The organism is Klebsiella planticola ATCC 33531 (assembly GCF_000735435.1).
In the GTDB taxonomy this organism is placed as follows: domain Bacteria; phylum Pseudomonadota; class Gammaproteobacteria; order Enterobacterales; family Enterobacteriaceae; genus Klebsiella; species Klebsiella planticola.
The window spans coordinates 1-101,395 of the sequence record NZ_JMPP01000027.1 but is presented as its reverse complement, the minus strand read 5'-3'; the positions used below and the strand labels follow the sequence as shown (position 1 = coordinate 101,395).

Below are 101,395 nucleotides of genomic sequence, written 5' to 3'. Positions count from 1 at the left end.
AGGCGTTCGACAATCGCTTCACCCATTCCGGCGGAAGCGCCGGTCACCAGGGCCACTTTATAATCTGAAAATGGCATATGTGCCTCTCCTGTTGCGGCAGAGCGATCTGCCTTTGACGTTGTTTTTCTGACTGTATGCAGTTATGTCCAATGGGGATAAGACATAAATAGTGTGGCCCGATAAGGGGTCCTTATAACTTCGCGGAAGCGGCATCCGCAGGCAGCAGCAGCGCGATCTCGCTGCCGTACTCCAGCCGGTTCCCCGAAGTCGCGACAAGGCTTTTGAGCGTTCCGGCCACCGGGCTGCGCACCGGCAAATAGAGCGCCCCGACCTGCACCAGCGCGAGGATATCGTCCGGCTCAACGCGCTGCCCCTCGCTGACGAACGCCTCCCCATGGCTGGGGTGGCTCAGCAGCAGGCGTCCCGGCATCGGGGAACACACCGGCAGCAGAGGGGGTTCGGTCGCCGCCGGCAGAGGCGGCGGTTCAGCCATCGTTTTGCCGCCTGGATAGCGCAGGCGAACCGACCAGTCCGCGCCGCGCCACTCAAGCTCCCGTAGTCCGGCGTTATGCATCTTCTGCGCCAGCTGGCGCACGTCCTCAAAAGCTATCAGTTCTTTTTCCATCATGATTCCATCGCGCTAAGGTCAGATCACGGCAGCGCCGCGCGCCAGAGTAGTGACTCTAGCGCGGGTATTGGGCGGGTTGATAAGAGGGTTTCGCTTTGAGGCAATAAGGGGGACTTATTATCCCACCAGGGTTAGCGGCCGGTTGTCCTCGGTCCGCTGCGCCATCAGGGAGAGCAAAATCCCCTTCACCGCCTCCGCGGGCTGCGAAAGCGGCAGATGGTCGGACATACAGAACGAGAGCGAGGTGAGCACATTGGGTTCGACAATTCTCGCCATCCAGGCATTGGCGGGCTGGAGCATGGTGCGCGCCGCGGATTCCGGCATGATGGTGCCGCCGAGCTCCGCCGCCAGCGCGGCGTTAAGCGTGGTCTGCGATTCAATCTCGCACTTCACCCGGTAGCTCAGTCCGGCCTGGGTAAAGGCGTCGTCCGCGGCTTTACGCATAATGTTATAAATGCGCGGCAGGAACAGATCGTAGCGGGCGACCTCCGCCAGGGCGATTTCACGCCGGGGCGCCCCCAGCGCGTGCGGGCAGACGAAAAAGAGTTCCTCTTTCATCAGCGGCAGAAAACGCAAACCGTGAATATCGCGGTCGCCATAAATCACCGCCATATCCATTCGCCCGCTCATGATTAATTCGCTGAGGGTGGTGCCAAAGTTTTCATTGAAATAGAGCACGATCCCTGGATGCTGGCGCTGCACTTCGGTGAGCAGCGGGATCGCCAGCAGCTGGGCCGCGGTGCCAGGCGCCAGGCCGACGGAAACCTGGCCGCTCAGGGCCTGTCCCGCGCCGTCGATGGCGCTCTGCGCCTGCGCGCACTGGCGTAGAATCGCCTGGGCGTGGGTATAGAGAATTTTCCCGGCATCGGTCGGCGTAACCCCGCGTTTGGTGCGAATCAAGAGCTGCTGATCGACCTCACCTTCCAGCGTCGCCAGCTGCTGGCTGAGCGCCGGCTGGGCGATATGCAGAATGTCAGCGGCCTGCGTCAGGCTCCCGACGTCGACGATTTTGATGAAATATTTCAGGCGGCGAAGATTCATAATAGCGGTCCCAATCAATACGCATCTCTGATGACAAGCAAGATCGGTGCCACAACCTAAAAGCCCCGCAGGCCGCCAATCGCGCCACCCGTTCGGGCAATCCGCTCTTCAACGCGCCGCGTTTGCACCGTAGGGGTGCACCGGCGCATAGGCGCGGCCCCGTTCGTCGGCCGGTCGGCACGGGCCTTTCCCGTCAGTCATCGCATTGCGTTATGTCCCCACAACAAAGCGCTATTAGCTCGCCGCCTTTGCCCCCCTCTATGCTGGTTGACGTGTATTGCCCCCCGCTCGCCGCTCGCGGCGGATCGTTCTGCGCCGCGTGCGGGTTTGCTGACCTTATAACCAGGAACCGCAGCCTCATGCCTGATATCGCCGATCGTCTCAAAAATGTTACCGTCTCCGCCTCCGTCGCCATGACGCAAAAAGCGCGCGATCTCGCCGCGCAGGGAATCGACGTCGTCGGTCTCTCTACCGGCGAACCGGACTTCCCCACGCCGCCTCACGTGATCGATGCCGCCTATGCCGCGGCGTGCGCCGGGGATACCCGCTACCCGCCGACGGACGGCACGCCCGCGCTGCGCGCCGCCATTCAGCGCAAGTTCCTGCGCGATAATGAACTGCGCTACGACATCAGCCAGATCCTGACCGCCGGCGGCGCCCGACAGATTATCTTCAACGCCATGATGGCGACCATTAACCCCGGTGATGAAGTGATCATCCCCATGCCGTCGTGGATCAGCTACGCCGACATCGTTAAATTCGCCGGCGGAACGCCGGTTGCGGTGCCCTGTCATGAAGAGTACGGCTTTAAACCGCTGCCGCAGGACGTCGAAGCGGCGATCACGCCGAAGACCAAATGGCTGCTGCTGAACTATCCCAGCAATCCGACCGGCTCCGTCGCCACGCATGCCGAGCTCCTGGCGCTAGGCGAAATGCTGCTGCGTCATCCGCAGCTCTGGATCATGACCGACGACATTTATGAGCATCTCCTGTATGACGGCGTGAAATTCTGGACGCTGGCGCAGGTAGAGCCCCGGCTTTACGATCGCGTATTGACGGTGAACGGCGTCTCGAAAGCCTATTCAATGACCGGCTGGCGGCTGGGTTTTTGCGGCGGCCCACTGACGCTGATTAAGGCGATGAGCAACGTCAATACGCAAAACAGCGGCGGCGTGGCAACCCTGGCGCAGGCGGGATCCGTCGCTGCGCTTGATGGCCCGCAGGATCTGTTGGCGGAACGCGCGGAAATCTATCGCCAGCGCCGCGATTACGTGCTTGAGCGCCTTGCCGGTATTCCCGGCCTGCGCTGCCATAAGCCGCAGGGGGCCTTCTATCTGTTCGTCAACATCGCGGAATTTATCGGTAAAACCAGCGCCGGCGGGCGTTTTATCGCCAGCGACGCCGATTTTGTGATGGCGCTTATCGAAGAGCAACACGTGGTGACGGTACAGGGGGCGGCCTACGGCATGAGCCCCTATTTCCGCCTTTCTTACGCCACCAGTATGGAACGCCTGCAAACCGGCTGCGATCGTCTTGCGGCCTTCTGCGCGGGTTGCCGTTAAGCTGCAGCGCGCAGATTGTGCGCGCTGAGCGGAGTGAAATGCCTGCCTGGTGTCTGACCGGCAGGCATTTTTTTATCCCGCCGGCGGGCGACGGGTTCACTTCATGCCTGACGGGAAGGAAAATCGTTTTGACAGGATGAGGGCTGGAATTCCACGGTGAAGGGAGAGCAGACGGTGGCGAGGAGCGCGGCGTGCGCCCCTCGCCACCGGGGAAATGCTTTACTGCGCCAGCACCTCCGCCGCCGGCGCAACCGTCGCGCCGCAGGCTTCAATCTCGCTGCGAACCAGCGTCGCCAGCGCCAGCGAGCCCGGGGTATCGCTATGAACCAGGATCGAACGCGCGCGTACCGGCAGCGTATTGCCGCTAAAGGTGGTCACCGTACCCTGCTGCAGAAACTGACGTACTCTGGCGCGCACCGCCGTCTCCTCTTTGATCAGCGAACCGGGAATGCCGCGCGGAACCAGCTGCCCGCGATCGTCGTAGGCCCGGTCAGCGAGAAACAGCGTCAGCGTCGGCAGCCCCGCGGCCTGCGCCGCCCGTTCAATGATAGTGTCCGGCTGGCAGAAAATAATCAGTTGCGAATCGATCCGGGCGACGGTCTGCATCACCTGCAACGCCAGGGCGTCGTCACGGTTAATCATATTGCCCATCGCCGCATGAAAGCTCAGGTGGGCGACGCGGGTGCCCTCGGCGCGGGCAATGGCCGAGAGCGCGCCAAGCTGATATACCACCTGCTGGCAGATCTCATCCGCGGAGAACGCCATCTCTTTGCGCCCGAAGCCCTGGCGATCCGGCAGGCCAGGATGGGCCCCGATACCCACGCCGCGCGCCTTCGCCAGGCGCACCATCCGGGTCATGATTGCCGGATCCCCCGCGTGAAAACCGCAGGCGATGTTAGCGGAAGAGACCCTATCCATTAGCGCCGAATCATCACATACCTGATAGACGCCAAAACCTTCTCCCATATCGGAGTTCACATCAATTTTCATGCTGAGTTCCTTATAAACCGACAACCCTGGTCAGCGGCGCTACGCTGACGCGCAAACGCTGCAGCCAGCGTTCAATCGCCTGTCGCACCGCGATGGCGGTACGCGTATCGCCCTGTACCAGTTGAATTGACTGACCCGCCTGCAGCTGGCCCAGACGCCAGAGGTCCTCTTCAATCACGCAGGCAATTTTGGGATAACCTCCCGCGGTGTTGGCATCGCTCAGCTGGATAATCGGTTCGCCGGCCGGCGGAACCTGTACGATGCCCGGGATCAGGCCGTAGGAGCGCATTTCAACCGTTTCGGCGGGCAGGATGGGCTCCCCCGCCAGGCGATAACCGGTCCGGTTGCTGTGCAGCGAAATTTTCCACGCCTGGCTCCAGAAGCGCGGCGCATCGGCGGCAAACAGCGGATATTCGCCGGCGGGGATGGCGCGGATCTGCGCATCGCCCTGCGCGTTGCGAGGGAAAAAGGCGCTCAGGGCCACTTCCGGCGGCTCAATGCCGATCCCCGAGGCCGGCAGCGGCGCGCCCTGCCACCGGCCGCACGCCAGCACGTCGCCGCGCTGCAGCGGCCGGCCCTCGAGTCCGCCGAAGCCGCCGCGCAGGGCGGTGCTGCGCGAGCCCAGCACCTGCGGGACATCAATGCCCCCGGCCACGCAGAGATAGCCGCGCGCGCCGCGACGGGGAAAGCGCAGTTCCAGCTGCTGGCCTTTACGTACCGCGCAGCCCCACCACGCCGGTAGCGCTGCGCCGTCAAGCCTTGCCCGGCAGTCGGCGCCGGTGAGCGCGATCCAGGTATCCGCCAGGAAACGCACGCGGAAGGGAAACATCTGCACTTCGATGGCCGCCGCGTTTTCCTCGTTCCCCAGCAGGGTGTTGCCGGCACGCAGCGCCAGCGGGTCCATCGCGCCGCTCACCGAGACGCCAAGGTGGCGCCACGCCGGGCGGCCTAAATCCTGGATCGTATTTAGCGATGCGCTTTGTTCAATCTCAATCACAGTTCGACCCTCTCAGGCAGAAAACGGATGATATCGCCTGGCGCCATCAGCGCAGGAATGGCGGCATGGGGATTGAATACCTCAATTTCCGCGTAGCCGATCGCGTTCCAGCCGTTCGGCCCGGTCAGCACCGAGACGCCCGCCTGCGGCCCGCCGATGGTGACCGTCCCCTTAAGCATATTCAGCGAAGGCACCTTTTTACGCGGCGTCGCCAGGCGCGGATCCAGACCGTGCAAATAGCCGAACCCCGGCGCGCTGCCAAGCGCGACCACGGTATAGATCCCCTGCGAATGACGACGAATGACTTCCCGGGCGGAAAACCCGGTATGGCGACATACCGCCTCCAGATCGGTGGCGTGTTCGCCACCGTAGCACACCGGGATATCAATCTGTCGCCCTTCGACGTTGAGCGCCTGCGTCTCCAGCCAGCACTCGCGCAGACGGCGCTCCACCCCGGTCGGCTCCTCCGGCGTATCGCGTAGCAGCACCAGTAAATTGGTCACGCCGGGGATCAAGGACTCCACCTCCGGCCACTGCTGCAGGGTCTGCGCCAAAGACCAGATGCGCCGCTGCGCCGGCAGGTCGAAGGCGCCGGGCGCTTCGATAAGCCAGGCCCGGCTACCCATCATGGAGATCCGCGCCGGGGCGCCGGCGTGAAGCTCAATGCGGCGCTCGGGTAACAAGGTTTTCGATGTCGGCGTCATACTTATTCCAGCGGTTCAAACGTGAGGCTGGATAACGGTTGTACCCGTTCTTCGCGGACCATTTTGTATTCGGTGTTCGGTCCAATCCAGGTATTCCAGATCTTGTCGATCGTCCCGTTGTCATCCATCGCCTTCAGGCTTTCATTGACGCTGGTCAGCAGCTGCGGTTCGCCCTGCTTCATCCCCACGCCGATAGGTTCAAGCGCCATCGGCTCCTTAATCATCGCCAGATTGATGCCGTCCTTTTTCGCCTGGCCGATCATCTTGATACCGGTCATCGTGTTGGTGACGAAGCCCAGCGCTTTATTCTGCTCAAGGGCGAGGAAGGCCGACGCGGCGTCCTGGAAGGTGACCGGTTTGCCGCCCTTCAGCACGATGGATTGTTCAGAGGTGGTCCCCTTGGTGGCGCTGATGCGCTTGCCTTTAAAATCGGCGAGGGTTTTATCGGCGTTCGCCTCTTTTACCAGCAGCATCTCTTTCGCGACATAGTAAGGGTCGCTGAACTGAATCTGGCGGCCGCGCGTTTTGGTATAGGCAAGGTTGGCGATCAGCACATCGGCTCGCCCGGTAGCGATGACGGCGATACGCGCTTCCACGGAAGTGGGAACCAGCTGCGCCTTGACCCCCATCTGTTTCGCCAGCGCGTGACAGAGTTCAACGTCCATCCCGACCAGCTGACGGGTTTTCGGATCCGGGGCCGAAAACGGCGGCACATCGGAATAGACCGCGCACTTCAGCTCGCCGCGTGCATGAATATCCGCCAGCATGTCGGCGCGCGCGGCGCCGGACGCCGCGACCAGCGTCAAAGCCAGCGCTAAACCCGCATTTCGCTTCAGTTTCATTATTGTTTCCCTCGGTCTGGATAAAAGAGTACCGACGTCTGCGAAGAGGCTCCCCGTTTCGCCGGTATGGCTAACCACTTATCGCGACTATATCGACATTGCTTGCGCAACGGGTAAGAGGGAAACGCTGTCGGGAGATAGGCGATTTATATGACGGCGCCGGCGCCCAGAGATAAGCAAACATTATCCTGACAGAACGAAATTATCTTATCTGCCGGCCCTTCGCGCCCTCTACTGTAACGCCATGCGCGACATCCACCTCGCGTCCCTCCGCGACCGTTAACCAAAGGTAGTCACATGAATGCCCGACTTGGGATTTATCTAAAAATACTCTCCGCGCTGTGCGCGACGTTAATGCTGGCCTGCGTCAAAGGATTACAGGGGGCGATTCCCACCGGCGAAGTGATTTTCTTCCGCTCCTTTATCGCCATGTTCCCCCTGCTCATCTGGTTAAAAATTCAGGGTAACGTGCTGGCCAGTATTAAGACCAAAAATATTTTCGGCCATCTGATTCGCGGCTTTTCCGGTACCGGCGGGATGTACTTCAACTATCTGGCGCTGGTGTCGATCTCCCTCGCCGACGCCACCGCCCTGAGCTACGCCGCCCCGCTCTTCACCGTCATCATGGCGGCCTTGCTGCTGAAAGAGCGGGTGCGTTTTTCCCGCTGGCTGGGGGTGATTGTCGGTTTTTCCGGCATCCTGTTTATGCTCTCCGCCAGCTTAACCGCCCGCGGCTCTCTGTTCGCCGGCGGCCAGCTGCAGTCCGGGATGGCTCTCGGCGTCGCGTTCGCCCTGCTGGCCGCGCTCTGCACCGCCACCTCCAACATTCAGATCCGTTTTCTCAACGGCATTGAAAAACCCGGCGCCATCGTCTTTTACTTCTCGTTGATGACCACCCTGATTGGCCTGGCAACCAGCCTGTTCGGCTGGACGCGGCCAACGCCGGGCCAGCTTCTGTTGCTGGTGGGCTGCGGTTTCTTCGGCGGCATGGCGCAGATTCTGGTCACGCTAAGCCTGCGTTTTACCGACGCCTCGCTGCTGGCGCCGTTTGACTACACCACCCTGGTCTGGTCGATGGTGATTGGCTACCTGTTCTTAAACAGCCTGCCCGGTTCGTCAACGCTGATCGGCGCCGGGATCGTGGCGCTGGCGGGGATCTTCACCCTGTGGTGCGACCAGCGGCAGCGGCGGGCGCATATCGCGCGCGCCTCTTCCTGAGTTTGCTGATACCCATGGCCCCGCGCGGGCAGCGCAGGGCTTGTCCGCTCTCCGCGCCTCAGGAGTACAGCCCGCGGTCTTGACTCGCCAGCAGAATCCGTTCGCAGGCCAGGGCCCAGGCGGCGGTACGCAGGGGAATAGCCAGGGCCTGCGCTTTCAGCCAGACGCTTTCGATGGCGTGGCGCATAATGGTATCCAGCCGCGCATCGATCTCCTCTTCGCTCCAGAAGAAGCTGGAGAAATCCTGCACCCATTCGAAATAGCTGACCGTCACCCCGCCGGCGTTGGCAATCACGTCGGGAACCAGCACGATCCCCCGCTCAGCCAGCACATCGTCGGCCTCCGGCAGCGTCGGGCCGTTGGCCCCCTCCAGAATGAGGCGACAGCGCAGACCGGCGGCGCGCTCCGCGCTAATCTGCCCCTCCAGCGCTGCCGGAATCAGTATCTCGTAGCCGAGACTCCAGAAAGCCTCGTCCGCCACGCTATCGGCGCCCGGGAAACCGGCTATTGTGCCGTGAGCCTGCTGCCACGCCTGCAGCGCCGGAATATCGAGGCCGTCGTGCTGATACAGCGTCGCGCGATGATCCTGTACGGCCACCACCCGCGCGCCGGCGGCATGAAACAGCCCGGCGCTGACGCTCCCAACGTTGCCAAACCCCTGCACGGCGACCCGGCTTTGCGCCACGCACAGCCCCAGCTTTTCCGCGATGTGGCAGCCGGTGATAAACACGCCGCGCCCGGTGGCCTGCACCCGCCCCAGCGAGCCGCCGAGGTGGACCGGTTTCCCCGTCACCACGCCGGTCGCGGCGATTCCGGCATGACGCGACCAGGTATCCATCATCCAGGCCATGACCTGGGCGTTGGTGCCGACGTCCGGCGCCGGAATATCCTGCCGGGGACCGATCACCCGGCTGATTTCACAAGTGTAGCGGCGGGTCAACCGCTCCAGCTCTCTGTCGGATAGCGCCGTCGGGTCGACGCGTACGCCGCCTTTCGCCCCGCCGAACGGCAGATTGAGCGCCGCGCATTTCACGGTCATCCACGCCGCCAGCGCCATCACCTCCTGCAGACTGACGTCGGGGTGATAGCGCACGCCTCCCTTGCCGGGTCCGCGGGAGAGATTATGCTGAACGCGATAGCCTTCAAAATGGCGAATCGTCCCGTCGTCCATTTCCAGCGGAACATCGACAATCAGCGCCCTTTCCGGGTGACGCAGGGTATCGGCCCAGCGATTGAGATCGCCGGGCAGCGGCAGGACGCGTTCCACCTGGGCGAGATAGATAGCCCAGGCGCAATGGCTCTCACCCGTCACATAAGAGAGTGCAGACACAACTTACCTCCGGTTTTCCAGTAGTGATTATTGATAGCGATAAATGAAGAAAGCCGCCCGGAGGCGGCTTTGCGGCGAAGTTCAGCGACTGAGCTCCAGTTTCTTTTCCAGATAATGGATGTTGCTGCCGCCGGCGCGAAAATGGTCATCCGCCATGATCCGCCGCTGCAGCTCAACGTTGGTTTTGATGCCGTCGATCGCCAGCTCGTTCAGGGCATGTTCCATCCGCGCAATGGCCTCATTCCGGCTATCGCCGATGACGATCAGTTTGCCAATCATCGAGTCGTAGTACGGCGGGACGCAGTAGCCCGCGTAGATATGCGACTCCCAGCGTACGCCAAAGCCACCAGGCGCATGAAAACGGGTAATTTTTCCGGGGCTGGGCATGAAGGTGCGTGGGTCTTCGGCATTAATCCGGCATTCAATCGCGTGACCGCGTACGCGCACCTGCTGCTGGCTGATAGAGAGCGGCAGTCCGGCGGCAATCCTCAACTGCTCTTTAATCAGGTCAACGCCGGTGATCATTTCCGTCACCGGATGCTCCACCTGAATGCGGGTATTCATTTCGATAAAGTAAAACTGGCCCTGCTCATAGAGAAATTCGAAGGTACCGGCGCCGCGATAGCCGATGTCCAGACAGGCTTTGGCGCAGCGCTCGCCGATAGCCTGGCGGATCTCGGCGGTGATCCCCGGCGCCGGAGCCTCCTCCACCACCTTCTGGTGGCGCCGCTGCATTGAACAATCGCGTTCGGCAAGATAAATCGCCTGCCCTTGCCCATCGGCCAGCACCTGGATTTCAATATGGCGCGGATTCTCCAGATACTTCTCCATGTAGACCATATCGTTGTTGAACGCCGCTTTCGCTTCGGCGCGCGTCATATCGATGGCCTGCGCCAGCTCTTTCTCCTGACGGACGACCCGCATCCCGCGCCCGCCGCCTCCGCCGGAGGCCTTGACGATGATCGGGTAACCGATCCCGGCCGCCAGCCGGCGATTCTTCTCCCGGTCATCGTCCAGCGGGCCGTCCGATCCCGGCACGCACGGCACCCCGGCTTGCTTCATCGCCTGAATGGCCGAAACCTTGTCCCCCATCAGACGAATGGTGTCCGCTTTCGGGCCGATAAACACGAACCCTGAGCGCTCCACCTGTTCGGCAAAGTCGGCATTTTCCGCCAGAAAACCGTAACCTGGATGGATGGCCGCCGCGCCCGTCACTTCAGCGGCCGAAATCACCGCCGGAATATTGAGATAGCTTTTGGCGGACGGCGGCGGGCCAATGCAGACGCTTTCATCGGCCAGCAGCACGTGTTTTAACTCACGGTCGGCGGTAGAGTGAACGGCCACCGAGCGAATGTTAAGCTCCCGGCAGGCGCGCAGAATACGCAGCGCGATTTCGCCGCGATTGGCAATCACAATTTTGTCCAGCATGACGTCCCCCTATTCAATCACCATCAGCGGCTGGTCGAACTCAACCGGCTGACCATCGGTGGCCAGAATCGCTTTGACGATCCCGCTGTTATCCGCCGCGATCTGATTCATCATCTTCATCATCTTCATCGCTTCAACGATACACAGAGTATCGCCGGCGTTGACCTGCTGACCGACAACCACAAATGGCGGCGCACCGGGCCCCGGTGAGAGATAAAAGGTTCCCACCATCGGGGACAGCGTGACGTGTTCCGGCGCTGGGCCCGGCGCGATAACCGGCGCCTGCACAGCCGGAATCGGCATGGCCGGCTGCGGTTGAACGACGGCCGCAGGTTCGGCGGATGGCCCGACCACAGTCGGGCTGGTGATGACGCGGCTGATGCGCACGGAGCTGGCGCCTTCGGCAATTTCCAGTTCGCCAATGCCGGAGGCTTCGACTAAGGCGATCAATTTTTCAATGCTGGCAATATCCATAAGTAACGGGTTCCGCAGAAATTGGAAGTGATATACCCGATCGCGCAATCAGTGGTGGTGCAGTTATAGCAGAGCCAGCGGGCGGTATTTCATAGGAACTTCAGGTGGCGGGATAAGAAAATAGTAAGGTATCGAACAGACTACACGAAGCAAAGGCTACAGATTCGTCACCCGATTATGGCTGCCCGGAAAGCATGTTTAGTCAATAAGCGGATGTCGTCGAAGATGTGCTGAAATAGCGATGAAGGGGTCATATTGCCTGACAGGCATCACTTAAAACACGACATGTTTCCCAGGCCAGAAGAGCCGGAGCCATACCTGGAAAAGCCCGGTATGCTTTTCTACTGTCAACAAAGCAGCCGCTCCTGCCATCGGCAGAGAAATCTCCCGTTGGTACAAACCACCTTCGGCGGCGCGGCTGAAATAGCGCTCCGCCGCCCGCTCCCCAACAACGCGCCAGAATGGATGCCTCGCGGAGTCAGCCGTGTATGTCGCACCTCTTTTCGCTGCGCTCACCGGCCGCAGCGAGATGCAGTAAAGCGCTCTGGAAGGAGGCATTAAACATCGGTCCGTGCGTGAGCCCAGGATAATGCCAGTAGGTCGCGGCCAGCCCGTTAGCGCTCAGGGCGGATACCGTCTTGCGCAACCTGCTCAGCACCTCGGTCGCGCCGGCGGCGGCGCTTCTTCCCGACGGATCGTCGCCCTCCATCAGATAGAGCTGCTTGTGACAGCCCCCCTGTTGATTAAGCGATGTCATTCTTTCCAGCAGGACGAAATTGTCTCTACCCAGCGAAGGGCTGGCCGCGTAATAAAAGTGGAAAAAAGAGGAGGTTAACCAGCTGTCCAGCACGAACAGCCCGCCGAAGGAGTGCCCCCAGATGCCCCGTTTATCGGGGTCGATGTTAATGTTTTTTTCGACCGTTGGCGCGATGCGCCCTTCCAGCAGCTGGCGGAACGTCGCGCTGCCGCCCCCCTCGCGCGCATAATGTCCGACGGCAACGGCCCCGCGCTGCTGCTGCGCCACGGGCGTATAGTCGTAGGCTCTGGCGTGGGTGTCGAAGGGCAGCGGCGTCTGGTAGCCAATCGCCACGATCACCGGCGGCGTTTTTTGGGTCAGTTGTTTCAGTAGCTCTTCCGACAAACGGTCCATCAGCGCATTACCATCCAGCATATACAGCACCGGATAGCCCGATGGCGGCGGCGATCTGTCCGGTACGCCGGTCCAGACCCGGTAGTGTCTTTTGCCATCCGCAGAGTCAAACTGATGCACGCTGAAGTGATAAACCGCAGACCCGCGATCGGCAATATTCGGCCCCAGCGGCTTCATATCCGGTTTCGCCGCGCTTTTTCCGGCGTACAGCAGCGCCATACAGGAGAGCATGCAAAACGCCGCGATGCGCTGAACTCTGTTTCGGGACGGATGATCCTTCCCCTGTTGATACTCTCTCTTCACCTGTTTTTCCCGTATCACTCTGGCGGATAAGCCTTATTCACATAGCGCCATGATGATAATGGTTAGCAATATCATTTTCAATTAGACAAAAAATGACGGCACAGGCGCGCGTGGCACTCGACACGACGTATTGTATCGCCGGTCTTTTTTATTCATTATGCGGCCCATTATCTCCCCCGCCTTTGAGCGTCGGGAGCGGCAACAGTGAGAAACATCGATGATCGATGAAAGTCGTAAAATTCAGTCCGTAGAACGGGCGATGAATCTCCTTGAGATCATCGCTGAGCTGGGTGGCGATGCCCGATTAGTCGATCTGGCCCGCCGGTCGGAACTGCATAAAAGCACGATATACGGGTTGCTGAACACTTTAGCAGCAATGGGGTATATCACCCGTAACGGCACCCGCTACTCGCTGGGTCTACGCTTAAGAACCATTGCTCAGACGCTGATTGATGCCGATCAGGATGTGAAATCCTTTTTCGCCCCCTTGCTACAATACGCGGCGGAGATCAGCGGCGAGGAGTGTTATCTGGCGGTGCCGTGCGGAACGCGCGAATACCTCTACCTGGACGCCATCGATGCTAACGGCCCTCTACCGGTATTCAGCGCGCGTGGTCGCAGAGAAGGCATGACCACCTCAGCCATCGGCAAGGTGCTCCTCGCGGATAAAGCGGAGATTATTCGCAGCCTGCGCCGGGCGGACGTGTTGTCCGCAGAGCTGGAAAAGGAGCTGCAGGCGATTATCCGTCAGGGCTATGCCGTTGATCTCGAAGAAGCCGAATGCGGATTGCACTGCCTGGCGCTACCGCTACGTCAACACGGGAAAATTGTCGCCGCGCTGGGTATTTCCGGCCCCTCTCAGCGCCTGAGCACAGAGCGAATCAGCCATCTCGTCACACAATTGATGCGGTGGAAAGTTTGACATTATCAAACAATAAGCGGATATCTCCCGCCCCTGTTTCTTCATCCCGGTAGTTCTGGAATCATCAAAACACCTGTTAAAACGAGGAGTTTTGAAAATGAAATTAGAGCAACTTTCCCGGGATGTTATTTTACGCGCCTCAACCCTGGCCCGTGAGCGAGGTTTTTCGGTTTCAATTTGCGTCGTCGACGATTCAGGCCTGCTGCGTCAGTTCCTGCGTATGGACGGGGCGGTTGCCGGAACCATTGACGTGTCGATCAAGAAAGCGCGAACCGCCGCCTTGTTCGGCGTCGACAGCATTGACCTTGGCGAACACGCCCAGCCCGGCGGGGCCATCTACAGTCTGGAACACACCAACGGCGGATTAATCAGCTTTGGCGGCGGTGTGGTATTACATGATACGAATGGCGACATCCTGGGCGCCGTCGGTGTCGCTGGCGCCACGGTTGAACAGGATCAGTCTATCGCCCAGGCCGCTGCAGGTGAACGATGAGTCAGAAAACGCCAATACATCCGGGGATTTGGGCCCTGGCGGTGACCTCTTTTGCCATTGGCGTAGCGGAGTTCATTGTTGTCGGGGTTCTTCCGGCCATCGCGCGAGATCTTCACGTCTCTTTGGCCGCGGCGGGTAAACTGGTCGGACTCTATGCGTTCGCGCTGGCGATTGGCACGCCGCTGGCGGTGCTGGGTCTGGCGCGGTTAGCGCGTAAAACGGTGCTGTTGAGCCTGATAACGCTGTTCCTGGCCGGTAATATCCTCTCCTCGCTGGCAGACAGCTACCCGCTGCTGCTGGCAGGCCGGGCCATCACTGCGGTGGCGCACGGCAGTTTCTTTGCCATCGGCGCGACCGTGGCCAGCCGCCTCGCGCCACCGGGGCAAGGCGGACGCGCGATTGCCCTGATGTTTTCCGGCCTGACGTTAGCCATGGTGATCGGCGTGCCGCTAGGCAGCCTGATCGGTAACAGCGTCGGGTGGCGGCTGCCGTTTTACGCTGTCGCCGGGCTGGCCGTGATGGCGTGGGTCGCCACGGCAATCTGGGTACCCCGGCTGGCCGTGCCTGAGGCGGGTAAAACCGTCACCCAACTCGCGGCGTTACTGCGGCCGGAAATTCTGGCCATGATGGCGATAACCATCACCGGCTTTGGCGCCAGCTTTGCCGCGTTCACGTTTATTACGCCGATCCTGACCGACATCAGCGGCTTTTCATCGCAAACCGCGAGTTTACTGCTGATTATTTTTGGCATCGCCACGCTCATCGGGAATCAACTCGGCGGCAAATTGACGGTGACCCAGGGCTGGACACCCGCATTACGCCGGATGCTATTGCTGCTGGCAGTCACCCTCATGTTACTGGCCGTGGCGTTACCCTGGCGCCTGCCGATGATGGTCCTGTTATTCCTGTGGGGAGTGCTGGCGTTCGGAATGTCGCCGGCTTTTCAGGCCGGCATGCTGAGCACCGCTGAACGCTGGACGCCAAAAGCCGTCGATTTTGCTTCGGCCTTAAATATTGCGGCGTTTAATTTGGGGATAACCCTCGGTGAAACGCTGGGCAGCGCTATCGTGGCGAAGGGGCTGATGGCGATGACGCCCTTAGCCGGAGTACTCCTGGCGACGATAGCTCAGCTTCCGCTGTACTGGTTAAGCACCCGATTGACCCGGGATGTACGCCGCGCCCATCAGGCGTAGGCCGCTGCTTTTTCCGCGTTCCCCTGCTGCCGGTAACGGCGTGACTAGTGGTTAATGAAATGTGATCCACGATCAAAAGTAACTAACAAGTTGGTTACTTTTGAATATCAGTGAACTATGGTACTGCGAACTCGTTACTCAGATAACAGGCGTATATCATGGCAAGAACAATCACGTTAAAACACTATCTCAGCTACGGCTCAGGGGATTTTTTTGGTATGGGAACGACGGCACTCACCGGTGCCTGGCTGCTGTTCTTTTATACCAACTTCTGTCACCTGAGCGCGGTTGAAGCCGCATCCATTTTCGCCATTGCGCGCGTCTTCGATGCCATCGCCAGTCCATTAATGGGCTATATTACCGACAACTTCGGCCACACTTTTCTGGGGAAAAAGTTTGGTCGCCGCAAATTCTTTATTTTGTCAGGTATCCCCGCCGTCTTTTCCTACTGTTTTATCTGGGTCAGCGATATGGGTTACCTCTATTACCTGTTGACCTATCTTGTCTTCGAACTGGTCTACAGCATGGTTCTGGTGCCGTATGAAACCCTGGTTCCGGAAATGACCGATGACTTCAAAAAGAAGACCCGCTTCTCAGGGGCGAGAATCTCTTTTGCCCAGCTGTCGTACATCATCACGGCCTACCTGCCGGCCCTGTTTTTTAGCTGGTATGGAAAAGATAACCCCCACGCCTTCTTTTATGCCGGACTGGTGATTGCCATCCTCTGCGCCATCGCCCTGACCCTGGTGTATTGCAATACGTGGGAACGAGAGCGCAGCGTTGACCAGCAGGCGCCGCCTGCCGCGTCCGGATCTTTACTCAAGCGTTTTTTCAGCGACGCGCTCTCCACCCTGAAAGTTAAGGCCTTCCGCACCCATCTTGGGATGTACCTCGGCGGGTTTATCGCCCAGGACGTATTTAATGCCGTTTTCACCTACTACGTCATATATGTCCTGTTCCAGACCGCCACCGTCTCCTCCGAATTACTCGGCATCATGTCCATCATGCAGCTGATCGCCGTGCTCTGCATGATCCCACTGTGTATTCACTGGGGGCCAGCCCCGGCCTATCGTCTGGCGGTGGTCTTTTTTGCGCTTGCCTGCCTGACCTACGGTTTTTTATGGCTCGGGGATTTTACCCATCTTGCCGTATTGATGCTGGTCTCGGCGGTGGCGGGCTTCGGTCGCGGCGGCATTAACTATATCCCGTGGAATACCTACACCTATATGGCCGACGTCGACGAGGCGATCACCGGTCTGCGGCGCGAAGGTATTTTCGCCGGCGTCATGACCATGACGCGTAAGGCATCGCAGGCAATAGCGGTGATGCTCGTCGGCGTTCTGCTGCAGCTGGCGCATTTTAATCCCGGGCAGCCGCAGCAGCCGGAGTCGGTGCATTACGTTATCCTGGCCGTACTCAGTCTCGGCACCACGCTGCTACTGATTGCCGGTTACCTGGCATCACGTCGCTTTACGCTGAATATCAAAACGCATGCGGTACTGCGCGAGGAGTGCGACAGAATGCGCCTCGCCGGCGGGCCATTCGCCCCCGCAAACCCGCAAAACCAGCGTATTCTCGAGGAGATTACCGGTCTGCGTTATCAGGAACTGTGGGGGAATAACTCGATTTCACGTCTTAGCCGCCGGCCGGACGCTGACACGGTCACATGGTCCAAATAAACAATAACGGGGAAGGCGCTACTCGCCTTCCCCGTCAGATAGCGCGTTGTAACCCGGCTTACAAGGTTACAACGCGATAATTGGCACTTTTTAATTCGGCTATCTGCTGCATGTGGATATGGGAGAGGGTGAAATCGAGGATCGCGAAGTTCTCAGCAATTCTCTGCGGATCGGAGGACATGGTATTTGACTGCACGCCCGACTGTAAAATCCAGCGCAAAATAATTTGCGCCGGCGTACGGGCATAATATTCCGCCAGACGGTGAATAAGCCCGTATTTAAGCACTTCCCCCCGGGCTATTGAACAGTATGAGGAGAGCGGGATTTGCGTAGCGACCGCGGCCAGCAATAAGTCGCTTTGATCCAGCAGCGGATGGAACTCCACCTGATTGACAACCAGCGGCGTGGCAATAACTTCACGTGCCCTGACCATCTGCTGGGGAGAGAAATTACTTAAGCCGATACATTGCGTCAGCCCCTGCCGCTGCGCCTGTTCCAGCAAACGCAACGTGGCGCTGAAGTCCTGCTTTGGCGGACTATGCAGCAACAACACATCCACCTGTTCAACATTCAATGCCGCCAGGCTTTGCGCCACCGAAGCCATAAACCGGTCGGCGGGGTAATTCGCCGGCAGCACTTTGGTGGTAATACAAAGTTCGCTGCGAGCGACGGGATGATGACGCAGAACTTGCCCAATCTCCCGTTCATTTTCGTACATCTGCGCGGTATCAATCGCCCGATAGCCCACGTTCAGCGCCTGTTCGAGGGCCGTCATTAATCTCTCTGCGCGCAGTTTATAGGTGCCAAAACCGCGGATAAATTCAGGCCGATAAAGAATATTCATGTTTTTTCCCTCAACGGAGGACGCAGGTGACAACCCGATTGGCTCGCCGCCAGATGCCATAGCGAGGCAATATTGAACGCCGTCGACTCCAGCAGAGCAGCGGCTTCGCGCAGCGCGCGCTCGTAGGAGATAATGCCGGGAACCAGCGAAAACGCCGAATTGAGTCCGATCGCGTACAGCGCTTCATAACCACTGCCGAGCGACCCGGCCAGCGCAATACTTGGGCAACCGTGGGCATGCGCACGGCCGATCACGCCGGCAGGCCCCTTACCGCTGCTGGTCTGGGCGTCAAGCCGCCCTTCGCCGGTAATCACCAGATCGGCCTCGCGCACCTGCTCATCAAAATTCAGCGTGTTAAGCACAAGATCGATGCCGCTGGACATTTCAGCACCCAGTATCCCCTGCAGCGTGGCGCCCATGCCGCCGGCCGCACCGCCGCCCTTGAGGCTGGCGATATCCGTTCCGGAGCGGGCGCTGAGAACGCGGGCGACCCGGGCGAGGTTGTTTTCAATCCTCAGCGCCGTGTGCGCGGTCACCCCTTTTTGCGGACCAAAAACCGCAGTAGCGCCCTGCTCGCCGAGCAGCGTATTGTTCACATCGCAGGCCAGCTGAAGCGTTACCCCGGCTAATCGCGGATCGAGACCGGCGCACTCAATCTCAGTCAGTTCATCGAGTCCCGCAGCGCCCCACGAGACTTCGTCTCCGCTGGCGGTGGTACAGCGACAGCCCAGCGCCTGCAGCATGCCAATCCCGCCCTCATTGGTGGCGCTGCCCCCCAGACCAATAATAATTTTGTCGACGCCTCGGTCCAACGCCGCCTTAATGAGCTCTCCGACCCCATAGCTGGTCGCGATTAGCGGGTCCCGGTCTTGCGGCGCCACCCACTGCAAACCGCAGGCGGCGGCCACTTCAATGACCGCCGTTTTCCCATCCCCCAGCAGGCCAAAAAAACCGTTCACCGGCCTCCCCATCGGCCCGGTAACCGGTACGAAAATCAGCTGTCCGGCGGTGGCATTAATCAGCGCGTCAACCGTGCCTTCGCCGCCATCGGCGATCGGCAGTTTTACATATTGCGCATCAGGCAGCGCTCTGCGCAGACCCCGTTCGATAGCATCCGCCACCGCGCTGGCGGAGAGGCTCTCCTTGAAGGAGTCCGGGGCAATAATTATTTTCATCGCATTTACCTGCTTAAATCAGAAACGGGGAACCAGCATGCCGCCATCGGCGCTAATCACCTGACCGGTTAAATAGGGCATTCCCCCGCTGGCGAGGGTGGTCACGATGGTGCCTATCTGCGCGGGAGTCCCCAGCTCCGGCAACAGGGTTAAGCCTTCATCGACGCGCTGTTGATACATGGCCAGCGAAGGCTGGGTCATTTCGGTGACAATCAGCCCCGGCTGGATATCAAAAACCTGCACTCCGGCCTGCGCGAGACGCGCGGCAAACAATTTCGCCACCATCGCAGCCCCGGCTTTCGACACGCAATACTCTCCACGATTGATAGAGGCCGCGGAGGCGTTCGAAGAAGAGACCACGATCAGGCTGTAGTGCAGTTCTGGCAAGCAGGTGCGGGCGAGCAGGCGTCTGGCAAATGCCTGACAGAGGAAGAACGTAGCGCGGGCGTTAATCGCCTGGCAGCGATCGTAGCTTTCCGGCGTCACGTCGAGGAGATCGCCGCGGCTGGTCACCGAGACACCGGCGTTATTCACGAACGTCGTCAACGGCCCGAGCGCATTTTCCGCCCGCGCCAGCATCCTGTCGTGCAGGCTGATATCCGCCACATCCCCGGGGATCGCGACCGCTTTCACCCCCCACCCTTCTAGTCGCGCGACCGATGCCTGTAGCGTGGCGGAATCCTGATAATCATTCAGCGCAATATCAAAACCGGCCTGCGCCAGCTTCGCAGCAATCTCAAAACCAATGCCGCGAGCCCCGCCGGTGATAAACGCAACCTGTCGTGTTTTAACCGTCATTTTTTCGTCCCATTGTTGGTTGAGCATACGCCGAAATCATAACGACGCCCTTCGCTACTTGTAAATAAATAGTTACTTACAAATATCAAATATGCGATCCAGGTAGACACCGGAGTTGAGGGGCTGATCGCCAACAAAATCTTTGTGACTGATCTCCCAAACGCAAGCAAAACACCGCCCGCAGAGACAGAGCAACAAAATTAATATAAATCATATAGATAATATTCATTCCCTGGCAAAAGACCGGCTCACGGGCACTGACGCATTTGCCAATAACGCATTCATAAATAATCATTAAAAACAAATAACTAGATAATTTCCTGCCAGATAAAAACGCCAGGCAAACGGCCTACCTTCCCCTTCATTGCCAATTACTTTCGTGGATGATATATCCTCAACTTGTAAGTAATTAGTTATTTACATGTTACGTGTTTTATCACCAGAAACGATTCTCCATGTGAACCGAAAAGACAGGAAATATCGCTATGTCATTTATTAAAAAATTCGTTGAAAAAAGCGTGATTAGCCGACGTGAATTCCTGCTGAAAAGCGCCCTTGGCATCGGCGGCATGGCTGCGCTCCCGCTTATCAGCCCACTCTCGAAAGCCATGGCTGCCGAAGGGGGGAATTTCACTCTGGCCTGGGGCTACCGCGATCCTGATAACTCCTACTGGAACGCGATTGCCGCCGGCGGGCAATCTTATGCGAAGAGTCAAAACTCGCCGATGGTGAGTCTGATTAACGGCGGTAATAACGAGAAGGTGCTCTCTGATATCAAAGCCCTGCTCTCGAAAACCGAAGGGAAACTGGCGATCGGCTGCGATCCGAACGATGCCCCTAACGCCCGGGCGGTGGTGACCGCCTGTCAGCAACGCGGGGCGTTTATTACCACCATCTGGAACAAAACCGAGGATCTGCATCCGTGGGATTTTGGCGACAACTACGTCGCCCATATCAGCTGGTCTGATTTCGAACCGGCGCAACAGTGCGCGCAGCTGCTGTTTGACGCGATGGGTAAAAAAGGCGGGATTGTCGGGCTGGGCGGCATCGCCTCTAACGTCCCGGCGATTGAACGCAAAGCGGGGTTGATGCACAAGCTGAAGGAGAATCCGGATATCAAACTGCTGGACTGGCAGGATGCGGACTGGAGTACTTCAAAAGCCAACGACATGATGTCGACGATGCTCACCCGCTTCGGGGATGATATCAAAGGCATTTTCTCTTCCAACGACAGCATGACTCTCGGCATTATTGAGGCGCTGCGCGCTGAGGGCCTCGCAGGGCAGATTCCGATCGTCTCCTACGACGGTACCCCGGATGCCGTTAAGCTGTGCATCAGCGGTGAAATACTCTGCACCGTCAGCACTGACCCCTACTGGGCTGGCGGCATCGCGCTATCCCTGGCGCACCATGCGGCTATCGGCAGCTTCAAACCTTCCGCCGAACCGCATGAGCATCGCGAATTTTATGGCCCGACGATCATGATAACCAAAGACGATGCGCAGAAGTGGTATCAGGAAAATATCGTCAATACGCCGGTAGTCGACTGGAACAATTTCTGGCAGGCGTCGAAAGGCCCCATTCAGTATCGCAAATTATAGTATCCCCCCTTCAGCGGATATTTATTCTCAATGAAGACGTTATACATTCAATGAGTGAAGGTCGAACATGTCATCACATTCCAGCTATAAAGAGTTTTTGCGCAAATGGGCGCCGCTGATGGTGCTGCTGCTCCTGTGCACCATCATCAGCGTGATTTATCCCGGCTTTTTATCGGTGCGTAATTTCTCGCGTTTACTGACCGCCAGCGCCGCGCCGTTAATGATCGCCATTGGCGTGACGTTTATCATCATTATGGGTTCGATCGACCTGTCAATTGAAGGCATTATGGCTTTCTGCGGCTCGATGCTGGCCATTATTATGGTAAAACTGGGCGGCTTTAGCGAACTCGGTTATTTAGCCATCCCCGCAGCGATTCTTATTTCGGCCGCCTGCGGGCTCATTAATGGTCTGATTCACGTCAAGCTTAAAATCCCCTCATTTCTGGTCAGTCTGGGGATTGGTTTCAGCTTAATTGGCGTCACCATGGTGATTACCGGCGGCGAACGTATCCCCCTGCCCGACCGGACATTCCGGCTCCTGCTGACCGAGCGCATTTTTGATTTCCCGCTGATGGTCTATCTCGCCGGGGCGGCCCTGCTGTTTGCCTGGTTTATTCAACGCTATACCGCGCTGGGACGTAATTTTTATGCGGTCGGCGGCGGCGAGCATCTGGCCTACGCTTCCGGTCTGTCGGTAAAGCGTATTCGCGTGCTCGGTTTTGCGCTGGCCGGGGTCTTTTACGGACTGGGCGCCGTCTTTGCGGTAGCCCGCCTGGGGTCGGTCGCCAGCAACCTGGGGGACGGTTATATCTTTATCGCCATCACCTCCGTGGTCGTCGGCGGTACCTCCTTAATGGGTGGCAACGGCGGCGTATGGCAAAGCCTGATCGGCGTGCTGATTATCAACGTGATTAACAATGGCATGGTGCTGGTCGGTTTCCCGACCTATATCCAACAGGGCGTTTTAGGTGCGTTAGTTATTCTCTCGGTGGCCTTAGTCACTAATCGTAAACGTCTGCAAATAGTGAAGTGACGATTATGCTTGAATTTAAAAATGTTGGTAAATCGTTTCCGGGCGTTCTGGCTTTGCAAAATATCAATCTGCAAATTAATCCCGGAGAAATTGTTGGCTTAGTCGGTGAAAACGGTGCCGGAAAATCAACGCTGATGAAAATTATATACGGCGCCTATCAGCACGATAAAGGCGAAGTGCTGATTAATGGTCAGCCGGTGGTATTTCGCTCACCGCGCGATGCCATGATGCAAGGCATCGGGATGGTGTTTCAGGAGCAGTCATTAATTTCCAATCTGAGCGTAATGGAGAATATTTTCCTCGGCTTTGAACAGCCGTTTAAAAAACTTGGAGTGATTAACTGGAAAAAGATGGCGGCGGCAGCCAGAAAACAGCTGGCGAAAGTCAAACTGGATATCGACCCGAAAACAATCACCTCCGAGCTGTCGTTTACCCAACGTCAGCTGGTGGAGCTGGCGAAGGTTTTAACTCTCGAGGAGAGAAGCAGCGGCCATTTAATTATCCTGCTCGATGAGCCGACCTCAGTGTTACCTGCCCAGGAGATCGAGCTGCTGTTTGCGCTGGTCAGAGAGCTGAAAAGCCGGGCCTCTTTCATTTTTGTTTCGCATCGTCTTGATGAGGTGATGACCCTTTCCGACCGCATCTACGTGATGAAGGACGGGCAGGTCATGGATATGCTCACCCGCGACCGGTTTGATGTGGTGAATATTCAGCGTCAGATGGTCGGTCGGGATATCGATGAACGCTATTACCGCGAGCATCGCAAACACGGCATCCATAAAGCGACCACCCTGGTCGAGTTAAAAAATATCTCATTGCCGGGCCATTATCAGAATGTCTCGCTGTCGCTGCACGCTGGCGAAGTGCTGGCGCTGGTTGGCACCGAAGGGGCGGGGACCGAAGAGATCATCCGGACCATCTTCGGTTTGCTGCAGCCCGAGCAGGGAGAAGTGATGCTCAACGGTAGACCGGTCCGCAAATTCAGCCCCACGCACAGCATCGCTGAAGGGGTAGGATATATCCCGCGCGAGCGCAAAATCGAGGGCATCGTCGAAGGGATGTCGGTGGTGGAAAACATCACTCTCGCTAACCTGCAGGACTATTCCCGCGCCGGACTGCTGCAGGTGCATCACGAGCGCCAGCTGGCCAATGAGTGGGTTAAAAAGCTGTCGATAAAAACCGCCAGCATTGATACACAGTGCGGCAAGCTCTCCGGCGGCAATCAGCAAAAGGTGGTGCTGTCTAAATGGCGAACCGCCGAGGCGAAAATCATCCTCCTCGACCACCCTACCCGCGGCCTCGATATCGGCGCCAAAGAGGATGTCTACGACCTCGTGCGCGACTTCACCGATGAACAATGCGGCGTGATTTTGATCGCCGATTCTCTGGAGGAGGCCATCGGTCTCGCCCATACCATCGCTATTTTTAAGGACGGCCAGCTGAGATATCAGTTTACCGGCTGTGAAGAGAAGCGTCCGGAGCAATATGAATTATTGCAGCACTTCGTCTAGGTTATTAAGGCAAATCTCCATGAAAATCACCCGTTCTGATTTATTAGCAGTGCCGACAAAAAATAACACCGGTAGCCCGACCCGGCCGCCATTAACCGGGCGTGAAAAAATTACGCGTTATTTACCCATTCTGACTCTGGTGGTATTAGTCGCCCTGGTCAGCCTCTATAACCCGGATTTTCTTAAACCCGACAATATATTCCAGCTGCTGCAGGATGCGTCGACGCTGTTTATTATGGCGATTGGCATGACCTTTGTAATTTATATCGGCGGCATAGATTTATCCGCCCAGTCGATTGCCAGTATGTCGACGGTGGTGCTGGTCATTCTGTTGTCGCAAATTGGCGCGCTGGCGATTCCGCTCACCCTGCTCGTCGGCGCGCTGTTCGGCGCGATCTCCGGCTGGGTGCATACCCGCTTCAAAATATCGTCATTCATTACCACGCTCGCCGTCGGGGGCATTGCTTATGCCACCGGGCAGGTGATATCCGGACAACGCGCGTTCTATATCCCGGGCGATATTCGCAGCCAGACGGTTGGCTGGATGACCAGCACCGTCTTTACGCTGCCGATGGAAATCATTATCGCGGCGGTACTGCTGCTGCTGGCCCTGCTGATGGAAAGACGCACCGCGCTGGGACGCCACATGAAGGCGATTGGTGCCGGTGAATCCGCAGCGCTCGCCAGCGGCGTGAAGGTCATCAAGGTGAAGATTATCACCTTCGCCATTGCCGGGGCGTTCTCCGCCGCCGCCGGGGTGCTGCTGGCAACCCGTCTTTCCGGCGCATCGCCGACCATGGCCGACCAGTTCCTGCTACCGGCCATCGTTGCGGTGTTGCTGGGCGGCACCCCGCTGACCGGGGGCGTGGGCGGCGTATTGAGCACGCTTATCGGCACCCTCATCGTGGCCGTTATTCGTACCAGTATGACTTACCTGAACGTCGAAGCGCAGGCGCAGCAGATCTTCTTCGGCGTGCTGATGATTGTGGCGATCGCGATGACCATCGATCGCGCCAAAATTTCCACCGTTAAATAACCGGAGCGGGCTATGATCCCCAAATTAATGAAGGCCGCGGTGCTGACGGCGCCCAAAACGTTCGAAATTCGCCAGGTTCCGGTCCCCGCCTACGGCGACGACGAGGTACTGATTCGCGTCACCCGCTGTTCAATCTGCGGAACCGATATCCATATCTATAATGGCCATTACTCCCAGGATAAGCTGCCGTTAATTCCCGGCCACGAGTTCAGCGGAGAAATTGTTGCCGTTGGTCGCCAGGTCTCGACGCTGACGCCGGGCCAGCGGGTAGTCGCCGACATCAATATCGGCTGCGGCCACTGCTATTATTGTCGGCGGAACGAACTGCTGAACTGCCCGGAGATCCGCCAGCTCGGCATTCACACCCACGGCGCGTTTGCTCAGTACGTGGCGATTCCGGCCCGCCTGGTGATTCCGCTCGGCGATGAGATTGCGGATAGCGTTGCCTGTCTGACCGAACCGTTCTCCTGCGTGGTGCGCGCCAGTAAAAAAATAGGCCTTAGCGTGGCAGAGTCGGTGGTGGTGATTGGCGCGGGCCCGGTGGGCAATATGCATATTCAGATGGCGCGTTTGCTGGGCGCCGCGCCGATTATTGCCGTAGAGCTGAATCCGCAGCGGGCCGAACTCGCCAGACAGTGCGGAGCGGACAGCGTCATCACCGACCCCGAAGTCGCGCTGGAGCAGATCAAGGCGCTCACGGAGGGACGTGGCGCCGACGTGGTGATCGAAAGCGTCGGTCATCCGGAATTGTATAAACAGGCCCTGACGTTTATGCGCCCCGGTGGACGGCTGCTGGCCTTCGGTTTAACCGATGCGCAAACCGAGATAGCCATTAAACCGCTGGAGATCATTTTAAAAGAACAGAGGATTCAGGGCAGCGTGGCCGGAATGGGAGAAGATATGCACCAGGCGCTGCATCTGCTGAGCCATCAACGTTTTATTACCGCCCCTTTCCGCGAATCCGTCCACCCGCTGGAGGATATTCAGCAGGTTTTCTCCACCCTGCTCGCTCATCCGCAGCACCTGAAAACCCAGCTGCATATTGCCCACGAGTAAGATTTTCGCCACGCGGATAAGACGGCAGAATAAAAAAAGGTGCTCCTGATGAGCACCTTTTTACCTTCCCGCATCGCTCAGATGAGGCGATCGGCCGGCGTTGGCGCCGCTTCATCCAGCAGCCCCTGTTGTTGCAGCGTACGCCAGAAATCATCCGGGATCGGCGCGGCAATCCACTCCAGGCAGTTTTCCAGCTGCGCTACCGTGCGGGTGCCAGGAATAATCGTCGGCACCGCCGGGTGAGCCAGAACAAACTGTAGCGCGGCCGCTGGCAGACTGACGTGATAATCGCGGCAGACGTTTTCAATTTTGCTGACCTTTTGCAAAATCGCCTGGCTGGCCGGGCCATAGTTATATTTCGCGTTCTCAACCGCCCCGGTCGCCAGTATCCCGCTGTTGAATCCCCCGCCGATCACCACCGCCGCATTGCGCTCTTCGCACAGCGGCAGAAACGCTTTTAATGCCTCTTGTTCCAGCAACGTATAGCGCCCGGCCAGCAGGAAACAGTCAAAGTCGGCTTCCTGCAGCGCCGCATGGCACACCTGCCATTCATTGACGCCCATCCCTACCGCTTTAATCACGCCTTCATCGCGCAGCTGCGCCAGCGCGCGCCATGCGCCGTCCATCGCCTGGCGAAAGTAGTGCGGCTGCTGATCCCCATGGGTATAAAAATCGCAGTCGTGAATAAACGCGATATCGATATGCTCCAGCGCCATGCGCTGCAGACTGTCCTCGATGGATCGCATAGTTGCCGAATAGGAGTAATCAAAGACCGCCTCAAACGGCAGCGGATTGACCCACACCCCGGAATCAATTTCACTGCGTTTTTTCGGCTTCAGCAGACGACCGACCTTAGTGGACAACACATACTCATCGCGGGGATACCAGCGCAAACCGTGGCCAACCCTCGCTTCGCTCAGGCCATGGCCATAGAGCGGCGCGGTATCAAAATAGCGCAGACCGTTGTCCCACGCCTGGCGAATCATGTTCTCCGATTCTTGTTCACTGATGGGACGGAAAATATTGCCAATTGGCGCGGCGCCGTAACCCATTGCCGTGACCTGAATAGCGGTACGGCCAAACGCATTTTTCTGTGATGGATCCATGTCTGTACTCCTGCAGGCTGATGGTTTAATTAACTAACAAGATAGTTATATCAAAACGAATGTTGTGAAAATGTTACCTGGATAACAAAGCGGCATTAATGACGTTGATCCGGCTTTTACTTTCTGCAATTGTAACTAACTAGTTAGTTTATTTTGTACTGAGTTCAACGAGGATAACGAGCATGCATGGCAAACTAAAAAGCGTCGAAGAAGCTGTTGCTTTGATCAAAGACAACTCCACCGTTGCCTTCACCGGTTCCGGCGGCGGCCTGCTGGAGTCTGACTACGTCATGGCGGCCATCGCGACGCGCTACCGCGAAACCGGACACCCGCGCAATCTCACCCTGATTCATGCTTTAGGGATCGGAAACGGCAAAGGATCCGGACTTGGCCGCCTCGCTATACCGGGGCTGGTGAAACGGATCATCGGCGGCCACTGGTCATGGTCTTCCGAGCTACAAAAAATGGCCCGCGACAATCAGATAGAAGCCTACTGTTTACCTACCGGCATCATCATGACGCTGTATCGCGAAAGCGGCGCCGGGCGCCCGGGGGTCATTTCCAGCGTCGGGCTAGGCACTTTTGTCGACCCGTTGATAAGCGGTGGCAAATGCAATGACATCACCTGCGAGGATATCGTTTCGCGCATTGAACTCGACGGTAAAACCTGGCTGCATTACAAACCGTTTAAAGTCGATGTTGCGGTGATTCACGGATCGCAGGCGGACGTCGTGGCGAATATCTCCACCAGCGAAGAGCCCGCGGACCTGGATACTTATGCCGTCGCCTTAGCGGCACACAACAACGGCGGGATGGTTATCGCCCAGGTGAAATCCACCGCGGATGAACACTTTGTCCCGGCCCGTAAGGTCACCGTTCCCGGTGTGATGATCGACCATATCGTTAAGTGCCCGACGCAGTGGCAGAGCTATCTTGCCGAATACGACCCGGCCATCTCCGGACAGGTCGCCCCGCCGGATGAACACCCGCTCGACGCGCCAGCAGAGGGCATTCGCCGCCTGATCTCGGGCCTGGCGGTACGGGAGCTGAAACCGAATATGCGGGTCAATTATGGATTCGGCATCCCCGGCGGGATCTCCGCCATGGCCGACAAATCGCTGGTCGACTCCTGCTGGCAAATGGTGGAACAAGGCATTCACAACGGCCAGCTTCTCGACGGCGCGCTGTTCGGCGCGGCTAAATATCCGCAGGCCATTGTCAGCTCGCTCGATCAGTTCGATCTGTTTAGCGGCGGCGGGCTGGATATCACCTTCCTCGGCATGGGCGAGATGGATGCTGAAGGTAACGTCAACGTTTCGCAACTCGGCGACACTATCGTTGGACCGGGCGGCTTTATTGATATTACCTGCGGCGCCAAAAAGGTCGTTTTCTGCGGCACCTTCGAAGCAAAAGGCCTACAGGTGTGCCAGCAGGGTGAGCGTTTACAGATTGAGTCTCACGGGCAAATTCCCAAGCTGGTGCAAAAGGTTCGCCATATCACTTTCAGCGGGCCGGAAGCCATAAAACGCGGGCAGGAAGTGCTGTACGTCACGGAGCGCGCCATTTTCAGGCTAACGGAAGAAGGGGTGGAACTGGCGGCGATTGTCAGCGGGGTTAACCTCGAGCAGGATATTTTGCAGCGTATGCAATTCTGCCCGAAAGTCGATCGCCCCGCGCTGGTTTCTCTCTGAATACATCACGCAATGCGGATATCAGGGCTGCAGTATCCGCATTATCGTTTCGACGTTAAAATCAAGGCGCTGCTGAAGGGAATCAGCATCCATGAAATTGCGATCGAACAGAATGGCGCCGGTATATTTATTATTGAAGTAATAATAGTTGACCGCCGCAATGGTGATCACCAGCTGTTCCGCATCCACGCCCGCCCGGAAAACGCCCTGCTCCACACCGCGCTGCAGAATGCCTTCCATCAGGGTGACCATCGATTTCTGCGCCGACTTGATCGCCACCGATTTTTTCAGATGTACGGCGCGATGCAGGTTTTCGCTGTTCACCAGCGTCAGAAACTCCGGGTTTTTCAGGTAGTAGTTCCAGGTAAACCTGACCAGCGCTTCAACCGCTTCTTTCGGTTCCAGACTTTCGAGATTTAATTTTTTTTCCGCGGCACGAATATCAAGGTAGGAATCTTCGACAACTTTCTGGAAAAGCTGCTCTTTGCTACCAAAATAGTGATAAATCATACGCTTATTTGATTTTGCCTTTTCAGCGACAACGTCAATGCGTGCGCCGCCGAGTCCCTTTTGCGCGAACTCGCGTTTCGCGGCTTTCAGGATCCGATTTTGTGTCGCAACAGGGTCACGGACCTGTACTGTTTTTTCCGTAGCTGATTTAGTCATTACATCGTTTTGGTTGCGGATCTGGCTGATGATTAACCCTTACTCATTGGCGGAAATCAAGAAAAATTTTTCGCTAATCTCCTTTCTGCTAGCCGCTTAACAATTTCATTACAAGGGCTGGCGTTTCCTTATTCAATCCAAAAACAGCATGCTAATATATGTAACCATATAGTTATATATAAACAACATTATACTTATAAAACATAAAGTTAAAATCAAACACAACCAACCCATCTTGTCGGCATCTAAAAATGCATCGGACAGGATGACAACGATCACTCGCTGGCTCTTACCGACCGGTAAGGAAGGCTATGAACGATGGGAAGAGGACGATGAGTAATACATTTCACCCTGTAGACGTTAACCACCCTTTGCTGCCTGAAAAAGCGCGTGAATTTCAGATGTTCATCAATGGCAAATGGACCACGGGCCACAGCAGCGAAAGTTTTGTCCGTAAAAGCCCGGCCCACGATATTGTCGTTAGCACCTATCCGGCGGGGACAGTTGAAGACGTTGATGAGGCGGTAAAGGCAGCCAGAGACGCCTTTGATTGCGGAAAATGGTCGCGCATTAGCGGCGCGGCGCGTGCGGCGGTATTGCTGAAAACCGCCCAGCTCATTCGCGAGAACCTGGCGGAACTGGCGCTGCTGGAAACGCTGGAAACCGGTAAGCCTGTCGCCCAGTCGCGCGGCGAGATCCAGGGCGCGGCCGATATCTGGGAATATGCCGCCGGCCTGGCGCGCAGCGTCAATGGCGACAGCTTTAATAATCTCGGCGACAACATGCTGGGCCTGGTGACGCGCGAACCCATCGGCGTCGTCGGCGTCATCACGCCGTGGAACTTCCCTTTCTTTATTGGCGCAGAACGCTACCCCTATATTCTGGCCGCCGGCTGTACGCTGGTGGCGAAAGCCGCCGAGATCACATCCGGTACGACTCTGCTGCTGGCCGGCATTCTTAAAGAGGCCGGACTGCCCGACGGCGTATTTAACGTGGTCACCGGCAGCGGTTCGGTCGTCGGCCAACGGATCACCGAACATGCTGATATCGATATGGTCTCTTTCACCGGATCCACCGCCGTCGGCCAGATGGCGCTGCACGCGTCGGCAAAAAATATCAAACGCCTTGGTCTGGAGCTGGGTGGTAAGAATCCGCAGGTGGTTTTTGCCGATGCCGATATTGACGCCGCGTTGGACGGTACGCTGTTTGGCTTCCTGTTCAATACCGGGCAGTGCTGCGTCAGTGGCAGTCGTTTACTGGTTGAACGTTCTATCCATAAGGATTTCTGCCAGAAGCTGGTTGAACGCGCGCAGAAAGTACGCAGCGGCGATCCGCTGAATGAAAACACCCAGATTGGCGCGATTATTACTGAGAAGCACTACCAGACCGTGCTCGGCTATATCGAACAGGGAAAAAATGAGGGTGCCACCCTGCTCACCGGCGGCAACGCGGTTGCCGCCGGGAATGGGCTGTTTATCGAACCCACCATTTTCGATGATGTGACCCCGGAAATGACCATTTTCCGCGAAGAGATCTTCGGCCCGGTGCTCTGCGTCACCCCATTCGACAGCTATGAAGAGGCGATCGGCATTGCCAATGACACCTGCTACGGGCTGGCGGCCAGCATCTGGACGTCGAATCTGGATAAAGCGGTCCAGGGCTTCCGCGATCTGAAAGCGGGCAGACTGTGGGTGAATACCACTATCGCCGGCGGCCCTGAGCTCCCTTCCGGCGGCTTTAAACAGTCCGGTATCGGGCGCGAAAGCGGCAGCTATGGTCTGGATGAATATACCGAGATTAAATCCGTACATATCCAGTTGGGCAAGCGCGCTAAATGGCTCGCTGAGTGATGTTGGGGCGAGGATCAGACATGTACGACTACATTATTATTGGCGGCGGTTCGGCGGGCAGCGTCCTTGCGTCGCGCTTAAGCGAAAACGCCGACTGCAAAGTGCTGCTGGTTGAGGCCGGCCCGAAGGACAGTAACCCCTATATCCATTTACCGGTTGGCTTTAGCAAACTCACCGCCGGGCCGCTGACCTGGGGTTATAAAACGGTACCACAGCCCCAGCTCGGCAATCGTGAGCTGCTGTTTGCCCAGGGGCGAGTGCTGGGAGGCGGGAGTTCTATCAACGCCGAAGTGTTCACCCGCGGCACGCCGGCGGACTATGACCGCTGGGCGGCGGAAAAGGGCTGCGACGGTTGGTCATTTGCCGATATTCAGCGCTATTTTATTAAATCCGAAGATAACGACACCTTTTCCGACGCCTGGCACGGCGTCGGCGGCCCGCTCGGGGTCTCCAGTCCAATCGGCGCCAATCTGATGAGCAAAACCTTCAGTAAAGCCTGCCAGCAGGCGGGACTGCCCTATAATCCCGACTTCAACGGCGCGACCCAGGCCGGCTGCGGTCTGTATCAGACCACCACGCGCAACGCCCGTCGCTGTTCTGCGGCGGTGGGCTATCTGAAAGACGCGCGCCAGCGGAGCAATCTCACGATTAAGACCGGCTGCCATATTTCCCGGCTGCTTATCGATAACCAGCGCGCCGTCGGCGTAGAGATCTATCAGGATGGCAAACCGCAACGACTACATGCCAGCCGTGAAGTCATCGTCAGCGCCGGAGCCATTGGTTCTCCGAAACTGCTGCAGCTTTCGGGCATTGGCGCCGCCGATGAGCTGAGTAAAAAAGGCATTCCGGTGGTCGCCGATCTCCCGGGCGTCGGGGAAAACCTGCAGGACCATCTGGGTATCGACCTGATCTTTGAGCTCGGCAACGCGCTGAGCTATGACAAGTACAAGAAGACGCACTGGATGCTGTGGGCCGGGCTGGAGTATCTGCTGTTCCGCAAAGGGCCGGTGTGTTCAAACATCGTCGAAGGCGGCGCGTTCTGGTATGCCGATAAACAGTCCGTCAATCCCGATACGCAAATTCACTTCCTGGCGGGCGCCGGGGTGGAAGCCGGTATCGAACCGGTGCCTTCCGGCTCCGGCGTGACGATTAACAGCTACTTCCTGCGTCCGCGCAGCCGCGGTCGGGTAACATTACGCTCGGCAAACGCCAGCGAGGCTCCGCTTATTGACCCGAACTATCTCAGCGATCCTTACGATCTAAAAATGAGTGTCGAAGGCTGCAAGCTGATGCGCGATATCATGCAACAAAGCGCCTTCTCGCCCTATATTCGCCGCGAGCATATGCCGGGACAGGAGGCGCAAAGCGATAAAGATCTGGAAAACTACATCCGCCAGTTTGCGCGCACCTGCTATCACCCGGTGGGCACCTGCAAAATGGGCGTCGACGAGATGTCGGTGGTCGATACCCAATTGCGCGTTCGCGGTATTGAAGGGCTGCGCGTGGTGGACTCATCGGTGATGCCCGATCTGGTCAGCTCCAACACCAATGCCCCCACCATTATGATCGCCGAGAAAGCCAGCGATCTGATTATCGCGTCGCACTGATCACAAATTGTCGCCCATGTTCGTTTTCATGGGCAAAAACCGGTTGAATAAATAACTAAATAGTTATTTACTTAAGACCAGAAAGACATGTCAACATCCCGAGAGGTAACGATGAAAGTTCTCGTCCCCGTAAAACGCGTTGTCGATCATAACGTTAAGATCCGCGTACGAAACGATGGCAGCCAGGTTGATCTGACCAACGCCAAAATGGCGCTCAACCCGTTCTGTGAAATTGCGGTTGAAGAAGCCATTCGCCTGAAAGAGCTCGGCATCGCCAGCGAGATTGTGGTGGTCACCATCGGTGAAGAAGTGGCCCAGGAGCAGCTGCGCAGCGCGCTGGCGATGGGAGCCGACCGTGGATTGCTCATCGCGACCCCTTCGTCCCTCGAACCGCTCAACCTGGCAAAGCTGCTGGCGAAAGTGGTCGAACGGGAGCAGCCGTCGTTAATCCTGATGGGGAAACAGTCCATCGATGGCGACAATAACCAGACCGGACAAATGCTAGCCGCGCTGTGCGGTTATCCGCAGGGAACGTTTGCCGCCGAGCTGCGTATTGAGCATGGTCAGGCGATGGTCACCCGTGAAATTGACGGCGGCCTGCAGACCGTGTCGCTGACGCTGCCGGCGGTGGTCACCACCGACCTGCGCCTTAATCAGCCGCGCTATACCTCCCTGCCCAACATGATGAAAGCCAAAAAGAAACCGCTCAGCATCCTGCCGGTGGAGGAATTTGGTCTTGAGCTACGCCCGCACACGACCTTGTTAAAAGTCGAAACTCCGCCAGTGCGCGAAGCCGGCGTGCGTGTCGGGAGTGTGGATGAACTGTTGAACAAGCTGAAAAACGAAGCGAAGGTGATTTGATATGGCTACTTTACTCCTTGTCGAACATGACAATAACCAGCTCAACGCGGTAACCAGAAACGCGGTCAGCGCCGCCCGGGAGCTGGGTGGCGAGGTGACCCTGCTGGTGGCGGGCGAAAACTGCCGCCCGGTGGCGGAACAGGCGGCGCGCATTGCCGGGGTGGCGAAAGTGCTGCTCGCCGACGATAGCGCCTTTAAACATCAGCTGGCCGAAAACGTCGCCGCACTGATGCTCTCGCTCCGCGGGGATTACAGCCATCTGCTCGCCGTCGCCAGCGCAAACGGGAAAAACATCCTGCCGCGCGTGGCGGCCCTCGCCGACGTCGCACAAATCTCCGACGTGATTGCGGTGGTCGGCCCCAGGGTCTTCAAACGTCCCATTTATGCGGGCAGCGCAATCGCCACCGTCGAAAGTCTCGACCCGCAGGTGGTCATGACCCTGCGCGCCTCCAGCTTCCCGGCAGCGCAAGAAAGCGAATCCGCCGCGCCGATTGAGCCGGTAGCCGGCGTCGATCGCCAGCCGCTATCCCGCTTTATTCACGAAGAGCTGGCGCAATCCGATCGTCCGCAGCTTGCTACCGCCCGCGTGGTGGTTTCCGGCGGCCGTGCGCTGGGCAGCCGCGAAAACTTTGCCCTGATCGAACAGCTTGCCGACAAACTGCACGGCGCCGTCGGCGCATCGCGCGCGGCGGTCGATGCCGGCATGGTCGCCAACGATCTGCAGGTTGGACAGACCGGTAAAATTGTCGCGCCGGATCTGTATATCGCGGTGGGGATTTCCGGCGCAATTCAGCACCTGGCCGGGATGAGCAATGCCAAAGTCATCGTGGCGATCAACAGTGACGAAGAAGCGCCAATTTTCAAAATCGCCGACTACAGCCTGGTGGGCGATCTGTTTGAGATAGTACCGCAGCTGGTGGCGAAACTGTGATGAGCAAGGGGCAGGCAACTGAAGATGGAGGTTATGGTGGAACGTGAAACGATGGAATTTGACGTCCTCATTGTCGGTGGAGGGCCCGCCGGGCTATCGGCAGCCTGCCGGTTGATGCAAATGGCGCAGCAGGAGCAACGTCAGCTGAGCGTTTGCGTGATTGAAAAAGGGGCTGAAGTTGGCGCGCATATTCTTTCCGGAGCCCTGTTCGAACCCCGGGCGCTCAATGAACTCTTTCCCGACTGGCAGTCGCTCGGCGCGCCGCTGAACACCCCCGTGACGCAAGATGAACTCTTGCTGCTGCGCGATGGCGAAAAAGCGTGGAAGATCCCGGCGGCTTTAATCCCTGCCCCAATGCATAACGCGGGCAATTACGTCATTAGCCTGGGGGATTTTTGCCGCTGGCTGGCCCGCCAGGCAGAAGCAATGGGGGTAGATATCTTCCCCGGTTTTGCCGCCGCCAGCATCCTGTATGACGATGCTGGCGCCGTCGCCGGTATCACCACCGGCGATATGGGGCTCAATGCCCAGGGAGAAGAAAAACCCGGTTTTACCCCAGGTATGAACCTGCTGGCGAAATATACGCTGTTCGCCGAGGGCTGCCGCGGTCATCTGGGCAAACAGCTGATCGCGAATTATCACCTTGATGCCGGCCGGGATCCGCAGCACTACGCGCTGGGTATTAAAGAGCTGTGGGAGATCGCGCCGGAAAAAAGTCGTCCCGGAGAGGTCATCCACGCTTCCGGCTGGCCGCTTAGCGAAGGTGCGTCGGGGGGGAGTTTTCTGTACCACACCGGGAATAACCAGGTGGTCGTCGGGTTGATTGTCGATCTCAACTACCGTAACCCTTATTTAAGCCCGTTCGATGAGTTTCAGCGCATGAAACACCACCCGGCATTCCGTGCAACCTTAAGCGGCGGAAAACGTCTCTCCTACGGCGCGCGCGCCATCACCAAAGGGGGCATCAACGCGCTGCCCAAAATGCATTTCCCCGGCGGGCTGCTGATTGGCTGCGATGCGGGAACGCTCAATTTCGCTAAAATTAAGGGCAGCCACACGGCGATGAAAAGCGGGATGCTGGCCGCGGAATCGGTCTATCGGGCGCTGAGACAACCCCCCGATGACAAACGGGACCTTGCGGATTTTGCGCAGGCGTTTCATGAATCATGGCTCGGGGAAGAGCTACGCCAGTCACGTAACTTTGGCCCGCTGCTGCACCGTTTTGGTACGCTGGCAGGCGGGGCGCTTAACTATATCGATCAGAACTGGTTTAAAGGCAAGCTACCGTTCACGCTGCATGACCGCAAAGCGGATCACTTACAGCTGCAGACAGCGGAACAAAGCGCCGTCATTCACTATCCCAAACCGGATAACCAGCTGAGCTTTGATAAGCCCTCCTCCGTCTATCTGGCGAACACGGCGCACGATGAAGATCAGCCCTGCCATCTCAAGTTAAAAGACCCCGAGCTGTCGGTACGAGAAACGCTGCCGCGTTTTGCTGAACCGGCGCAGCGTTATTGCCCGGCGGGCGTTTATGAAATCATCACCCTTGCCGGAAAGCCAAAATTACAGATTAATGCGCAAAACTGCGTGCACTGTAAAACCTGCGACATCAAAGATCCTCTGCAGAATATCGTCTGGACGGTGCCCGAAGGGGGCTGCGGCCCCAACTACCCGAATATGTGATCTGTTTTCCGCCCCGGCAGCGCCGGGGTTTTCTGTGCCTGCGTTCTGCCCCCTTCCCACCATATGCCGGCTACCGGCAAAAAAAAGCACCCCGTCTGGGGTGCCTGTTCTGTCGGGCAATAGGGATTACGCCAGTAAATTGCGGCCGATAATCATGCGCTGAATCTGGTTAGTCCCTTCATAGATTTGAGTTATCTTGGCATCGCGGTACAGGCGTTCCACCTCCACGCCGCGAATATAGCCGCCGCCGCCAAAAATTTGCACCGCATTTCCGCTGTGCTGCACCGCGACATCGCCGGCAAAGCATTTCGCCATCGAGCAGGCAATCGAAGTATCTGGCGCATCGGTGTCAATTTTATAGGCCGCGCTATGCACCAGCAGGCGAGCAGCCTCGGTGTCTTTGGCGATATCCGCCAGCATAAACTGTACGCCCTGGAAATCAGCAATCGGTTTGCCGAACTGTTCGCGCTGTTTCGCATACGCGATCGCCGCTTCCAGCCCGGCGCGGGCAATGCCGACCGCCAGCGCGCCGATGCCCACCCGACCTTTATTCAGCACGCTCATCATAATGTGGAAGCCGCGGTTTTCCGGCCCCAGCAGCGCCTGTGCCGGCAGCCTGACCTGGTTGAAATGCAGTTCGCCCACCTGTGATGAGCGCTGACCCATTTTATGCTCTTTCGGGCCACGGGAGACACCGTCGCGGGAGCAATCGACAATAAAGATGCTCATACCGCGGTGACCGGCATCTTTATCCGTGCGCGCCAGCACAAAAGCGACATCGGCCACCGGCGCATTATGGATCCACAGTTTACTCCCGTTCAGCACCCAGCCATCCGCAGTACGGGTCGCGGTGGTTTTAATCCCTGAAACATCGGAACCGGCCCCGGCTTCGGTGATGCAGTAGGCCCCTTTCAACGATGCATTCAGCAGGCCCGGCAGCCACTGGGCGCGTTGCGCATCATCACCGTATTTTGACAACAGCGTTCCCAGCAACTCGACCAGGCCGCACTGATCGGCAATCGAGGCGTAACCGCGCGACAGTTCTTCCATCACCACGGCATAGGCAACCGCATCCAGTCCGACGCCGCCGTACTCTTCCGGAACGGTGATACCGAACAGCCCCAGTTCCCCCATTTGTTGGTAGATCTCCGCGGCAAAACGCTCTTCTCTGTCCAGCTCTTCCGCCTGAGGCCGAATGACCTCGTCGGCAAACTTACGGGTCATCTCGCGGATCTGTTGATGGGTTTCAGTCAAATACATGGTCATCCTCCTGCCAGCTATTAGTCATGCCGTCTGTTTTTCACGACACCCGAACACATTAATTAAATAACCAGATAGTTACTACAATGGATAAATATGGTTGTCAATCCTGTTAAATAATTGTTGTTAACTGGGCGACAAATATTGCAATGACAGGCAGCGGCCAGCTCACCATTGGCTGCCCGGCTTATCACTTTAGCCGTGAGTATCTTGACTTTTCTGTGGGCAAAAAGTACACCTATAAGTAACTAAACAGATACTTAACTAAGGAGTCAGTATGCTTAACATTCACCTGCCTACCCTACAAGGGACTATCACCGATTATCAGCTGGTGACCACAGAAGAACGCCCGACGGTTATCACCCCCGCGTTTAACCGTATCGCCTATGCCGCCGCCCACGTGGTGATCGACCCGCAGCATCAGGGGGCGGACTGGCTGAACAATCCGCGCATAGACTGGGACTCGACTCTGGCCTATCGCCACCATCTCTGGCGCCTGGGGTTTAATATTGCCGAAGCAATGGACACCGCGCAGCGCGGAATGGGAGTAAGCTGGGAGATCGCCAAAGAGCTGATTATCCGCTCGCTGCAAGAGGCGCAAACCGTACCCGGTGCCGACCTTGCCGCCGGCGTGGGAACCGATCAGCTGGAGGCGGCCCACGCCACCACGCTGGAACAGGTTATCGCGGCCTATGAAGAGCAGATGGAACTGGTCGAAAAACATAACGGCAAAATCATTTTGATGGCCAGCCGGGCCTTAGCCAAAGTGGCCAAAACGCCGCAGGATTATCTTGCCGTCTATAACCGTCTGCTGGAACAGAGCCAGGATAAAATTATTCTCCACTGGCTGGGAGAGATGTTTGACCCGGCGCTAACCGGCTACTGGGGATCGACGGATTTTGCCGCCGCCGCGGATACCGTGCTTGAGATCATCGCCAACAACGTCGATAAAGTGGAAGGGATTAAGATTTCGCTGCTGAGTAAAGAAAAAGAGGTCGCCTTCCGTAAGCGTCTGCCTTCGCAGGTGAAAATGTACACCGGCGACGATTTCAACTATCCCGAACTGATTGCCGGAGAGGATGGCTATTACTCGCATGCGCTGTTAGGTATTTTCGACGCTATCGCCCCGGTTGCCGCCGCGGCGCTCAACGAACTGGCGCAGGGCAATAGCGGGGAATACTATCGTCTGATGAACCCCACTGTCGCCCTGTCGCGGGAAATCTTTAAAGCGCCGACGCAGTATTACAAAGCGGGCATTGTATTTCTGGCGTGGCTCAACGGCCACCAGAGCCATTTCTCGATGGCCGGCGGGATGCAGGCGGCACGCGAGATTAGCCACTATGCCGAGATTTTCCGCCTGGCGGACCAGGCCGGTCTGTTGCAAAATCCGCAGCTGGCTACCCGGCGAATGAAAAATCTGCTGACGGTTTATGGCCTCTGAGGATTATAAGACGAGGCGTTGATTTCCCAGAGTAACCGCTCTGGGAACCCCCTCCCCTAGCCAAATTCGCGGTGGCGTTGCTTGCAGATGGCCAGCACCTCATCCGGATCCCGCTGCCACCAGTTGTTACTGGAGAAGATCTCCACTTCGTGCAGACCGGTGTAGCCCAGCGCCTCGATAGCCTGGCGATGGCTACGGATGTCGATAACTCCGTCCCCCATCATGCCGCGATCCAGCAGCATATCCGTAGTGGGCACTAACCAGTCGCAAATATGAAAAGCCAACAGCCGCTCGACGCCGGCCCGTTCAATCTGCTGCTGAAACTGCGGATCCCACCAGGTGTGATAGAGATCCACGGCGATACCCAGCCCCTCGTCGCCTAATTCGTCGCAAAGATCGTTGGCCTGAGCCAGAGTATTTACGCAGGCGCGCTCGGCGGCGTACATTGGATGCAGGGGCTCGATCGCCAGCGGCATGCCGAGCGGGCGCGCATAGTCCAGCAGCTCGCTCAGGCCATCGCGCACCTGCTGCCTGGCGGCGAGTAAATCTTTCGATCCCGCAGGCAGCCCTCCGACCACCAGCACCAGGCAGGGTGCGCCAAGCTCCAGCGCTTCGTCCACCGCCCGTCGGTTATCCAGCGCTTTTTCCCTGCGTTCCTCCGGGGTGCTACCGGGAAACATCCCGCCGCGGCAATAGCCGCTCAGCAGCAGGTCATGATGGCGGATAAGACGCGCAGACTCTTTTAGCCCCAGCGCCTGCACCTGATCGCGCCATGGCGCAATGCCACGGATCTCATGCCGGGCGCACCCTTCAATGATCTGATCAAGTTTCCATTTCTGCCGCACCGTGGCGGTATTGAGGGATAGTTTACGGCTGTCGGGTTGACTCATCTGTGTGACCTCAGTGTTTTATGCCTGAAAAACGTTAAACCAGATAAATTGAGCATCAACTTTCTCAACAAAGCATTATATAAATTAATATGTTGGGTAAATACGACGACAATCACATAACCAACTAGTTAGTTATATAAACAAACAGAGACGCGCATAAAAACGAGGGAACAGCAGGAGACGGGACCGTACCGGGAACATAAGCTTGTCGTACGAAAATCTATCCGAAGGAGCGTCAGATACGGCTTTTCAGATGACAGAGGTCAGCGCGGAAATGACAAGATCACCCGCTAAGATGGCTGGCCGGTGAAGAAAGCAGACACCCAGGGTGTCTGCCCGATGTTTCGCGTGTAAACTACCAGCCGCAGACGTTGGTCTCTTCATCCGATTCATAACCGCGCACGATATTAATCAGATCTTTGACGGCATCGGCAGCCACGCCCGGCGCCTGCAGCTCATTCAGGGAGGCAAACTCTTTATCCACCGATACGCCATTATTATTATTGGTCACCGACAGCGTGAACCCCTTTCCCTGCGTATTGTCAGAGGACAGCGGGGCAACAAGTTCTGCCAGCGCCTGCTCAGCCATGGCGGGAATATATAGCGCCATCGGCTTCAAATAGACTTTCTCTTGCCTGTCATTATTGTTGCCGTTAGCAACAGCCAGGGAATAACCTCTATTTTCGTTGTTCATAGGTGCAGCCTTATCCCTCTATCAGAATTTGAGGATCGACATAAAAATCCACATTGAAGACGGTGTCTTCAGTCAATGCTTCAATTCGGTGCCATTTCTCCGGCGGAAATACGCCAAACTGTCCGGCTTCAATCGTCAGCGTTGCCACCGGCTGCGGGCTGGTCTCATCGGCATAGCCGTAATAGCGGATAGCCCCCTGCATCACAGCCAGACGGGGATAGACCCCCTGCCGCGTTCCTGCATCAAGATGCCGCTGCCAGATAGAGGCGGGCGCCGTCTCTTTCGTCCACAGGGGCGTGGTTCGCGTATGAACATAATGGGTGGGAATAATAATTCGCTGCATGATTCGGCCTCGCTTTCCGCACCCTTGCGTGCGGTGGGAACGGTGAAATATGTTGCATATGATATACCCCTTTTAATCACTGAGGGTATTATTTTTAAAGATGATAAGTTTCTACCCCTGTTAATACTCAATAAGGGTTAGTTTTTTGAAATATAAGAATGGACGGACCTGTGAATCAGATCCGCGATAAGACAGGAGAGGCGATAATTTATTTTGCCGGTGTGTTCAGAGGGCCAGGTTTACCAATTAGATAACCCTGAACCAGATCGCAACCTAATTGTTGCAGCGAATGGAGTTGTTCTTCTGTTTCGACGCCTTCGGCGACAATACGCATATGTAAACTTTTCCCCATGCTGATGATCAGACGCACAATATCGAGATCGTCTTTTTGCAGAGGAATATTAATCACAAACGAGCGATCGATTTTTATCTTATCGAACGGGAAATAGCTCAGCCGCGACAATGACGAGTAGCCGGTACCAAAATCATCAATCGAAATCTGAATCCCGAGCTCACGCAGTTGGCTGAGGATCTCTAAGGAGCGCGTGTTTTCATTGAACACATCCGACTCGGTAATTTCCAGATCCAGACGATGCGGGTCGAGGCCGGTTTTTTTCAATACGCTGACAATCACATCGGTCAACGAACTGTTAATCAACTGAATAGGCGACACGTTTACCGAGACCTTAAGCGGCGATGACCAGCGCGCCGCCTCTTCGCAGGCGGTGCTGAGCACCCACTCGCCGAGGGCGTTTATCATGCCCGTTTTCTCGGCAATCGGAATGAAGGTGCTCGGCGGAACCACGCCGCGTACCGGATGGAACCAGCGCACCAGCGCTTCATAACCGTAAATTTCGCCGCTGACCGTGTCGGCTATCGGTTGGTAATAAACCCGGAATTCACCATTACCGAGCGCCTGCAGCAGGTCATCCTCAAACGATTTATTCTCCTGCAGACGTTGCAGCATGCCGGCACGGAACACCTTGACGGTACCTGCGCCCTCTTTTTTCGCCTCATACAGCGCCAGATCGGCGCATTTATATAAATAATCGGTGCGCGTTTCGCGATCGGAAAGCACGATGCCGATGCAGGCATCAATGTTGATCATCGAGTCATAGATTTGATAGGGCTGGATGATTTTTTCCCGGATCACCATCGCCCGTTCCAGCGCCATCTCTTCGCTCAGGTCACAGGAGATCAGGGCGAATTCATCGCCTCCCAGACGATAGAGCGTTTCCGCGGTTTTACGGAAAAACGACAGGCGGCTGGCCAGTTCCTGCAGCAGTTTATCGCCGGAATCGTGGCCCAGCGTATCGTTTACATCTTTAAAATTATCGAGGTCGAAAAGCATCACCACGGCACAGCCATCGTAAGGCCTGACCTGATTGACAATTTCCTGCAGCTTTTGCCAGAAGGAGAGCCGGTTAGGCATACCGGTCAGCGAGTCATGGTAGGCATCGTACTGCAGACGGCGGTTTTGCACCTGCAGTTTCTCTTTTGACAGCTGCAGATCGTCGGCCAGCAGCTTCATTCGCACGTGGGCACGCCGCAGATTGTTATTCTGTCGCAGCATCAACAGCCCCAACGTGATACAGGTTGTAATCAACAGGATGGAGATAATTGAATAGATGTAATACAGATTCTGAATTTTATCGTGCGTATGATTAACAACGTCAATCCCCTGCACCAGCGAGGTGGAGGCAAGCGAGGTCATCGGGCCGTCAATCTCTCTCATCTTGCCTAACACCGCCTTAATCTGAGCAGGTGTCATTTTATCCAGCCCGCTATCGAGCTGCTGCAAAATAGCGATCAAACTATCGACGGTGGCCTGGCGCCCGGCATCTTTATGAATAAAATTCTTCAGTTCGCCCTGCTGCAACAGCTCTATCTGGCTCAACATAATATCGAGACGCAGACGTACCTGATCGCGGTCCGCGCTCTCCACGCCGAGTGCGAATGCGCCTAAACTCGACTCCAGCCGCATATACTCGGAAACTATCTGGGCGACTGACCAGGAGTCCGTATAGCGGGTTAATTTCTGTAACTCACTTTGCCGCTCATGCACCAGATACGTAATGTATCCGGTGATGATGAACAGCGACAAAATAATCCCGGTAAGTATTCGATTCAAGATCAAACCCTTACTCAATGATAATTTTTGAGACTTGCCACGCCGAACGGGAATAATAAACCTGGTTTTGCAGTTCAGGGCTGCTATCGTACGGATAAACAATAAATAAAGGGCCTTTATCGCGGATGTGCATATATTCGCCATTTAATTTTAGCGCGAGGATAACAGGGAACTGGCGAAAATCATCGAGCGGGACCATCGTCGTATAGTCGTTTAAGGCAATGACCTTGGCCGTCTTGCCCCTGGCACCGACTAAATCCATGAGTTTGCTAAGGGAAACGCCCTCAAAACGCACTTTTCCTGAGTACCAGGGCGTGGTGGTGACAATAGTCTCCATCCCCAGTTTTTCTAATGCCGCCAGGTCAAAAACCGCGGTATCGCCTGCATTTGTATTTCCAATCAAGCCGGAAATGGTTAAAACGGGCTTCCCCGTAGGGGCAGGCAGTTTTTCTGCAAAAGCATTAGGCAAAACCATAACACAAAATAAAACTGCGAAAAGTAGACGCATTTAGCTCACCATTCCGGAATTGGAGATAAGTTAATTGTAAACCATTAAGGTCAATTCTTAAAAGACGTCAGCAGCGGGTTGTGAGGTTCTCGATTAAAAATATTTTCTCTTTCCAGAACACTCTGAACCTTTGTTTACACCTGACGATAAAAAGCACATTTTTTGCCATTAAGGCAGCACTTTCGGTAAAAATCTTTTCTCTCATCCTGGAGCGCGGTAGTCTTTGTACTGACGCCGCTAAGACTGCGTCTCATTCCAATAATGATAAACACGGCAACAGACAGGACAGGTATGGACTCAACGCTTATTTCCTCCCGCCCCGGCAAGGAGACATGTTCACTCAATCGCGCCAGAAGAGCGGCCTGGGGCAGCTTTGCCGGCGCCGTGGTTGACTGGTACGATTTTTTACTCTACGGCATCACCGCCGCGCTGGTGTTTAACCGCGAATTTTTCCCGCAGATTAGCCCGGCAATGGGCACGCTGGCCGCCTTTGCCACTTTCGGCGTCGGCTTTCTGTTTCGTCCCCTCGGCGGCATTATCTTCGGTCATTTCGGCGATCGCCTTGGCCGCAAACGGATGCTGATGATGACCGTCTGGATGATGGGAATTGCGACCGCCTGCATTGGTCTGCTCCCTTCCTTCAACCAAATCGGCTGGTGGGCCCCCGTGCTGCTCGTCACCCTACGCGCTATTCAGGGCTTCGCCGTCGGCGGAGAATGGGGCGGTGCGGCGCTGCTGGCGGTAGAAAGTGCGCCCAAAAATAAAAAAGCCTTCTACAGCAGCGGGGTTCAGGTGGGCTACGGCGTTGGCCTGCTGCTTTCCACCGGCCTGGTCTCTCTGATCAGCGCGAACACCACCAACGAGCAGTTTCTCAGCTGGGGCTGGCGCCTGCCGTTCTTGTTCAGCGTGGTGCTGGTGTTAGTCGCGCTGTGGATCCGCAACGGCATGGCCGAATCTGCCGAGTTTGAACATCAGCAGCAGGAAGCGCAGCTAAAGACGGCCAAAAAGCGCCTGCCGGTCGTCGAAGCCCTGCTCCGTCACCCCGGCGCATTTTTACTGATTATCGCCCTGCGTCTGTGCGAACTGCTGACCATGTATATTGTCACCGCCTTCGCCCTGAATTACTCAACGCAGAACCTCGGCCTGCCGCGTGAACTGTTCCTTAATATTGGCCTGCTGGTCGGCGGAATCAGCTGTCTGACAATCCCCTGCTTCGCCTGGCTTGCGGATCGCTTCGGCCGCCGGCGGATCTACATTACCGGTGCGCTCATCGGCACGCTCAGCGCGTTCCCGTTCTTTATGGCGCTGGAAAGCCAGTCGTACTTCTGGATCCTCTTTTTTGCCCTGATGCTGGCCAATATCGCCCATGATATGGTGGTTTGTGTTCAGCAACCGATGTTCACCGAGATGTTTGGCGCCAGCTATCGTTACAGCGGGGCCGGCGTCGGATATCAGGTCGCCAGCGTCATTGGCGGCGGCTTTACGCCATTTATTGCCGCGGCATTGGTCACCTTCTCCGGTGGCTCCTGGCACAGCGTGGCGATTTACCTGACCGGCGGCTGTCTGCTCTCTGCCCTCACCGCCATGTTGATGAAAAAGAACCCTCACCCCTGATTGCACGGTGCGCGGCGGGAAACCGCCGTGAACATGGAGACCTTATGACTCAGGACAACCGCCCGGCCTGCTGGCCCGCACAGTTTCATCCCCAACCGCTACCGCTGCTCTATTGCCCTGATCCGACGCTGGCTGAGCAGCCGCTGTTTGAGCAAGCTCGCCGCGGCGAAGCGGTGGCGCAACTCTGGCAGGCTCCACAAGGACTGGTGGTGCCTGGCAGCTATCGTAAATTCAGTGAACTCAGTGCCGTCAGCGCGCTTTTTTCCCGCTACGGCTGGCCGGTGTGGCTTCGCCGCTCCGGCGGTGGCCTGGTCCCACAGGGCCCCGGGATTATCAATCTCAGCCTCGCCTGGCCGGTCACGCAACCGCTGGGCGAAGCGGCAGAACCTATCTATCTGCAGCTCTGCGGGCTACTTCAGCGCACGCTGGCGACGTTTGGCGTCGGGAGTCATTATCAGGCGGTGACGGGGTCATTTTGCGACGGCCGCTACAACCTGGCCTGCGGCGAGGGCGATCATGCCCGCAAAATTGTCGGTACTGCCCAGTACTGGCGACCGCTGGCCGAGGATCGAGGACATGTGGTCCTTGCTCATGCGGTGATTTTAGTGGATACCGATCTGATCGGCGCACATCAGGCCGCGAACGATTTTGAAGCCCGCCTCAACAGTGGCCGGGTCTATCGTACTGATAAGACCGTGACGCTGGCGCAGCTGCTGCCCGGCGAAACAGACTTACTTCCCCGCTTTCACCAGGCGTTGACGGAACAGCTGGCGCTTTTCAGCTGAAGGTATGCTTCAAATAGTGGCTGAATGTCTCTACCGCACGTGACACGCGCGGTGCATAGGGCCGAATGACGTACAGCTGTGGCGCGAAAACCTCAACCGGCCGCCAGCCTGGAAGCAACTCCTGCACCAGCCCGCGGCCGATGGCCTCCCGGGCGCTGAAATCAGGCAGCAGCGCAATACCCAGCCCTGCCAGCACCGCATCACGCAGCGATTCGCTGTTGTTGGTGGCGAAGGGGCCATGAACCTTGACACTCACCCGTTCGGCCGGTTGCTCGCGAGACTCAAACGTCCACTGCGGGCTTTGCGCCCCGCGCGGATAGGTCAGACACTGATGATGGCGCAACATCTCCGGGGAGTCCGGACGACCAAAACGGCGGATATACTCTGCCGAGGCGACGATCAGCGTCGCCGTACTGCACAGCGGCCAGGCCACGTGGGTCTCCGGCAATGCTTCGCGGCGGCAGTGACGAATCGCCAGGTCAAATCCCTCGCTGGCCAGCGATACCAGCCGGTCGGTCACCTCCAGCTGCAGTTGAAGCTGCAGATGCTGGTGCAAAAATGGCGTAATCGCCGGGACCAGCTGTTGACGGGAAAAGGCGACCGGCGCCGTGACCCGTAGCGTTCCCCGCAGCGGTCCGCCTTCATCACAGGTACCGGCGAAAATATCGCGCAGCTGCCCGAAAGGTTCGTTCAGCTCCGCCACCAGCCGCAGGCCATCCTCGCTGAGCGTCACATTCCGCGTGGTGCGATGCACCAGCTTTTTGCCGGTGATCCGTTCCAGCTCGCTAATTTTCTGACTGATCGCCGACTTGCTGACCGCCAGTTTTTCCGCCGCGCGGGTATAGCTTTTTTGCTCTTCCAGCACCGTCAGCCAGTACAGATGGGTCCAGTAACTCTCCGGGCGAATTTCACTCATCTCGATTGTTCACCTGTATAAACAATGAATTCCACTATAGCGGTTTTTGCCCGGCAGAACATGGATTAGCATCGCGGAAGTCAGCTTATCCACCCCGGAAGTAAGGAGTACCTGCCATGCCGTTACTGATATTTGATGTGATTGAAGGTCGTAGCGAACGCGAACTTACCACTCTGCTGGATGCCGCACATCGCGCGGTTATTCATGCGTTTAAGGTGCCGGAGCGCGATCGCTACCAGATTGTTCACGAAAACAAAGCTCACCATATGGTGATTGAGGATACCGGACTGGGATTCACGCGCAGCAACAAGCTGCTGGTCGTGCGGGTGTACACCAGCCCGCGTAGCGAAGAACAAAAGCAGCTCTTCTACGCCACCCTGCTCGCTGAGCTGCAGGAACATTGCGGACTGAGCGCTGATGACCTGATGATTTCCGTGATCGGTAACCAGAAAGGCGACTGGAGTTTTGGCCGCGGCGTCGCCCAATATATGACCGGAGAGCTTTAACCTTCCCGGGCCCCGTGCCGTTATGCCTGCGGCGCGGCGGCCATCCGCATCCGTGCCTTTTGCTCGATATTTTCCAGCAGTTCCTGCACGTCATCTTCATCAATATCAAGGAACTGACCGTCGAGTAACGCGGCATGAATATCTTCGCGAGTCACCGGTAGCCCCAGCGGCACCACTTTGGGCTTAACCTCTTCAGCCGCCAAAGAGTGGGGATAGCGGCGCCCGACCAGGTTGTTGAAGATGATTGCCAGTAGCGCCAGCATCGCTGAATTTAGCAGTACCGGCGTCAGCACAAAGTGGTATCCCGCGCTGTGAACCCCCGCTCCGCCGAGGATCGCCGTCAGCGCAACGGCGCCGCCGGGCGGATGCAGACAGCGCAGAAAATACATGGCGGCGATGGCCAGTCCGGCTGCCAGACCGCAGGCCAGGGCAAGCTGAGGCACCCACATCCCGACGGTAACACCGATCAACGCCGAAACCACGTTGCCCCCGACGATTGACCACGGCTGCGCCAGCGGACTGCTCGGCACGCCGAACAGCAGCACCGCAGAGGCTCCCATCGGCGCAATAAACCACAGATTCATCTCACCCAGCAGCCAGTGACTGAACATGCTGGTGACGGCCAGCCCCGTACCGGCACCTATCGAACCGAGGAGGATATGTTTTCTGGCAACGGGCAGAGCATGCGGCTTTAATCGCCCAAGAAAAATGCGGACCCGCGAAAACAGTGCGGTCGGTAAAACGCTTAACATCGAATGACTCACTCACGTCATATAAATTACTTATATTTTATTTTCATTTTTTAACCATATTTTAACAACCATATCTTTCGCAGGGCTACTTCCCCCCCCACTGAATTTAGCGATACGCCGCCGTTATGCGATCCCGGAACACTACGTTAGAATCATTTCCCCACCGGGATTTAACCCACTCTACGGATTGAAGGTCACAATACAGTGAATAATAAGACAAATTTAGTGAAAGACGTGGCATGGGCCAGCCAGAATATGCCGCGCACGCTGCGTCAGGTCGCCGCCCTTCCCGATCTGAGCCATGTCCGACTGGCCTGCTGCATGCATCTGGATATGAAAATGATCCCGCTGGTGCAGGGGATACTGGAGAAAGGGGCGCAAGTCTTTCTAACCACCTGTAACCCCACCACCGTTCAGGACGATGTTGTCGCCTGGCTGGTAGAGCGCGGCGCACAAGCCTGCGCCTGGCGCGGCATGAGCGATGCCGACTGGCAGCACTCCTGGGAAAAAGCGATCGCCTGGGGCCCGACCCATCTGTGTGAAATGGGCGCCGATATCACCACCCTGCTGCACCAGCGCGGCGAATTTGGCAACATCGTCGCCGGTCTGGAAGCAACCGGCTCCGGCGTCAGCCGCCTGGGCGATATTCGTCCCGGCTACCCTATCTTTAACTGGGACGATCTCCCGGTTAAAGAGGGACTGCATAACCGCCATATGGTGGGTCTTACGGCCTGGCATACCTTCTTCCAGACGACTCATCTGACGCTGCATGAGAAGAAAGTGCTGGTCATTGGCTACGGTCTGGTGGGACAAGGCGTTGCCGCGGCAGCAAAAGCCTTTGGCGGACAGGTGATGGTGGCAGAGATCGATCCCGCCCGTCGCCTGCAGGCGGCCTATGATGGCTGGCATGTTGTTGATTTACAGGATGCCATCGCCTCGGCAGATGTGGTCGCCACGGCAACCGGTGCGAAGAAAGTGGTCAATAGCACGGCGCTGGATAACGCCAAAGATGGCGTATTTATTCTCAATGTCGGCCACGTTGCGGAAGAGATTGACTGCGGCTACCTGCGTCAGTTCAGCCACGATGAGGTGATGCCGTATATTAATGCGTACCGGATGGGCGATAAAACCGTCTACCTGATGGCCAACGGCTCAATGCTGAACCTGACCGCGGGATTTGGTGACAGCCTCAACGCCTTTGACGTGACTCTGGCCATCATGGCCAGCGGGATTCATCACATCGTAACGGACGGCATGAACGCGGAAGCGAATGTCTATCTGCTGCCGCAAAGCGTATGGCAAAAAGCGCTGTAAATCCGCAAAGATTCAGGGCGACGGCCGTCGCCCTGAGACCGGCTTAGCGGCTTTCCGGCAGGACGATATTACTCTCCGCCAGCGTCCCCATTTCGTTAAATACCGTGCACGCCGCCTGCACAAGATGCATCGCCAGCGCGGCGCCGCTCCCCTCTCCCAGCCGCATATCCATATCCAGATAGGGTTTCAGCTGCAGATGTTCCAGCGCAATACGCGCCCCTTTTTCCGCCGACAGATGCGAAGGGATCAGATATGAATGCACGCCAGGAGCCAGACGACAGGCTGCCAGGGCGGAGGCATAGGAGAGGAAACCGTCCAGCACAACCGGCAGTCCGCAGGAGGCCGCGCCCAGCATCACGCCGGTCATCCCCACCAAATCAAATCCGCCGACTTTCGCCAGCACGTCCAGGCCATCGTCTGCCTGCGGCTGATTCACAGCAATTGCCCGGCGGACGACATCGGCTTTGTGTCCCAGCTGCGATACCGGCAGGTTAGCGCCGATGCCCACCACATCCTGCGCATCGTTACCGGTAAGCACGCTGACGACCGCCGCCGCAGGCGTGGTGTTCGCCATCCCCAGTTCACCAACGCCGAACACGCGTACGCCCTGCGCCGCCAGTTCTCGCGTATAGCGAATGCTGGCCAGCAGCAGCGCCGTCGCCTGTTCCCGGCTCATTGCCGCCGTCCGGGCAATATTGCCGCTGCCGCGCGCCACTTTCATATCCACCAGACCAGCGATCGGATCCGCGTCGATACCGGCATCGACCACATGCACCTGCGCGCCCGCCTGGGCCGCCAGTACGCAGACGCCGGTATTTTTGCGGGTCATGTTTATCGCCTGAATCGCCGTGACGGCCTGCGGCGAGATCGCCACCCCTTCGTGCCAGACGCCGTGATCGGCGCACATCACCACAATGGCTTTTTCCGCCAGCTGCAGCTGTCCCCGCAGCCCCGGCATTCCGGCCAGCTGGACTGCCAGCGCCTCCAGTCGCCCCAGGCTGCCCGGTGGTTTTAATAAACCATCCAGATGTTGTTGCGCCTGAGCCATCGCCGCGCGGTCCGGCAGCGGAATGTCGGCGATCAAGGCCGAAAGATTGTCCATCATGTTCCTCGTAGCACTTTCAGGTGATTTGCCATAGCCCGTTGTGAACGCGGTCGCGCATGAAAACTGGCGTGACGCCGCGGTTCGCCGCCGGGAGAAGGAGATAAATCAGAGAGGGGATAATTCCCGACGGCGAGAGCCGCCGCCGGGCAGGTACGATGCGATTACTCTTCGACCTTCGCTTCGCCCATGACTTTCAGCTTTTTGGAAATGTCACGACGTTCTTTCGACAGTTCGGCATTTTTGATGATGTAGTCATCAACACGATCTTCGTAATCGCTTTTCATGCTGGCGATGATGCCCTGAATAGCTTCAACGCTCATGCCCGGTTTGATGTAGTCACTGAGGTTGTCCAGCAGCAGTACGCGCTTCTGGTTATCACGGATCTTTTTCTCAACGTCCTGAATTTCACGCTGCAATTTGTTCTTACGACGATACAGACGAACAAACTCCAGTACGTCCTGGAAAGAAGGCTTAGTTGTTTCCATTTTTACACCCCTAATATTTGAGATTCGGATTCGCTAAAGCGACTGCTATATAGGGCTAACATAACTGTTAGCAGCCGCGGATGACAATGTTTTTTCCTTTACGTTTATCATAACCCTAAATGCTGCTGAATCGAAGCAACCTGTGGGCAAATTGCGCGCATCTGGTTTTTATTTACGCAAAGCCCGGCAGATTAAATTCGACAGCAGTTCAAGCTGGCGCGCCAGTTCTATCGTCAGCCAGACGTAGCCGTGGATCGGGGTTTCCGCCAGGCTATCTCCCTGGTGCTCTTTCATGAGTTCGCGCAGTTCGGCGACGATATCATTGAGTTTTTCCGTGTTGGCGCGAATCGGCTGTGGATTACCTTCATACAGCGCATGCGCAATCGTCAGCAGCGTTTGCTGAGTCATCTGCTGGGTCTCACGCAGCGTGTGGGCGTTCAGCATCACAAAATGACCGGGACGCGAGCTCCAGTATGCATTGATCTGCAGTTCCAGCATGCAGACCAGGTTACGACTCACGGTTTGAATGGCTTCAAAGATGGCTTTCTGGATATGGGTTTCTTTACTCGCCGGGGTAATCAGCCCGCGCATCTTCACCACATCGTTAAGCACTTTTTGCAGATGTTTTTCCAGCCGCGGTCTTTCCACCAGATTAGGGGAGAACCCGGCCTGATAAAGCCGGTTGAAGGCGGTGACGTAATTTGCCATCTGGATTCGCCAGTGCAAGAACGCCCGCTGCGGCCAGATGCCGGTGAACAGCATGGCCAGCAGGGAACCAAAGATAACATCGCCGCTTCGCCATAGCGCGGTGTGCATATCGCCAGGCGGCGCGCCCACCACCACCGCCAGCGTAATGCCGATGAGCAGCGCCTGGTACGGTTTTTTCCCTAACGCCAGCCAGCCGCAGAGGAACATCGCCACCGCGCACCACAGCACCATGACGGGTAAGGAGATAAGCTCAAGCTTTAACGCCACCAGCCCGAGTGCCGAGCCGAGGATAGTGCCGCCGATACGCTCGAAGGCGCGCGGCACCACGTTGCCCCAGAACGAAATCGGCCCCATCACCACCACCAGGGTGATCAGAGGCCACGTCCCTTCCGGTACATTCAGCAAACGAACCAGTAAAAAAGTAAGGACAAAGGCCAAAGCAATTCGAATACCATGCACCACGCGATAGTGGCGATACAGACGGATTTCGAAAGGCTTAAGTGATTTATCAGCGCGCACAGACCTCTCCAGCAAGCAAACGGCGGCAGGAAGCAAAGGCCAATTGTAACTGCTTTTTCAATGTAAGCAGTACGCTAATGTAAAAAACCTTGTCCACTGCGGGGGTAAACGCTTATTTCACCACCCGTTCGACCGCGACATACATTTCGATGTCCCAGTAACCGTCCTGATTGCCGTCGTTGAGATAGACCTCAAAACAGGGTTTTTCCGCCAGCTGATACTCTTTGCTCTGCATCAGGCTATTGAAGAACGCCAGCCACGGCGTCGAGAAGTTGTGATTCTCCACCCGCGCGCTGGCGACTGCATACTCTCCCCCGGCAATCTCAGTGAGAATGACCCCTTCGCTGTTGGGTGGAATGACGAAATCGTCTGCCACGGTGACCACCGTATCGCAGCGCAGCTTCTCCGCTGGAACCCGATCGGGATTGTCATAGTAAACGGCTACCCACTCCTGTGCCGGAATCTGACGGCCGCTGACCCATGCCATGAGCTGCTCAAACCCCTGTTTAACGGTCTGATCCCAGGGTCCCACCATATGAAAACCGGCAATGGTACGTTTGCCGACGGACTTCACGCTGTAGTTCATATTGCCTCCACCAGTGATAACAACTGTATAAATGTACATATACTGTAGCCAGGTGATGCACATCAGTATGTGCTCTGATTCACAGAGTGGCCAATGGAGGGGAGCGAAAAATGAGCCAAAAAAAACGCCCCGTGCGGGGCGTGGCGGTTACAGCACGTGATGCAGATAATCGCTCATCCGCGAGAACACCCCGCCCTTGCCGACGCTTTCCAGCGTCACCAACGGCCAGTGCGCGACCACTTTGTCGCCATCATAGAGTGAGATTTCCCCGACCCGTTGATTTGCGGCAATGGGCGCCTCGAGATCTTTTTTGTCCAGCACGTACCTGGCTTTAATACGCGGCACTTCCGACTTCGGCAGCGCCAGCCAGAAATCCTGATCGGTGCCCAGCTGGATTTGTTCTTTATCACCGTACCAGATACGTTCGCTGCCGACCTTTTTGCCCTTTTGCAGCACCTGAACGGTGTCGAAATTTTGCTGACCCCAGTGCAGTAGTTTTGCCGCCTGCTGTTCGCGCCCTTTCGGGCTATCGGCGCCCATCACTACGGCAATCAGGCGCCGCTGGCCGTCCACCGCGGAGGCAATCAGGTTAAAGCCAGCGCCGGAGGTATGCCCGGTCTTTAATCCATCAACATTCATGGTCTTATCCCACAGCAGCCCGTTGCGGTTTTGCTGGGTAATCCCGTTCCACGTCAGACTTTTTTGGCTGTACATGTGATAAACGTCAGGCTCGCCGTGAATGATAGCCCGCGACAGCACCGCCAGATCGTACGCCGAGCTGTGTTGGCCCGGCGCATCCAGGCCATGCACGGTTTCAAAGTGGGTATCCTGCAGATGCAGTTTTTTTACGTACTCGTTCATCATCGCCACGAACTGCGGCTGGCCGCCCGCGACATAATCAGCCAGCGCCACGCAGGCATCATTGCCGGAGTCGACGATGAGGCCGCGGCTTAAATCACGTACGCTGACCCGATCGCCGGCCTTAAGGAACATCAGCGACGAGCCGTCGAAGACAGGGTTGCCTTTCGCCCAGGCGTCGCGGCCGACGGTCACCATATCGTCAAAGGAGATGCGATGGCTGTCGATGGCGCGATCGACGACGTATCCGGTCATGAGTTTGGTCAGGCTGGCAGGGTTGCGCTGCTGGTGTTCATTACCCGCAGTCAGGATCTGCCCGGTCGTGTAATCCATCAGTACCCAGGAGCCCGCCTGAATGGACGGTGGCGGCACGGTGACGGGGAAATCATTGGCAGCAAATGCGCAAGAAACGCTCGAAGCGAGCAAAGTTACAGCAATAAAAAAACGGCCTTTCAACGGCATATCCTCTAAATTGACAGATTCGCCGTCCTTTTTACGGAAGTTCTCCTTTCAAATCAGGGTTTAATTGCAAGAAAATATGACACGGCGGCAGCGCCGCGTAGCCAACGCCCTTCTGATGCCCAGGTAAATCGTTTACCATAACGAGTGCCAGCCACCATGGAAAATGAACAGATTATGCAAGATAGCGCCAACCAGCCCGGATTTTTATTCCACGATTACGAAACCTTCGGCACCCACCCTGCGCTCGATCGACCGGCCCAGTTCGCCGCCATTCGTACCGATGCCGAACTGAATATCATCGGTGAACCGGAGGTTTTCTACTGCAAACTGGCCGACGACTATCTGCCGCAGCCGCAGGCGGTGATGATAACCGGGATCACCCCGCAGGAAGCGAACGCCAAAGGCGACAATGAAGCCGCCTTTGCCCGCCGGATTCACGATCTGTTCACGGTGCCGAAAACCTGCATCGTCGGCTATAACAATGTGCGCTTCGATGATGAGGTCAGCCGTAATATTTTCTATCGTAACTTTTACGATCCCTACGCCTGGAGCTGGCAGCACGACAACTCGCGCTGGGATCTGCTGGATGTGATGCGCGCCTGCTATGCCCTGCGCCCGGAAGGGATCAACTGGCCGGAGAACGACGAGGGTCTGCCGAGTTTTCGCCTTGAGCATCTGACCGTCGCTAACGACATTGAACACAGCAACGCCCACGACGCGATGGCCGACGTTTATGCCACCATCGCCATGGCAAAACTGGTCAAAGCCCGGCAACCGCGTCTGTTTGACTATCTCTACAGTCATCGGAACAAGCGCAAGCTGGCGACGCTGATCGACGTTGCGCACATGAAGCCGCTGGTCCATGTCTCCGGCATGTTTGGCGCGGCGCGCGGCAACACCAGCCTGGTGGCACCGCTGGCCTGGCATCCGGATAACCGCAATGCGGTGATCATGGTCGATCTGGCCGGCGACATGACGCCGCTGCTGGAACTGGATGCCGATACCCTGCGCGAGCGGCTGTACACGCCAAAAGCCGATTTGGGCGAGCTGGCGGCGGTGCCGGTTAAGCTGGTTCATCTCAATAAATGCCCGGTACTGGCCCAGGATAATACGCTACGCCCGCAGGATGCCGACCGTCTGGGGATTAACCGCCAGCGCTGTCTGGATAACCTGCAGCTGTTGCGCAGTCATCCGCAGGTGCGGGAAAACGTGGTGGCTATTTTCGCTGAAGCGGAACCGTTTGTTCCCTCCGACAACGTCGATACTCAGCTTTATAACGGCTTTTTCAGCGATGCCGACCGCGCGGCGATGAAAATAGTGCTGGAAACCGAGCCGCGCAACCTGCCGGCGCTGGATATTACTTTTGCCGACCAACGGATAGAGCGTCTGCTGTTTAACTACCGCGCCCGTAACTTCCCCGGCAGCCTTGACGAGGCCGAGCAGCAGCGCTGGTTAGAGCATCGTCGCGAGGTGTTTACGCCGGCGTTTTTGCAGGCCTATGCCGATGAGCTGCAGATGCTGTATCAACAGCATCAACAGGACAGTGAAAAGCTCGGGCAGTTGAAGGCGCTGTGGCAGTACGCGCAGGAGATTGTCTAAGTTGCGAAAGTGCCCGGAGGCGGCGCTTGCTGCGCCTTGTCCGGGCGATAAACCCCCCATGCCGCACGGTCCCGTCGCCCGGATCAGGCGAGAGCCGCAACCCGGGAACGGTGATTTAGCCTTTAGCGCGGCTGGCGATAATCGTATCTGCCACGTTGCGCGGGGCTTCCGCGTAGTGATGGAACTCCATACTGTATGTCGCTCGTCCCTGCGACATCGAGCGCAGCGTAGTGGAATAGCCAAACATTTCCGCCAGCGGAACGTCCGCGCGGATAATCTGGCTGCCGAATCGCTCTTCCATCCCCTGCACCATGCCACGACGAGAAGAGAGATCGCCCATAATATTCCCGGCGTACTCTTCCGGCGTTTCCACCTCCACATGCATCACCGGTTCGAGAATCACCGGATCGGCTCTGCGCGCCCCCTCCTTGAAGCCGAAAATCGCCGCCATGCGGAAGGCCATTTCCGATGAGTCGACATCATGATACGAACCAAATGTCAGGGTCGCTTTGACATCGACCACCGGATAACCCGCCAGCACGCCGGTGCCCATCGCTTCGCGCAAGCCTTTCTCCACCGAAGGAATGTACTCGCGCGGCACCACGCCGCCTTTCGTTGCGTCTTCAAACACAAAGCCGCTCCCCGGCGCCAGCGGTTCGAGGGTCAGTACAACATGACCATATTGCCCTTTCCCGCCGGACTGACGGACAAATTTCCCTTCCACCTCTTTCACCGTTTTACGCAGTGTCTCGCGGTAGGTCACCTGTGGACGGCCGATATTCGCCTCAACGCCGAACTCACGCTTCATCCGGTCGACGATAATTTCCAGATGCAGTTCGCCCATCCCGGAGATAATTGTCTGCCCGGACTCTTCATCAGTATGCAGGCGGAAAGAGGGATCCTCAGAGGCCAGGCGCTGGAGGGCAATCCCCATTTTTTCCTGATCCGCTTTGGTTTTCGGCTCAATCGCTAACGAAATCACCGGTTCCGGGAACTCCATCCGTTCCAGGGTAATGATCGCATTCGGATCGCACAGGGTGTCGCCGGTGGTGACATCTTTCAACCCGACGCAGGCGGCAATATCCCCGGCATGCAGCTCATCCACTTCGTGGCGATCGTTGGCATGCATCAGCACAATACGCCCGATGCGTTCTTTCTTACCTTTGACCGGGTTGTAAACCGCGTCGCCTTTTTTCAGGGTGCCGGAATAGACACGAATAAAGGTCAGCTGGCCGACGTACGGGTCAGTCATCAGTTTAAACGCCAGCGCCGAGAACGGTTCGTCGTCGCCAGGATGGCGTTCCGCCGGCTGCCCTTTCTCATCAACGCCGTCAATCGCCGGCACATCCTGCGGCGAAGGCATCAGTTCGATAACCGCATCCAGCATCCGCTGTACGCCTTTATTTTTAAAGGCGCTACCGCACAGCACCGGCTGAATTTCGCCGCCAACGGTACGTTTACGCAGCCCGGCCACAATATCGGCCTCGCTCAGTTCACCGCTCTCGAGATATTTATCCATCAGCTCATCGTTAGCTTCCGCCGCTGCGGAGACCATTTTCTCTCGCCACTGTCGGGCGGTTGCCAGCAGCTCGTCCGGTACCGGCGCATAGCTGAAGGTCATCCCCTGGGTCGCGTCATCCCATAAAATGGCGCGCATTTTGATGAGGTCCACCACGCCGGTGAAATGCTCCTCGGCGCCTACAGGGATCACGATCGGCACAGGATTTGCCTTCAGGCGGTCAATCATCATCTGCACGACGCGGAAGAAATCAGCGCCCGGACGGTCCATTTTATTGACGAAGGCCAGCCGCGGAACGTGATATTTATTCGCCTGTCGCCACACGGTTTCCGACTGCGGCTGCACGCCGCCGACGGAGTCATAGACCATCACCGCACCGTCCAGCACGCGCATCGAGCGCTCCACTTCGATGGTGAAATCCACGTGGCCCGGGGTGTCGATAATATTGATGCGATGCGGCTCGAAGCTACGGTCCATGCCGGGCCAGAAACAGCTCACCGCGGCGGAGGTAATGGTAATTCCGCGCTCTTGCTCCTGCGCCATCCAGTCAGTGGTTGCCGCGCCATCGTGTACTTCACCCAGTTTGTGGCTCATTCCGGTGTAAAACAGAATGCGCTCGGTGGTGGTGGTTTTACCGGCATCGATATGCGCGGAGATACCGATGTTGCGATAACGTTCGAGAGGGATGGGTCGGGGCATGATGCGTCCTTAGTCATTTTGACTGTCAGTAAGCGGCCAAATTGTGCCGCAGAGTGGTTAACTGCCGCCATCATAGTACAATTGTACGAGTATATTAGAACTATTTTTACTATCACTGTCATTGGTGAAGCGGCGGCTTGCACGCGTGGCGTTAGACCCTCAGTTTGGATATATTACCTGCCAGCCGCCGATACGGGCTGCGACTCCCGGGAGCCGCGCAACCGCCGACACAGGAATATTATGATCGCCAATCACCCCGAACGTGAACACATTCGCCTGGAAAATGTTCTTTTTGCCCTTGGTAACCCGATGCGCCTGGAGATCGTTCGCATCCTGGCCGACGGCAGCGAGCAGAGTTGTAACGCATTGCGTCATGAAGACATCGCCAAGTCGACGATGACCCACCACTGGCGCGTCCTGCGCGATAGCGGGGTCATCTGGCAGCGCCCTCAGGGACGGGAGAATATGATTTCCTTGCGCCGGGAGGATCTCGACGCGCGCTTTCCCGGGCTGCTGGATGCGCTTTTGAAGGTGATGTAGCAGGTGAAGTCAACCCTTCGGGATATGTGCCCGCATTTCTACCGGCTGGCGGCTGACGCCTTTCCCGGCCTACTGGCTCTGTACTAGCGACCCGGTCTGTCGCTTCTTTCCGGCTACCGGACAGCTCTCCCCTGTAGCCCCGGTAAGGCGTCAGCCATCACGGGGAAATCCGCGAGCGACGGAAACAAAAAAGCCGGAGGTTTCCCTCCGGCTTTTTGAATCACTACGGGCGATGGTTACGCCACGTCTTCGTACTGCGGTACCGGGTTGCGGAAGCTTTTGGTCACGCAGGCCAGGTACACCAGACCAATACCGCCCCAGATCAGGCCCAGAATCATTGAGCTCTCTTCCAGGTTAATCCACAGCGCACCCACGGTCAGGGCGCCGCACACCGGCAGGAACAGGTAGTTAAAGTGGTCTTTCAGCGTCTTGTTACGCTTTTCACGGATCCAGAACTGGGAGATCACCGACAGGTTAACGAAGGTAAATGCCACCAGCGCCCCGAAGTTAATCAGCGCCGTCGCCGTCACCAGGTCGAATTTAATCGCCAGCAGAGCAATCGCGCCAACCAGCAGCACGTTCCACGCCGGAGTACGCCATTTCGGGTGGACGTAGCCGAAGAAACGGGTCGGGAACACGCCGTCGCGGCCCATGACGTACATCAGACGAGAAACGCCTGCATGCGCGGCCATACCGGAAGCCAGCACGGTCACGCTGGAGAAGATCAGCACGCCCCACTGGAAGGTTTTACCCGCGACGTACAGCATAATTTCAGGCTGTGATGCGTCCGGATCTTTAAAGCGCGAGATATCCGGGAAATAGAGCTGCAGGAAGTAAGAGGCGCCGATGAAAATCAGGCCGCCAATCAGCGCAGTCAGGAAGATAGCCTTCGGAATCACGCGCTCAGCGTCTTTGGTCTCTTCAGACAGCGAAGAGATGCCATCAAAGCCGAGGAACGAGAAGCACAGAATGGTCGCACCGGTAATCATCGGCACCACGTGCGCCCCTTCAGACCAGAACGGACGGGTGCTGGTCAGTGTGCCTGCGCCTTCGCCGTGCATCACGCCGTAGATAATCAGGCCAACAATCACCGCCACGATCCCCATCTGCAGGATAACGATCAGGGTGTTGAAGTTCGCTACGGTCTTGATGCTGCGCAGGTTAGAGATGGTCATAAAGGCCACCAGCGCGACAACGAAGATCCACGAAGGAATTGAAGGCACCAGCGCTTCAAAGTAAATTTTGGCCAGCAGAATATTGATCATCGGCATGAACAGATAGTCCAGCAGCGATGACCAGCCCACCATAAAGCCCACGGCCGGGCTGATGGATTTCTGAGCGTAGGTGTAAGCGGAACCCGCTGACGGGAAACGACGAACCAGTTTACCGTAGCTCAGTGCCGTAAAGAGAATGGCGATCAGTGCGAAGGCGTAAGCCGTCGCGACGTGACCGTCGGTCAAACCAGAGACGATACCAAACGTATCGAACAGCGTCATCGGCTGCATATAGGCCAGGCCCATCATTACAACCGGAATCAACGTAAGCGTTTTACGTAATTCCACGCGAGAGGTTTTTGGAGTAGCGTTATGCGACATGGTGGTTATCCCCTTTTACGGCGAAGGCCAGCGCGTAAGCAAAAAATTGCCCCATTTTAGTGTATTCCTCAGCGACAACGACTGTCGGTTTTTAGTAAATATCTATCCGGTACGAAGCCCGGCCTCTTGGTATTGAATGATGTGTCTTTAAAGCAAAAAAATAACCGACACTTTAAAAAAGCGTCGGCTAGTTTCTATTTTTTCAGGCCGCATATTTTGCAACACTTACTGGCCAAATGACAAGATGTTGGAGCGCCAAATCGTCGCCACAATTACTTAACAGATTAATATTTATACAATTTTAATATCATAGATCGTATGGATAGCATTATTTGCTAAAATCTCGCTGCGCCACCATGCGCAAGAGAGTCCGGCGGCGTCTTCATTCCAGCCCAGCCATGCCCGATGCGCGGGTAAATGAGAGGCCACCTCTTTCTCTATCAGCTCACCGCTTTCCAGCTGAGCCTGCACCAGATACCTTGGCACATACCCCCATCCCAGCCCCGCGCTAATCAACATCAGCTGGCCAGCAAAATCGTACGTCACCAGGCTTTCCTGATCGTCAACCGACGGCCACTCCCCGCCGCTCACGATAGCCCGATAGTGTTTCATCGCCCGCCAGCTTAGCGGCGCATCCATTTTTGCCAGCGGATGCTGCGGCGCGATAACGAAGATGTGCGCCAGCTCACCTAGCTGGCTAAAGCCATAGCCGACCCGCGCCGGCGGATCGCTTAATACCCCAACGACAATATCTGCCCGCCCTTCCAACAGCGCATTCCAGCCACTGGCCGGCGTATCGCGGACAAAACGCAGTCGGGCAGCGGTATGCTGCTGATAGAACCGGCTGACCAGAGGCGCCAGTAAAAAGAAGGGGAAAGTGTTATCCACCGCCAGCACCAGCGCATTTTCCCAGCCCTGATGCAGTTTAATCGCCTGTTTTTCCAGCTCGCGGACGGTATGCAGAACTTCGCGCCCCTTTTCCAGCAGCATCTGTCCGGTGGGGGTAAAGCGCGCCCGATGGCCGCTGCGGTCAAGCAGCTGAATATTGAGATCGCTTTCCAGCTTATGAATGGTATAGCTCAGCGCAGAAGGCGTTTTGTACAGCTTTGCCGACGCAGCGGCAAAGCTCCCCTCTTTTTCCAGCGCATCCAGAATGACGAGCACATCCAGCAGTGGTTTCATCGCCGCCCCCTCAGGTTCGCGATTCCCCGCTGGCGGATTACTCCATCGGCATCACCAGCGGATCGGGGTACTGATAGTCAAACCCCAGTTCATAGCAGATACGGTTACCATCAATAATTTTTCCGGCGCCGCCGTTTGGGCTATCGGCAAACACCGGGGCCGGTAAGCCAAGTTCACGGGCCATTTGCGGATAGAACACGCCGCGCGCCGGATGTTTGGGCGCACATATATTATAGATGTGTCCGCCCTTCGGAGCCTGCAGCAGCAGCTCGATTGCTGAAATGACATCCTGCAGGTGTACCAGGTTCACGCCGTGCTGACCATCCGGCGCGGACTTCCCGGCAAAGAAACGCCCGGGATGACGAGAGGGCCCCACCAGTCCGGCCAGACGCAAAATATCCACCGAGGTACCCGGAAGGTTGTGCAGCCAGTCCTCCAGCTCCTTCAACACCCTGCCGCTGGCGGTTTGCGGATCGCGCGGCGAATTTTCTTTTAACGTCCCGCTGGCATTGCCGTATACGGAAGTGGAACTGGTGAAGACAATCCGCGGGATATGGTAGGCCAGCGCCGTATCGACGAGCTCCTGTACCGCCTGCAGATAAAAATCCTCCCCAGGCCCGCTGCGGCGTGCCGGCAGCGTAATCACCAGCGCATCCACGTTCATCAATGCATCCAGATCTTCGGCATCGCAGACCAGCTGCGGCTCCAGGCGTAACGGATAGCTGTCGATACCGCACATCCTCGCCGCCTCCACGCCGTCCTGGGTGGTTTTGCTGCCGGTAACCTGCCATCCCCGCGCGCTCAATGACAAAGCGAGCGGCATGCCCAGCCATCCTAAACCGACAATTGCGACCTTTTTCATACCTGGCTCCTGACTCTTTCGCTGTGCTGACTTAAGGCTACGCCAGCCAGCGGCAACTGACAATTTCTTCAGTAAAGATGAAATGAATTAATGATGGTAAAAAGCCCTTGCTTTCTGCGCTTGAAGTGGTTTAGGTTAAAAGGCATCAAATGCATAGTCATTCAAAGAGAATTTTATGAACAGCGTTCAATTTAAACACCATCATCATCACCATCATCCTGACTAGTCTTTCAGGCGATGTGTGCTGGAAGACGTTTAGATCTTCCAGAGGTGCATGAGCGCGAATAGAGCCCCCGGAAGATTTACTTCCGGGGGCTTTTTTTTGAACCAAATTCGGACAGATTCAGACAGGAATTAAGAGGAAATAAGAATGTTAGACAACAGCCGTTTACGCATAGCTATTCAAAAATCAGGCCGCCTGAGCGAAGATTCACGCGAATTACTGAGCCGTTGTGGCATTAAAGTGAATTTGCACACCCAGCGTCTGATTGCGCTGGCGGAAAATATGCCGATCGACATTCTGCGTGTCCGCGATGACGATATCCCGGGGCTGATTATGGACGGCGTGGTGGATCTCGGCATCATTGGCGAGAACGTGCTGGAAGAAGAGTTGCTGAGCCGTCGCGCTCAGGGTGAGGACCCGCGCTATTTCACTCTGCGTCGCCTTGATTTTGGCGGCTGCCGCCTGTCGCTGGCCACTCCGGCGGATGAACGCTGGGAAGGCCCGTCGTCGCTGGACGGCAAACGTATTGCCACCTCCTATCCGCACCTGCTCAAGCGCTACCTCGATCAGAAAGGCATCTCCTTTAAATCCTGTCTGCTGAACGGTTCCGTTGAAGTCGCCCCGCGCGCTGGCCTGGCCGATGCGATTTGCGACCTGGTCTCCACCGGCGCCACCCTGGAAGCCAACGGTCTGCGCGAAGTGGAAGTGATGTTCCGCTCTAAAGCCTGTCTGATCCAGCGCGATGGCGAAATGGCCGATGCCAAACAGCAGCTCATCGACCGTCTGCTGACCCGTATTCAGGGGGTGATTCAGGCGCGCGAATCCAAATACATCATGATGCACGCCCCGACCGAACGTCTGGAGGAAGTGGTGGCCCTGCTGCCAGGCGCTGAACGCCCGACTATTCTGCCGCTGGCAGGTGACAAACAGCGTGTTGCCATGCATATGGTCAGCAGCGAAACCCTGTTCTGGGAAACCATGGAAAAACTGAAAGCGCTGGGTGCCAGCTCCATTCTGGTACTGCCCATCGAGAAAATGATGGAGTAATCCACGGGGAACAGGCCCGACGGGCCTGTCTCAGAGATTAGACAGGGGAAACGACCATGAGCTTCAATACCATCATTGACTGGAACAGCTGCAGCGCAGAACAACAGCAACAACTCTTAATGCGCCCGGCGATTTCTGCCTCCGACAGCATCACCCGTACGGTGGCGGACATTCTTGATAACGTCAAAACCAATGGCGACGCGGCGCTGCGCGAATACAGCGCAAAGTTTGATAAAACCGACGTCAAAACGCTGCAAGTCAGCGAAGAAGAAATTGCCGCTGCCGGCGCTCGCCTCAGCGATGAGCTGAAACAAGCCATGGCGGTCGCAGTCAGCAATATCGAGACCTTCCACAACGCGCAAAAACTGCCGGGCGTGGACGTGGAGACGCTGCCAGGCGTACGTTGCCAGCAGGTGACCCGCCCTATCGCCTCAGTCGGCCTCTATATTCCCGGCGGTTCTGCGCCGCTGTTCTCGACGGTACTGATGCTGGCGACGCCGGCGCGCATCGCGGGATGCCAGCAGGTCGTTCTGTGCTCCCCGCCGCCGATTGCCGATGAGATTCTTTACGCGGCCCAGCTTTGCGGCGTGCGCACCATCTTCAACGTCGGCGGCGCTCAGGCGATTGCCGCGCTGGCTTTCGGCACCGAGTCGGTGGCCAAAGTCGATAAAATTTTTGGCCCGGGCAACGCCTTCGTCACCGAAGCCAAGCGCCAGGTCAGCCAGCGTCTGGACGGCGCGGCGATCGATATGCCGGCAGGACCGTCAGAAGTGCTGGTGATTGCCGACAGCGGCGCGACGCCGGACTTTGTCGCCTCCGATCTGCTGTCGCAGGCGGAACACGGCCCGGATTCTCAGGTGATCCTGCTGACTCCGGATGCGGCGATGGGACAACAGGTCGCCCGCGCCGTTGAGCGCCAGCTGGCGGAGCTGCCGCGCGCTGAGACCGCCCGGGAAGCGCTCTCGGCCAGCCGTATTATCGTGGCCCGCGATCTCGCCCAGTGCGTAGAAATCTCCAACCAGTACGGTCCGGAACACCTGATTATCCAGACCCGTAACGCCCGTGAACTGGTTGACAGCATTACCAGCGCCGGTTCGGTGTTCCTCGGCGACTGGTCGCCGGAATCTGCCGGTGATTATGCCTCCGGCACCAACCACGTGCTGCCGACCTATGGCTATACCGCCACCTGCTCAAGTCTGGGACTGGCGGACTTCCAGAAACGCATGACCGTGCAGGAGCTGTCGCGCGAAGGCTTTGCCGCCCTCGCCTCGACCATTGAGATCCTCGCCGCCGCAGAGCGCCTGACCGCCCACAAAAATGCCGTTACGCTGCGCGTTGCAGCCCTTAAGGAGCAAGCATGAGCATCGAAGATTTAGCCCGCGCTAACGTGCGCGATCTGACGCCTTATCAGTCTGCTCGCCGTCTGGGCGGCAAAGGCGATGTCTGGCTGAACGCCAATGAGTTCCCGACCGCCGTCGAATTTCAGCTGACCCAGCAGACGCTGAACCGCTACCCGGAATGCCAGCCGAAAGCGGTGATTGAGAATTATGCCCGCTATGCCGGCGTTAAGCCGGAGCAGGTTCTGGTCAGCCGCGGCGCCGATGAAGGTATCGAGCTGCTGATCCGCGCCTTCTGCGAACCGGGACAAGATGCGGTGCTGTATTGTCCGCCAACCTACGGCATGTACAGCGTTAGCGCTGAAACCATCGGCGTGGCCTGCCGGACGGTACCGAGCCTGAGCGACTGGCAGCTCGATCTGCCGGGCATCGCCGCGAATCTCGATGGCGTGAAGGTGGTGTTTGTCTGCAGCCCGAACAACCCGACCGGGCAGATTATTAACCCCAACGATATGCGCACACTGCTGGAGATGACCCGCGGGAAAGCGATTGTGGTGGCCGATGAAGCCTATATCGAGTTCTGTCCGCAGGCGACGCTGGCCGGCTGGCTGAGCGACTATCCGCACCTGGTGGTCCTGCGCACGCTGTCAAAAGCCTTTGCCCTCGCCGGACTGCGCTGTGGGTTTACCCTGGCGAATGCCGAGGTGATTAGTCTGTTAATGAAAGTCATCGCCCCCTACCCGCTGTCAACGCCGGTGGCCGACATTGCCGCCCAGGCGCTCAGCGAGCAGGGTATCGCCGCGATGCGCGCGCGCGTGGCGCAGATTCTCGACGAGCGTGAGTATCTGATCGGTCAGCTGCGCGATATCCCGTGCGTTGAACAGGTCTTCGACGCCGAGACTAACTATGTCCTCGTACGCTTTAAAGCGTCCAGCGCAGTGTTTAAATCTTTGTGGGATCAGGGCATTATCTTACGAGACCAGAATAAACAACCCTCATTAAGCGGCTGTTTGCGTATCACTATCGGTACCCGTGCAGAGAGCCAGCGCGTGATTGACGCTTTGACTGCGGAGAATGTATGACCCAGAAGTTTCTCTTTATTGACCGTGACGGTACGCTGATTTCCGAGCCACCGGTTGATTTTCAGGTAGACCGCTTTGAAAAGCTGGCCTTTGAGCCGCAGGTGATCCCTGCCCTGCTGAAACTGCAGCAGGAAGGTTACAAGCTGGTGATGATCACCAATCAGGACGGTCTGGGGACCGACAGTCTGCCGCAGGCGGAGTTTGACGGCCCGCACAATCTGATGATGCAGGTGTTCTCTTCCCAGGGCGTCAGTTTCGACGAGGTGCTGATTTGTCCGCATCTGCCGGCCGACAACTGCGAATGCCGCAAGCCTAAAACCCAGCTGGTGCTGCCGTGGCTGGAAGAGGGCGTCATGGATAAAGCCCACAGCTACGTTATCGGCGATCGCGCCACCGACATCGAGCTGGCGGATAACATGGGCATTACTGGCCTGCGCTATGACCGCGAGACGCTGAACTGGCCGACTATCAGCGAACAGCTGACTCGCCGCGACCGCTATGCCCACGTTGAGCGCAACACCAAAGAGACCCAGGTGGATGTCAAAGTCTGGCTGGATCGCGAAGGCGGCAGCAAAATCCACACTGGCGTCGGCTTCTTCGATCATATGCTCGATCAAATCGCCACCCACGGCGGTTTCCGTCTGGAGATTAACGTCGGCGGCGACCTCTATATCGACGATCACCACACCGTGGAAGATACCGGTCTGGCGCTGGGCGAGGCATTAAGGCTGGCGCTGGGCGATAAGCGCGGGATCAACCGTTTTGGGTTTGTGCTGCCGATGGACGAATGTCTGGCCCGCTGCGCGCTGGATATTTCCGGCCGCCCGCACCTGGAATATAAAGCCGACTTCGCCTATCAGCGCGTCGGCGATCTGAGCACCGAGATGGTGGAGCACTTCTTCCGTTCGCTCTCCTACACCATGGCGGTCACGCTGCACCTGAAAACGAAGGGCAAGAATGACCATCATCGCGTCGAAAGCCTGTTTAAGGCCTTTGGCCGTACGCTGCGTCAGGCCATCCGCGTGCAGGGCGATACGCTCCCCTCGTCGAAAGGAGTCCTGTGATGAACGTGGTGATCCTCGACACCGGCTGTGCCAACCTCAATTCGGTAAAGTCGGCAATCGGCCGCCACGGCTACCAGCCGGCGGTCAGCCGCGATCCAGATGTGGTGCTGCGCGCCGATAAACTGTTTTTACCCGGCGTCGGTACCGCGCAGGCGGCCATGGATCAGATTCGCGAACGCGAGCTGATTGAGCTGGTGAAAGCCTGTACCCAGCCGGTGCTCGGCATCTGCCTCGGCATGCAGCTGCTGGGGCGGCGCAGCGAAGAGAGCAACGGCGTGGATTTGCTGGGCATTATCGAAGAAGACGTGCCGAAAATGACCGACCACGGACTACCGCTGCCGCATATGGGCTGGAACCGGGTCTACCCGAAAGCCGGGAACCGTCTGTTCCGCGGTATCGATGACGGCGCGTATTTTTATTTCGTTCACAGCTATGCCATGCCGGTGAATCCTTACACCATCGCCCAGTGTCATTACGGCGAGCCGTTCACCGCGGCGGTACAGAAAGATAACTTTTTTGGCGTCCAGTTTCATCCGGAACGCTCGGGCAGCGCCGGGGCGCAGCTGCTGAAAAACTTCCTGGAGATGTGATGATCATTCCTGCTTTAGATTTAATTGACGGCACGGTTGTCCGTCTCCATCAGGGCGATTACGGCCAGCAGCGCGACTACGGCAACGATCCGCTGCCGCGCCTGCAGTCCTACGCCGCGCAAGGGGCCGAAGTGCTGCACCTGGTCGACCTGACCGGCGCGAAAGACCCGGCGAAGCGCCAGATCCCGCTGCTGAAAACGCTGGTTGCCGGAGTGAACGTGCCGGTGCAGGTTGGCGGCGGCGTGCGGACGGAAGAAGATGTGGCAGCCCTGCTTGCCGCAGGCGTGGCGCGCGTGGTGGTGGGTTCAACGGCGGTGAAATCGCCGGAAGTGGTAAAAGGCTGGTTTACGCGTTTTGGCCCGCAGCATCTGGTGCTGGCGCTGGACGTGCGTATCGACGCGCAAGGCAACAAGCAGGTGGCAGTCAGCGGCTGGCAGGAAAACTCCGGCGTGACGCTGGAAGAGCTGGTGGAGAGCTATCAATCCGTCGGCCTGCAGCACGTCCTGTGCACCGATATCTCTCGCGATGGCACTCTGGCGGGGTCCAACGTCGCGCTGTATGAAGAAGTGTGCGCCCGCTATCCGCAGGTGGCCTTTCAGTCTTCTGGCGGTATCGGCGATCTTAATGATATTGCCGCGCTGCGCGGAACCGGTGTGCGCGGCGTGATTGTCGGTCGCGCGCTGCTGGAAGGTAAATTTAACGTAACGGAGGCTATTCAATGCTGGCAAAACGGATAATCCCCTGCCTCGACGTTCGCGACGGCCAGGTAGTGAAAGGCGTGCAGTTCCGTAATCACGAAATCATCGGCGATATCGTCCCGCTGGCGAAACGCTATGCCGACGAAGGCGCTGATGAGCTGGTGTTCTACGATATCACCGCCTCCAGCGACGGCCGCGTCGTCGATAAAAGCTGGGTGTCGCGGGTAGCGGAAGTGATCGATATTCCTTTCTGTGTCGCAGGCGGAATTAAATCCCTCGACGATGCGGCGCAGATTCTCTCCTTCGGCGCCGACAAGATTTCGATTAACTCCCCGGCGCTGGCCGATCCGACGCTGATTACCCGTCTGGCCGATCGTTTTGGCGTGCAGTGTATTGTGGTGGGCATCGACACCTGGTTTGATGCCGAGAGCGGTAAATATCACGTTAACCAGTACACCGGCGATGAGAGCCGCACGCGAGTGACTCAGTGGGAGACTCTCGACTGGGTGCAGGAAGTGCAGAAACGTGGCGCCGGCGAGATCGTGCTGAACATGATGAATCAGGATGGCGTGCGTAACGGCTACGATCTTGAGCAGTTGCGTAAAGTCCGCGCCGTCTGCCACGTGCCGCTTATCGCTTCCGGCGGCGCCGGCACCATGGAGCACTTCCTTGAAGCCTTCCGCGACGCCAACGTCGACGGCGCGCTGGCGGCGTCGGTGTTCCACAAGCAAATTATTAATATTGGTGAACTAAAAACGTACCTGGCAGCACAGGGCGTGGAGATTAGGGTATGTTAACTGAACAGCTGGACTGGGAAAAAACCGACGGCATGATGCCGGCCATCGTACAGCACGCCATCTCCGGCGAAGTCCTGATGCTGGGCTACATGAATCAGGATGCGCTGGCGAAGACCGAAGAGAGCGGTAAAGTGACCTTTTATTCGCGGACCAAACAGCGTCTGTGGACCAAAGGGGAAACCTCCGGCAACTTTCTCAACGTGGTGAGCATTACTCCGGATTGCGATAACGATACCCTGCTGGTGCTGGTGAACCCGATTGGCCCGACCTGCCATAAAGGCACTTCCAGCTGCTTCGGTGACGCCGGCCACCAGTGGCTGTTCCTGTATCAGCTGGAACAACTGCTGGCCGAGCGTAAGCATGCGGATCCGGAAAGCTCATATACCGCGAAGCTGTACGCCAGCGGTACCAAGCGTATTGCGCAAAAAGTCGGGGAAGAAGGCGTGGAAACCGCGCTGGCCGCGACGGTACACGACCAGTTTGAGCTGAAGAACGAAGCGTCGGATCTGATGTATCACCTGCTGGTACTGCTGCAGGATCAGGGGCTGGATTTGACGGCGGTGGTCGAGAACCTGCGTAGCAGGCATAAATAAATCGATGAAGGGAGGGTAGGCTCCTCCCCTTTTAGCCGTTGCAACGCTACTCCGGCTGCAGTGTACTAACCAGTTAAATACCGTTCAATAAAACCCAAACTATAATTAACTTATTTTGGCAATCTGACGCTTTAACGCCCGATAGAGAGGATAATCGATAAATCGCGCATAAATATAGGCAATGAATATTGATGCAAATGCCGCTATTGATATTGATACCCAGGCATTCTCAGAGTCAAAAATGAATCCGGATACGATAACCAGTTCATGCAATAAATACAAAGGGAAGCTAATATAACCGAGAAACAAGAATAAATTAGAGGTGAAAATTCTCTTTATCAATTGATTATCCGGAAGATGATCGATGAATAGCATCGGGATAAACGCAACAAATAAAAAATAGTCCAGTCGACTATGGTTCATTGCATATACGCCAACGATCGATACGATAGCCGCTGCGGTAATAAAGAAAGCCATGAACTTTTCTTTCATCAGACACTTAAAGTACTCTGTCTGTGATAAAGAAAAAAACAATGAACCAATCAGCATTGACAGCATTGCTGTTAGCATTGATGGCGGTATCCCTGATGGATGTTTATGCCACAGAAAAATAAATAATAAACCTGCAACTACCGCACGAGTCATATTTCCTAATCGCGTAAAGATTAGAGGAATTAAAAGTGACACCCAAAACTCAATACTGATACTCCATGATGGCTCATTGACTAACTTGAAGTCATGCCAGTAAAGACCATGAAGAAATAATATATTTTTTAATATCACGCTAATAGAAAAAACATCCGGACTGGAAACATAGCCGCCATGGTGTGCATTGTAGTAATAAATGGCTACCATCAGTATCGTTGACAGAAAATGAAGCGGCCATAATCGGGCAAAACGTGTAAGAACGTATTTGAAAAAGTTTCCTGAGGCGTGGGCATAGGTTAGAACAAAGCCACTCATGATGAAAAAATATACCACGCACAGATAGGCACCGCTAAATGGTCTGACTTGCGGCCACCCCATAAAGCTGCCAAACATATGGCTGAGCATGACCATACCCGCCAATATCCCACGAGTGCCATCAATGGCATCAAATCTGTTAACAGACAATCTACACCCCATATTCCAATGAGTAAAACTACATTCTTTTAGAAGAAAGAATTTATTAGTAATAAAAAGAATAGCTATCAATATTCAAAGGTGATCACTGCCCGATAGAAAAAATTCAACAGGCAGGAAGTCACAAAAAAAACACATGTACACACATCGAGATATTACTGCCCCCAGTAAAACTCGACAAAAACCTATTACTCTCTAACTAATAAATTATTAATCTAACAGGAATAGAGACTCGCAAATCATATGACCAGGAGCTCTTTTATTTAACGAAAATTTTATTGAAAATAACAAGAACACTAACAAAGAAGTGAAACTTGCTTAACTTCTTTTTGAAATTATTTAAAAAAACGTCTTACCACTCGTAGTGGCTTAGTCAACTTCCAGGATAAAGAAGAGATTAAATTTTTGTGATGCTGATAAATTTCATTGAATTCTTGCTGTTTGATAGTTATTTCATGATGCATATTATTATTTTTGTCAGTTAACTGACGAATATTCTTTTCCTGTTCAGTAACCCGCTCTTCAATCTCATGCAATTGATTATGCAATATCGCATTTTCATCCTTTTGCTCAGCGAATGAGTCAGTCAGCGTCTCAACTTCTTGCTGTAATGCGGAGCTCTTTGCCTGGAAAAACTCAAGCTCCTTCAGAACACGATCTTTAAGGGAGAATAGGTACTCTTCAGCTGACAGCGTAGTGATTCTATGATGCGCGGCGGCGATAAATTCATCATAAAAATCATCATTCTTTGCATCTAACGCAACAATAAACTCTTTCACTTGCTGATAAAACGGATGAAATGCCGGACCAGATATCGTGTTTAAATGCCACTCAAGGAAAACGACAACATAGTTTTTGTAATCTCTGAGACGTTGATCCATCATCCCCTGCTGACAGATAAATGCTTTAAGAGCCACTAATGCTTCAACAGCACAGCGGTGCGATTCTGCTCTCGTGGCGGATAAGGATTCACTACGATTGATGGTATGAGAAATTAACGTTTCATTTAAGACCGAGATTCTGTTCGCCATCAGCATGAAGGCACAGACGAAGAAAAGATCGTTTGTTGTCCTGATTTCCTGAAAACGAAGCTGATGAGTAGCAATAAATTGACGCCTGAGAAGCTTGTCCCATGGCCACCAGACAAAGGCGCGGAAAAAGTCAGAGGGAATATCCTGGGAGGAAAAAACCATAAGATCAGGTAGCAGCTCCTGGCGAACTGACCACGGCATCGGAGCATAAACTTGTAAGGAGGGATCAAAAGACTGGCTGCGACAAATAACGACATCCGCTTGTGTATCGCTGGCCTGCGCGTACATGCGCTCCAACATCATGTTATCAGCGTAATCGTCGTCATCGAGAAAAATAACGTACTCACCGATAGCAGCATCCAACCCAACGTTTCTCGATCCTCCACCACCAAGATTTGTCGTGTTGTTAATAACTCTAATCCGTGAATCAGTTTCAGCCAGCGCAGAGACAATCTCTAAGGTATTATCGTGAGAACAATCATTGATAATAATGATTTCGATATCATTTAATGTTTGCGACAAAACGGTGCTTAATGTATCGGAAATATATCCAGCAGCATTGTGCACAGGGATAATAACAGAAACAGCAATACTCTTTTTTTCAGACATGTAATCACCTTGACGCTTAGCTTCTAAACGCAATTATATTTATTTATTGGTAGCGTTTAATTTGTAGGTTTCCAGTTCATTAAGGATAGGTAAGATGAAAGCGACTCAGCTTCATCAAAAATTACTCTTCAACAACATCGCGATATGTTTTTAATGTTTTATTAATGATCATCACGCTCGAGAATTTATCTTGAATACGCTTTCTGCCATTGATACCCATTGCGACTCGCGTTTCAGGATTATCTAACAGGAAACCGAGTTTCTCCGCTAATTCCTCGACAGATTTACTTTTTACAATTAACCCATTATCGTTGTTGATAATTAAGCTATCACAGCCACCAACATCATAAGCGATACAAGCACGCCCGACCGAGGAAGCTTCCAGCAAGATACGTGGTACGCCTTCGGCGTAGACCGACGGCAAAGCAACGATATTTGATTCTTCAATTAAATCAAATACATTAGAGCAATGACCGAGCCAGTTTATCACGCCTTCGCTTTGCCATTTCTGTATCGTCGCTAGCGGAATCGCGTCTTTATCATTCTCAACTAAGATACCGGCAACATTCAGCGTAAAGTGAATATTTTTATTACTCAGTATTTTTTTGGCTTCAATCAGATCACCAAGTCCTTTACTCCACAGCATACGGCTGGCAAAAAGGACGACCGGGACATCACGTTGCTGCTCCAGAGAATATTTGTAAATCTCTGGATTAATACCCGCACCATCAATAACAATAGTCTGTTTGTAATCGATACCAACCAGATCGGCGAGTTTGGCTCTGTCTTTATCATGTTCGAACATAAACAAGCTGCATTTGTTACTGGCGATATACTTATATGCCATAACAGTAAAACTACGCAGCAGCTTAAGACAGCCAGACTCTGCCGAAAATACTCGGCCTAAACCGACAAAACTCAGAATAACAGGACGATGGGTACTTTTAGCCAGAAATCCGCCGATCAAACACGGTTTGATGGTAATGCAGTGTAATAAATCAGGATTAATGCTTTGAATAATTTTCCGAGCCTTAAAAAAGGCCCGAAAAAAAATCAAAACGTTGAACGATTGAGCGACAAGAGGAATATTATGACAAATAAAACCTAGTGTCTTGAATTTTATCGCTATTTTATCATCGACAAAATGGCTAATAATGTGAATCTCATAACCGGCATCTCGGGCGGCAATTGCACGATCGGTCCAATGCAAATCAAAATACCAATCCGAATTTATGAAATAACACAGTTTTTTCATTGCTATGTCCACTTAGTGAAACTTACCGCTAATTCCTTTTACACCATGTACAATCCCACGGCATAAAAATTTTAGATATACCCATTTCCGGCGCTGTACAGGGAATATGGAGATATACTTGCATAGGCGCAAAAGGATTGATGAACTACTAAAAACTGCCACTTCCGTAAATATTCTCTTAGCCAAAATTAAGTTTCGACAAAGATAGTAAACCTTCCACTCTGGCGATATGACCTTTCCCTGGATACTCACATCATGAGTAAAAACAAGTTCCGGATTATAGATAATTTTCTCGCCACTTAGAGTTAATTGATAACCAAAATAGAGGTCATCAAAATAAAGGAAAAGTTCATCATAAATATGATGAAGGTGCTCATTCAAGACTTCACGCTTAATGATCATGCCAACAAATGAAACTGTTTGCACCAGCATTTCCTTATTATCTGGTACATATCGTTGGGGATGTTTGATATATTGCAAAGTATCACTAAACGAGGTCGGGACTTTTGCAAATGGAACATTCATCGCGCATGTCCGGCCCTGCAAATCTTTAACTAAAGCCGTAAAAACACGACAACCTTCTTTATTTATCGTTGAGAACTTATCAAGAATATCACTTTGCGGATAAGCATCATCGTCATAAAAGAAGACCCAATCGCTATCAACAGAACTGCATATGTATTGACTACCGGCCTTAAACCCTCCGGCGCCACCGTTATTACAGGCCAGATTCAAGACAATTACACGGGGATCAGTGATTGTCTGAAGCCAATCAGAGGTCCCATCCGTGGACCCGTTGTTGACAATAACGATAGAGGTAAAGTGCAGCTTAACAGTTTCAGCAACCGTCTTTTTTAGCTTTTCAAGACGGTTAAAAGTGACTATTAATGCAGTATGTTTCATCGTACGTCGGCCACAAATACAGGCATCGCTTCGTCGTTGGACAATGAGGACAGATATTTATCGGCCGTTTTCAATGCTTCTGCAATCGTTACATCCATATCAAGGTAGCGATAAGTCCCCAAGCGTCCAACGAAAGTAATATTTTTCTCATTCTCCGCCAGTGATAAATATTTATCCAGCAGAGCCATCTCACCCATCTGGCGGATTGGATAGTAAGGAATATCATCTTCACCGCAAGCGCGACTATATTCCTTATAACATACGGAACCTTCATGGCTTTCCCACGGGGAAAAATATTTATGTTCCGTAATTCGCGTATACGGGACATCAACTGAGCAATAATTCATGACCGCGCAGCCCTGATAATCACCTTGCCAGGTAAATCGCTCAAAGTCCAGAGTACGGTAGCCAAGACGCCCATGCTGGTATGAATAGAACGCGTCTAACGGCCCGCTATAAAACACATGATCATAACTGTCACGATTTTCAGCCGCAAACTCACGCTGTAATTGCAGAGTGATATTTTCATGATCGGCGATCGCTTCAATCATATGGGTATAGCCCAACTTCGGCATGCCCTGGAATTTATGATTGAAGTAGTTATCGTCATAATTGAAACGCACAGGCAACCGTTTGAGTATAGATGCCGGAAGTTCGGAAGGCTGCATCCCCCACTGTTTTATAGTGTAGCCTTTGAAGAACGCTTCATATAATTCTTTACCAATAAAGCGCAAAGCCTGCTCTTCAAATGTCTTCGGTTCCAGAATCGAGCTATCACCTTTTTCGCTAATGAGCGCGCGAGCTTCATCAGGAGAACAGGTTTTAGCAAAAAACTGGTTAATAGTATGCAAATTAATCGGCAGTGAAAAAACCTGACCATTAACAGTCGCTTTTACTCTATTAACATAGGGCATCATCTCAGCATACTGATTGACAAACTTCCAAACGGTTTCATTATCCGTATGGAAAATATGCGGACCGTAGACATGAACCATGACATCAGTCTGAGGATCGCGAGTGTCATAAGAGTTTCCTCCGATGTGGTCCCGCTGATCGATGATTTTAACCTTGTGACCTTGTTCAGCAAGCTGGCGGGCAATGACCACACCTGAAAAACCAGCACCGACGATCAGAATATTGTTACGCTTCATAATGTATCTCCAGTTATATTAGCCAAGAATCGAGCGGCGAACTTTATAATAATATTTAGTGAGCTTATTTCTTCTTGGCGAACCGACAGGAGCATATTTGTTAACATATGGCATTAAAGCTCGTTTAATCTTTGTCTGCAGTAACACGGTTTGCTGCAGTTCAGTATGTTGATTATGTACTACCGTGGCCACAGGTAACTGGCGATAGTAAATTTCTTTTTCCCATGGGGTATTTAAAACATTCTCAAGAAAATCATCATAGAAATCGACTTTCTCAGTATTCCATGGTTTGTTTTCACCCGCATAGTGAATCATTTTTGGATTTCTTCTGGCTTCCAAAAACCGCATATAGGTTGAAAACTTGAGATTCGGGAAGAAATCATCGGTATTACCATTACCATGGTACACATTCCATTCTAATGGTAAAAACTTGACTCGGCCAAAGAAGACTTTGTTCATGATATCCTGATCTAAGAACCAATACTTTTTGGCTTTCAATGCTGACATCAATTGAGCAAAGGTGTTCTCTTTAACCATTTGTTCGACGTTAAAAACAATAATCCCGGCCTGAAAATATTCGTCAGGGTTAGTCATTCCTAATGTCTTTTTCAGGTATTCCCCTGCTGGCATAATGCCATCATCAGATTCTGACATCGTACCAAACTTCACAAATCCTTCCATGACGATGTCTTTAACAGCGGCAACCAGGTTAGTGTCGATCTCGACATCCAGAAGTGTTGCCAAATCAGCCTTCACCACGGTGTCAGAATCGATAAACACAACTTTTTTATACTCGCGGAAAAGTTGCGGAATAAACAAGCGCGCATAGGTCGACGCACTAAAGTGTGCACGGGTATGAACATCACTCATCTCAGTGAATGAATTCACATCAAAAAAGCGCAGTGATATGTTGTTATGACCAGCAACTAGTTTGATAAGGCGTTGTTTATTTAAATGGCTGACCTTATTTTCCAGAACAACGATATCATAGTTTCTGTTAGCATCAGAATGGCGAACAATTGAATTTATTAATGCCCCGCCACTTAATGCATAGTTATTATCAAAACTGATAACAACCGGTACGCTTTCGTCAAAAACGGGGTTTAATTTACCATTAAATGTTTCAGCAGTGACAAACGTGCGCTGTAGTTCTTTTATTTTAAGCTGTTTATCTTGTTGACATTTAATGATATAGATATTGAATAAACGCTCAGCGATGTGCCCTATAACTCGTTTTTCTTGAGCATTATAGTTATTCATCGAAATCCGATCTTCAAGATTAGACAAAATAGCAAAAAGCCATTCAGAATAATCCAGGAACATGTCTTTGCGCATAACAAACATGTTCGTATAATAACCATCGGTTGCATTATTGAATTGTTGAATCGCAGCTTTATATTCCGGATACAGTTCTTCAACGACATCCAGAGCAGACTGATAGTCTTTAATGTGTAAAAACTCACCTTTTGCATAATGATCAAGGTTATTCTTACTTCCTGCCGAAGTTACCGACCATTTTTTGGGTAACAGCAGATCATATCCATCGACGCAGGTGCTTATGGATTCATCGCTTAAGCCAAACTGGCTTTCGTATTCGGCATTGATTAGCGGGTAGTTAACAACCCCCCAGTTATCCTCAGGATGATTTTGTTGTTCTGCAAAGTTCAAGTGTCTGCGGTAATGCATAAATCCCACATAGTCAGCAAGGGATTCATTCTTCCACACCCAGTAGTGGGCCGTCAGCTCACAATAAAAGGGGTTTTTAAAGGAAATGTTGTCTCCGCTATCATCTCCTTCACAGCCAATGTCATTATAAGTATTAGCCTTCCCGACATGCAGTGGTTTAATAATAGAGGCGTTTAGAAAAGCACTGGGTTTGTGGTGACATGTGTAAATTTTGATACTATTCATCTTATTACCAATTATTAAGCCATTGCTTGCTTGTAAAGTTCAATGATTCTCTCTGCTGAGCCAATTTCGCGGAGTTTATGGTTTTCGATCCAAACAACTCGGTCACAGATTTTTTCAACATCACTCATATTGTGGCTAACGAATAATATCGTTACACCCTTATTTTTGAAGTCTCGTATTGTTTGTATACATTTGGCCTGGAACGAAATGTCACCGACAGCAAGTACCTCATCGATAATAAGTATATCGGGTTCTACCTGGCTGATGACAGAGAATCCAAGCTTCGCAAGCATACCACTTGAGTACACGCGAATAGGTTCGTCAATGAAATCACCCAGTTCGGAGAACTCAATTATCCGATCCATCCGTTGCTGAACCTCTTTGCGGCGTAGCCCAAGCAGGGTCGCATTGAGATAAATATTTTCTCGCCCGGTTAATTCAGGGTGAAAACCGCCGCCTAGCTCAAGCATTGAGGCAACGCGTCCCTGGGTTGTAACAGTGCCTTTTGTAGGCTTAATGACGCCGGCCACCAACCCGAGGGAGGTACTTTTCCCTGCGCCGTTACGACCAATCAGCGCTACGGCCTCGCCTTTACCCACGGTGAAGGTAATGTCTTCGATCGCAAGATATTTACGCCCTTTTAACAGCTGAAAAGCTCTTTTAGGGTGAAATACGAGATCCTTAATTCCTGAGCCAATATGGTGGTAAAGAGGATACTCTTTCGTAACGTGGCTAAAGTTTATTACTGGTTCCATTACAAAATCTCTGCAAATCGATATTTTAATTTATTAAAAATACTCAGGCCCACAATTGTCAGGACTAAACCCGTAATGTAAAGGATTGAAATATATTCATAATTTAAGACGCCATCCATGAACAGCTGCCGCCAGCTGAGGATCATGCTTGCCAGAGGATTATAGGTAATAATCCAGCTAAATTTTTCCGGAATCATATCTGACGCGTATAATATCGGCGTGCAATAAAACATGAGCATGATACCAAGGCTGACAAATCGCTCTAAATCCCTGAAGAACAGATTTAACGTAGAAAATATGATTGAGATACCAAATGTAAAAATCACCTGACCAAGCGCAATAATTGGTACACCCCAGAGCCATGAGAGCGACGGACGCATACCATACACAAACAGGAATGCAATAATCACAGGAATTGTACACAAGAAATGCAACCCTTCCATCATGACATTACTCAATGGAATAACTGAGCGCGGGAAAACTGTTTTTTTGATTATTTGCGCATTGGCGATAAATGAAAACAGAGAATTTGTCGCTGAGCTGGCAAACCACTGCCACGGAAATAAACCAGTAATCAAGAAAAGGGTATAATTCGGGATCTGCACTCGCATGACGAGTTTAAAAATGAAATAATATATCATTGCAAAAAGCAGTGGATTCGCAATTGACCATAAGTAACCAAATACGCTGCTTTTATAACGTACCTTTAAATCTTTGTTTGTTATAACAACAAGAAGATCAAACAAATACCCTATATTATACTTCATTTTTATACTCATAAATTATTCTACAAAAAATTCCGTACGTAATATGTATCAAACAGAATTATCGATGACACCTGCTGTGCTCTAGAGACGAACAGCTATTCCCATAAACAAAGACCAATTGTAACATTATTTTGCACAAGCAATATGTGAGCAATCTTTTCTGCGCATATTCACACTCCAAAGTCGGAGATGGCCGCTAACCTCAGTAAGAGCTGAATGAAAATGTGATTCTCGTGGAAGACACATAAACCATCCTTTAAGGTTGTAAAGAAAATGTTAAATCCAACAATGAAGTTATTCTAAAATTCAGACACGCTACCGCCATTGGCTATCGCAACCAAAATGCGGACTCCCCTCTCTAAAGTGTCTGTCTTGCCCGGTCATACCGTAACGAAGAGGATACACGCGTCGTTGGCGTTGCCAGCGCAGCGTTCATAAAGCCACAAACAGACTAGTCAGCGTTCGGCAAAAAAGCTAAAAACAAACGGATATCTGTACTCATCGCCCCTCTCCGGACTCACATCCATCGCTACACCGCAACAAATGCACCGCTACTCTCCCCAGTTTATGGCATCCTATCTATCAGGACTTTCTCATTTCACCATTGAAACCAACAAAAAGCGCCACTCTCAGCAGTGAGGCTTCAGCAGCCATGTAGCAAGGCGCTCCGCATCTCTACATGAGTCAGGCAGAGTATCAAGTTCGCGAGCAGGCAGCGGTAGCACTATCAGGATAACGTACTTCCTCAACCTCTTTTGCATAAAAGTGAGTTTGACTTTTCTTCAAAAGTGGCCACTCCGTACTTCGCAGAGTACGTTTGTTGCGCATTATCAATAATACATATGTAGGTTGTGAATTACGCGCGCATTATAGCTCTGGTCTGGAAGAATAAAAATGAAAAAGCATAACCAATCCATTCAGCCAAAAAACATACAGCTATCGCACATTATTCGAACACCGCGCCAGAACAACTTAACAATATGATAATAAAGAAAAAAAGTAGTTTTTATTACTATCATTACAATAGTAATACTGACTGATTATTCAGGAATTGTTCGGAAAATATATAAAAAGAAACAATATTGACCAGGCTCAGCCTTCCGCTGCTTTGCTTACGAGGCGAACAGAGTGCGGTAACTATCAAAGAACAGCAGGAACGATTATAACGCTAACTTATTTTTCATGTAATAATGATTATCATTTGCGAACTTACCCTAAATCTTCTGCACTCACTCAGACCCGGGAAGTGTACAACCCTGTACTTCCCACAGTACCTGCTTATATCCTGCAACGGTAAAGCAGATGATCCCGAAGGCAAGCCAGTGTAAAATCGACAAATATATATAGCGGGGAACACCGATCCCGGAGGATGAATATGAAGTTTTTAGTCACTGGAGCCGCAGGATTTATCGGCTTTCATGCAAGTCAGCGCCTTCTGGAGGCGGGTCATGAGGTTGTTGGCATCGACAACATGAACGATTACTACGATGTCAATCTCAAGCAGTCTCGCCTGGATCTTTTACAGTCCCCTCTGTTCAGTTTTTACAAAACCGATCTTGCCGATCGCGAGGGTATTGCCCAAATTTTTGCTACTGAGAAGTTTGATCGCGTAATCCATCTGGCAGCGCAGGCTGGCGTACGCTATTCGCTGGAAAATCCGCATGCCTATGCCGATGCCAACCTGATTGGTTATCTGAACATTCTGGAAGGCTGCCGGCATACCAAGGTACAGCACCTGCTGTATGCCTCTTCCAGTTCAGTGTATGGTCTGAACCGCAAGATGCCGTTCTCCACGGATGATTCGGTCGATCACCCGGTGTCACTGTATGCGGCAACCAAAAAAGCCAATGAACTGATGGCGCATACCTACTCTCATCTCTATGGTATCCCCACCACCGGCTTACGTTTCTTCACCGTGTATGGCCCGTGGGGACGCCCGGATATGGCGCTGTTCAAATTTACCAAAGCCATGCTGGAAGGTAAGAGCATCGACGTCTACAACTACGGCAAGATGAAGCGTGATTTCACCTACATTGATGACATTGTAGAAGCGATTGTCCGCGTGCAGGATGTCATTCCGCAGGCAGATCCTGAATGGACCGTAGAAAACGGCTCACCGGCCACCAGTTCAGCCCCTTATCGAATCTATAATATCGGTAACAGCTCGCCGGTGGAGTTGATGGACTACATCACCGCTCTGGAAGAAGCGCTGGGGATGGAAGCTGAGAAAAACATGATGCCGATCCAGCCAGGCGACGTCCTGGAAACCAGCGCGGATACCAAGCCACTGTATGATCTGGTTGGCTTTAAACCACAGACATCCGTTAAGGATGGCGTGAAGAACTTCGTGGACTGGTACAAGGCGTATTACAACGCCTGAGTGGTTACCTGATTCTTTCTGAACCGCAATCGCAGGGTTGCGGTTTTTTTTGTTCCTGCGTTTTACAGAAGCTTTGATGCGCATCCACTTTGGTCGGAACTCCTGCTTGATTAGTTCTCCCCTGGGTACAAAAGTAAAGGCCACCTTCTGAGAAGGTGGCCTTTGAGAATGCTCCTGTAAGGGGGGACTGTCAACTTTCGATTACTGCTCTAGCAATTCTATCTGCAGTTCATACGTTTGTTCCGTTTTCTCCTGATCCCTCACATATCGTCTGATAATTTCTTCATTCACTTCCACCGTATCGACAAAGTAGCCTCGGGACCAAAAATGGTTTCCCCATTGCTTCTTCATGATATGTGGAAAACGATTATAAGGCCTGATGGTACTGCGTCCTTTTAGATGGCTCATCAGAGTTGATATCGAGATCTTCGGTGGGATGATTACGACCAGATGTACATGATCGGGCTGAACATTTAGCTCCAGAACCTCACAATCCTTTATTCCACAGAGGATATAAACGCCCTGGACAGCTCCTTACCCAGCTTATCTTTCAGGATCCTGAATCGGTACTTTGGCGTCCAGACTATGCGGTATTTGCAACGCAAATATTTATGTGATGAACTCCTGTAAAGTCCCATGACGGTTTGTCTCCTTTTACTTGTGGTGAGTAAGAAGAAATACTCCGACATGGGCATTCTTCAGGCTATATCCTTACAGAATCAATCACCATCTCACTAGAAGGTAGTTTACGGATGACAACAAAAAAAGCCCGCATAGCAGGCTTCTTTCCCTTCCGGCGCTTATCTCCGGCATCTACATCTAAGTGACGGCAGCTCTTCACAAGGTATGATTTAACATATCCGACCACCGTAAACCTAGCAATGAGTTTAGCGTAAAATTACAGCCTGCATCACACTACGGAGGTCATAGTTGAGGTTGTAAGCATCCCTGTAAACCGGACCATTCACTTTCAGAGATCTTCCGGCATACTGACTATGTCCCCGGAGGAGATCGCCATGCGCAAAGCACGATTCACCGAACACCAGATCATCGCCGTTCTGAAGTCCGTCGAAGCCGGACGCACCGTTAAGGATGTCTGCCGCGAGGCCGGGATCTCTGAGGCCTCGTACTACAACTGGAAAGCGAAGTTCGGAGGCATGGAAGCCTCTGATATCAAAAAGATGGAGGATCTTGAGGATGAAAACCGCCGGCTGAAACAAATGTTTGCAGACCTGAGTCTCGAGTGCCGCGCCCTGAAAGACGTTATTGAAAAAAGCTTTAAAACCAGCGATAAAGCGTGAGCTGGTCAGCTATCTGACCGCGCAGTTTGCCATGAGCTTACGTCAGGCATGCAGGACATTGTCGCTGAGCAGGACGGTATTTCGTTATCAGCCGGATACGCGACGCGATGAGCCGGTGATTATGGCGCTGAGCGTGGCGGCTGAACGCTATCCGCGATACGGATTTAAAAAGCTTTTTCTGGTGCTGCGCAGGTAGGGCAATATCTGGAACCATAAAAGAGTTCACCGTATTTACTGCCTGCTGAAACTGAATTTTCGCCGTAAGGGAAATCAGCGCCTGCCGGTGCGTTATCCGGCTCCGCTGGCGACGCCAGAGGCGATGAATCAGAGCTGGTCCATCGATTTTATGAACGATGCGCTGGTGTGCGGCAGGCGCTTCCGGACCTTCAACGTGGTGGATGATTTTAATCGCGAAGCACTGGCGATCGAAATTGACCTGAATATCCCCGCGCAGCGGGTCGTGAGAGTGCTGGAATTTATTAGGCCCGGCAAGCCCACGCAGAATGCCTTTATCGAACGGTTCAACCGGACGTACAGGACAGAAATACTGGATTTTTATCTGTTCAGAACACTGAATGAAGTACGGGAAATTACAGAGCGCTGGCTGGAAGAATATAACAACGAGCGCCCTCATGAATCCCGGAATAACCTGCGCCGGAAGAATACCGGCTGATGGCTGAAACCCCGGAAATATCAAAAAAGCATGGAACTAAAATGGGTCTATTTATATTGTATCCAAGATTGCCAATTCTTGAAAAAAGAAAAACGTGAGCCTGTAAACTATTTTCTGAATTTATAAAGACATTAGTTAATATAGCGGCATAATTAATAACTTATAAAATCATAACTTAAGACTCACTTAATCAATCACAAATAATTATGTCACTTGGTTTTTAGTGGAAGTCCTAATAAAACCTCCCTCGACCAAGGCAGAGTAAAATGATTATTATCAAACATTATAGGGTAATTTTCACTTGATACATAAGAACACTTATTATCGCTACAGCCGAAGTTGTATAAATCAACGTAGTGTATATTATGAGCGTTCATTTTATTTATCAGAACAGCATTCAACTCTGCGGGCTCTTTTAACTCATGTTTTTTAACATTATTAAATTCCAGAAGTGCGATTCTGTAAAATGGAGTGTCATATACTTTAGTTTGCCCCAACACATATATATTTTTAGAGTATTTGCTAAGAAACTTCACAGCGTTCATTAAATTCTCTGATATCTGTGCTTGCGAGAAGTATTTTTTTCCATCAACCCAATTTGCAGACAGTAAAACCGTATCAATCTTGTACTCTTTAATATATTCCCCATAAAGCTTATTCATCAAATCAGTGCATCTTTTTTCACCACGTGAGTTTATAAAAGGCATGCAACCAGAGGAAGTAACTTGCATTATCTGGTAGTCTTTATATAGTTCTTTCGCTGCAGCATAATATTCAGCAGCGTGACTATCACCAATAAGTAATAATCTAGGCTTTCCATTATCTTCGCTTTTTACCAAGCATTTATCTTCATCAAATTGCGAGGCATTATTATAACCACTGGTAAGAAAACAGACTCTATTCATATTACCAAACTGGTAAACTCCTTCATCACTGGATCCGTATGTGTGAAATTTATCCATAGTCAATATCGTGTCAGACATCCAAAATTTTGAAACACTAAATTTACTACCAACAAATGCAACTACTGAAATTAACATTGCAAATACTGCCAGAGAATATACTCTAGTTTTACATCTTTTTTCTATATAATTATATGAGAGATAACCCAAAATGAAGGAAATGGATATCCCTACCAATTGACTAAAGAAATTAAACTCAATGCCATTTAAATAAAATAACGATACTATTGGCCAATGAAATAAATATATAGAATAAGAAGATGACCCAACTACTTGAAATGGTTTTGCACGTAATAAGGTTTTATCATTTCCTACATTCGCATGTAAAAGTAGCGCTGTAGCGACGGTCGGGATAAGAGTCTCAACACCAGGCCAATTAAAACTCTCTTTAATCATCGCAGTAAATGCAATCAAAACTATCAATGCAATTATTTCTGTGGTTCTGGGATATTTATTTTTTATAGTAAGTGATGATGCCATCGCCCCAATCATCAATTCCCAGGCTCGGCTTGGCAACAAATAAAATGAATAAGTTTGATTATACCTAGTTAAAAAAACACAAAAACACAAGGATAGCAGTATTATGCATAAATAGACTGTATATTTACCACATTTCTTTGAGAGGTAATTTGACATTAGTAGAATAAACGGGAAAAACAAATAAAACTGCCACTCTACAGATAAAGACCATGTATGTAAAAATATAAAACTATCTGCAGAATCAGTAAAGTAACTGGATGTAGCTTTAAGGTAATATAAATTAGATGTAAATGATAGGGATGAAACTACCTGATAAAACAAACTCTGTAACATCGAAGGAGGAGTAAAAATAATTGCAAGTACAAACGAGAATAACACACATGCGACTAAAGCAGGATAAATTCTCTTAAATCTTTTTTCATAGAAATTTAAAATCCAACCTTTTGAACCAAGCTTATTTCTACAAATTTCATTCATCAAAAAACCTGATATGACAAAAAATACATCTACCCCTGCATAGCCACCATAAAAATATCCTATTTTAAAATGAAAAAGAACAACCATCGTGACTGCAATGAAACGTAAGCCATTAATATCAAGACGAAACATTTAAATAACCTTGGGATAGTTTATGAGTAAACAATAAATGATAATTTATAAGTCGTATCTGATAGACATTATCTTTATCATTACTATCATTATGTCATCTAGAAATCCATGCATATTAGATACTCTCATAATAAAAAAGTGAGATAATCCATTGTCATAATCAATGATGCACATATATTAATGCATAAAAATATGGTGGTAATCATGGTGCATAATTTACTAATATACACTAACTGATATAAAGATAGACGAAACACTAAATTGCGTCATTCATATTGTTTTATTTAATAAAACATGCAACAGCCATACAAATAAAAACATTAAACCATTTAATAGATCAAATAAAATATGAGAAGGGTTACCCCCTCTCATTGTACTAATGAGATATGGATTAATCACTACCGAACAGATCTCGCGTATAAATTTTTTCTGCAACATCGCTAAGCTCGTCAGCCATTCGGTTCGATATAATAACATCTGCTTCTTTTTTAAACTCGCCCAGGTCACGAACCACTCGGGAATTAAAGAACTCATCCTCTTGCATCACCGGCTCGTAAATAATAACCGGGATACCTTTAGCTTTAATGCGCTTCATAATCCCTTGGATAGAAGAGGCACGGAAGTTATCTGAGCCGCTCTTCATAATCAGACGATAAACCCCAACCACTTTCGGTTTACGCGCAAGGATAGAGTCAGCAATAAAGTCTTTACGGGTACGGTTAGCATCCACAATAGCGCCAATGATATTGTTTGGCACCGATTCGTAGTTGGCCAGCAGCTGTTTAGTATCTTTCGGCAGGCAGTATCCACCGTAACCGAATGACGGGTTGTTATAGTGATTGCCGATCCGCGGATCCAGGCACACGCCTTCAATAATCTGCTTGCTGTTGAGGCCCTGGCTTTCTGCATAGCTATCCAGCTCATTAAAATAGGCGACACGCAGAGCAAGGTAGGTATTGGCAAACAGCTTGATTGCCTCCGCTTCGGTCGAATCGGTAAACAGCGTCGGGATATCCTGCTTGATAGCACCTTCTTTCAGCAGATTGGCAAAACGCTCTGCCCGCTCCGAACGTTCACCGATGACAATGCGAGAAGGATGCAGGTTATCATACAGCGCCCTGCCTTCACGCAGAAATTCCGGGGAGAAAATGACATTGTCTATACCCAGACGCTCTTTGATATCACGGGTGAAACCGACCGGAATGGTCGATTTGATGATCATGACAGCGTTGGGGTTAATCTCAGTGACATCACGAATAACGGCTTCAACCGTTGAAGTATTGAAGTAGTTAGTTTTTGGATCGTAGTCAGTCGGTGTGGCAATAATGACATAGTCAGCATTGCGATATGCATCTTCTTTGTCAGTTGTCGCACGAAAATTCAGCGTTTTTTCAGCCAGATATTCCTGAATCTCTTTATCGACAATCGGCGACATCTTCTGGTTAAGCATATCAACTTTAGATTGTACGATATCCAGCGCAACCACTTCGTGGTTCTGCGCAATCAGGATGCCGTTCGATAAACCAACATAACCGGTACCGGAAATAGTAATTTTCATTCGATCACACTTTAATCAGTTAACTGGACAGCGGCATAGTAGCCACCCTGTAATCAACAATTCTGGCGGTTCTACTCTCTGTCCTGGTACATGTCAAGAAACAGACCAGGAATGGTCGAAAGCAAGCAGCAGAACTCTAATATGAGGTCAAACATTCTTAACAGAACGTATTCGAATTGGGAAATATTTATAGAAAAATCCCGGTTATTTTATAACCGGGATTTGATTACCTTTGACCACAAACGATTATTCCATCCACTCGGTATGGAATACACCATCTTTATCAGTGCGCTTATAAGTATGTGCGCCGAAATAGTCGCGCTGAGCCTGAATCAGGTTAGCCGGCAGCACTGCAGAACGATAGCTGTCGTAGTAGGCAATGGCAGCAGAGAATGTCGGAACCGGGATGCCATTCTGAACAGCGTAAGCCACGACATCACGCAGCGCCTGCTGATATTCATCAGCAATCTGCTTGAAGTACGGCGCCAGCAACAAGTTGGCGATACCCGCATTCTGCTCGTAAGCATCAGTGATTTTCTGCAGGAACTGAGCACGGATGATGCAACCCGCACGGAAGATTTTGGCAATCTCACCGTAGTTCAGATCCCAGTTGTATTCATTCGACGCAGCACGCAGCTGGGAGAAGCCTTGAGCATAAGAAACAATCTTGCCAAGATATAAAGCGCGACGAACTTTCTCTACAAACTCAGCCTTATCACCAGCTGGTTGAGCTTTTGGTCCCGTCAGGACTTTAGACGCAGCAACGCGCTGATCTTTCAGAGAAGAAATATAACGAGCGAAGACTGACTCGGTAATCAGGGACAGCGGTTCACCCAGATCCAGTGAACTCTGGCTGGTCCATTTACCTGTACCTTTGTTGGCAGCTTCATCAAGAATCACATCAACAAGGTATTTACCTTCTTCATCTTTTTTAGTGAAGATGTCTTTGGTGATATCAATCAGATAGCTGCTGAGCTCGCCTTCGTTCCACTTGGTAAAGGTTGTTGCCAGCTCTTCATTAGAAAGTGCCAGACCACCTTTCAATAAAGCATAGGCTTCGGCAATCAGCTGCATGTCGCCATATTCGATACCGTTGTGTACCATTTTAACATAGTGACCCGCACCATCAGCACCAATATAGGCGACACAAGGTTCACCGTCTTCCGCACGAGCTGCGATCTGCTCAAGAATTGGCGCTACCAGTTCATAAGCCTCTTTCTGCCCACCAGGCATGATTGAAGGGCCTTTCAGTGCGCCCTCTTCCCCACCAGAAACACCGGTACCAATGAAGTTAAAACCTTCCGCAGACAGCTCACGATTACGACGGATAGTGTCCTGGAAGAAGGTGTTACCACCATCAATGATGATGTCGCCTTTGTTCAGATACGGTTTAAGAGAATCAATCGCACTATCAGTGCCAGCGCCTGCTTTCACCATCAACAGGATGCGGCGTGGAGTTTCGAGGGATTCAACAAACTCTTTAACGGTATAATGTGGGACCAGTTTCTTGCCTGGATTTTCGGCAATCACTTCTTCGGTCTTTTCACGGGAGCGGTTGAAAACAGAGACGGTATAACCACGACTTTCGATGTTGAGCGCAAGGTTGCGCCCCATCACTGCCATACCGACAACCCCGATCTGTTGCTTGGACATTACATACTCCTGTCTGGTGTGGTCACTGCGACAATCTCGCAGCTTAAAGATGTAGATTATGTTAGCTCAAAGCTAGTAAGCCGCATAGCGTAAATTTTTATTTTCATATAAAAGTTGCTATTAAAGAATATGAAATATCCCTAAGCACGTTTTATAATAATAAACTTTCATATAGTTTTCATTTCCAAAATGGAAACACAAACAAGTTAAATTCATAGACCCCCCATATTAAGAAAGAAAACAAAATCGCTATAGGAAACCAATTTAACATGTAAGAATAAAGTTTAACACTGACGATAGGTTTTACAAAGAAAGGATATACTAAAAAAGTAATTAGCACCTGAGAAATAGATAGAACCAGCGACACATACCATAAAGAAGAATAAAGTAAGATTGTTGTTGACATGCATACAACGACCAACCCTGCAATTATATTCCAATAAAATTCAATATTAGTTTTACCATTAGCTTGTGCGATCGCACCTGTTAACCCCCCCATAGGTCGTAACATTCCAAAGAGAAGCATGAAGGGAAGCAAATTCATAATTGAAATTCTTTGCTCACCATATAAAACAGAAATAATCACAGGGGAGAAAATATAAATAAATAAGAATGTTAATGCGCTGAGGGAAACAATAACAAAAGTCCCCTTTAAATATACAGAACTTAGAGCCTTACTATCATTCTGAGCCTCGGCGAATCGTGGCAAAGCCAATCTATTAATAACAGGCGATATTAATTTCAATGGCTGCATAATTAGATCTTTAGCAAGGGAATAGAGCCCTAAAGACTCACTCCCAAGAACCTTGCCAATTATAATAACATCTAGTTGAGTTCTTAATTGGTTAATTATTTGAGAGCCTAACTGATAAATCCCATATTGAAAAACATTTTTACAAATACTTTTTTCAAAGACAAACTGGGGCCTCCATTCTTTCTCACCAAAAAATGACATGAATAACAACCGTAGAACAGCGTTAACAATAAGACCAAGGACAACAGCAGAAGTTCTTAAATCAGTAAAAAATATGGCCAGTATTACACATGCAAATGAGATTGTTTTAGCGGACATCTCTATTTTTGATAGAGAAATCATTTTCTTCGCTTTTATAAAATGGGCCTGATATTGAGACAGTGAACCTAAAAAATAAAATTTATACTAGTGAGTAATATGAGTGGCTGCAAATTATCCATCTGGTAAAATTTAGATAGTGGCCATGCCGACATTAACACAATTAAGCCAGCTAAAAGACTCAAAGCAAAATTTACCCAATATATTGTACTTTGCTCTCTTCTGCTAAGATCTTGCCTATGTACAATGTAGCTACTCATTCCCATATCTTGTAAAATCATAGCTATCATAAGAATTGAGTTAACGATCGCTAGCAACCCTAATTCATGTAATTCTAAATGACGGGCTAGTATACTAATTTGAATAATCTGCAAACCTGCTGAAAATAGATTAGAAAACAACAACCATGCAGCTTGCTTTCTCAACCCACTCATCTGATATGCTCCAGTAATTCAGCCATTTTCTCATATTCTCTTACTTGATTAAATGACGTCTCGATTTTACTTCTAGCATTATCTTCAATAAATTTCAAATTACGTTCTCTTTTAACAATGCTAATCAAAATTTCAGCTATCTCATGAAAATTACGTTCAGTACATAGCCAACCAGAAACATCATTGTCAATCAATTCGGGGATACCACTATGATATGTGGAGATAACAGGCAGACCAATAGCCATTGCCTCCATTAAAGCAACGGGTATTCCCTCCATATCTCCATTATCAGCTGTAATTGACGGTAAAAGAAATACATCGCTATGCATTAACATTGTTTTGACAGATGATTGTGGCTGAAAACCGACAATTTTAATTTTACTTTCAAGATTAAGTCTGTTTATTAAAATCTGCAAGGATTCCAACAAATCGCCATACCCAACAATTGTATACTCAAAATTATAACCAGCTTTATTTAAAATATCACAGGCCTGAATTGCATACGATAAACCTTTCTTTTCCGTCAAGCGACAAACAGATATTATTTTCAAACATTTATTGTCAAATGTTCGCGGTGAGTAATTAAAATCGTCAACTTTAATCCCCATCCTGATAATAGTAATCTTACTTTTATCACATCCCATTTCTATTAACTTATTCTTCCATGTTAGGCTAACTGGCAAAAAATGTTCGCCATCGATAAATAATTGCCTGTAAGAAGAGGAATATCTATTTAAAAGACTCGTCGCCGATAAATCATAACCATGAAAAACAGTAACTATTTTACCGGTTAAAATACCACAATGCCTTAAACTATTAGCTAATACACCACAAGGTCCAAAATGTGAAATGATCACATCACTTTCAATTTTTTTGTTAATACGTCCAACTAGAGAAGGAAGTAGGAGCGAATATGTTAAGAAACTAAAACTTTTTGCATTAAACGCCGAAAAGCCACCACGAATTAGAGCGTTCAATGAATATAAAGCTCGATAACCTAATTGATAAAATTTATTTTTACTGGATAAATCTTTTTCAAATATATATGATACTTTATTTGCAATATCATAATTAATATAATCGCTATGTAGTTTATCAAGATCACCGGGATAAACAGAAAGAATACTAACCTCATATCCCATTTTTATAAATGAAACGACCTGATTTAGAACAAATGTCTCTGAAGCAAGTGGGAACCTAATGCAAAAGAATAATATTTTCATTTTTCACCAATTTTTTTAATTAGATCGCCTATCAGTTTTTTACCATTTCCCTTTACTTCTTCTATTTTCACTTTTAATTTATTTCTAACTTCATCATGATTTGAATGCAGATAATTAATTTTATTTGTAATTTCATCAGTAAACAAATCCTTAACGCTTATTGCTAAGGAGTCAAACTCTAAAGAGTTCATAATACCTTTAGACTTGTGTTCGTAATTAATAGCGATAGCAGGAGTGCCAAAATTCATGGAAATAATTGCAGAATGCAATCGGGTACCAATTGTAAAAACACACTTACTCAAAAGAAACCCTAATTGCACATCATTAATTTCATCCATAACAACATGGCAGCTACCATTACTTTTAACTTTATTCTGAATGGATAGAGCAATCATACGGTCATCATTATTGTAGCTTTCAATACCGGTGCACGTTGAAAAAATAACAACTTGATAACCTAAACTAATAATATGTTCAATAACACTAGAAACTGCGAATTCATATTGCTCTTGTGTTACTCCCAAGCGCTTATCAAATGGTGCTAACTTACGCACAGTTAATGCAACAGTTTTATTTTCATCAATCACGTATGACCAATGTTCAGTAATATAATTCTTACTATATTGAGCCTCAGCAACATCAACTAAGAAAGCAGTATCGATACCCATTGATACATTACTCATATCAAAACCATCTTTGATAAGGATTTGCTTGCTAACATCTTCCCTGAGAATTAACTCATTAACTCTTGAAAATGCATATTTAGCAACTTTGTTGAAGTTTCTATTTTCAAATGGGCCGACGCTATGCCCAATAAGATAAATAGGTTTTTTTGCCATGAGAGTACAGAATATATGTTCAAACTGAGCAGCCCCATATAAATCTACAAAAAAAGAGCCGCCTACCTGGATAACAGCATCATAATCATCGATATTGCGAACAAAATCACAAATATAACTCGGTAATTTAATATATTGCAAAAAACCTTTTTTTTCACAATGTGCCAGTAAAATTCGTGGTAAAATTAAATTATTGATTTTATTCTTTACCTTTGAATATATTCCTGAACTATTTCTATTGCCTTTTAAAAAAAGAGTGTCTTGTTTTATTTTTTCATTTAATAAAAAAGCTGAGCTAATAGAATACCGGCTAATTGTATCAATCTCGATATTTTCGTCAATGCTCCTCAGACAATTAAGTAAGCCACGAAGAATAGCTGCATCACCACGATTGCCGCAAGTATGATTCCCAACAAGTAATAATTTCATAAGTATCCCTCAACAAAAACCCTGTCAAATTTGAAAATTACACAATAACCCATTTATTATCGATAAAAATCAGATCTTTATTCCAATTGCTATTATTAAACTTTTCCCCACCAATTATTTCTAATTTGGATTTGAGATTTATGGTATGCTTACCATCGCCTAAGGAGGATAACTTCAAAGTAAAACCATCGATTAAATTATCTTCATCAGGCAAAGATACAGTTATATCATCTCGAGCAGTAAATATATATCTTGCATATTCATCATTTAAATGATAATTTCCCTTTACTAATAATGTCTTATAATTTATTTTTGCTATCTGTCCTGATGGTGAAATCGCGGCTGTAATCACATCACCACTCTTCCATTCAAGTGAGTGTCTTTTATTGCTACCAGAAAACTGCATGCCAACTTCGGAATCGGAAATATCGAGGAAACTTACTTGCACATGATTAGCCGGTGTATTCTTACTTATGAATGAATATTTGTTGCCAAGAGATAAGAATCCATAATTCCACTGCTGATTAAATCCAGTATTGGCTGCTCTAGCTATATATGCTGAAGCCCCTCCAAATTTCGAATACGGAAGAATAACTGTATCAACTCCATTTACAATTCCTGATTTTGTTTTATTGTTTACTACTCCATTTTCTTGTACTACCCCTTTGATAGCTCTAGAATCACTAGGTAGTGTAATATTATAATTTGTAGCCCATATTTTAGTTATTGGATTAACTAATAATATATTACTCTTAGGAACCCCCATATGTTTTGTTTCCATATTCACCCAACCACTGGTAACAATTTTTCCTTTAGCAACAGATATGACATATGTCGTCCACTTGGGACTATCTTTGGTCTCTATAATCATACCAGGGAGGATTTTCGTATAATCAATCGATTCAGAAACAATAGAAGTTGGAGTAATATGAGCATTAGTAATGACTTCCCAGGGTTTATAGTCTGGGGCTGTATTATCAGCATATAGTGCTACAGAATCCCTATCAACATACTGCGTTAAACCATATAAAGAATTGATCCCTAACACAGGGAAATTAAAGGGATTATCAGAATTAGCTTTAAATGAGGCTACTACAGCACTTTGCCTCATACCATATGTATTTTTTGCCGCGTAGATCCCTTTAAGATACATAGGTGAGTATCCGTCATTTTTTGTTGTTGGTTTTCCTAAATAATTAAAGTTTATCTCTTGAGAAGAACCAATAACGGGAATACAAAGAAAAATTAAAGCTATTAATTTATGGGTACTTTCCATAATTGACTCTCCAAATAGTTTCACCTATAGCAATTGGTTATGGATACGATATAAATATTGAAGGGGTTCGCCACATGGTAATGCAGGAAAATAATAACAAGAAAACAGATAAAGCAATACAATATTTGGTAAGTTTCTTGGGTGATTTCTCTTGAACAAAATGAAGAAGTAGTGGGTATATCGCGCAAGAGAAGAATGTATTCCAATAAAAATTACGCATGAACCATGTCATTGATATTAAAAGTACACCATAAATACTTAGCATGGAGAAAAGTGACAGAATACATCTTGAATTATCATCTGAAAAAATATAATTCCTATTTTCTTTTTTGACGGTAAAACAAACTAAGAGAATCAATGGTATCAATGTTGTTAATATATTATAAACACGTCTAGGGACATTAAAATCATAAAAATTTGCGCCATCGACACCTCCTGCTAAATAAGCATCTGCTTTGGATGATAAATTCACCCCACTAAACAAAAAACTTAATGCAGAAACATGTTCGTATAGTAACCCCATAATATCAATCTTTACGACTATCGCTATTACAAACATTACTAGTGCAATTCGGGCTGCATAGATAGTCATTATTGTATTCATGAAAAAATATGAAAGAACACATACTAAAACAACAACTATTGCCCCCCAGTGAAATGATAGTGCTATATAGAATATTAGTGATGCCCAAATATAATGTTTCCTATACAATAAGACACAAGCAATGCCCGCAAGTATCGATGAGACTCCTTGCCTATAGGCATTAGTTGATAGCTCTAAGACATCCCAGCTATAAAAACATGCAATTATTAGTAAGGATTTATAGTTCTTTCCTTTGAAGGTATATATCACGAAGATTAAAAGACAGAAAGTAAGAAATAAAGACGATGCAAAAATATATAACTGATGAGACTTACCAAATATAGCGATAAATTTCATCAAAGCATAAAACCCCCATCCCCATGAGAATGAATCCAAGTTTGATAAACTATCAAACTCACTAAGATACATTTTAGTATCTGTAGTCCCAGGATAACGGAGTCCATAAAAAAGAGTAATTAAAACAAAACTAAGAATTAATGTGAAATTGTCTAATTTTTTACTTCTCGTAATAATACTTAATGATGCCAAAAATAATGTTATTATTGAGCAAAGAAGATATAACAGCATCAATTCGTTATCTAAAAAATGAGGCATATAATACCCATCAACATTTAATTAAAACGCTCTACAATATTTACCCATAAATATTTGCTCATTGCATAAGGCAAATTAATTATTCTATATCTGATCGCAAGATCAAGATCATTCAAGGCAGAGTGATATTTTGCCCAAAAAGCAATATCTTTACGGGATTTATTCCAACCTCTACAATGGTAAGCGCTCAAATGGTTCACCATCATAACCTTCCATTTATTTTTTCTAAACCTTAAACATAGCTCAATATCTTCCTTGTACATGAAATAACTTCCCTCAAACCCTTTTTTATTTGATTTATCAAGGCATACGTTAAGTGCATTCCCTCTAATTAGCATAAAAGCTCCGCATACAGCAGATATATCAGTAGGTTCATTAGGTAGCTGTCTAACTGGTTCACCTGAACCTACATCGAACCATTTTCCATATAGACTTGATTTTATTCCTAATGAGTCAAAAACAGATAGTGATTTCATCTCATCAATTGAAAACCGAATCAAAGGTACAGAAAATATGCCGACATTATTATATTTTATTTCATTCGCCAAAGAGATTAACTTGTCTAAGACTTCACCTTCTACGCGAGCATCCGGGTTAAGTAATAGTATCCAGTCATCATCCTTTATTTTATGTAAGATCCTATTATTTCCCTTAACAAAACCAATATTATCTTCTTTGAATACTTCTAACTGATGTTTAGAAGACAAAGAATCGAGATAAGCAGGATTATTAGATCCTGAATCTACGATTTTTATATTGAGTTTCAATTTAGATGATTCTAATCCATCAATACACCATTGTATATGCTTTTGGCTATTGTGGGTAACAATGATAATTTTGCATTCCATAGACATTAAAAACCTCAATTTTCATCTGTGAACATTCTTTGAGAAAAACTGTTCAATATATTTAAGTATATATTTAGGTTTTTTCCTTTTTACGCTCCATATAATACTATCCACCATTTTAGCTTTTTTACTTTCTAACAATACTAAATAGTCGATGAATTTTGTTTCTTCTATACTGTATAATTCAGCATTACGCTCTCTCAATTCATTTAATGCCGAGGATAATGGATATGCTTTCGAGACTCTTTTTTCATCTTGCTGATGATCATGATACATAATATAAGTTGCTTTTGGTAATATTTTAAATGTACCAAAACTATAGCCTAATCTTAACCATGTATCCCAATCTTGTAACCTCTTGACTCTAGCATCAAAACCACCGATCTTTTTCATTCTTTCAGTTAGGGTGAATACTTGATTTGATGCTAAATTGTCAAAGAGTATATCTTTATAAGTCAGGTGAATATTTTCATTTATGTTTCGATAATGCAGTTTTTTTACTCCATTGCTGTAACAATCATAAAAATTACAACAAAGAAATGAATATTTATCATCCCAATTATCTACAAATATCTTAATCCTATCCGTGGTAAACACATCATCATCATCTAAGCCAGTGATAAATTGTCCAGTAGCATTAAATATTCCTAAATTTCTTGTAACACAAGCACCTTTGTTAACCTCATTCCTGAAATAGAGAACACGCTTATCCTCACTGCATAGTGAGTTCATATATTCTTGTGTTCCATCCTGTGATGCATCATCACATACTAATAATTCGATATTCTCATAATCTTGCAATAATACCGATTGTATTGCCCTTTTTAATCTATCTAGCCTATTATGCGTTGATATATAGACACTGACTTTAGGAACTCTACAACTCTCAGGATTCATATTTTTAAGTCCAATTGTTCAGTAAACTAATCTTGATATATAGAATTTATAACTTTACTAACATTAACATTAAAGTTTGAGGGCTTAATATCATATCCATTTATTTTTTTACAATCTAAAGTTGAATACTTAGGTCTCTTGGCTAAAGTTGGATACTGTTCAGTTGTTAGTCTATTTATTACGGGCATATTTTTAATTTTATTTTCTTTATTAAGCTCAATAATAATTTGTTCGGCAAACTCCCTCCAACTCATTTCCTCATCGCCACAAAAATGATAAATCCCTCCAGGGGCTCGTACAATTAATAACTGTATTATTGCAGTTGCTATATCGCCTGCGTATGTTGGGCAACCATACTGGTCATCAACAACACCGATTTGCTCTCGCTCTGAAGCTAAGCGCAGCATCGTTTTAAGAAAATTATTACCATACTCACTGAATACCCACGCTGTACGTATTATTATAGCATCCGGATACACTTCAGATACAGCCACCTCACCATCCAGTTTAGTTCTTCCATAAACTCCTAATGGATTTGGCAAATCATCCTCAGTATAGGGCGTAGCCTGTGTGCCATCAAAAACATAATCAGTTGAAACATGAACAAAACGTGCCTTAAATGCCTTAGCTGCAGCTGCTAAATACATAGGTCCATTCGTATTTACGAGTCTGGCTATATTGATTTGCTCTTCAGCTTTGTCTACTGCAGTATAAGCCGCAGCATTAACGATAACATCAGGTCTCATTTCTTCAACAAACTCAGTAACCTGACTTTCATTTGTTATATCAAGGTCATTAGAATCAGTTGCTATTACTTGCCATTCTTTTGGCATTCTATCGATAAAACAGTTCCCAAGCTGTCCTTTTGCTCCGGTTAATAATACCTTCATGCAAATAGCTCCTTTAATGTTTTTCCATTCTTATCTTTTTCTGAAAGCAGAGGAGATTTCTCAGGCCAATCTATACCGATATCAGCATCATTCCAAATAACACACCCCTCGAACCCAGGATTATAATAATCGGTACACTTATACTCAAAATCAGCAATGTCGGAAAGAACAACAAAGCCATGAGCTAAACCAGGGGGTATCCAGAACTGAGTTTTATTTTCTTCTGAAAGGATTACTCCTTCCCATTTCCCAAATGTTGGCGACTCAGGTCTAATATCGACTGCTACATCGAAGACCTCACCGCGCACAACCCGGACTAATTTTCCTTGCGCATGTTGTGTTTGAAAGTGTAATCCACGAAGAACACCTTTAGCTGATCGGGAGTGATTATCCTGAACAAAGTCCAAATCAATATTCAACATTTCTTGATAGCGTTTTTTTTCATAAGTCTCTACGAAGAAACCTCGAGCATCACCGAAGACGTTTGGTTGTATAATCTTGACATCAGCAATTTTAGTATCAATAATCTGCATTATTATTTCTCCTCTACCAACATTTGAAGGTATTGTCCATATTGAGTTTTTGAAAGTACTTTAGCTTGTGCTAATACTTCATCTTTTGAGAGCCACCCTTTTCGATAAGCAATCTCTTCAAGGCAAGCCACTTTGAAGCCCTGGCGCTGTTCAATAGTATGGATAAACTGAGATGCTTCTAATAAACTCTCATGAGTACCGGTATCTAGCCAGGCAAATCCGCGACCGAGTTTTTCAACATGTAAATTGCCATGCTCAAGGTACATTTCATTTAATGTAGTAATCTCTAACTCACCTCTGGCAGATGGTTTAACTTTCTTTGCCATTTCCACAACATTCTTGTCATAGAAATATAGTCCTGTAACTGCCCAATTGGATTTAGGCTCAGACGGTTTTTCTTCAAGTGATACCGCACGATTGTTTTCATCAAATTCAACAACGCCGAATCGCTCCGGGTCCATTACCTGGTAGCCAAAAACAGTTGCTCCATCAGTACGCTGTACAACAGCTTCTAACTTGCGTCCAAAGCTTTCGCCAAAGTAAATATTGTCACCCAAGACCAATGCGCAACTATCTCCGTTAATAAACTCTTCTCCAATCAGGAAGGCCTGAGCAAGCCCATCCGGGCTTGGTTGAATGGCATAGCTAAATTTAACGCCAAACTGGCTGCCATCACCGAGCAAACGTTTAAATCCAGGCATATCATCTGGAGTCGAAATAACTAATATATCTCGTATACCAGCAAGCATAAGAACTGAGATTGGATAATAAACCATTGGTTTATCATAAATTGGCAAAAGTTGTTTAGAAGTCCCTTTAGTAATAGGATAAAGACGAGTGCCAGAACCACCTGCAAGAACAATACCTTTCATTTTCTATTCCTTGATTAATTAACGAGACAGGCCTAAGCGCTCACCAGCATATGAACCATCTTTTACACGGCTCCACCACACTTCATTAGCCAGATACCATTCAACTGTTTTACGAATTCCACTTTCAAAAGTTTCCAGTGGTTTCCATCCGAGTTCTCTATAGATCTTATCAGCATCAATCGCGTAGCGCATATCATGGCCGGGACGATCTGTAACATATTTAATAAGGTCAGTATATTGTGCAACACCAGCAGGCTTAACAGGAACAAGCTCTTCAAGCAACTGGCATATAGTCATCACGACATCAATATTTTTACGTTCGTTATGACCGCCAATATTGTAGGTTTCTGCAACTTGTCCTTCTGTAACGACTTTATACAATGCACGGGCATGATCCTCAACATATAGCCAATCGCGAATCTGTCCACCATCACCGTACACTGGAAGAGGTTTACCATCCAATGCATTCAAAATGATCAACGGTATTAATTTTTCCGGAAAATGATACGGCCCATAATTATTAGAGCAATTCGTCACTATTGTTGGAAGCCCATAGGTTCGATGCCATGCCCGAACTAAATGGTCACTTGAAGCTTTGGATGCAGAATATGGGCTACTCGGAGCATAAGGAGTTGTCTCAGTGAATAGGTCATCCGTTCCGTGAAGGTCCCCATAAACTTCATCAGTCGAGATATGGTGAAAACGGAAATTTTGCTTTCTTTTCTCATCTAACTGATTCCAGTAAGAACGCGAGGCCTCAAGCATCGTATAAGTGCCAATGATATTGGTTTCGATAAACTCTGCTGGGCCATCGATAGAGCGATCTACGTGACTTTCTGCAGCCAGGTGCATTACAGCATCTGGTTGCTGTTCACTGAAAACACGGTCTAATTCGGCCCTGTCGCAGATATTCACATGTTCAAATTTAAAGCGAGCATTGTCAGTAACTTCTTTCAACGACTCAAGATTACCCGCATATGTAAGGTTGTCTACAACAACGACTTCGTCTTTAGTATCTTTAATAATATGACGTACTACAGCTGACCCAATAAACCCAGCACCGCCAGTGACAATTATTTTCATGTTATCCTCTTACATCCTTTAACCAATAAATAAAATGACTATCATATTAATACTTAGAACTAAGTTTAAGATCAGAAATCCCAATAGCGCTTATGCATGCTAAAGGATTTAATCATTTTTTTAGGTAGTTTTTCATATTGTTGCCCCAACTTATATCCAAGAATTTTCATAAAGTTATTTATACATGATATTGGTAACCAATGAGGCGCTCTTTTAAGCAAAAACTTTATCTCTGACAGTATAAACCTTTTCCCTTCACCTCCAGCACCTCCCATATTTTCCCTAATCCAAGGCTCATCTTTGTGAAAAACACCAATATCAAAATAACGTTTGAACTCTTCAGATGGGGTATAATTATGCGAATGTTGTACTACTGCTTTCGCAACATAGGCTACCTTATATCCAGAAAGGACAGCCTTTGCTGTGAAAAACATATCTTCACAAAGAATCGTATTTGATGGGAAGCCGCCTAACTCTTTGAAAGTTGATAGCCTATATGCTGAAAATGAATTTGACATAAATACAGTTTTAAGCCCCATCTGAGGAATGTCATCTTTTCCACAAACATACCCTTTTTCCGGATAGCTATATTTTCTCGCATGTTGTGCCAGTGGATTAGCATCTGTATGAGGTAACTGTCGACCATAGGCACATGCAATGCTAGTATCAGAAAATACTGATATTATTTCCTCAATAAAATTAGGTTGAGGAATAGCATCCTGGGTCAAAAAAATCACTATATCATACAGATCAATATATTTTTCAACCGCTTGATTTCTTGTCCCCCCATGATTGAAGTCTTTCCCAGCAATAGTCAGCACATCGAAACCCGACTTGTCGGCAACGGAAACTGTATCATCCTTACTTGTCGAGTCAATTACATGTACAAACAAATCAGCAGGGGCATATTTCTTTATATTTTCTACAACAGTTTTCCATATTTCCCCACCGTTATAAGTAGGTATTGCAAC

90 protein-coding genes, 4 pseudogenes and 1 other annotated feature are annotated in these 101,395 nt (G+C 51.5%); of the genes and pseudogenes, 36 read left to right on the top strand and 58 right to left on the bottom strand.

Going from position 1 to position 101,395, the window contains the following annotated elements:
* From GRPL_RS27760 to nac, 3 genes and pseudogenes are all read right to left on the bottom strand, one after another.
* A pseudogene (locus tag GRPL_RS27760) lies at positions 1–77 on the bottom strand (SDR family NAD(P)-dependent oxidoreductase); the annotation flags it as partial.
* A gap of 113 nt (positions 78–190) precedes the next feature.
* The gene (locus GRPL_RS12865; protein ID WP_223849389.1) at positions 191–628 is read right to left on the bottom strand and encodes an acetyl-CoA carboxylase biotin carboxyl carrier protein; all 438 of its coding nucleotides are present in this window, start codon (positions 626–628) and stop codon (positions 191–193) included.
* 117 nt (positions 629–745) lie between these two features.
* Positions 746–1,669 carry a nitrogen assimilation transcriptional regulator NAC gene (gene nac, locus GRPL_RS12870; protein ID WP_032687315.1) on the bottom strand — a complete coding sequence of 308 codons (924 nt, stop codon included), beginning with the start codon at positions 1,667–1,669 and terminating at the stop codon, positions 746–748.
* 359 nt (positions 1,670–2,028) lie between these two features.
* On the opposite strand from nac, the gene GRPL_RS12875 reads away from it, so the two are divergent.
* Positions 2,029–3,231, top strand: coding sequence for a pyridoxal phosphate-dependent aminotransferase (locus GRPL_RS12875; RefSeq protein WP_032695341.1), 1,203 nt, complete (start codon positions 2,029–2,031; stop codon positions 3,229–3,231).
* Between the two features lie 219 nt (positions 3,232–3,450).
* Here the strand turns inward: GRPL_RS12875 and GRPL_RS12880 are convergent, their stop codons facing one another.
* Genes GRPL_RS12880 through GRPL_RS12895 form a run of 4 tightly spaced genes read right to left on the bottom strand, consistent with a single transcriptional unit; the run spans position 3,451 to position 6,764 of the window.
* A complete protein-coding gene (locus GRPL_RS12880) occupies positions 3,451–4,221 on the bottom strand; it encodes a 5-oxoprolinase subunit PxpA (protein WP_032695342.1) in 771 nt (256 codons plus the stop codon).
* 10 nt (positions 4,222–4,231) lie between these two features.
* Positions 4,232–5,218, bottom strand: a complete 987-nt coding sequence (locus GRPL_RS12885) for a 5-oxoprolinase subunit C family protein (protein ID WP_032686843.1) — start codon at positions 5,216–5,218, stop codon at positions 4,232–4,234.
* Positions 5,215–5,922 (bottom strand): 5-oxoprolinase subunit PxpB, encoded by a 708-nt coding sequence (pxpB, locus tag GRPL_RS12890; RefSeq protein ID WP_152632217.1) that lies wholly within the window; start codon positions 5,920–5,922, stop codon positions 5,215–5,217. The genes GRPL_RS12885 and pxpB overlap by 4 nt, the downstream gene beginning before the upstream one ends.
* A 2-nt stretch (positions 5,923–5,924) precedes the next feature.
* Positions 5,925–6,764, bottom strand: a complete 840-nt coding sequence (locus GRPL_RS12895) for an ABC transporter substrate-binding protein (protein ID WP_032695344.1) — start codon at positions 6,762–6,764, stop codon at positions 5,925–5,927.
* Between the two features lie 297 nt (positions 6,765–7,061).
* On the opposite strand from GRPL_RS12895, the gene GRPL_RS12900 reads away from it, so the two are divergent.
* On the top strand, positions 7,062–7,982 hold the full coding sequence (locus tag GRPL_RS12900) for a DMT family transporter (RefSeq protein ID WP_032686841.1): 921 nt from the start codon (positions 7,062–7,064) through the stop codon (positions 7,980–7,982).
* Between the two features lie 58 nt (positions 7,983–8,040).
* On the opposite strand, the gene GRPL_RS12905 is transcribed toward GRPL_RS12900, so the two are convergent.
* The 4 genes from GRPL_RS12905 to GRPL_RS12920 form a co-directional block, all read right to left on the bottom strand.
* The gene (locus tag GRPL_RS12905) at positions 8,041–9,312 is read right to left on the bottom strand and encodes a Glu/Leu/Phe/Val family dehydrogenase (protein ID WP_032686840.1); all 1,272 of its coding nucleotides are present in this window, start codon (positions 9,310–9,312) and stop codon (positions 8,041–8,043) included.
* 81 nt (positions 9,313–9,393) lie between these two features.
* Positions 9,394–10,740: an acetyl-CoA carboxylase biotin carboxylase subunit gene (accC, locus tag GRPL_RS12910; protein ID WP_032686839.1), complete on the bottom strand. Its 1,347-nt coding sequence runs from the start codon at positions 10,738–10,740 to the stop codon at positions 9,394–9,396.
* 9 nt (positions 10,741–10,749) lie between these two features.
* Complete coding sequence (gene accB, locus GRPL_RS12915; protein WP_032699220.1) at positions 10,750–11,214, bottom strand: acetyl-CoA carboxylase biotin carboxyl carrier protein; 465 nt, start codon at positions 11,212–11,214, stop codon at positions 10,750–10,752.
* A 478-nt stretch (positions 11,215–11,692) separates the two neighbouring features.
* Complete coding sequence (locus GRPL_RS12920; RefSeq protein ID WP_050500298.1) at positions 11,693–12,595, bottom strand: alpha/beta hydrolase; 903 nt, start codon at positions 12,593–12,595, stop codon at positions 11,693–11,695.
* 289 nt (positions 12,596–12,884) lie between these two features.
* On the opposite strand from GRPL_RS12920, the gene GRPL_RS12925 reads away from it, so the two are divergent.
* From GRPL_RS12925 to GRPL_RS12940, 4 genes are all read left to right on the top strand, one after another.
* Positions 12,885–13,589: an IclR family transcriptional regulator gene (locus GRPL_RS12925; protein ID WP_032699218.1), complete on the top strand. Its 705-nt coding sequence runs from the start codon at positions 12,885–12,887 to the stop codon at positions 13,587–13,589.
* 97 nt (positions 13,590–13,686) lie between these two features.
* The gene (locus tag GRPL_RS12930; protein WP_032686835.1) at positions 13,687–14,082 is read left to right on the top strand and encodes a GlcG/HbpS family heme-binding protein; all 396 of its coding nucleotides are present in this window, start codon (positions 13,687–13,689) and stop codon (positions 14,080–14,082) included.
* Positions 14,079–15,275: an MFS transporter gene (locus tag GRPL_RS12935; protein WP_032699216.1), complete on the top strand. Its 1,197-nt coding sequence runs from the start codon at positions 14,079–14,081 to the stop codon at positions 15,273–15,275. Before GRPL_RS12930 ends, GRPL_RS12935 begins: the two co-directional genes overlap by 4 nt.
* Before the next feature lie 155 nt (positions 15,276–15,430).
* Positions 15,431–16,954, top strand: coding sequence for an MFS transporter (locus GRPL_RS12940; RefSeq protein ID WP_480066330.1), 1,524 nt, complete (start codon positions 15,431–15,433; stop codon positions 16,952–16,954).
* A 58-nt stretch (positions 16,955–17,012) separates the two neighbouring features.
* On the opposite strand, the gene GRPL_RS12945 is transcribed toward GRPL_RS12940, so the two are convergent.
* From GRPL_RS12945 to GRPL_RS12955, 3 genes are read right to left on the bottom strand one after another with little or no spacing between them, the layout of a single operon-like run.
* A complete protein-coding gene (locus tag GRPL_RS12945) occupies positions 17,013–17,798 on the bottom strand; it encodes an aldo/keto reductase (RefSeq protein WP_032695352.1) in 786 nt (261 codons plus the stop codon).
* Positions 17,795–18,973: a glycerate kinase gene (locus tag GRPL_RS12950; RefSeq protein ID WP_032686831.1), complete on the bottom strand. Its 1,179-nt coding sequence runs from the start codon at positions 18,971–18,973 to the stop codon at positions 17,795–17,797. The genes GRPL_RS12945 and GRPL_RS12950 overlap by 4 nt, the downstream gene beginning before the upstream one ends.
* 18 nt (positions 18,974–18,991) lie before the next feature.
* On the bottom strand, positions 18,992–19,771 hold the full coding sequence (locus tag GRPL_RS12955; RefSeq protein ID WP_032687312.1) for a 3-ketoacyl-ACP reductase: 780 nt from the start codon (positions 19,769–19,771) through the stop codon (positions 18,992–18,994).
* 485 nt (positions 19,772–20,256) lie between these two features.
* Between GRPL_RS12955 and GRPL_RS12960 the strand changes: the two genes are divergently transcribed.
* From GRPL_RS12960 to GRPL_RS12980, 5 genes are all read left to right on the top strand, one after another.
* Positions 20,257–21,372: a sugar ABC transporter substrate-binding protein gene (locus GRPL_RS12960; RefSeq protein WP_032686830.1), complete on the top strand. Its 1,116-nt coding sequence runs from the start codon at positions 20,257–20,259 to the stop codon at positions 21,370–21,372.
* Between the two features lie 67 nt (positions 21,373–21,439).
* Complete coding sequence (locus GRPL_RS12965; protein ID WP_032699213.1) at positions 21,440–22,405, top strand: ABC transporter permease; 966 nt, start codon at positions 21,440–21,442, stop codon at positions 22,403–22,405.
* A gap of 5 nt (positions 22,406–22,410) precedes the next feature.
* Entirely contained in the window at positions 22,411–23,916 is a 1,506-nt protein-coding gene (locus GRPL_RS12970; RefSeq protein ID WP_032687311.1) for a sugar ABC transporter ATP-binding protein, read from the top strand.
* Positions 23,917–23,935: 19 nt separating this feature from the next.
* The gene (locus GRPL_RS12975) at positions 23,936–24,952 is read left to right on the top strand and encodes an ABC transporter permease (RefSeq protein ID WP_032686828.1); all 1,017 of its coding nucleotides are present in this window, start codon (positions 23,936–23,938) and stop codon (positions 24,950–24,952) included.
* 12 nt (positions 24,953–24,964) lie between these two features.
* Positions 24,965–26,008, top strand: a complete 1,044-nt coding sequence (locus GRPL_RS12980) for a zinc-dependent alcohol dehydrogenase (RefSeq protein WP_032699212.1) — start codon at positions 24,965–24,967, stop codon at positions 26,006–26,008.
* A 77-nt stretch (positions 26,009–26,085) separates the two neighbouring features.
* On the opposite strand, the gene GRPL_RS12985 is transcribed toward GRPL_RS12980, so the two are convergent.
* Positions 26,086–27,114, bottom strand: a complete 1,029-nt coding sequence (locus GRPL_RS12985) for an aldo/keto reductase (protein ID WP_032699210.1) — start codon at positions 27,112–27,114, stop codon at positions 26,086–26,088.
* 182 nt (positions 27,115–27,296) lie between these two features.
* On the opposite strand from GRPL_RS12985, the gene GRPL_RS12990 reads away from it, so the two are divergent.
* The gene (locus GRPL_RS12990) at positions 27,297–28,805 is read left to right on the top strand and encodes an acyl CoA:acetate/3-ketoacid CoA transferase (RefSeq protein WP_032695356.1); all 1,509 of its coding nucleotides are present in this window, start codon (positions 27,297–27,299) and stop codon (positions 28,803–28,805) included.
* A 21-nt stretch (positions 28,806–28,826) separates the two neighbouring features.
* On the opposite strand, the gene GRPL_RS12995 is transcribed toward GRPL_RS12990, so the two are convergent.
* Positions 28,827–29,471, bottom strand: coding sequence for a TetR/AcrR family transcriptional regulator (locus GRPL_RS12995; protein WP_032686825.1), 645 nt, complete (start codon positions 29,469–29,471; stop codon positions 28,827–28,829).
* A 332-nt stretch (positions 29,472–29,803) separates the two neighbouring features.
* On the opposite strand from GRPL_RS12995, the gene GRPL_RS13000 reads away from it, so the two are divergent.
* From GRPL_RS13000 to GRPL_RS13020, 5 genes are all read left to right on the top strand, one after another.
* A complete protein-coding gene (locus tag GRPL_RS13000; protein WP_032699209.1) occupies positions 29,804–31,321 on the top strand; it encodes an aldehyde dehydrogenase family protein in 1,518 nt (505 codons plus the stop codon).
* A 20-nt stretch (positions 31,322–31,341) separates the two neighbouring features.
* Complete coding sequence (locus GRPL_RS13005) at positions 31,342–32,928, top strand: GMC family oxidoreductase (protein WP_046852102.1); 1,587 nt, start codon at positions 31,342–31,344, stop codon at positions 32,926–32,928.
* A gap of 111 nt (positions 32,929–33,039) precedes the next feature.
* Entirely contained in the window at positions 33,040–33,789 is a 750-nt protein-coding gene (locus GRPL_RS13010) for an electron transfer flavoprotein subunit beta/FixA family protein (protein ID WP_032695357.1), read from the top strand.
* Between the two features lies 1 nt (position 33,790).
* On the top strand, positions 33,791–34,720 hold the full coding sequence (locus GRPL_RS13015) for an electron transfer flavoprotein subunit alpha/FixB family protein (protein ID WP_032695358.1): 930 nt from the start codon (positions 33,791–33,793) through the stop codon (positions 34,718–34,720).
* 24 nt (positions 34,721–34,744) lie between these two features.
* Positions 34,745–36,406: an electron transfer flavoprotein-ubiquinone oxidoreductase gene (locus GRPL_RS13020; protein ID WP_206615429.1), complete on the top strand. Its 1,662-nt coding sequence runs from the start codon at positions 34,745–34,747 to the stop codon at positions 36,404–36,406.
* Positions 36,407–36,532: 126 nt separating this feature from the next.
* On the opposite strand, the gene GRPL_RS13025 is transcribed toward GRPL_RS13020, so the two are convergent.
* Complete coding sequence (locus tag GRPL_RS13025; protein WP_032686821.1) at positions 36,533–37,666, bottom strand: acyl-CoA dehydrogenase family protein; 1,134 nt, start codon at positions 37,664–37,666, stop codon at positions 36,533–36,535.
* Positions 37,667–37,943: 277 nt separating this feature from the next.
* Between GRPL_RS13025 and GRPL_RS13030 the strand changes: the two genes are divergently transcribed.
* The gene (locus GRPL_RS13030) at positions 37,944–39,107 is read left to right on the top strand and encodes a dihydrodipicolinate synthase family protein (protein WP_032699208.1); all 1,164 of its coding nucleotides are present in this window, start codon (positions 37,944–37,946) and stop codon (positions 39,105–39,107) included.
* A 56-nt stretch (positions 39,108–39,163) separates the two neighbouring features.
* Here GRPL_RS13030 and GRPL_RS13035 read toward each other — a convergent pair whose 3' ends face one another.
* From GRPL_RS13035 to GRPL_RS13055, 5 genes are all read right to left on the bottom strand, one after another.
* On the bottom strand, positions 39,164–39,997 hold the full coding sequence (locus GRPL_RS13035) for a sugar phosphate isomerase/epimerase family protein (RefSeq protein ID WP_032695361.1): 834 nt from the start codon (positions 39,995–39,997) through the stop codon (positions 39,164–39,166).
* Positions 39,998–40,352: 355 nt separating this feature from the next.
* Positions 40,353–40,691 (bottom strand): DUF1869 domain-containing protein, encoded by a 339-nt coding sequence (locus tag GRPL_RS13040; protein WP_032686818.1) that lies wholly within the window; start codon positions 40,689–40,691, stop codon positions 40,353–40,355.
* 10 nt (positions 40,692–40,701) lie between these two features.
* Complete coding sequence (locus GRPL_RS13045) at positions 40,702–41,034, bottom strand: TehB family protein (protein WP_032686817.1); 333 nt, start codon at positions 41,032–41,034, stop codon at positions 40,702–40,704.
* A gap of 208 nt (positions 41,035–41,242) precedes the next feature.
* Positions 41,243–43,165 carry a putative bifunctional diguanylate cyclase/phosphodiesterase gene (locus GRPL_RS13050; RefSeq protein ID WP_032686816.1) on the bottom strand — a complete coding sequence of 641 codons (1,923 nt, stop codon included), beginning with the start codon at positions 43,163–43,165 and terminating at the stop codon, positions 41,243–41,245.
* Between the two features lie 10 nt (positions 43,166–43,175).
* Positions 43,176–43,673 (bottom strand): putative pterin-binding protein, encoded by a 498-nt coding sequence (locus tag GRPL_RS13055; RefSeq protein ID WP_004864483.1) that lies wholly within the window; start codon positions 43,671–43,673, stop codon positions 43,176–43,178.
* Between the two features lie 291 nt (positions 43,674–43,964).
* Between GRPL_RS13055 and shiA the strand changes: the two genes are divergently transcribed.
* The gene (shiA, locus tag GRPL_RS13060; RefSeq protein WP_032686815.1) at positions 43,965–45,287 is read left to right on the top strand and encodes a shikimate transporter; all 1,323 of its coding nucleotides are present in this window, start codon (positions 43,965–43,967) and stop codon (positions 45,285–45,287) included.
* Positions 45,288–45,331: 44 nt separating this feature from the next.
* Entirely contained in the window at positions 45,332–46,072 is a 741-nt protein-coding gene (locus GRPL_RS13065; protein ID WP_032699206.1) for a lipoyl protein ligase domain-containing protein, read from the top strand.
* Here the strand turns inward: GRPL_RS13065 and GRPL_RS13070 are convergent.
* Complete coding sequence (locus tag GRPL_RS13070; protein ID WP_032699205.1) at positions 46,065–46,988, bottom strand: LysR family transcriptional regulator; 924 nt, start codon at positions 46,986–46,988, stop codon at positions 46,065–46,067. The two genes, GRPL_RS13065 and GRPL_RS13070, sit on opposite strands and share 8 nt — an antisense overlap.
* Before the next feature lie 116 nt (positions 46,989–47,104).
* Between GRPL_RS13070 and GRPL_RS13075 the strand changes: the two genes are divergently transcribed.
* Entirely contained in the window at positions 47,105–47,494 is a 390-nt protein-coding gene (locus tag GRPL_RS13075; protein WP_032686811.1) for a tautomerase family protein, read from the top strand.
* A gap of 20 nt (positions 47,495–47,514) precedes the next feature.
* Here GRPL_RS13075 and GRPL_RS13080 read toward each other — a convergent pair whose 3' ends face one another.
* Positions 47,515–48,246: an HPP family protein gene (locus GRPL_RS13080; protein ID WP_032695363.1), complete on the bottom strand. Its 732-nt coding sequence runs from the start codon at positions 48,244–48,246 to the stop codon at positions 47,515–47,517.
* A gap of 204 nt (positions 48,247–48,450) precedes the next feature.
* Between GRPL_RS13080 and GRPL_RS13085 the strand changes: the two genes are divergently transcribed.
* On the top strand, positions 48,451–49,560 hold the full coding sequence (locus tag GRPL_RS13085; RefSeq protein ID WP_032699204.1) for an adenosylhomocysteinase: 1,110 nt from the start codon (positions 48,451–48,453) through the stop codon (positions 49,558–49,560).
* Positions 49,561–49,603: 43 nt separating this feature from the next.
* On the opposite strand, the gene cobT is transcribed toward GRPL_RS13085, so the two are convergent.
* The 5 genes from cobT to dacD all read right to left on the bottom strand — a co-directional run bounded on the left by cobT (position 49,604) and on the right by dacD (position 54,247).
* A complete protein-coding gene (gene cobT / locus GRPL_RS13090; protein WP_032699203.1) occupies positions 49,604–50,662 on the bottom strand; it encodes a nicotinate-nucleotide--dimethylbenzimidazole phosphoribosyltransferase in 1,059 nt (352 codons plus the stop codon).
* A gap of 164 nt (positions 50,663–50,826) precedes the next feature.
* Complete coding sequence (locus GRPL_RS13095; protein ID WP_004864499.1) at positions 50,827–51,150, bottom strand: DUF496 family protein; 324 nt, start codon at positions 51,148–51,150, stop codon at positions 50,827–50,829.
* A 168-nt stretch (positions 51,151–51,318) separates the two neighbouring features.
* Positions 51,319–52,377: an FUSC family protein gene (locus GRPL_RS13100; RefSeq protein WP_004864501.1), complete on the bottom strand. Its 1,059-nt coding sequence runs from the start codon at positions 52,375–52,377 to the stop codon at positions 51,319–51,321.
* A gap of 112 nt (positions 52,378–52,489) precedes the next feature.
* Complete coding sequence (gene sbmC / locus GRPL_RS13105; protein ID WP_032699201.1) at positions 52,490–52,963, bottom strand: DNA gyrase inhibitor SbmC; 474 nt, start codon at positions 52,961–52,963, stop codon at positions 52,490–52,492.
* Positions 52,964–53,110: 147 nt separating this feature from the next.
* On the bottom strand, positions 53,111–54,247 hold the full coding sequence (dacD, locus tag GRPL_RS13110) for a serine-type D-Ala-D-Ala carboxypeptidase DacD (RefSeq protein WP_228304853.1): 1,137 nt from the start codon (positions 54,245–54,247) through the stop codon (positions 53,111–53,113).
* Between dacD and GRPL_RS28235 the strand changes: the two genes are divergently transcribed.
* Together GRPL_RS28235 and sbcB are read left to right on the top strand one after the other, a co-directional pair.
* Complete coding sequence (locus GRPL_RS28235) at positions 54,177–54,347, top strand: hypothetical protein (RefSeq protein ID WP_223306675.1); 171 nt, start codon at positions 54,177–54,179, stop codon at positions 54,345–54,347. The two genes, dacD and GRPL_RS28235, sit on opposite strands and share 71 nt — an antisense overlap.
* Before the next feature lie 110 nt (positions 54,348–54,457).
* Entirely contained in the window at positions 54,458–55,882 is a 1,425-nt protein-coding gene (gene sbcB, locus GRPL_RS13115; RefSeq protein ID WP_032699224.1) for an exodeoxyribonuclease I, read from the top strand.
* A gap of 115 nt (positions 55,883–55,997) precedes the next feature.
* On the opposite strand, the gene fusA is transcribed toward sbcB, so the two are convergent.
* Entirely contained in the window at positions 55,998–58,100 is a 2,103-nt protein-coding gene (fusA, locus tag GRPL_RS13120) for an elongation factor G (protein ID WP_032686804.1), read from the bottom strand.
* A gap of 240 nt (positions 58,101–58,340) precedes the next feature.
* Here fusA and GRPL_RS13125 point away from each other — a divergent pair, with 240 nt between their 5' ends.
* Positions 58,341–58,640: an ArsR/SmtB family transcription factor gene (locus tag GRPL_RS13125; protein WP_004864510.1), complete on the top strand. Its 300-nt coding sequence runs from the start codon at positions 58,341–58,343 to the stop codon at positions 58,638–58,640.
* Positions 58,641–58,876: 236 nt separating this feature from the next.
* Here GRPL_RS13125 and GRPL_RS13130 read toward each other — a convergent pair whose 3' ends face one another.
* From GRPL_RS13130 to GRPL_RS13140, 4 genes are all read right to left on the bottom strand, one after another.
* On the bottom strand, positions 58,877–60,235 hold the full coding sequence (locus GRPL_RS13130; protein WP_032686803.1) for an APC family permease: 1,359 nt from the start codon (positions 60,233–60,235) through the stop codon (positions 58,877–58,879).
* A complete protein-coding gene (gene yoeI / locus GRPL_RS28500) occupies positions 60,225–60,290 on the bottom strand; it encodes a membrane protein YoeI (protein ID WP_099002043.1) in 66 nt (21 codons plus the stop codon). Before yoeI ends, GRPL_RS13130 begins: the two co-directional genes overlap by 11 nt.
* A 236-nt stretch (positions 60,291–60,526) precedes the next feature.
* Positions 60,527–61,417 (bottom strand): LysR family transcriptional regulator, encoded by an 891-nt coding sequence (locus GRPL_RS13135; RefSeq protein ID WP_032699200.1) that lies wholly within the window; start codon positions 61,415–61,417, stop codon positions 60,527–60,529.
* 37 nt (positions 61,418–61,454) lie between these two features.
* Positions 61,455–62,279: an SDR family oxidoreductase gene (locus GRPL_RS13140; RefSeq protein WP_004864515.1), complete on the bottom strand. Its 825-nt coding sequence runs from the start codon at positions 62,277–62,279 to the stop codon at positions 61,455–61,457.
* Between the two features lie 175 nt (positions 62,280–62,454).
* Between GRPL_RS13140 and hisL the strand changes: the two genes are divergently transcribed.
* The 9 genes from hisL to hisIE all read left to right on the top strand — a co-directional run bounded on the left by hisL (position 62,455) and on the right by hisIE (position 69,710).
* A complete protein-coding gene (gene hisL / locus GRPL_RS27750) occupies positions 62,455–62,505 on the top strand; it encodes a his operon leader peptide (RefSeq protein ID WP_099130698.1) in 51 nt (16 codons plus the stop codon).
* Positions 62,481–62,603: a sequence feature (His leader region), on the top strand. Its footprint overlaps the gene before it by 25 nt.
* Before the next feature lie 46 nt (positions 62,604–62,649).
* Positions 62,650–63,549 carry an ATP phosphoribosyltransferase gene (hisG, locus tag GRPL_RS13145; RefSeq protein ID WP_004864517.1) on the top strand — a complete coding sequence of 300 codons (900 nt, stop codon included), beginning with the start codon at positions 62,650–62,652 and terminating at the stop codon, positions 63,547–63,549.
* Positions 63,550–63,605: 56 nt separating this feature from the next.
* Positions 63,606–64,910, top strand: a complete 1,305-nt coding sequence (gene hisD / locus GRPL_RS13150) for a histidinol dehydrogenase (protein ID WP_004864519.1) — start codon at positions 63,606–63,608, stop codon at positions 64,908–64,910.
* Positions 64,907–65,968 (top strand): histidinol-phosphate transaminase, encoded by a 1,062-nt coding sequence (hisC, locus tag GRPL_RS13155; RefSeq protein ID WP_032699199.1) that lies wholly within the window; start codon positions 64,907–64,909, stop codon positions 65,966–65,968. The genes hisD and hisC overlap by 4 nt, the downstream gene beginning before the upstream one ends.
* Entirely contained in the window at positions 65,965–67,032 is a 1,068-nt protein-coding gene (hisB, locus tag GRPL_RS13160) for a bifunctional histidinol-phosphatase/imidazoleglycerol-phosphate dehydratase HisB (protein ID WP_032686801.1), read from the top strand. The genes hisC and hisB overlap by 4 nt, the downstream gene beginning before the upstream one ends.
* On the top strand, positions 67,032–67,622 hold the full coding sequence (gene hisH / locus GRPL_RS13165) for an imidazole glycerol phosphate synthase subunit HisH (protein WP_032686800.1): 591 nt from the start codon (positions 67,032–67,034) through the stop codon (positions 67,620–67,622). Before hisB ends, hisH begins: the two co-directional genes overlap by 1 nt.
* Positions 67,622–68,359, top strand: a complete 738-nt coding sequence (hisA, locus tag GRPL_RS13170; RefSeq protein ID WP_032686799.1) for a 1-(5-phosphoribosyl)-5-[(5-phosphoribosylamino)methylideneamino]imidazole-4-carboxamide isomerase — start codon at positions 67,622–67,624, stop codon at positions 68,357–68,359. The genes hisH and hisA overlap by 1 nt, the downstream gene beginning before the upstream one ends.
* Positions 68,341–69,117 carry an imidazole glycerol phosphate synthase subunit HisF gene (hisF, locus tag GRPL_RS13175; RefSeq protein WP_004864530.1) on the top strand — a complete coding sequence of 259 codons (777 nt, stop codon included), beginning with the start codon at positions 68,341–68,343 and terminating at the stop codon, positions 69,115–69,117. Before hisA ends, hisF begins: the two co-directional genes overlap by 19 nt.
* Positions 69,111–69,710, top strand: coding sequence for a bifunctional phosphoribosyl-AMP cyclohydrolase/phosphoribosyl-ATP diphosphatase HisIE (gene hisIE / locus GRPL_RS13180; protein ID WP_004864532.1), 600 nt, complete (start codon positions 69,111–69,113; stop codon positions 69,708–69,710). Before hisF ends, hisIE begins: the two co-directional genes overlap by 7 nt.
* A gap of 105 nt (positions 69,711–69,815) precedes the next feature.
* On the opposite strand, the gene GRPL_RS13185 is transcribed toward hisIE, so the two are convergent.
* The 8 genes from GRPL_RS13185 to GRPL_RS13220 all read right to left on the bottom strand — a co-directional run bounded on the left by GRPL_RS13185 (position 69,816) and on the right by GRPL_RS13220 (position 79,214).
* The gene (locus GRPL_RS13185) at positions 69,816–70,823 is read right to left on the bottom strand and encodes an acyltransferase family protein (protein WP_032686797.1); all 1,008 of its coding nucleotides are present in this window, start codon (positions 70,821–70,823) and stop codon (positions 69,816–69,818) included.
* 344 nt (positions 70,824–71,167) lie between these two features.
* Positions 71,168–72,472: a glycosyltransferase family 2 protein gene (locus tag GRPL_RS13190; RefSeq protein WP_032699198.1), complete on the bottom strand. Its 1,305-nt coding sequence runs from the start codon at positions 72,470–72,472 to the stop codon at positions 71,168–71,170.
* A gap of 121 nt (positions 72,473–72,593) precedes the next feature.
* Complete coding sequence (locus GRPL_RS13195; RefSeq protein WP_162180079.1) at positions 72,594–73,739, bottom strand: glycosyltransferase family 4 protein; 1,146 nt, start codon at positions 73,737–73,739, stop codon at positions 72,594–72,596.
* Entirely contained in the window at positions 73,740–74,630 is an 891-nt protein-coding gene (locus tag GRPL_RS13200; protein ID WP_032699197.1) for a glycosyltransferase, read from the bottom strand.
* Entirely contained in the window at positions 74,627–75,781 is a 1,155-nt protein-coding gene (gene glf, locus GRPL_RS13205; protein ID WP_032699196.1) for a UDP-galactopyranose mutase, read from the bottom strand. Before glf ends, GRPL_RS13200 begins: the two co-directional genes overlap by 4 nt.
* A gap of 18 nt (positions 75,782–75,799) precedes the next feature.
* A complete protein-coding gene (locus tag GRPL_RS13210; protein ID WP_032686792.1) occupies positions 75,800–77,692 on the bottom strand; it encodes a DUF4422 domain-containing protein in 1,893 nt (630 codons plus the stop codon).
* A 14-nt stretch (positions 77,693–77,706) separates the two neighbouring features.
* Positions 77,707–78,447, bottom strand: coding sequence for an O-antigen export ABC transporter ATP-binding protein RfbB (rfbB, locus tag GRPL_RS13215; RefSeq protein WP_000433876.1), 741 nt, complete (start codon positions 78,445–78,447; stop codon positions 77,707–77,709).
* Entirely contained in the window at positions 78,447–79,214 is a 768-nt protein-coding gene (locus GRPL_RS13220) for an ABC transporter permease (RefSeq protein WP_015583927.1), read from the bottom strand. The genes rfbB and GRPL_RS13220 overlap by 1 nt, the downstream gene beginning before the upstream one ends.
* Positions 79,215–80,589: 1,375 nt before the next feature.
* On the opposite strand from GRPL_RS13220, the gene GRPL_RS13225 reads away from it, so the two are divergent.
* Positions 80,590–81,594: an NAD-dependent epimerase gene (locus GRPL_RS13225; RefSeq protein ID WP_032686791.1), complete on the top strand. Its 1,005-nt coding sequence runs from the start codon at positions 80,590–80,592 to the stop codon at positions 81,592–81,594.
* 201 nt (positions 81,595–81,795) lie between these two features.
* On the opposite strand, the pseudogene tnpA reads toward GRPL_RS13225, so the two are convergent.
* Positions 81,796–82,232 (bottom strand): annotated as a pseudogene (gene tnpA / locus GRPL_RS0125665) (IS200/IS605 family transposase).
* Between the two features lie 378 nt (positions 82,233–82,610).
* Here tnpA and GRPL_RS26835 point away from each other — a divergent pair.
* Positions 82,611–83,608, top strand: a pseudogene (locus tag GRPL_RS26835) (IS3 family transposase).
* Positions 83,609–83,777: 169 nt separating this feature from the next.
* Here the strand turns inward: GRPL_RS26835 and GRPL_RS13240 are convergent.
* From GRPL_RS13240 to GRPL_RS13300, 15 genes and pseudogenes are all read right to left on the bottom strand, one after another.
* Positions 83,778–85,619: an acyltransferase family protein gene (locus GRPL_RS13240; RefSeq protein ID WP_032699194.1), complete on the bottom strand. Its 1,842-nt coding sequence runs from the start codon at positions 85,617–85,619 to the stop codon at positions 83,778–83,780.
* Between the two features lie 391 nt (positions 85,620–86,010).
* Positions 86,011–87,177 carry a UDP-glucose 6-dehydrogenase gene (ugd, locus tag GRPL_RS13245; protein ID WP_032699193.1) on the bottom strand — a complete coding sequence of 389 codons (1,167 nt, stop codon included), beginning with the start codon at positions 87,175–87,177 and terminating at the stop codon, positions 86,011–86,013.
* 246 nt (positions 87,178–87,423) lie between these two features.
* Positions 87,424–88,830, bottom strand: coding sequence for an NADP-dependent phosphogluconate dehydrogenase (gnd, locus tag GRPL_RS13250; protein ID WP_032699191.1), 1,407 nt, complete (start codon positions 88,828–88,830; stop codon positions 87,424–87,426).
* Between the two features lie 178 nt (positions 88,831–89,008).
* A pseudogene (locus tag GRPL_RS0125660) lies at positions 89,009–90,336 on the bottom strand (oligosaccharide flippase family protein).
* Positions 90,333–91,559, bottom strand: a complete 1,227-nt coding sequence (locus GRPL_RS13255; RefSeq protein ID WP_032699190.1) for a glycosyltransferase — start codon at positions 91,557–91,559, stop codon at positions 90,333–90,335. Before GRPL_RS13255 ends, GRPL_RS0125660 begins: the two are co-directional and overlap by 4 nt.
* Positions 91,556–92,827 (bottom strand): colanic acid biosynthesis pyruvyl transferase WcaK, encoded by a 1,272-nt coding sequence (gene wcaK, locus GRPL_RS13260; protein WP_032699189.1) that lies wholly within the window; start codon positions 92,825–92,827, stop codon positions 91,556–91,558. The genes GRPL_RS13255 and wcaK overlap by 4 nt, the downstream gene beginning before the upstream one ends.
* A 37-nt stretch (positions 92,828–92,864) precedes the next feature.
* Positions 92,865–94,103, bottom strand: coding sequence for a hypothetical protein (locus GRPL_RS13265; RefSeq protein WP_032699187.1), 1,239 nt, complete (start codon positions 94,101–94,103; stop codon positions 92,865–92,867).
* A gap of 37 nt (positions 94,104–94,140) precedes the next feature.
* Positions 94,141–95,301, bottom strand: a complete 1,161-nt coding sequence (locus GRPL_RS26830; protein ID WP_072010674.1) for an EpsG family protein — start codon at positions 95,299–95,301, stop codon at positions 94,141–94,143.
* Positions 95,302–95,318: 17 nt separating this feature from the next.
* A complete protein-coding gene (locus GRPL_RS13270; RefSeq protein ID WP_032699185.1) occupies positions 95,319–96,155 on the bottom strand; it encodes a glycosyltransferase family 2 protein in 837 nt (278 codons plus the stop codon).
* A 15-nt stretch (positions 96,156–96,170) separates the two neighbouring features.
* Positions 96,171–97,046, bottom strand: a complete 876-nt coding sequence (locus tag GRPL_RS13275) for a glycosyltransferase (RefSeq protein WP_032699183.1) — start codon at positions 97,044–97,046, stop codon at positions 96,171–96,173.
* Positions 97,047–97,072: 26 nt separating this feature from the next.
* The gene (gene rfbD, locus GRPL_RS13280) at positions 97,073–97,936 is read right to left on the bottom strand and encodes a dTDP-4-dehydrorhamnose reductase (RefSeq protein WP_032699182.1); all 864 of its coding nucleotides are present in this window, start codon (positions 97,934–97,936) and stop codon (positions 97,073–97,075) included.
* Complete coding sequence (gene rfbC, locus GRPL_RS13285; protein ID WP_032699180.1) at positions 97,933–98,469, bottom strand: dTDP-4-dehydrorhamnose 3,5-epimerase; 537 nt, start codon at positions 98,467–98,469, stop codon at positions 97,933–97,935. Before rfbC ends, rfbD begins: the two co-directional genes overlap by 4 nt.
* 2 nt (positions 98,470–98,471) lie before the next feature.
* Positions 98,472–99,341, bottom strand: a complete 870-nt coding sequence (rfbA, locus tag GRPL_RS13290) for a glucose-1-phosphate thymidylyltransferase RfbA (protein WP_032699179.1) — start codon at positions 99,339–99,341, stop codon at positions 98,472–98,474.
* Positions 99,342–99,359: 18 nt separating this feature from the next.
* Positions 99,360–100,424: a dTDP-glucose 4,6-dehydratase gene (gene rffG, locus GRPL_RS13295; RefSeq protein WP_032699176.1), complete on the bottom strand. Its 1,065-nt coding sequence runs from the start codon at positions 100,422–100,424 to the stop codon at positions 99,360–99,362.
* Positions 100,425–100,495: 71 nt separating this feature from the next.
* On the bottom strand, positions 100,496–101,395 hold a 900-nt coding region (locus GRPL_RS13300; protein ID WP_050500296.1), incomplete at its 5' end, for a glycosyltransferase family 2 protein.

What these genes read in the sequence shown, in the direction of transcription:
- GRPL_RS13095 (WP_004864499.1), bottom strand. Translation starts at nt 51,150, where the DNA reads ATGGAAACAACTAAGCCTTCTTTCCAGGACGTACTGGAGTTTGTTCGT.
- GRPL_RS13255 (WP_032699190.1), bottom strand. Translation starts at nt 91,559, where the DNA reads ATGAAAATATTATTCTTTTGCATTAGGTTCCCACTTGCTTCAGAGACA.
- wcaK (WP_032699189.1), bottom strand. Translation starts at nt 92,827, where the DNA reads ATGAAATTATTACTTGTTGGGAATCATACTTGCGGCAATCGTGGTGAT.
- rfbC (WP_032699180.1), bottom strand. Translation starts at nt 98,469, where the DNA reads ATGCAGATTATTGATACTAAAATTGCTGATGTCAAGATTATACAACCA.
- hisC (WP_032699199.1), top strand. Translation starts at nt 64,907, where the DNA reads ATGAGCATCGAAGATTTAGCCCGCGCTAACGTGCGCGATCTGACGCCT.
- GRPL_RS13055 (WP_004864483.1), bottom strand. Translation starts at nt 43,673, where the DNA reads ATGCGTCTACTTTTCGCAGTTTTATTTTGTGTTATGGTTTTGCCTAAT.
- rfbB (WP_000433876.1), bottom strand. Translation starts at nt 78,447, where the DNA reads ATGGAACCAGTAATAAACTTTAGCCACGTTACGAAAGAGTATCCTCTT.
- GRPL_RS12865 (WP_223849389.1), bottom strand. Translation starts at nt 628, where the DNA reads ATGATGGAAAAAGAACTGATAGCTTTTGAGGACGTGCGCCAGCTGGCG.
- GRPL_RS13035 (WP_032695361.1), bottom strand. Translation starts at nt 39,997, where the DNA reads ATGAGTCAACCCGACAGCCGTAAACTATCCCTCAATACCGCCACGGTG.
- GRPL_RS12880 (WP_032695342.1), bottom strand. Translation starts at nt 4,221, where the DNA reads ATGAAAATTGATGTGAACTCCGATATGGGAGAAGGTTTTGGCGTCTAT.
- GRPL_RS13140 (WP_004864515.1), bottom strand. Translation starts at nt 62,279, where the DNA reads ATGAAAAAGGTCGCAATTGTCGGTTTAGGATGGCTGGGCATGCCGCTC.
- GRPL_RS13070 (WP_032699205.1), bottom strand. Translation starts at nt 46,988, where the DNA reads ATGAGTGAAATTCGCCCGGAGAGTTACTGGACCCATCTGTACTGGCTG.
- GRPL_RS13135 (WP_032699200.1), bottom strand. Translation starts at nt 61,417, where the DNA reads ATGAAACCACTGCTGGATGTGCTCGTCATTCTGGATGCGCTGGAAAAA.
- hisD (WP_004864519.1), top strand. Translation starts at nt 63,606, where the DNA reads ATGAGCTTCAATACCATCATTGACTGGAACAGCTGCAGCGCAGAACAA.
- GRPL_RS12900 (WP_032686841.1), top strand. Translation starts at nt 7,062, where the DNA reads ATGAATGCCCGACTTGGGATTTATCTAAAAATACTCTCCGCGCTGTGC.
- GRPL_RS13075 (WP_032686811.1), top strand. Translation starts at nt 47,105, where the DNA reads ATGCCGTTACTGATATTTGATGTGATTGAAGGTCGTAGCGAACGCGAA.
- GRPL_RS12965 (WP_032699213.1), top strand. Translation starts at nt 21,440, where the DNA reads ATGTCATCACATTCCAGCTATAAAGAGTTTTTGCGCAAATGGGCGCCG.
- GRPL_RS13200 (WP_032699197.1), bottom strand. Translation starts at nt 74,630, where the DNA reads ATGAAACATACTGCATTAATAGTCACTTTTAACCGTCTTGAAAAGCTA.
- fusA (WP_032686804.1), bottom strand. Translation starts at nt 58,100, where the DNA reads ATGCCCCGACCCATCCCTCTCGAACGTTATCGCAACATCGGTATCTCC.
- GRPL_RS12875 (WP_032695341.1), top strand. Translation starts at nt 2,029, where the DNA reads ATGCCTGATATCGCCGATCGTCTCAAAAATGTTACCGTCTCCGCCTCC.
- GRPL_RS12970 (WP_032687311.1), top strand. Translation starts at nt 22,411, where the DNA reads ATGCTTGAATTTAAAAATGTTGGTAAATCGTTTCCGGGCGTTCTGGCT.
- GRPL_RS13005 (WP_046852102.1), top strand. Translation starts at nt 31,342, where the DNA reads ATGTACGACTACATTATTATTGGCGGCGGTTCGGCGGGCAGCGTCCTT.
- GRPL_RS13020 (WP_206615429.1), top strand. Translation starts at nt 34,745, where the DNA reads ATGGAGGTTATGGTGGAACGTGAAACGATGGAATTTGACGTCCTCATT.
- cobT (WP_032699203.1), bottom strand. Translation starts at nt 50,662, where the DNA reads ATGGACAATCTTTCGGCCTTGATCGCCGACATTCCGCTGCCGGACCGC.
- hisF (WP_004864530.1), top strand. Translation starts at nt 68,341, where the DNA reads ATGCTGGCAAAACGGATAATCCCCTGCCTCGACGTTCGCGACGGCCAG.
- GRPL_RS12920 (WP_050500298.1), bottom strand. Translation starts at nt 12,595, where the DNA reads ATGCTCTCCTGTATGGCGCTGCTGTACGCCGGAAAAAGCGCGGCGAAA.
- accC (WP_032686839.1), bottom strand. Translation starts at nt 10,740, where the DNA reads ATGCTGGACAAAATTGTGATTGCCAATCGCGGCGAAATCGCGCTGCGT.
- GRPL_RS13225 (WP_032686791.1), top strand. Translation starts at nt 80,590, where the DNA reads ATGAAGTTTTTAGTCACTGGAGCCGCAGGATTTATCGGCTTTCATGCA.
- rfbD (WP_032699182.1), bottom strand. Translation starts at nt 97,936, where the DNA reads ATGAAGGTATTATTAACCGGAGCAAAAGGACAGCTTGGGAACTGTTTT.
- GRPL_RS13010 (WP_032695357.1), top strand. Translation starts at nt 33,040, where the DNA reads ATGAAAGTTCTCGTCCCCGTAAAACGCGTTGTCGATCATAACGTTAAG.
- GRPL_RS13130 (WP_032686803.1), bottom strand. Translation starts at nt 60,235, where the DNA reads ATGTCGCATAACGCTACTCCAAAAACCTCTCGCGTGGAATTACGTAAA.
- GRPL_RS13025 (WP_032686821.1), bottom strand. Translation starts at nt 37,666, where the DNA reads ATGTATTTGACTGAAACCCATCAACAGATCCGCGAGATGACCCGTAAG.
- gnd (WP_032699191.1), bottom strand. Translation starts at nt 88,830, where the DNA reads ATGTCCAAGCAACAGATCGGGGTTGTCGGTATGGCAGTGATGGGGCGC.
- GRPL_RS12895 (WP_032695344.1), bottom strand. Translation starts at nt 6,764, where the DNA reads ATGAAACTGAAGCGAAATGCGGGTTTAGCGCTGGCTTTGACGCTGGTC.
- hisB (WP_032686801.1), top strand. Translation starts at nt 65,965, where the DNA reads ATGACCCAGAAGTTTCTCTTTATTGACCGTGACGGTACGCTGATTTCC.
- GRPL_RS28235 (WP_223306675.1), top strand. Translation starts at nt 54,177, where the DNA reads ATGGACGGTGGCGGCACGGTGACGGGGAAATCATTGGCAGCAAATGCG.
- GRPL_RS12945 (WP_032695352.1), bottom strand. Translation starts at nt 17,798, where the DNA reads ATGAATATTCTTTATCGGCCTGAATTTATCCGCGGTTTTGGCACCTAT.
- GRPL_RS13030 (WP_032699208.1), top strand. Translation starts at nt 37,944, where the DNA reads ATGCTTAACATTCACCTGCCTACCCTACAAGGGACTATCACCGATTAT.
- sbcB (WP_032699224.1), top strand. Translation starts at nt 54,458, where the DNA reads ATGCAAGATAGCGCCAACCAGCCCGGATTTTTATTCCACGATTACGAA.
- GRPL_RS13190 (WP_032699198.1), bottom strand. Translation starts at nt 72,472, where the DNA reads ATGTCTGAAAAAAAGAGTATTGCTGTTTCTGTTATTATCCCTGTGCAC.
- hisG (WP_004864517.1), top strand. Translation starts at nt 62,650, where the DNA reads ATGTTAGACAACAGCCGTTTACGCATAGCTATTCAAAAATCAGGCCGC.
- GRPL_RS12985 (WP_032699210.1), bottom strand. Translation starts at nt 27,114, where the DNA reads ATGGATCCATCACAGAAAAATGCGTTTGGCCGTACCGCTATTCAGGTC.
- GRPL_RS12980 (WP_032699212.1), top strand. Translation starts at nt 24,965, where the DNA reads ATGATCCCCAAATTAATGAAGGCCGCGGTGCTGACGGCGCCCAAAACG.
- GRPL_RS12950 (WP_032686831.1), bottom strand. Translation starts at nt 18,973, where the DNA reads ATGAAAATAATTATTGCCCCGGACTCCTTCAAGGAGAGCCTCTCCGCC.
- ugd (WP_032699193.1), bottom strand. Translation starts at nt 87,177, where the DNA reads ATGAAAATTACTATTTCCGGTACCGGTTATGTTGGTTTATCGAACGGC.
- GRPL_RS12960 (WP_032686830.1), top strand. Translation starts at nt 20,257, where the DNA reads ATGTCATTTATTAAAAAATTCGTTGAAAAAAGCGTGATTAGCCGACGT.
- GRPL_RS13125 (WP_004864510.1), top strand. Translation starts at nt 58,341, where the DNA reads ATGATCGCCAATCACCCCGAACGTGAACACATTCGCCTGGAAAATGTT.
- GRPL_RS13275 (WP_032699183.1), bottom strand. Translation starts at nt 97,046, where the DNA reads ATGAATCCTGAGAGTTGTAGAGTTCCTAAAGTCAGTGTCTATATATCA.
- hisA (WP_032686799.1), top strand. Translation starts at nt 67,622, where the DNA reads ATGATCATTCCTGCTTTAGATTTAATTGACGGCACGGTTGTCCGTCTC.
- GRPL_RS12975 (WP_032686828.1), top strand. Translation starts at nt 23,936, where the DNA reads ATGAAAATCACCCGTTCTGATTTATTAGCAGTGCCGACAAAAAATAAC.
- GRPL_RS13080 (WP_032695363.1), bottom strand. Translation starts at nt 48,246, where the DNA reads ATGTTAAGCGTTTTACCGACCGCACTGTTTTCGCGGGTCCGCATTTTT.
- GRPL_RS12995 (WP_032686825.1), bottom strand. Translation starts at nt 29,471, where the DNA reads ATGACTAAATCAGCTACGGAAAAAACAGTACAGGTCCGTGACCCTGTT.
- hisH (WP_032686800.1), top strand. Translation starts at nt 67,032, where the DNA reads ATGAACGTGGTGATCCTCGACACCGGCTGTGCCAACCTCAATTCGGTA.
- GRPL_RS12955 (WP_032687312.1), bottom strand. Translation starts at nt 19,771, where the DNA reads ATGACGGTTAAAACACGACAGGTTGCGTTTATCACCGGCGGGGCTCGC.
- GRPL_RS13045 (WP_032686817.1), bottom strand. Translation starts at nt 41,034, where the DNA reads ATGCAGCGAATTATTATTCCCACCCATTATGTTCATACGCGAACCACG.
- GRPL_RS26830 (WP_072010674.1), bottom strand. Translation starts at nt 95,301, where the DNA reads ATGCCTCATTTTTTAGATAACGAATTGATGCTGTTATATCTTCTTTGC.
- GRPL_RS13015 (WP_032695358.1), top strand. Translation starts at nt 33,791, where the DNA reads ATGGCTACTTTACTCCTTGTCGAACATGACAATAACCAGCTCAACGCG.
- GRPL_RS13270 (WP_032699185.1), bottom strand. Translation starts at nt 96,155, where the DNA reads ATGTCTATGGAATGCAAAATTATCATTGTTACCCACAATAGCCAAAAG.
- GRPL_RS12935 (WP_032699216.1), top strand. Translation starts at nt 14,079, where the DNA reads ATGAGTCAGAAAACGCCAATACATCCGGGGATTTGGGCCCTGGCGGTG.
- nac (WP_032687315.1), bottom strand. Translation starts at nt 1,669, where the DNA reads ATGAATCTTCGCCGCCTGAAATATTTCATCAAAATCGTCGACGTCGGG.
- GRPL_RS13220 (WP_015583927.1), bottom strand. Translation starts at nt 79,214, where the DNA reads ATGAAGTATAATATAGGGTATTTGTTTGATCTTCTTGTTGTTATAACA.
- pxpB (WP_152632217.1), bottom strand. Translation starts at nt 5,922, where the DNA reads ATGACGCCGACATCGAAAACCTTGTTACCCGAGCGCCGCATTGAGCTT.
- GRPL_RS13040 (WP_032686818.1), bottom strand. Translation starts at nt 40,691, where the DNA reads ATGAACAACGAAAATAGAGGTTATTCCCTGGCTGTTGCTAACGGCAAC.
- GRPL_RS13240 (WP_032699194.1), bottom strand. Translation starts at nt 85,619, where the DNA reads ATGTTTCGTCTTGATATTAATGGCTTACGTTTCATTGCAGTCACGATG.
- glf (WP_032699196.1), bottom strand. Translation starts at nt 75,781, where the DNA reads ATGAAGCGTAACAATATTCTGATCGTCGGTGCTGGTTTTTCAGGTGTG.
- GRPL_RS13000 (WP_032699209.1), top strand. Translation starts at nt 29,804, where the DNA reads ATGAGTAATACATTTCACCCTGTAGACGTTAACCACCCTTTGCTGCCT.
- GRPL_RS12925 (WP_032699218.1), top strand. Translation starts at nt 12,885, where the DNA reads ATGATCGATGAAAGTCGTAAAATTCAGTCCGTAGAACGGGCGATGAAT.
- accB (WP_032699220.1), bottom strand. Translation starts at nt 11,214, where the DNA reads ATGGATATTGCCAGCATTGAAAAATTGATCGCCTTAGTCGAAGCCTCC.
- GRPL_RS12990 (WP_032695356.1), top strand. Translation starts at nt 27,297, where the DNA reads ATGCATGGCAAACTAAAAAGCGTCGAAGAAGCTGTTGCTTTGATCAAA.
- GRPL_RS12930 (WP_032686835.1), top strand. Translation starts at nt 13,687, where the DNA reads ATGAAATTAGAGCAACTTTCCCGGGATGTTATTTTACGCGCCTCAACC.
- rfbA (WP_032699179.1), bottom strand. Translation starts at nt 99,341, where the DNA reads ATGAAAGGTATTGTTCTTGCAGGTGGTTCTGGCACTCGTCTTTATCCT.
- hisIE (WP_004864532.1), top strand. Translation starts at nt 69,111, where the DNA reads ATGTTAACTGAACAGCTGGACTGGGAAAAAACCGACGGCATGATGCCG.
- shiA (WP_032686815.1), top strand. Translation starts at nt 43,965, where the DNA reads ATGGACTCAACGCTTATTTCCTCCCGCCCCGGCAAGGAGACATGTTCA.
- GRPL_RS13265 (WP_032699187.1), bottom strand. Translation starts at nt 94,103, where the DNA reads ATGGAAAGTACCCATAAATTAATAGCTTTAATTTTTCTTTGTATTCCC.
- GRPL_RS13210 (WP_032686792.1), bottom strand. Translation starts at nt 77,692, where the DNA reads ATGAATAGTATCAAAATTTACACATGTCACCACAAACCCAGTGCTTTT.
- sbmC (WP_032699201.1), bottom strand. Translation starts at nt 52,963, where the DNA reads ATGAACTACAGCGTGAAGTCCGTCGGCAAACGTACCATTGCCGGTTTT.
- rffG (WP_032699176.1), bottom strand. Translation starts at nt 100,424, where the DNA reads ATGAAAATAATTGTCACTGGCGGTGCTGGGTTTATTGGGTCAGCTGTA.
- GRPL_RS13065 (WP_032699206.1), top strand. Translation starts at nt 45,332, where the DNA reads ATGACTCAGGACAACCGCCCGGCCTGCTGGCCCGCACAGTTTCATCCC.